Origin of the sequence: Paraburkholderia rhynchosiae (genome assembly GCF_002879865.1) — a bacterium.
Lineage (GTDB): Bacteria > Pseudomonadota > Gammaproteobacteria > Burkholderiales > Burkholderiaceae > Paraburkholderia > Paraburkholderia rhynchosiae.
Genome location: NZ_PNXY01000009.1, coordinates 1 through 109,776 on the forward strand (window position 1 = coordinate 1; position 109,776 = coordinate 109,776).

Below are 109,776 nucleotides of genomic sequence, written 5' to 3' on the forward strand. Positions count from 1 at the left end.
AACAGGACCGTGAAACGACTCTACGCCGATGATAGTGCGGATTACCCGTGTGAAAGTAGGTCATCGTCAGGCTCCCCTGCAGCACCAGAAACCCCACCCCGAAAAAGGTGGGGTTTCTGCGTTTACGGCGCGGTCACTATATAAGTGAGAGCCTTGGGTTGGAACTGTCGAGCAGGTCTTGACAGCAAGCGGTTGTTCCCCCATAATCATCAGTTCTCTGCGGAGGGGTGCCCGAGTGGCTAAAGGGGGCAGACTGTAAATCTGTTGGCTTACGCCTACGTTGGTTCGAATCCAACCTCCTCCACCAGAATGCAAGTTGTAGCAGTTGTCGGGAATCCATGAATCCTTGCGGGTGTAGCTCAATGGTAGAGCAGAAGCCTTCCAAGCTTACGACGAGGGTTCGATTCCCTTCACCCGCTCCAGCAATACAGAAGTAGCGCCCATGTGGCTCAGTGGTAGAGCACTCCCTTGGTAAGGGAGAGGTCGGCAGTTCGATCCTGCCCATGGGCACCAGAAGTACTCGGTGATTGTTTGCGCCCGGCGCAACGTACGGAAAAATCCTCTTAGGAGTCGAAAATGGCCAAGGGTAAGTTTGAGCGGACCAAGCCGCACGTGAACGTCGGCACGATCGGTCACGTTGACCACGGCAAGACCACGCTGACGGCAGCGATCACGACGGTTCTGACGCAGAAGTTCGGCGGCGAAGCGAAGGCGTATGACCAGATCGACGCGGCGCCGGAAGAAAAGGCGCGTGGCATTACGATCAACACGGCGCACGTCGAGTACGAAACGGCTAACCGCCACTACGCCCACGTCGACTGCCCGGGCCACGCTGACTATGTGAAGAACATGATCACGGGCGCCGCGCAGATGGACGGCGCGATCCTGGTGTGCTCGGCCGCTGACGGCCCGATGCCGCAAACGCGTGAGCACATCCTGCTGGCGCGTCAGGTCGGCGTGCCGTACATCATCGTGTTCCTGAACAAGTGCGACATGGTGGACGACGCCGAACTGCTGGAGCTGGTCGAGATGGAAGTGCGCGAGCTTCTGTCGAAGTACGACTTCCCGGGCGACGACACGCCGATCATCAAGGGTTCGGCGAAGCTGGCGCTGGAAGGCGACAAGGGCGAACTGGGCGAAGTGGCGATCATGAACCTGGCCGACGCGCTGGACACGTACATCCCGACGCCGGAGCGCGCAGTGGATGGCGCGTTCCTGATGCCGGTGGAAGACGTGTTCTCGATCTCGGGTCGCGGCACGGTGGTGACGGGTCGCGTGGAGCGCGGCGTCGTGAAGGTCGGCGAGGAAATCGAGATCGTCGGTATCAAGCCGACGGTGAAGACGACCTGCACGGGCGTGGAAATGTTCCGCAAGCTGCTCGACCAGGGTCAGGCGGGCGACAACGTCGGTATCCTGCTGCGCGGCACGAAGCGTGAAGACGTGGAGCGTGGCCAGGTGCTGGCCAAGCCGGGTTCGATCAACCCGCACACGCACTTCACGGCTGAAGTGTACGTGCTGAGCAAGGACGAAGGCGGCCGTCACACGCCGTTCTTCAACAACTATCGTCCGCAGTTCTACTTCCGTACGACGGACGTGACGGGCTCGATCGAGTTGCCGAAGGACAAGGAAATGGTCATGCCGGGCGACAACGTGTCGATCACGGTGAAGCTGATCAACCCGATCGCGATGGAAGAAGGTCTGCGCTTCGCCATCCGTGAAGGCGGCCGTACCGTCGGCGCAGGTGTGGTTGCCAAGATTCTCGAGTAACGCCAGATAGTTCTCGTTAATCTGTAGTTTCGGGGTTGGCGGTGTCGTCAACCCCAAAATGGTTTAGGGGTATAGCTCAACTGGCAGAGCGTCGGTCTCCAAAACCGAAGGTTGGGGGTTCGATTCCCTCTGCCCCTGCCAACTCTCGCGTCAAATGTGACGCTTCGTTAAGGTGTTATGGCGAATCCTTCCGTCGAAACTGTAAATACATCCAGCGACAAGCTGATGCTCGTCGCGGGCGTATTGCTGGTCTTGGCCGGGTTCGTGGGGTTCTTCTGGCTCAATGGTCAGGAATGGTACGTCCGCGGAGCCGCCTTGGCTGTTGGTGCAATCGCGGGTGTTGCAGTCGGTCTTCTCTCCGCGCCTGGCAAGGGTTTCATCGCTTTCGCCAAAGACTCGTATAAGGAAGTCCGTAAGGTCGTTTGGCCGACTCGCAAAGAGGCCACCCAAACGACGCTGGTAGTGTTCGGCTTCGTGTTCGTGATGGCGATCTTTCTTTGGGTTAGTGATAAATCCATCGAATGGGCGATTTTCTCGGTGATTCTGGGTTGGAAATGATATGAGCGATACTCCGGCATCTCCGAGCGGCAAACGTTGGTATGTCGTGCACGCCTACTCCGGCATGGAGAAGAGCGTGCAACGTGCGCTTCAGGAGCGCATCGAACGTGCTGGCATGCAAGACCAGTTTGGTCAAATTCTCGTCCCGACTGAAGAAGTTGTCGAGGTGAAGGGTGGTCACAAATCCGTGACTGAACGTCGTTTCTTCCCCGGATATGTGCTGGTGGAAATGGAAATGACGGACGAGACGTGGCACCTCGTGAAGAACACGGCGAAGGTCACGGGTTTCGTAGGCGGTGCGCGCAATCGTCCGAGTCCGATTTCCCCGCGGGAAGTCGAGAAGATCATGTCGCAGATGCAGGAGGGCGTGGAGAAACCGCGTCCCAAGACCCTGTTCGAAGTAGGCGAGATGGTACGAGTAAAGGACGGTCCTTTCACCGATTTCAACGGCAGCGTCGAAGAAGTGAACTACGAGAAGTCGCGTGTCCGTGTTTCCGTTACGATTTTCGGTCGGGCAACACCCGTCGAACTCGAATTCGGACAGGTCGAAAAGTTGTAATTCAGAATTTTACGTAGCGCGCTGATCGGCGCGCTTCGTACTTCGCGCTTACGGTCCGCGTAATGGCCGTTGAGGAGCGTAAGTAGTCGGCTTCGGCGAACGCGCGCTACTACTCACTGAACGTTCACGTGCAATGTGACGTTCCAAAGAGGTTTTCAACATGGCAAAGAAAATCATTGGCTTTATCAAGCTGCAGATTCCTGCAGGTAAAGCCAACCCGTCGCCGCCGGTCGGTCCGGCACTTGGCCAACGCGGCCTGAACATCATGGAGTTCTGCAAGGCTTTCAATGCGCAGACTCAGGCATTGGAACCGGGCCTGCCGACTCCGGTCGTGATTACCGCGTTCGCTGACAAGAGCTTCACGTTCGTCCTGAAGACGCCGCCGGCCACCGTTCTGATCAAGAAGGCAGCGAAGATCGACAAGGGTTCGAGCAAGCCGCATACCGACAAGGTCGGCAAGATCACCCGCGCTCAAGCTGAAGACATCGCCAAGACCAAGATGCCCGATCTGACGGCAGCTGATCTCGACGCAGCGGTTCGTACGATCGCTGGTAGCGCCCGCTCGATGGGCATCACCGTGGAGGGCGTGTAAATGGCTAAGCTTTCGAAGCGTCTGCAAGCATTTGCAGCCAAGGTTGATCGTCAGAAGCTGTACGCGATCGACGACGCTCTGTCGCTCGTGAAGGAATGTGCAAGCGCAAAGTTTGACGAGTCGATCGACGTCGCAGTACAACTCGGCATCGACGCGAAGAAGTCGGATCAAGTAGTCCGTGGTTCGGTCGTGCTGCCGGCCGGTACCGGTAAGTCGGTTCGCGTCGCAGTGTTCGCGCAAGGCGAAAAGGCCGAACAGGCTCGCGCAGCGGGTGCTGAAGTGGTCGGTATGGAAGACCTGGCTGAGCAAGTCAAGGCCGGCAAGCTGGACTTCGACATCGTGATCGCTTCGCCGGACACAATGCGCGTTGTCGGTACGCTCGGTCAGATTCTCGGCCCGCGCGGTTTGATGCCGAACCCGAAGGTCGGCACAGTCACGCCGGACGTCGCAACTGCCGTCAAAAACGCTAAGGCTGGCCAGGTGCAATTCCGTGTCGACAAGGCCGGTATCATCCACGCCACCATCGGCCGTGCTTCGTTCGAGCCGACGGCTCTGCGTAGCAACCTGAGCGCTCTTATCGACGCGCTGCAGAAGGCTAAGCCGGCGACGAGCAAGGGTGTCTACCTGCGTAAGGTTGCGCTGTCGAGCACGATGGGTGTCGGCGTTCGCGTCGATCAAGCATCGCTCGCTGCACAGTAAGTGATTCATCGCCTCGATGAAAGTCGGGGCGGTTTAAGGGCTTTGGGCGGTTGCGAGGTGGCAGTTGCGCCGCGCAACCGGTTGTCAAAGACCGTTGGTGGGCACGCAGCAGGTAGGCGGGCTCTTAATGCAAGCCAACGCAGATGGCGAACCCGAAAAGGTTTTGTAGTGATGAAACCGCTGGGCGTCCGCAGCAATGTGGGTGTCGGGCGGTCGAAATACTCCTGACTGGTCGGACGCCGTTATTGAATGCGGTACGCAAGGCGCACGCCGCGTGTATCGAATCTGGAGGTTAACCGTGCCACTCAACAAAGAAAGCAAGCAGGCCGTCGTCGCTGAGGTTGCCGCGCAAGTCGCGAAAGCCCAGACCGTGGTTCTGGCTGAGTATCGTGGAATCGCGGTTGGCGATCTGACCAAGCTGCGCGCGAAAGCGCGTGAGCAACAGGTTTATCTTCGCGTGTTGAAAAACACGCTGGCGCGTCGCGCTGTCGAAGGTACCCCGTTTGCTCCGCTGGCAGAGCAGATGACTGGCCCCCTGATCTACGGCATCTCGGAAGATGCAATTGCTGCTGCCAAGGTCGTCAACGACTTCGGCAAAACCAATGACAAGTTGATCATCAAGGCTGGTTCATACGAAGGCAAGGTGATGGACAAGGCTGGCGTGCAAGCGCTGGCAAACATCCCGAGCCGCGAAGAACTGCTCTCCAAGCTGTTGTACGTTATGCAAGCACCTGTTTCCGGCTTTGCGCGCGCTCTGGCCGCGCTGGCAGAAAAGAAACAAGGCGAAGAAGCCGCTGCGTAACGCACTTCAGTCGAGCGTGATTGATCGCTGGCTGTATCCGAATTCAATTTAGGAGTATTTCAAATGGCAATCGCAAAAGATGACATCCTCGAAGCAGTAAGCTCGATGTCGGTTCTGGAACTGAACGAGCTGGTCAAGGCGTTCGAAGAAAAGTTCGGCGTGTCGGCAGCTGCTGTTGCAGTGGCAGGCCCGGCAGGCGGCGGCGCTGCTGCAGCTGCTGAAGAGCAAACCGAATTCACGGTCAACCTGACGGAAGTCGGCGCGAACAAGGTTTCGGTCATTAAGGCTGTTCGCGAACTGACGGGTCTCGGCCTGAAGGAAGCGAAGGACCTGGTCGACGGTGCACCGAAGCCTGTTAAGGAAGCGGTACCGAAGGCTGCTGCTGAAGAAGCCAAGAAGAAGCTCGAAGAAGCCGGCGCGAAGGCTGAAATCAAGTAAGTTTCAGCGCGCTGTGCGAAGGCTGGCGGTTTTCCACCGCCGGCCTTTTTGTGCTTTGTGGGGGACGCGTTTTTGCAGCGCTGTTCAGCAATAATGCGACTCCCAGAAGCCAAAGAAAATCGCCTATCGGCAACATTGACCGGCGCTTCTCTTTGTCTTCTGAAGCGACTGCAGAAGGCAAGTTTGGTCGGGTAGCGGCTTAGGTTCCATATGCGACAGGCATCCGCTGCCGTCAGCCAGCGGTTGGTAGCGGCCAACCACCAAGCTTCTAGGCTCGTTCAAGCCATCGGACGGCCATCGGGTCTCAGTCGGTGAACACTCGGGTTGTCTCATCAAGGTATCCTGCCTCGACAACAATGCCCGCCGTGATTCGGAGATCGTATGCAATATTCCTTCACCGAGAAGAAGCGTATTCGCAAAAGTTTTGCGAAGCGCCCCATCGTTCACCAAGTACCTTTCCTGCTGGCTACCCAGCTTGAATCATTCAGCACGTTTCTGCAAGCAGACACGTCGTCTACGCAACGCAAGCCGGAAGGCCTGCAGGCTGCGTTCACATCCGTTTTCCCGATTGTTTCGCACAACGGGTTCGCACGTCTTGAGTTCGTCAGCTACATGCTGTCGCCTCCGGCATTCAACATCAAGGAATGCCAGCAGCGCGGTTTGACGTACTGCTCGGCCTTGCGCGCAAAAGTGCGCCTCGTGCTGCTCGATAAAGAGTCGCCGAGCAAGCCGGTCGTCAAGGAAGTGAAGGAACAGGAAGTGTACATGGGCGAAATTCCGCTCATGACGCCGACGGGTTCGTTCGTCATCAACGGCACGGAGCGCGTGATCGTTTCGCAGCTGCACCGTTCGCCTGGCGTGTTCTTCGAACACGACAAGGGCAAGACGCACAGCTCGGGCAAGCTCCTGTTCTCGGCACGTATCATTCCTTACCGCGGTTCGTGGCTCGATTTTGAGTTCGACCCGAAGGACGTGCTGTACTTCCGCGTCGACCGTCGCCGCAAGATGCCGGTCACGATCCTGCTGAAGGCAATCGGCCTCACGCCGGAACAGATCCTCGCAAACTTCTTCGTGTTCGACAATTTCACGCTGATGCCGGAAGGCGCACAGATGGAATTCGTACCGGAGCGTCTGCGTGGCGAAGTCGCGCGCTTCGACATCACCGATCGTGATGGCAACGTGATCGTCCAGAAGGACAAGCGGATCAACGCGAAGCACATTCGCGATCTCGACAACGCGAAGACCAAGTTCATCTCGGTTCCGGAAGACTATCTGCTCGGCCGTGTGCTGGCGAAGAACGTTGTCGACGGCGACACCGGTGAAGTCATCGCTAACGCGAACGACGAAATCACCGAGACCGTCCTCGAGAAGCTGCGCGAATCGAAGATCAAAGACATCCAGACGCTCTACACGAACGACCTGGATCAAGGTCCGTACATCTCGTCGACGCTGCGTATCGACGAAACCGCCGACAAGATGGCCGCCCGTATCGCGATTTACCGCATGATGCGTCCGGGCGAACCGCCGACCGAAGAAGCGGTCGAGGCGCTGTTCAACCGCCTGTTCTACAGCGAAGACGCATACGACCTGTCCAAGGTGGGTCGTATGAAGTTCAATCGTCGCGTGGGCCGCGACGAGATCATCGGGCCGATGACGCTGCAAGACGACGACATCCTCGCCACGATCAAGATCCTGGTCGAGTTGCGTAACGGCAAGGGCGAAGTGGACGACATCGACCACTTGGGCAATCGTCGCGTGCGTTGCGTCGGCGAACTGGCGGAGAACCAGTTCCGCGCCGGTCTCGTGCGTGTCGAACGTGCTGTGAAGGAACGCCTCGGCCAGGCCGAAAGCGAAAACCTGATGCCGCACGACCTGATCAACTCGAAGCCGATTTCGTCGGCGATTCGCGAGTTCTTCGGTTCGTCGCAGCTGTCGCAGTTCATGGACCAGACGAATCCGCTGTCGGAAATCACTCACAAGCGCCGTGTCTCGGCCCTTGGACCGGGCGGTTTGACGCGTGAACGCGCCGGCTTTGAAGTCCGCGACGTGCACCCGACGCACTACGGTCGCGTCTGCCCGATTGAAACGCCTGAAGGTCCGAACATCGGCCTGATCAACTCGCTCGCGCTGTACGCGCACCTGAACGAATACGGCTTCCTCGAAACGCCGTATCGCAAGGTCGTGGACAGCAAGGTGACCGATCAGATCGACTACCTGTCGGCGATCGAAGAAGGCCGTTACGTGATCGCTCAGGCGAACGCGGCGGTTGCTGCTGACGGCTCGCTGACCGACGAACTCGTGTCGTCGCGTGAAGCCGGTGAAACGCTGATGGTCACGCCGGACCGCATCCAGTACATGGACGTGGCGCCGTCGCAGATCGTGTCGGTGGCGGCTTCGCTGATTCCGTTCCTTGAGCACGACGACGCGAACCGCGCGTTGATGGGTTCGAACATGCAGCGTCAGGCTGTGCCGTGTCTGCGTCCTGAAAAGGCCGTGGTCGGTACGGGTATCGAGCGCACGGTGGCAGTCGACTCCGGTACGACGGTTCAGGCATTCCGCGGCGGTGTTGTCGATTACGTCGACGCAGGCCGTATGGTGATCCGCGTGAACGACGATGAAGCCGTTGCTGGCGACGTCGGCGTGGACATCTACAACCTGATCAAGTACACGCGTTCGAACCAGAACACGAACATCAACCAGCGCCCGATCGTCAAGGTCGGCGATATCGTGTCGCGTGGCGACGTGCTGGCTGACGGTGCATCGACCGACCTCGGCGAACTGGCTCTCGGCCAGAACATGCTGGTCGCGTTCATGCCGTGGAACGGCTACAACTTCGAAGACTCGATTTTGATCTCGGAGAAAGTGGTTGCCGACGACCGTTACACGTCGATCCACATCGAGGAACTGAACGTCGTAGCTCGTGATACGAAGCTCGGACCGGAAGAAATCACGCGCGACATCTCGAACCTGGCGGAAGTGCAACTCGGCCGTCTCGACGAGTCGGGCATCGTCTACATCGGCGCTGAAGTCGAAGCAGGCGACGTGCTGGTCGGCAAGGTGACGCCGAAGGGCGAAACCCAGTTGACGCCGGAAGAGAAGCTGCTGCGCGCGATCTTCGGTGAAAAGGCTTCGGACGTGAAAGATACGTCGCTGCGCGTGCCTTCGGGCATGAGCGGTACGGTGATCGACGTCCAGGTGTTCACGCGTGAAGGCATTCAGCGCGACAAGCGCGCGCAACAGATCATCGACGATGAACTGAAGCGCTATCGCCTGGACCTGAACGACCAGCTGCGTATCGTGGAAGGCGACGCGTTCCAGCGTCTCGCACGTATGCTCGACGGCAAGGTCGCGAACGGTGGTCCGAAGAAGCTCGCGAAGGGCACGAAGATCGAACAGGCTTACCTGCAAGATCTGGATCACTACCACTGGTTCGACATCCGCCTCGCGGACGAAGAAGCAGCGGCACAGCTCGAAGCTATCAAGGACTCGATCGAACAGAAGCGTCACCAGTTCGATCTGGCGTTCGAAGAAAAGCGCAAGAAGCTCACGCAAGGCGACGAACTGCCGCCGGGCGTGCTGAAAATGGTCAAGGTGTATCTCGCAGTCAAGCGCCGCCTGCAGCCTGGCGACAAGATGGCCGGCCGTCACGGTAACAAGGGTGTCGTGTCGAAGATCGTTCCGATCGAAGACATGCCGTACATGGCCGACGGCCGTCCGGCTGACGTCGTTCTTAACCCGCTCGGCGTGCCGTCGCGGATGAACGTGGGTCAGGTTCTCGAAGTGCATCTGGGTTGGGCCGCGAAGGGTCTCGGCTGGCGTATCGGCGAAATGCTGCAGCGTCAGGCGAAGATTGCTGAACTGCGCGAATTCCTGACCAAGATCTACAACGAGTCGGGCCGCGCCGAAGAGCTGGACAGCTTCACCGACGACGAAATTGTCGAACTGGCGAAGAACCTGCGCGAAGGCGTGCCGTTTGCAACGCCCGTGTTCGACGGTGCGACGGAAGAGGAAATGTCGCGCGCGCTGGATCTGGCATTCCCGGACGACATCGCGAAGAACCTCGGCATGACGCCGTCGAAGAATCAGGTTCGTCTGTACGACGGCCGCACGGGCGAGATGTTCGAACGTACGGTGACGGTCGGCTACATGCACTACCTGAAACTGCATCACCTGGTCGACGACAAGATGCACGCGCGTTCCACGGGCCCGTACTCGCTCGTGACGCAGCAGCCGTTGGGCGGTAAGGCGCAGTTCGGTGGCCAGCGTTTCGGTGAAATGGAAGTGTGGGCGCTCGAAGCGTACGGCGCATCGTACGTGCTGCAGGAAATGCTGACGGTGAAGTCGGACGACGTGACGGGTCGGACCAAGGTGTACGAGAACCTGGTCAAGGGCGATCACGTGATCGATGCAGGCATGCCGGAATCCTTCAACGTGTTGGTGAAGGAAATCCGCTCGCTCGGTATCGACATCGACCTCGACCGCAACTAATCGGACTACTGGAGAGAAGCGATGAAAGCTTTGCTCGATCTATTCAAGCAAGTCCAACAACCTGAAGTTTTTGACGCGATCAAGATCGGTCTGGCCTCGCCAGACAAGATCCGTTCGTGGTCGTTCGGTGAAGTCAAGAAGCCGGAAACCATCAACTACCGGACGTTCAAGCCGGAACGCGATGGTCTGTTCTGCGCGAAGATTTTCGGGCCGATCAAAGACTACGAATGCCTTTGCGGCAAGTACAAGCGCCTGAAGCACCGTGGCGTGATCTGCGAGAAGTGCGGCGTCGAAGTGACGCTGGCGAAGGTGCGTCGCGAACGGATGGGCCACATTGAACTGGCCTCACCGGTCGCGCACATCTGGTTCCTGAAGTCGCTGCCGTCGCGTCTGGGCATGGTGCTCGACATGACGCTGCGCGATATCGAACGCGTGCTGTACTTCGAAGCATACGTGGTGATCGATCCGGGCATGACGCCGCTGAAAGCGCGGCAGATCATGACGGAAGAGGATTACTACAACAAGGTCGAAGAATACGGTGACGAGTTCCGTGCCGAGATGGGCGCGGAAGGCGTTCGCGAGCTGCTGCGCGCGATCAACATCGACGAACAGGTCGAGATGCTCCGTACCGAACTCAAGAACACGGGTTCGGAAGCGAAGATCAAGAAGTACGCGAAGCGCCTGAAGGTGCTCGAGGCTTTCCAGCGTTCGGGCATCAAGCCTGACTGGATGGTGCTCGAAGTGCTGCCGGTGTTGCCGCCGGAACTACGTCCGCTGGTGCCGCTGGATGGCGGTCGTTTCGCGACGTCGGACCTGAACGACCTGTATCGCCGCGTGATCAACCGTAACAACCGGTTGAAGCGTCTGCTCGAACTGAAGGCGCCTGAAATCATCGTCCGCAACGAAAAGCGGATGCTGCAGGAAGCCGTCGATTCGCTGCTCGACAACGGCCGTCGCGGTAAGGCAATGACCGGCGCGAACAAGCGTCCGCTGAAGTCGCTCGCTGACATGATCAAGGGTAAGGGCGGTCGTTTCCGTCAGAACTTGCTCGGTAAGCGCGTTGACTATTCGGGCCGTTCGGTGATCGTGGTCGGCCCGACGCTCAAGCTGCACCAGTGTGGTCTGCCGAAGCTGATGGCGCTCGAACTGTTCAAGCCGTTCATCTTCAACAAGCTCGAAGTGATGGGTGTTGCAACCACCATCAAGGCTGCGAAGAAGGAAGTCGAGAACCAGACCCCGGTTGTGTGGGACATCCTCGAAGAGGTGATCCGCGAGCATCCGGTCATGCTGAACCGTGCGCCTACGCTGCACCGTCTTGGCATTCAGGCTTTCGAGCCGGTGCTGATCGAAGGTAAGGCAATCCAGCTGCACCCGCTCGTTTGCGCGGCGTTCAACGCCGACTTCGACGGTGACCAGATGGCTGTTCACGTTCCGCTGTCGCTTGAAGCGCAGATGGAAGCGCGCACGCTGATGCTGGCGTCGAATAACGTCCTGTTCCCGGCCAACGGCGATCCGTCGATCGTGCCGTCGCAGGATATCGTGCTCGGTCTGTACTACGCGACCCGTGAAGCTGTGAATGCTAAGGGCGAAGGCCTGACGTTCACGGGCGTCTCGGAAGCGCTGCGTGCATACGAGAACAAGGAAGTCGAGCTCGCCTCGCGCGTCAACGTGCGGATCACTGAAATGGTCCACAACGAAGACAAGTCGGAAGGCGCGCCGGCGTTCGTGCCGAAGATCACGCTGTACCCGACGACCGTCGGCCGCGCAATCCTGTCGGAAATTCTCCCGCCGGGCCTGCCGTTCTCGGTGCTGAACAAGCCGCTGAAGAAGAAGGAAATTTCGCGTCTCATCAACACCGCGTTCCGCAAGTGCGGTCTGCGCGAAACGGTGATTTTCGCCGACCAGTTGATGCAGTCGGGTTTCCGTCTGGCAACGCGCGCTGGTATTTCGATCTGCGTCGACGACATGCTCGTGCCGCCGCAGAAGGAAACCATCGTCGGCGACGCCGCGAAGAAGGTGAAGGAATACGACCGTCAGTACATGTCGGGTCTCGTCACGTCGCAAGAGCGCTACAACAACGTCGTCGACATCTGGTCGGCAACGTCGGAAGCGGTCGGCAAGGCGATGATGGAGCAACTGTCGACGGAACCGGTGACGGACCGCGACGGCAACGAAACGCGTCAGGAATCGTTCAACTCCATCTACATGATGGCGGACTCGGGCGCTCGTGGTTCCGCAGTTCAGATTCGTCAGCTGGCCGGTATGCGTGGCCTGATGGCGAAACCGGACGGCTCGATCATCGAGACGCCGATTACGGCGAACTTCCGTGAAGGTCTGAACGTGTTGCAGTACTTCATCTCGACCCACGGCGCACGTAAGGGTCTGGCTGATACGGCACTGAAGACGGCAAACTCGGGTTACCTGACGCGACGTCTCGTCGACGTGACGCAGGATCTCGTGGTGGTCGAGGACGATTGCGGTACGTCCAACGGCGTCGCGATGAAGGCGTTGGTCGAAGGCGGTGAAGTCGTCGAAGCGCTGCGTGACCGTATCCTTGGTCGCGTGACGGTGGCTGACGTCGTCAATCCGGAATCGCAGGAAACGCTGTACGAAACGGGCACGCTGCTCGACGAAGACGCGGTCGAAGAAATCGAACGCCTCGGCATCGACGAAGTGCGCGTGCGTACGCCGCTGACTTGCGAAACGCGTTACGGTCTGTGCGCAGCCTGCTACGGCCGCGACCTGGGCCGCGGCTCGTCGGTCAACGTCGGCGAAGCAGTCGGCGTGATCGCTGCGCAGTCGATCGGTGAACCGGGCACGCAGCTCACAATGCGTACGTTCCACATCGGTGGTGCGGCGTCGCGTGCGGCAGTGGCTTCGTCGATCGAAGCGAAGTCGAACGGTACGGTGCGTTTCACGGCGACGATGCGTTACGTCACCAACGCGAAGGGCGAGCAGATCGTCATCTCGCGTTCGGGCGAAGCGATGATCACCGACGACCACGGCCGCGAGCGCGAACGTCACAAAGTGCCGTACGGCGCGACGCTGTTGCAACTGGACGGCGCGCAGATCAAGGCCGGCACGCAACTGGCGACGTGGGATCCGATGACGCGTCCGATCATCACCGAGTACGGTGGCACGGTGAAGTTCGAGAACGTCGAAGAAGGCGTGACCGTTGCGAAGCAGATCGACGACGTGACGGGTCTTTCGACCCTGGTCGTGATCGACGTGAAGCGTCGCGGTTCGCAAGCTTCGAAGACGGTGCGTCCGCAGGTCAAGCTGCTCGACGCGAACGGCGAAGAAGTCAAGATCCCGAACACCGAGCATTCGGTGCAGATCGGCTTCCAGGTCGGCGCTCTGATCACCGTGAAGGACGGTCAGCAAGTGCAGGTCGGTGAAGTGCTCGCACGTATCCCGACTGAATCGCAGAAGACGCGTGACATTACCGGCGGTCTGCCGCGTGTGGCGGAACTGTTCGAAGCACGTTCGCCGAAGGATGCAGGTATCCTGGCGGAAGTCACGGGTACGACGTCGTTCGGTAAGGACACGAAGGGCAAGCAGCGTCTCGTTATCACGGACCTCGAGGGCAACCAGCACGAGTTCCTGATCGCGAAGGAAAAGCAGGTTCTGGTTCACGATGGTCAGGTCGTCAACAAGGGCGAAATGATCGTGGACGGTCCGGCCGATCCGCACGACATCCTGCGTTTGCAGGGCGTCGAAGCGCTGTCGCGTTACATCGTGGACGAAGTGCAGGACGTGTACCGTCTGCAAGGCGTGAAGATCAACGACAAGCACATTGAAGTGATTGTTCGTCAGATGCTGCGCCGCGTGCAGATTACGGACAACGGCGATACGCGTTTCATCCCGGGCGAACAGGTCGAGCGGTCGGATATGCTCGACGAAAACGACCGTATGATCGCGGAAGACAAGCGTCCGGCAACGTACGAAAACGTCTTGCTCGGTATCACGAAGGCGTCCCTGTCGACCGATTCGTTCATCTCCGCGGCGTCGTTCCAGGAAACGACTCGTGTGCTGACCGAAGCGGCGATCATGGGTAAGCGCGACGATCTGCGTGGCCTGAAGGAAAACGTGATCGTCGGCCGTCTGATTCCGGCCGGTACGGGTCTCGCATTCCACAAGGCGCGCAAGAGCAAGGAACTGTCCGACCGCGAGCGTTTCGATCAGATCGCAGCGGAAGAGTCGTTCGAATTCGGTACGCCGGAAACCCCGGCCGCCGAACAGCAACACTCAGGCGAGTAAGTCCCGGCGGCGTAAGCCGCTTGGGCTCACAAGCCAGCGAAGCCGCTCAGTTTCGACTGAGCGGCTTTTTTTATGCGTCTTTTTACGCGCCGTTGTGGATTCGTAGGCCGGATGGCTAACGTTGTCGCAAAGTGCGGGCGCAGCACGAATGCGTTGGTAAAATTCGTGTCACCGGTTTTTGGCTGCCTCTCTCAAATTCATGTCCCGTCCGCTCGAAATCCTCAACGAAGTTTTCGGTTACCCCGCGTTTAGAGGACAACAAGGCGAAATTGTCGAACACGTCGCCGGCGGCGGCGATTGTCTCGTGCTGATGCCAACGGGCGGCGGCAAATCCCTGTGCTATCAGATTCCGTCGCTGGTGCGCCGGGAAGGCGGCTACGGCACGGGCATCGTCGTCTCCCCACTGATCGCGCTGATGCAGGATCAGGTGGCGGCGCTTACGGAAGTCGGCGTGCGCGCCGCTTACCTGAACTCCACGCTTTCGAGCGCCGAAGCAATGGCCACCGAGCGCGCGTTGCGTGAGGGTGACATCGATCTGCTCTATGTGGCGCCCGAGCGCCTGATGACGCCCCGGTTTCAGGAGCTACTCGAACGTACGCGCATCGGGCTCTTCGCGATCGACGAAGCGCATTGCGTGTCGCAATGGGGGCACGACTTCAGGCCCGAATACATTCAGCTTTCGGTGCTGCATGAGCGTTTCCCAAATGTGCCGCGTATTGCGCTGACGGCGACCGCAGATGCAATCACGCGCGACGAGATCATCCACCGCCTTGCGCTGGACGACGCGCGCATTTTCGTCTCGAGTTTCGACCGCCCGAATATCCGTTATCGGATCGTCGAAAAGGACAATGCGCGCACGCAATTGCTGGACTTTATCCGCGCCGAACATTCGAAGCCGGATGGCACCACCGACGCCGGCGTGGTGTATTGCCTGTCGCGGCGCAAAGTCGAAGAAACGGCGGAGTGGCTAAAAGAAAAAGGAATGCGCGCGCTGCCCTATCACGCGGGCATGGAGTTCGAGACGCGGCAGAAACATCAGGAGATGTTTCAGCGCGAGGAAGGCATCGTGATGTGCGCGACGATCGCGTTCGGCATGGGTATCGACAAGCCCGACGTGCGCTTTGTCGCTCATCTTGATTTGCCGAAAAGCGTCGAAGGGTATTACCAGGAAACCGGCCGGGCGGGCCGCGACGGCATGCCGGCCAACGCCTGGATGGCGTATGGCCTAGGCGACGTCGTGCAGCAGCGCAAGATGATCGACGAATCTGACGCGGACGACGCGCACAAGCGCGTGCAGAGCGGCAAGCTCGATGCGCTGCTCGGCCTGTGCGAAGCGGCGACCTGCCGGCGCGTGCGGCTTCTCGCCTACTTCGGCGAATCGAGCAAACCTTGCGGCAACTGCGATAACTGTCTGGAGCCGCCCGACACCTGGAATGCGACGCGCGAGTCGCAGATGGCGTTGTCGTGCGTATTTCGTGCGCAGCGGGCGAGCGGTTTTCACTTCGGCGCCGGCCATCTGATCGATATTCTGCGCGGCAATCGCAGCGAGAAAATCCTGCAGCGCGGCCATGAGAAGCTGACCACGTTCGGCATCGGCGCGGCACTCGGCGAGCCGGAGTGGCGCGCGGTGTTTCGCCAACTCGTGGCGTTCGGCTATCTGACAGTCGATCACGAAGGATTCGGCTCGCTGGTTCTCACGGAGGCGAGCAAGCCCGTTCTTAAAGGCGAGCAGGGCGTCACGATGCGTCGCTATGTGAAGCCCACGCGTACCCGCCAGTCCTCCGGTCGGACGAGCGAACGGGCGGATCCAACGATCGGCATGGGTCCGCGCGAACGCGCGCGCTGGGACCGTTTGCGCGCATGGCGCACGGAAACCGCCAAGAGCGACGGCGTACCCGCCTACGTGATTTTCCACGACGCCACGCTCGCGGAGATCGCTCGTAACGGTCCCGGTTCCATTGAGGATTTGCGCGGCATCCCAGGCATGGGTGCGCGCAAACTCGACCGTTTCGGGGGCGAACTGCTCGAAGTCGTCGCCGCGGATTAGGCCGGGGGCCGTCGCGCGCTGAGGTGCGCAGGTCTGCGAAGCATTGCAAGCTATTGACTCATTTAGTGTTTTCAGAATATTATGCTAGGTTCCGGTTCTTGGGATGCCTGCGCGCGGACTCTGTCCAGGTGCTGGTGATCGAAGCCGGAAGTTCGATGCGCAATCGTTTCTGCTTTGCCCGGAAACAGATGCGTCGATTTTGTTCAATTTCAGGAATAAACAATGCCAACCATCAATCAACTGGTTCGCAAAGGCCGCGCGTCGGAAACGACGAAGAGCAAGAGCCCGGCTTTGCAGGACTGCCCCCAGCGTCGCGGCGTGTGCACCCGTGTGTACACCACGACGCCGAAGAAGCCGAACTCGGCACTCCGTAAAGTTGCGAAAGTGCGCCTCACGAACGGCTTCGAAGTCATTTCGTACATCGGTGGTGAAGGCCACAACCTGCAGGAACACTCGGTCGTGCTGATTCGCGGCGGCCGTGTGAAGGACTTGCCGGGTGTGCGTTACCACATGGTTCGCGGCTCGCTGGATACCCAGGGCGTCAAGGATCGTAAGCAGGCTCGCTCGAAGTACGGTGCTAAGCGCGCCAAGGCCGGCAAGTAATTAGCCGGTGAGTAGTTCAGGTCGCCTGCAAAGGCGGTAATAGCGGTGGTGCCGGAATCGCCGGTGCTGTCGAGTAAGTGGTCACCCGACCAGGCTGGTAAGTCTTGAAGATGAATCGGGTTAGTTGGTGGCCGCGGGGCTCAATGGGTTAAACCCAGCTCCAACTGAAAAGTCAAAGGAAGAAACATGCCGCGTCGTCGCGAAGTCCCCAAGCGGGAAGTGTTGCCGGACCCGAAGTTCGGTAACGTTGATGTAGCTAAGTTCATGAACGTGCTGATGCTCTCCGGCAAGAAGTCGGTTGCCGAGCGTATCGTGTACGGCGCTTTCGAACAGATCCAGACCAAGGGTGGCAAGGACCCGCTGGAAGTGTTCACGGTAGCGCTCAACAACGTCAAGCCGGTGGTCGAAGTGAAGAGCCGCCGCGTTGGTGGTGCGAACTATCAGGTTCCGGTCGAAGTGCGCCCGTCGCGTCGTATGGCATTGGCGATGCGTTGGCTGCGTGAAGCCGCGAAGAAGCGCAGCGAGAAGTCGATGGCCCTGCGTCTGGCAGGTGAACTTTCCGAAGCGGCCGAAGGCCGTGGCGGCGCAATGAAGAAGCGCGACGAAGTTCACCGGATGGCAGAAGCCAACAAGGCGTTCTCGCATTTCCGTTTCTAAGCTTCCCGAACTCGGGTTTAGCGGATAAACGGAAAGAAATTCCGGGCGGGTGCGCTTACAGAGCGCCTCGCCCGTTTGTGTTACAGCGCGATGGGTATTCACTCGCATCGCGTCATCCCCATAGAGGATCAAAGTGGCTCGCAAGACACCTATCGAGCGCTACCGTAACATCGGTATTAGCGCTCACATCGACGCCGGCAAGACGACGACGACCGAGCGCATCCTGTTCTATACCGGCGTGAACCACAAGATTGGTGAAGTTCACGACGGCGCTGCCACCATGGACTGGATGGAGCAGGAGCAGGAACGCGGCATCACGATTACGTCGGCTGCTACGACGGCGTTCTGGAAAGGCATGGCCGGCGATCGCGCTGAGCACCGCATCAACATCATCGACACCCCGGGCCACGTCGACTTCACGATTGAAGTTGAGCGCTCGATGCGCGTGCTCGACGGCGCATGCATGGTGTACTGCGCTGTGGGCGGCGTGCAGCCCCAGTCGGAAACCGTGTGGCGTCAGGCTAACAAGTACAAGGTTCCCCGTCTCGCGTTCATCAACAAGATGGACCGTACCGGCGCGAACTTCTTCAAGGTTTACGATCAGCTGAAGCTGCGTCTGAAGGCAAACCCGGTTCCGGTCGTGGTGCCTATCGGCGCTGAAGAGAACTTCACGGGCGTCGTCGATCTGCTGAAGATGAAGGCGATCATTTGGGACGACGCGTCCCAGGGCACCAAGTTCTCGTACGAAGAGATTCCGGCTGAGCTCGTCGACACGTGCAATGAATGGCGCGAGAAGATGGTTGAAGCCGCGGCTGAATCGAGCGAAGACCTGATGAACAAGTACCTCGAGTCGGGCGAGCTGACGGAAGAGGAAATCGTCAAGGGTCTGCGCGACCGTACGATCGCTTGCGAAATCCAGCCGATGCTGTGCGGCACCGCGTTCAAGAACAAGGGCGTGCAACGCATGCTGGACGCCGTGCTCGACTTCCTGCCGTCGCCGATCGACATCCCGCCGGTTACCGGCGAACTGGAAAACGGCGAGCAAGGCGAGCGCCGCGCTGCTGACGACGAAAAGTTCTCCGCACTGGCGTTCAAGATCATGACCGACCCGTTCGTCGGCCAGTTGATCTTCTTCCGTGTGTACTCGGGCATCGTGAATTCGGGCGACACCGTGCTGAACGCGACCAAGGACAAAAAAGAACGTCTGGGTCGTATTCTGCAGATGCACGCGAACCAGCGCGAAGAAATCAAGGAAGTCCGCGCGGGCGACATCGCGGCTGCAGTCGGCCTGAAAGACGCGACGACCGGCGATACGCTGTGCGATCCGCAAAACCCGATCGTGCTCGAGCGCATGATTTTCCCGGAGCCGGTGATTTCGCAGGCCGTTGAGCCGAAGACGAAGCCTGACCAGGAAAAGATGGGGCTGGCGCTGAACCGTCTGGCACAGGAAGATCCGTCGTTCCGCGTTCAAACGGACGAAGAATCGGGCCAAACCATTATTTCGGGCATGGGCGAGCTCCACCTGGAAATTCTGGTGGACCGTATGAAGCGTGAGTTCGGCGTGGAAGCGACTGTCGGCAAGCCGCAGGTTGCTTACCGTGAAACGATTCGCGGCAAGGCAGAAGACGTTGACGGCAAGTTCGTCAAGCAGTCGGGTGGTCGCGGCCAGTACGGCCACGCGGTCATCACGCTCGAGCCGAATGAGCAAGGCAAGGGCTACGAGTTCCTCGACGAGATCAAGGGCGGTGTGATTCCGCGCGAATACATCCCGGCGGTGGACAAGGGTATCCAGGAAACGCTGAAGGCGGGCGTGCTGGCAGGCTTCCCGGTCGTCGACGTCAAGGTTCACCTGACGTTCGGTTCGTACCACGACGTTGACTCGAACGAAAATGCGTTCCGCATGGCCGGCTCGATGGCGTTCAAGGAAGCAATGCGCAAGGCTCAACCGGTCATCCTCGAACCGATGATGGCTGTGGAAGTCGAAACGCCGGAAGATTACATGGGCAACGTGATGGGCGACCTGTCGGGCCGTCGCGGTATCGTTCAGGGTATGGACGATATGGTCGGCGGTGGCAAGATTGTTCGCGCCGAAGTGCCGCTGTCGGAAATGTTCGGCTACTCGACGTCGCTGCGTTCGCTGACCCAGGGTCGCGCAACATATACGATGGAGTTCAAGCACTACTCCGAAGCACCGCGCAACGTGTCCGAAGCGATCATCAACGCGAAGTCGAAGTAATCGCGCGGCAAGTCATTCAACGATTAACTTTTTGAAAGAAGAGAAACATGGCTAAAGGTAAATTCGAACGGACCAAGCCGCACGTGAACGTCGGCACGATCGGTCACGTTGACCACGGCAAGACCACGCTGACGGCAGCGATCACGACGGTTCTGACGCAGAAGTTCGGCGGCGAAGCGAAGGCGTATGACCAGATCGACGCGGCGCCGGAAGAAAAGGCGCGTGGCATTACGATCAACACGGCGCACGTCGAGTACGAAACGGCTAACCGCCACTACGCCCACGTCGACTGCCCGGGCCACGCTGACTATGTGAAGAACATGATCACGGGCGCCGCGCAGATGGACGGCGCGATCCTGGTGTGCTCGGCCGCTGACGGCCCGATGCCGCAAACGCGTGAGCACATCCTGCTGGCGCGTCAGGTCGGCGTGCCGTACATCATCGTGTTCCTGAACAAGTGCGACATGGTGGACGACGCCGAACTGCTGGAGCTGGTCGAGATGGAAGTGCGCGAGCTTCTGTCGAAGTACGACTTCCCGGGCGACGACACGCCGATCATCAAGGGTTCGGCGAAGCTGGCGCTGGAAGGCGACAAGGGCGAACTGGGCGAAGTGGCGATCATGAACCTGGCCGACGCGCTGGACACGTACATCCCGACGCCGGAGCGCGCAGTGGATGGCGCGTTCCTGATGCCGGTGGAAGACGTGTTCTCGATCTCGGGTCGCGGCACGGTGGTGACGGGTCGCGTGGAGCGCGGCGTCGTGAAGGTCGGCGAGGAAATCGAGATCGTCGGTATCAAGCCGACGGTGAAGACGACCTGCACGGGCGTGGAAATGTTCCGCAAGCTGCTCGACCAGGGTCAGGCGGGCGACAACGTCGGTATCCTGCTGCGCGGCACGAAGCGTGAAGACGTGGAGCGTGGCCAGGTGCTGGCCAAGCCGGGTTCGATCAACCCGCACACGCACTTCACGGCTGAAGTGTACGTGCTGAGCAAGGACGAAGGCGGCCGTCACACGCCGTTCTTCAACAACTATCGTCCGCAGTTCTACTTCCGTACGACGGACGTGACGGGCTCGATCGAGTTGCCGAAGGACAAGGAAATGGTCATGCCGGGCGACAACGTGTCGATCACGGTGAAGCTGATCAACCCGATCGCGATGGAAGAAGGTCTGCGCTTCGCCATCCGTGAAGGCGGCCGTACCGTCGGCGCAGGTGTGGTTGCCAAGATTCTCGAGTAAGATCGCGGATTGACTTTGCAGTAGGTGGTGCCCGGAGCCGGGCGCTGGCACAGCGTGTCGATAGGAGTTTGCGCTTCAGCGCTCACTCCTGTCTCAAGCCAGGCTCTACGTTCTTTTACTATCTGGCGGTGCAACACCGCCTCGCTCTTTCCAAGGAATTGTCATGCAGAACCAGAAAATCCGCATTCGCCTGAAGGCTTTCGACTATCGCCTGATCGACCAGTCGGCTGCTGAAATCGTCGACACCGCGAAGCGGACTGGCGCAATCGTTCGTGGTCCGGTGCCTCTGCCGACCCGCATTCAACGCTTCGACATCCTGCGTTCGCCGCACGTCAACAAGACGTCGCGCGATCAGCTCGAAATCCGTACGCACCAACGTCTGATGGACATCGTCGATCCGACGGACAAGACCGTCGACGCACTGATGAAGCTGGACCTGCCGGCTGGCGTGGACGTCGAAATCAAGCTGCAATAAGGCTCCCAAAGGCTGCCCAGCTTGTCGGGCGACGCTAAGTCTTTGATTGCTTGCGGAAAACGAAAAGCCTCGCTATAATGCAAGGCTTTTCGCGCATTTGCGCAAAAAAGTCGGTGTGCTGCAGCATGAATTCATGCCCGAAACGGCACCGGCATTTTGTAAATTAGCCCCGACCAATCGCAGTCGGGAATGGAGAAAACGATGAGCCTTGGACTCGTAGGTCGCAAGGTTGGCATGACCCGTATCTTCACGGCAGAAGGGGATTCGATTCCCGTTACCGTGCTGGACGTGTCCGACAACCGCGTGACGCAGATCAAGACTGTTGAAACCGACGGCTACACGGCCGTGCAGGTTGCATTCGGTACCCGCCGTGCATCGCGTGTGACGAAGCCGTTGGCCGGTCATCTCGCCAAAGCCGGTGTTCAAGCCGGTGAAATCCTCAAAGAATTCCAGATCGACGCCGCTAAGGCTGCCGAGTTGTCGAACGGCACGGTGGTCGGTCCTGACCTGTTCGAAGTAGGCCAGAAGGTCGACGTGCAAGGCGTGTCGATCGGTAAGGGCTACGCCGGTACCATCAAGCGTTATAACTTCGCATCCGGCCGTGCATCGCACGGTAACTCGCGCTCGCACAACGTGCCGGGCTCGATCGGTATGGCGCAGGATCCGGGTCGTGTTTTCCCGGGTAAGCGCATGACCGGTCACATGGGTGACGACACGGTAACGGTACAAAACCTCGAAATCGCTCGTATCGACGCTGACCGCAAGCTGTTGCTGGTCAAGGGCGCCGTTCCGGGTGCGAAGGGCGGCAAGGTATTCGTTACGCCGGCCGTGAAGACGCGTGCCGTGAAAGGAGCGAAATAATGGAACTTAAGCTCCTGAATGCCAATGGTCAGGAAGGTGCAGGCGTTAGCGCGTCGGACGTCGTGTTCGGCCGCGATTACAACGAAGCCCTGATTCACCAGGTGGTGGTTGCGTATCAAGCGAACGCCCGTAGCGGCAACCGTGCGCAGAAGGATCGTGAGCAAGTCAAGCACACGACCAAGAAGCCGTGGCGCCAGAAGGGTACGGGCCGCGCCCGTGCCGGTATGTCGTCGAGCCCGTTGTGGCGCGGCGGTGGCCGGATCTTCCCGAATTCGCCGGAAGAAAACTTTTCGCACAAGGTTAACAAGAAGATGCATCGCGCAGGTCTCTGCTCGATCTTCTCGCAGCTGGCCCGCGAAGGCCGCATCTCGGTGGTCGACGAGCTGACGCTCGAAGCGCCGAAGACCAAGCTGCTGGCCGAAAAATTCAAGGCGATGGGTCTCGACTCCGTGCTGGTGATTACCGACACGGTTGACGAAAACCTGTACCTCGCGTCGCGCAACCTCGCCCATGTGGCGGTTGTCGAGCCGCGTTACGCCGACCCGCTGTCGCTGATCTACTTCAAGAAGATCCTGATCACGAAGGCTGCGGTCGCCCAGATCGAGGAGTTGCTGTCATGAGCGAGATTCGCAAAAACGATCATCGTTTGATGCAGGTCCTGCTCGCGCCGGTGATCTCCGAAAAGGCGACGCTGGTGGCCGACAAGAACGAGCAGGTTGTGTTCGAAGTCGCGCCCGATGCCACGAAGCAGGAAGTGAAAGCTGCAGTCGAGCTGCTGTTCAAGGTGGAAGTCAATTCCGTCAACGTGCTGGTCTCCAAAGGCAAAGCCAAGCGTTTTGGCCGCTTCATGGGCAAGCGCAAAGACGTGAAGAAGGCGTACGTCTGCCTGAAGCCCGGCCAGGAAATCAACTTTGAAGCGGAGGCCAAGTAATCATGGCAATCGTTAAAGTTAAGCCGACTTCGCCGGGTCGCCGCGCGATGGTCAAGGTGGTCAACAAGGATCTGCACAAGGGCAAGCCGTTCGCACCGCTGCTCGACTCGCAGTCCTCGACCGCCGGCCGCAACAACAATGGCCACATCACCACGCGTCACAAGGGTGGTGGTCACAAGCAACACTATCGTGTCGTCGATTTCCGCCGCACGAAGGATGGCATCCCGGCCAAGGTCGAACGTCTCGAGTACGATCCGAACCGTAGCGCGAACATCGCGCTGGTTCTGTACGCTGACGGCGAACGCCGCTACATCATTGCTCCGAAGGGTATCACCGTCGGTCAGCAACTGATGTCCGGTTCGGAAGCGCCGATCCGCGCAGGCAATACGCTGCCGATCCGCAACATTCCGGTCGGTACGACGATCCACTGCATCGAAATGCTGCCGGGCAAGGGCGCGCAAATGGCGCGCTCGGCTGGCACGTCGGCGATGCTGCTGGCTCGTGAAGGGATCTACGCACAGGTCCGCCTGCGCTCGGGTGAAATCCGCCGCGTCCACGTTGAGTGCCGCGCGACGATCGGTGAAGTTGGCAACGAAGAGCATAGCCTCCGTCAAATCGGTAAGGCTGGCGCGAATCGCTGGCGCGGTATCCGCCCGACGGTGCGTGGCGTTGCAATGAACCCGGTCGATCACCCGCACGGTGGTGGTGAAGGCAAGACGGCTGCAGGTCGCGATCCGGTGAGCCCGTGGGGCACGCCTGCTAAGGGTTATCGCACCCGCAGCAACAAGCGCACGACGAGCATGATCGTCCAGCGCCGTCACAAGCGTTAAGGAGTAGGCAATGGCACGTTCTGTAAAAAAAGGTCCGTTCTGCGACGCCCATTTGCTGAAGAAAGTTGAGGCGGCAGCAGCTTCGCGGGATAAGAAGCCGATCAAAACCTGGTCGCGTCGCTCGACGATCCTCCCGGATTTCATCGGTCTGACGATCGCCGTTCACAACGGCCGTCAACACGTTCCGGTGTACATCTCGGAAAACATGGTCGGCCACAAGCTTGGCGAGTTTGCATTGACCCGTACGTTCAAGGGTCATGCAGCCGACAAGAAGGCTAAGAAATAAGGGGCTCATGATGGAAGTGAAAGCAATTCATCGCGGTGCCCGCATCTCGGCGCAGAAAACGCGCCTTGTGGCTGACCAGATCCGCGGTTTGCCGGTCGACAAGGCGCTGAACGTTCTGACGTTCTCGCCGAAGAAGGCTGCGGGAATCGTGAAAAAGGTCGTGCTGTCGGCGATCGCGAATGCGGAGCATAACGAAGGCGCCGATATCGATGAGCTCAAGATCACGAGCATCTACATCGACAAGGCTGCGTCGCTCAAGCGTTTCACCGCGCGCGCTAAAGGCCGCGGTAACCGCATCGAGAAGCAATCCTGTCACATCACTGTGACGGTCGGGAATTAAGGGGTCATACGATGGGACAGAAAATTCATCCGACTGGCTTCCGTTTGGCCGTCAGCCGCAATTGGGCGTCGCGTTGGTACGCGAACAACAACAATTTCGCGGCGATGTTGCAGGAAGACATCGGTGTTCGTGAATACCTGAAGAAGAAGCTGAAGAACGCTTCGGTCGGTCGCGTCGTTATCGAGCGTCCGGCGAAAAACGCGCGCATCACGATTTATAGCTCGCGTCCGGGTGTGGTCATCGGCAAGAAGGGCGAGGATATCGAACTGCTGAAGTCGGAACTGCAACGCCGCATGGGCGTTCCGGTCCACGTCAACATCGAAGAAATCCGCAAGCCGGAAACCGATGCGCAACTGATCGCCGATTCGATCACGCAACAGCTCGAGCGCCGGATCATGTTCCGCCGCGCGATGAAGCGTGCGATGCAAAACGCAATGCGTCTGGGTGCTCAAGGCATCAAGATCATGAGCGCTGGCCGCCTGAACGGTATCGAAATCGCCCGTACTGAATGGTATCGCGAAGGTCGCGTGCCGCTTCATACGCTGCGTGCAGATATCGACTACGCGACTTCGGAAGCGAAGACGACGTACGGCATCATCGGCGTGAAGGTGTGGGTCTACAAGGGCGACACGCTCGGCCGCAACGACGCACCGGTGGTTGAAGAAGTCGCGGAAGAAAAGCGTCCGCGCCGCAACGCACGTCCGGGTGGCGATCGCCGTCCGCGTCGCGATGGTGAAGGTGGTGGCCCGGCAGGTGCACGCCGTGGCGCTCCTCGTCGTGCTGGCGGTGCCGGCGGTGACGGGAAGACTGGAGAATAACGATGCTGCAACCGAAACGCAGAAAGTATCGCAAAGAGCAGAAGGGTCGTAACACCGGTGTCGCTACCCGCGGTAACGCGGTTTCGTTCGGTGAGTTCGGCCTGAAGGCTATCGGTCGTGGTCGCTTGACCGCGCGCCAGATTGAAGCGGCACGTCGCGCAATGACGCGTCACATCAAGCGTGGTGGCCGCATCTGGATCCGCATCTTCCCGGACAAGCCGATCTCGCACAAGCCGGCTGAAGTACGGATGGGTAACGGTAAAGGTAACCCTGAGTACTACGTCGCAGAGATTCAACCGGGCAAGATGCTGTACGAAATGGATGGCGTAACCGAAGAGCTGGCACGCGAAGCGTTCCGTCTGGCTGCAGCTAAGCTGCCGCTGAAGACGACCTTCATCGTGCGCCAGCTCGGCGCCTAAGGAGTAAATGATGAAGGCTTCCGAACTTCACCAGAAAGATCAGGCCGCGCTCAACAAGGAGCTGTCGGACCTGTTGAAGGCGCAATTCGGCCTGCGCATGCAACTCGCGACCCAGCAGCTCACGAACACGAGCCAGCTGAAGAAGGTCCGTCGCGACATCGCACGTGTGCGGACCGTCCTGACTGAGAAGGCGAACCAGAAATGAACGATAGCGTAAAAACCTCGCTCAAGCGGACGCTGGTCGGCAAGGTCGTCAGCAACAAGATGGACAAGACGGTCACCGTGCTGGTCGAGCACCGCGTGAAGCACCCGATCTACGGCAAGTACGTTGTGCGCTCGAAGAAGTACCACGCGCACGACGATGCAAACACGTACAACGAGGGCGACCTCGTTGAAATCCAGGAAACTCGTCCGATTTCGAAGACGAAGGCTTGGGTCGTGGCTCGCCTGGTTGAGGCTGCTCGCGTCATCTGACGACGCAAAGTTGTAGAAGTAATTGAAATCGCAGTAAGTTTCGCTTGCAAGACCGGGATTATTTGTTATAATCTCGGTCTTCCCTCTTTTATGGGAGCCCCGTCGCGGGCGAAGTTGGTGGGGGAAGCGGTTCAGGCGCCAGTCTGTTCCGAAGGATTCACCGGATTGCGATGGCGGGTTTCGTTTGCCGTCGCTGCTGTTCTAACCCAAGCAGCCGATTGGCTGACGGGACCAAGACTGACCGGGTGCGCCATGGTGGTGCGACCGGATTAAGTTGGGAAAGATAAACCATGATCCAGACCGAAACTCGGCTTGAAGTGGCCGACAACACGGGTGCGCGTGAAGTCATGTGCATCAAGGTGCTCGGCGGCTCGAAGCGTCGTTATGCCAGCATTGGCGACATCATCAAGGTGACCGTCAAAGAAGCAACGCCGCGCGGGCGCGTGAAGAAAGGCGAAATTTATAACGCCGTGGTGGTTCGTACCGCCAAGGGCGTGCGCCGTCAGGACGGCTCGCTGATCAAGTTCGATGGCAATGCCGCAGTGTTGTTGAATGCCAAGCTCGAACCTATTGGCACCCGTATTTTCGGGCCTGTCACGCGCGAGTTGCGCAGCGAACGATTTATGAAGATCGTTTCGTTGGCACCTGAAGTGCTGTAAGGAGTCGCGATGAACAAGATTCGCAAAGGTGACGAAGTTATCGTCATCACCGGCAAAGATAAAGGCAAGCGCGGCGTCGTGCTGTCCGTTGGCGAAGGCAAGGTCATTGTCGAGGGTATCAACCTCGTCAAGAAACACGTCAAGCCGAACCCGATGAAGGGTACGACGGGTGGTGTTGAAGCCAAGACGATGCCGCTGCAAATTTCGAACGTCGCATTGGTCGACGCGAATGGCAAGGCATCGCGTGTAGGCATCAAGGTCGAGGGAGACAAGAAAGTCCGTTTCCTTAAGACGACTGGTGCCGAGCTGAGCGCCTGACGCTGCGGAGTAAAAAAATGGCTCGTTTGCAAGAGTTTTACAAAGAAAAGGTTGTACCCGGCCTCATCGAGAAGTTCGGTTACAAGTCCGTGATGGAAGTGCCGCGCATCACCAAGATCACCCTGAACATGGGCCTTGGCGAAGCGGTTGCTGACAAGAAGATCATCGAAAACGCCGTTGGCGACCTGACGAAGATCGCAGGCCAGAAGCCGGTGATCACGAAGGCACGCAAGGCAATCGCTGGCTTCAAGATCCGTCAGGGCTACCCGATCGGTGCAATGGTCACGTTGCGTGGTCAGGCAATGTACGAATTTCTGGACCGTTTCGTGACGGTTGCGCTCCCCCGTGTGCGCGACTTCCGTGGCGTTTCGGGTCGTGCGTTCGACGGTCGCGGCAACTACAACATCGGTGTGAAAGAGCAGATCATTTTCCCCGAAATCGACTACGACAAGATCGACGCACTGCGTGGGCTGAACATCAGCATCACGACAACTGCGAAGACCGACGACGAAGCAAAGGCTCTGCTCGCCAGCTTCAAGTTCCCGTTCAGAAACTGAGGTTACCGTGGCTAAACTGGCACTGATCGAACGTGAAAAGAAGCGTGCTCGCCTCGCTGCTAAGTACGCGCCCAAGCGTGCAGAGTTGAAGGCGATCATTGGCGATATGAGCAAGTCGGACGAAGAGCATTACGCAGCACGTCTGGAACTGCAACAACTGCCGCGCAACTCTAACCCGACCCGTAAGCGCAATCGTTGCGCAATTACTGGTCGTCCGCGCGGTACGTTCCGTAAATTCGGGCTGGCGCGTAACAAGATTCGCGAAATCGCGTTCCGCGGCGAGATCCCTGGCCTGACCAAGGCGAGCTGGTAATAGGAGAAACGTAAATGAGCATGAGTGATCCTATCGCCGATATGCTGACTCGCATCCGCAACGCGCAGATGGTTGAGAAAGTCTCGGTGACTATGCCCTCGTCGAAAGTCAAGGTTGCGATTGCGCAGGTCCTGAAGGACGAAGGCTATATCGATGATTTCGCAGTGAAGTCCGAAGGTGCGAAGTCTGAATTGAATATCGTGTTGAAGTACTACGCTGGCCGTCCGGTCATCGAGCGCATTGAACGCGTCTCGAAGCCTGGTCTGCGTGTGTACCGCGGCCGTAACGACATCCCCGTGGTCATGAATGGCCTGGGCGTGGCAATCGTGTCGACGCCGAAGGGCGTGATGACGGACCGCAAGGCGCGTGCAACGGGCGTTGGCGGCGAAGTCATCTGCTACGTCGCTTAAGGCCGAAAGGAGAGAAACATGTCTCGAGTAGGTAAGAGCCCGATCGCGCTGGAAGGCGCAGAAGTGGCCCTGAGCGACGATCGCATCACCGTCAAGGGTCCACTGGGTACGATTACGCAGGCGGCTAACCGCCTCGTGAAAGTGGTGAACGACAACGGCGTGGTGAAGATCGAGCCGGTTGACGAAAGCCGCGAAGCGAATGCGATGTCGGGCACGATGCGCGCACTGGTTGCGAACATGGTGAACGGCGTGACGAAGGGTTTCGAGCGCAAGCTGACGCTGGTTGGCGTTGGTTATCGCGCACAGGCGCAAGGCGACAAGCTGAATCTGTCGCTGGGTTTCTCGCACCCCGTGGTGCACCAGATGCCGGAAGGCGTGAAGGCTGAAACCCCGTCGCAAACCGAAATCGTGATCAAGGGGATCGACAAGCAGAAAGTTGGCCAGGTCGCTGCAGAAGTGCGCGGCTATCGCCCGCCGGAGCCCTACAAGGGCAAGGGTGTGCGCTACGCCAACGAGGTCGTGATCCTCAAAGAAACGAAGAAGAAGTAAGGGTGCGCAATCATGGATAAGACTCAATCTCGCCTGCGCCGCGCTCGTCAGACGCGTATCAAGATCACTGAGCTGCAGGTCGCGCGTCTCGCCGTGCATCGCACGAACACGCACATCTATGCGCAAGTGTTCTCGCCGTGCGGCACCAAGGTGCTCGCCAGCGCGTCGACGCTCGAGGCCGAAGTGCGTGCGCAACTGGCTGATCAAACGGGCAAGGGCGGCAACGTCGCTGCTGCTACGCTGATCGGTAAGCGCATTGCAGAAAAGGCTAAGGCTGCCGGCATCGAATCCGTCGCCTTCGACCGTTCGGGTTTCCGTTACCACGGCCGCGTGAAAGCGCTGGCTGATGCGGCGCGCGAAGCCGGACTCAAGTTCTAAGGGAAGAATTCGTCATGGCAAAGATGCAAGCGAAAGTTCAGGCTGACGAACGCGACGACGGCCTGCGCGAAAAGATGATTTCGGTCAACCGCGTGACCAAGGTCGTGAAGGGTGGCCGTATTCTCGGCTTCGCCGCACTGACCGTGGTTGGCGACGGTGATGGCCGCGTCGGTATGGGCAAGGGCAAGGCGAAGGAAGTGCCGGTCGCTGTCCAGAAGGCGATGGAACAAGCCCGCCGCAATATGTTCAAGGTGCCGCTGAAGAACGGTACCCTGCAACACGAAGTGCACGGCAAGCACGGCGCATCGATGGTTCTCCTCGCTCCGGCGAAGGACGGTACCGGTGTGATCGCTGGCGGCCCGATGCGCGCAGTGTTCGACGTAATGGGCGTGCAGAACGTTGTGGCCAAGAGCCACGGCTCGACGAATCCGTACAACCTCGTTCGTGCAACGCTCGACGGGCTGCGCAAGCAGTCCACGCCGGGCGACATCGCGGCGAAGCGCGGCAAGTCCGTCGAAGATATTCTGGGCTAAGGTGGACACCATGTCTGATAAAACTGTCAAGGTCCAGCTCGTCAAGAGCCTGATCGGCACCCGCGAGACGCACCGTGCAACGGTGCGTGGCTTGGGTCTGCGCCGACTCAACTCGGTTAGCGAGTTGCAGGACACGCCGGCCGTGCGCGGCATGATCAACAAGGTTTCGTACCTCGTTAAGGTCATCAGCTAAGCGGCTGACCAGGACTCAAGGAGTTGATAATGGAATTGAATAACCTGAAGCCGGCCGAAGGCGCGAAGCACGCAAAGCGTCGCGTTGGTCGCGGCATCGGCTCCGGCCTCGGCAAAACCGCCGGCCGTGGTCACAAAGGTCAGAAGTCGCGTTCGGGCGGCTTTCACAAGGTTGGCTTCGAAGGCGGCCAAATGCCGCTGCAACGTCGCCTGCCTAAGCGTGGCTTCACCTCGCTGACGAAGGAATTCGTCGGTGAAGTGCGTCTCTCGGATCTGGAAAAGCTGCCGGTCGACGAAATCGATCTGTTGGCTCTGAAGCAAGCTGGCCTGGTTGGCGAGCTGATCAGGAGCGCCAAGATCATCGCGACGGGCGAGCTCAAGCGCAAGATCGTTGTGAAGGGTCTGGGTGCGACGAAGGGTGCGCGCGCTGCTATCGAAGCAGCCGGCGGCTCTTTTGCCGAGTAACGCGCAAGTTATTTGCCGTCACTAGCATTTGCATCGGAGAAGGTACTTGGCTAACAGCCCGAGTCTCGCAAAACCCGGTCGCGGCGCGGCGAAGTTTGGCGATCTGCGTCGGCGGGCAGTGTTTCTGCTGCTGGCGCTGATTGTCTACCGTATCGGCGCGCACATTCCGGTGCCGGGTATCGACCCGGACCAACTGGCGAAGTTGTTCCAGAGCCAGTCGGGCGGCATCCTTGGCATGTTCAACATGTTTTCGGGTGGCGCACTTTCGCGGTTCACGATTTTCGCGCTTGGGATCATGCCGTACATTTCGGCTTCGATCATCATGCAGTTGCTGGCTATTGTTTCGCCGCAACTGGAAGCGCTGAAAAAGGAAGGGCAGGCGGGACAGCGAAAGATCACGCAGTACACGCGTATCTTCACGGTCTTGCTGGCGACGTTCCAGGCATTCGGCATTGCCGTCGCCCTGGAAAATCAGCCGGCCCTGGTGATCGATCCGGGAATGGTGTTTCGGTTGACGACGGTCGTGACGCTGGTGACGGGCACGATGTTCCTGATGTGGCTGGGTGAGCAGATCACGGAGCGCGGGCTTGGCAACGGTATATCGATCATCATTTTCGGCGGTATTGCAGCGGGTTTCCCGAATGCAATCGGTGGTCTTTTTGAACTGGTGCGAACCGGCTCGATGAGCATCATCTCGGCGATCATCGTCGTCGCGTTGATTGCTGCCGTGACGTATCTGGTGGTGTTCATCGAACGCGGCCAGCGCAAGATTCTTGTGAATTACGCGAAGCGGCAAGTCGGTAACAAGATTTACGGCGGCCAATCCTCGCATTTGCCGCTGAAGTTGAACATGTCGGGCGTGATTCCGCCGATCTTTGCATCGTCGATCATTCTCTTCCCGGCAACCATCCTGAACTGGTTCAGTTCGGGGTCGCGTACCAGCTGGTTCGCAGACACGCTGCACAACGTGGCCGAAGCCATTAAGCCCGGTCAACCCGTGTACGTGTTGCTGTACGCGTTGGCGATCGTTTTCTTCTGTTTCTTCTACACCGCATTGGTGTTCAACAGCAGAGAGACGGCCGACAACCTGAAAAAGAGTGGCGCTTTCGTTCCTGGCATCCGCCCGGGCGATCAAACGGCGCGATATATCGACCGCATCCTGACGCGTCTGACGCTAGCCGGTGCGATCTACATCGTGTTTGTTTGTCTGCTGCCCGAGTTTCTGGTGCTGCGCTGGAACGTGCCGTTTTATTTTGGTGGAACGTCGCTGCTGATCATTGTCGTCGTCACAATGGATTTCATGGCGCAGGTGCAGTCGTACGTTATGTCGCAACAGTATGAATCGCTGCTGAAGAAAGCTAATTTCAAAGGCGGCGGCGTCCCGATGCGTTGAAAGGACTTATGGCCAAAGACGATGTTATCCAGATGCAGGGTGAAGTCATCGAAAACCTGCCTAACGCTACCTTCAGGGTGAAGCTGGAAAACGGCCATGTCGTATTGGGACACATATCCGGCAAGATGCGGATGCACTACATCCGAATCCTGCCGGGCGACAAGGTGACGGTTGAATTGACGCCTTACGATCTGTCGCGTGCGCGGATCGTGTTCCGGGCGAAGTGATTTGAAAAAAGGGTAATATCATGAAAGTGATGGCATCGGTTAAGCGCATTTGCCGCAATTGCAAGATCATCAAGCGCAAAGGCGTTGTGCGCGTGATTTGCAGCTCTGATCCGCGCCACAAACAGCGTCAAGGCTGAACGCCGCGCTTTTTGCTTGCGCTTTTTGTTTGAGGAAAAACAATGGCTCGTATCGCAGGGGTTAACATCCCGAATCACCAGCATACTGAAATTGGCCTGACGGCTATTTACGGTGTCGGCCGCACGCGCTCGCGCGACATTTGCGTCGCAGCTGGTGTGGCATTTTCGAAGAAGGTCAAAGACCTGAACGACGCAGACCTCGAAAAGCTGCGTGAAGAAGTCGGCAAGTTCATCGTTGAAGGCGATCTGCGCCGTGAAACGACGATGAACATCAAGCGCCTGATGGATCTCGGCTGCTACCGTGGCGTGCGGCATCGCAAGGGCTTGCCCCTGCGCGGCCAACGTACGCGTACGAATGCCCGTACGCGCAAGGGTCCGCGTCGTGCAGCGCAATCGCTGAAGAAGTAAGCGGAACTGACAGTTACAGGAAAACGTAATGGCTAAGGCTTCGAACAACTCCGCGGCGCAACGCGTTCGCAAGAAGGTCAAGAAGAACGTCGCCGAGGGCGTGGTTCACGTTCACGCGTCGTTTAACAACACCATCATCACGATCACCGATCGTCAGGGCAATGCACTTGCCTGGGCAACGTCGGGTGGTCAGGGCTTCAAGGGTTCGCGTAAATCGACCCCGTTTGCAGCTCAGGTCGCAGCTGAATCGGCTGGCCGCGTGGCGATGGAATACGGCGTAAAGAACCTCGAAGTGCGGATCAAGGGCCCCGGTCCTGGCCGTGAGTCGGCGGTGCGTGCGTTGCATGGTCTTGGCATCAAGATCACCGCAATCTCCGACGTGACCCCGGTCCCGCACAACGGCTGCCGTCCGCCGAAGCGTCGTCGTATCTAAGACGCTGTTTTCGCTAGCGCCTGTTGCCGCCGGATGTAGTAAGCCCGGCGAAACAGGCTGCTTGCGCTATTGAATTGACTAAGCCCACCGTTCGACCCAAAGGGTTCGGACTAGCGCGAGTGCATGCATTCGCGTGACTAATCAACGAAGGAATCAACGTGGCACGTTATATCGGCCCTAAGGCCAAGCTGTCCCGCCGTGAAGGCACTGACCTCTTCCTGAAGAGCGCCCGTCGTTCGCTCGCTGACAAGTGCAAGCTTGACAGCAAGCCTGGCCAACATGGCCGCACCTCGGGTGCTCGTACGTCCGACTACGGCACGCAGCTGCGCGAAAAGCAAAAAGTGAAGCGCATCTACGGTGTTCTCGAGCGTCAATTCCGCCGTTATTTCGCTGAAGCCGACCGCCTGAAGGGCAACACGGGTGAGAACCTGCTGCAATTGCTCGAATCGCGTCTGGATAACGTCGTGTATCGCATGGGTTTCGGCTCGACGCGCGCTGAAGCGCGTCAGCTCGTGAGCCACAAGGCGATCACGGTGAACGGCGTCGTGTCGAACATCCCGTCGATGCAAGTGAAGGCCGGCGACGTTGTCGCAGTGCGCGAACAGAAAAAGAAGCAAGCGCGTATTCTCGAAGCCCTGTCGCTGGCTGAGCAAGGCGGTCTGCCGAGCTGGGTCGCTGTCGATTCGAAGAAGTTCGAAGGCACGTTCAAGTCGAAGCCGGAACGCAGCGACATCGCTGGCGATATCAACGAAAGCCTGATCGTCGAATTGTATTCGCGGTAATCGGATTAACGGCCGGGGCACCCGATTGCGTTGCGCAAGGGGACGTCTCGGCTGTTTATTTTCAGGTTGTTACCGGTCAGCCTTATCGGTGTAACGAGCCGAGGGTATTGAAAAGGAAAACCTATGCAAACCAGTTTGTTGAAGCCCAAGATCATCGCAGTTGAATCGCTGGGCGAAAGCCACGCGAAAGTGGTCATGGAACCGTTTGAACGCGGTTACGGCCACACCTTGGGTAACGCGCTCCGGCGCGTGCTGTTGTCGTCGATGATCGGCTACGCGCCGACCGAAGTGACGATCGCAGGCGTCGTACATGAGTATTCGACGCTCGACGGTGTGCAAGAGGATGTGGTCAACCTGTTGTTGAACCTGAAGGGCGTGGTGTTCAAGCTGCATAACCGTGACGAAGTGACGGTTACGCTGCGCAAGGAAGGCGAAGGCGTTGTTACCGCTGGCGACATCGAGCTCGCGCACGATTGCGAAGTGATCAACCCCGATCACGTGATTGCGCATCTGTCGAAGGGCGGCAAGCTCGACGTTCAGATCAAGGTTGAGAAGGGCCGCGGTTATGTGCCAGGCAACGTGCGTCGTTATGGCGAAGAGTCGGCCAAGATCATCGGCCGTATCGTGCTGGACGCGTCGTTTTCGCCGGTTCGCCGCGTGAGCTATGCCGTTGAAAGCGCTCGCGTCGAACAGCGTACCGACCTCGACAAGCTCGTGATGAACATCGAAACGAACGGCGTGATCTCCCCCGAAGAGGCGATCCGTCAATCGGCTCGCATTCTGGTCGATCAACTGTCGGTGTTCGCTGCACTGGAAGGCACCGAAGCAACGGCTGAAGCGCCGTCGCGCGCGCCGCAGATCGATCCGATCCTGCTGCGTCCGGTCGATGATCTCGAACTGACGGTTCGCTCCGCGAACTGCCTGAAGGCCGAGAACATCTACTACATCGGCGATCTGATCCAGCGCACGGAAAACGAGTTGCTCAAGACGCCGAACCTTGGCCGCAAGTCGTTGAACGAAATCAAGGAAGTACTGGCGTCGCGTGGTTTGACGCTCGGCATGAAGCTCGAAAACTGGCCGCCCGCAGGGCTGGATAAGTAAGTCGACAAGTCATCCCGGGACAGAGCCCGCCGCTGCACTGGCAAAGACGCGGATTTTCCTTTAAAATCCGCGTCTTGCCTTTTTCACTACCGGCCCGTGCGCTCGCTACTTTCGGGTAGATCGAGCGCGATAGAAGAGCTGGACCAAAACTTTGAATCGAAGGAATTAACATGCGTCACCGTCATGGTCTGCGGAAACTGAACCGCACGAGCAGCCACCGTCTGGCAATGCTCCGTAATATGTCCAACTCGTTGATCGAGCACGAAGTCATCAAGACCACGCTGCCGAAGGCGAAAGAACTCCGTAAAGTAGTCGAGCCGCTGATCACGCTCGGCAAGAAGCCGTCGCTGGCAAATCGCCGTCTGGCGTTCAACCGCCTGCGCGACCGTGACTCGGTCACGAAGCTGTTCGAAGTTCTCGGCCCGCGTTACGCTACCCGTCCGGGCGGCTACCTGCGCGTGCTGAAGTTCGGCTTCCGCGTTGGCGACAATGCGCCGATGGCACTGGTTGAACTGCTCGACCGTCCGGAAGTTGAAGAAGTCGAAGTGCAAGAAGCTGAGTAAGCTTCGAGGCGCTGATAAGAAGCCAGGCTCCAAGCCTGGCTTTTTTGTTTCTGCGCGAGAACGGTAGTGCGAGTGAATCGTGGCGGCCAAATGCCGCACGCTTGCGGCCGAGCTGCCTGCAGGCCCTCAAGCCCAGGTGATACGATATTGGCACTCGAATCCTGCCTTGCCGGAGCTTTCTGTGAGCGTGAATGTGATTTTGACTCTGACGACGGTGCCCGACCCGGCCGTTGCCCAGAAGCTCGCTGCGGACGCGCTGGCCGCGCGGCTGTGTGCATGCGTTACGCAACTCGGCGCCGTTCAGTCGAGCTACCACTGGCAAGGCCAGATAGAAACGGCGCAAGAGATCCAGTTGATGTTCAAGACAAGCGCGGCGCGCGCGCTGGAACTCGAGCAGTACATACAGGCGCATCATCCATACGACACGCCGGAAATCCTCTCGTGGCAAGCCACGGCATCGGCCGCCTATGGCCAGTGGATCATCGCTGAAACCCAACGCCCCATACATGTTTAACCGTCTGGACCGACGCGCGCACCATGCGCTGCGTGCAGCATTCCTCCTGTTCGGCTGCCTGATTCTCGCGCAGTTCGGAACGCTAGCCCGCGCGGCCGACGACTTTCTCGATCCGGCCGTCGCGTTCAAGTTCAGTGCGGCGGAAAAACCCGGCGAAGTCGACGTCACGTACAAAATTGCGGACGGCTATTACATGTACCGCGAGCGTTTTGCGTTCGCGACGCGCAACGGCAGCGCGACCGTCGGCGAGCCGCAATTGCCGTCGGGGCATGTGAAGTTCGATCAGACCTTCAACAAGAACGTGGAAACGTATCGCAATGAGCTGACGATCCGCATTCCAGTCAAGCAGGCAGAAGTCGCATTCGATCTGGCTGTTACGTCACAAGGCTGTGCGGACGCCGGAATCTGTTATCCGCCGATGGAGCGCGTCTACCACGTCAGCGGCGCGGCGCTGCAAGCGGCTGGCAGCGCGGCGGTGCCGCCGCCCGCAGCAGGCAATACGCCATGGTACGAGCGCGCGACCAGCGCCGACTATGCGCAATCGCTGCTGCAGGGCGGCGGTTTTCTCGCAATCATCGGACTTTACTTCGTCGCCGGCGTCGTGCTGAGCCTGCTGCCGTGCTCATATCCGATGATTCCGATTCTCTCGGCGATCATTATCGGCGAAGGGGCGGGAGTGACGCGCGCTCGAGGTTTTGCGCTATCGCTGGCCTATGTAATCGGGATGGCGCTCGTCTACACGGCGCTCGGCATTGCCGCCGCGCTCGTCGGCCAGAGTCTCGGTGCGTGGTTGCAAAGCGCGTGGGTGTTGGGCGTTTTCGGCGCGCTGCTGACAATTTTTGCGCTGACGTTGATCGCTGGTTTCGACATCGCGTTGCCGCAACGCTGGCAGGACGGTGTTTCGCATGCGTCGGCGGGCCGCTCGGGCGGCAAGTTCGCAGCCGTTGCCGCGATGGGCGCGCTGTCTGCGCTAGTCGTCGGCGCGTGTATGACGGCCCCACTTTTCGCCGTGCTGGCCTTCATCGCGCATACGGGAAATGCGGTGCTCGGCGGTGCCGCGTTGTTCGCGATGGGGCTTGGGCTCGGCGTGCCGCTGCTGATTATCGGGCTCGGGGCGGGAACGTTGCTGCCGCGTGCCGGCGCATGGATGGACGGCGTCAAGATGTTGTTCGGCGTCGTGCTGCTCGCCGCGGCGCTGTGGATTGTCTGGCCGGTGCTCGGGGCAACGGCGACCATGCTGCTTTGCGCGTTGTGGCTGCTGATCGCGGCTGCATCTCTGGGCCTTTTTTCGGCAGCAACCGCCGAAGCGTCCGTGTGGCGCCGGCTCGGCCGCGGAATCGGCGCCGCACTGGCCGTCTGGGCGGCGGTGTTGCTGGTCGGACTGGCCGCGGGCTCGTCCGATCCGCTCCGCCCGCTGGCGGTGCTGGCGTCACGCAGTGGGCCGTCGGCAGCTGAAACCGCATCCAGTGGAGCCCAAGCCGCGTCTCAGGGCGATCTGGCGTTCCAGCCGGTACGCTCATCCGTGGAACTCGATAAAGCCGTCAAAGCCGTCGCACGGCCTGCCATGCTCGATTTTTACGCGGACTGGTGTGTCAGCTGCAAAGAGATGGAGAAATTCACCTTCAGTGACCCGCGCGTCCAGGCAAAATTGAAACAGATGAACCTGCTACGCGCTGACGTCACCGCGAACAACGCCGACGACCAGGCCCTTTTGAAGCGTTTCGGCCTTTTCGGCCCGCCCGGGATCATCTTTTTCGACCACGGCGGCAAGGAAGTATTGCGTGTCGTCGGTTATGAGTCGGCAGACAAATTCTTGCGAACGCTCGAGCGGACGAGCGCGCCCGGCGCATAACCTCACGAGCGCATGACCGCGCCCGCTCGCGAGGGAAAGCATAAAAAACGGAGGCGTGACCAGAAGTCCGCCTCCGTTCAATTTTCAGCGCTCTGGCTGAATTTGCTCATGAATCAACGCGACGCAAACCAACGACTGGCCGCCGAAGCCGATTCACTTCTGTGAGCGCAGAATCCGCGCTGCATCCAGCGCGAAATAGGTGAGAACGCCGTCCGCGCCGGCCCGCTTGAAGGCGAGTAGCGATTCCATCATCGCCTTGTCGTGATCGAGCCAGCCGTTCTGGGCCGCCGCCTTCAGCATCGCGTACTCGCCGCTGACCTGATACACGTACGTCGGAAACTGAAACTCGTCCTTCACACGGCGCACGATATCCAGATACGGCATGCCCGGCTTGACCATCACCATATCCGCGCCTTCGTTGATGTCCGCCTGCACTTCGCGCAGTGCCTCGTTCGAATTGGCCGGATCCATCTGATACGTCATCTTGTTGCTCTTGCCGAGGTTCGTCGCCGAGCCGACGGCGTCGCGGAACGGACCGTAGAACGCCGACGCGAACTTGGCCGCATAAGCCATGATGCGCGTATGGACATACTCCTCACTTTCGAGCATTTCGCGGATCGCGCCGATCCGGCCGTCCATCATGTCCGAGGGCGCCACAATATCGACGCCGGCTTCAGCCTGCGCGCGCGCCTGTTCGATCAGGATGTCGACGGTCTCATCGTTGATCACATAGCCGTTTTCGTCGAGTACCCCGTCCTGACCATGGCTGGTGTACGGATCGAGCGCAACGTCGGTGAGCACGCCCAGTTCCGGGAAATGCTTCTTCAACTCGCGAACCGCGCGCGGAATCAAGCCGGCAGCGTTTGTCGCTTCGTGGCCATCGGGCGTTTTCAGCGACGGCTCTATCGCCGGAAACAGCGACAGTACCGGCACGCCCAGTTCGACGCATTGCTCGGCGACTTTCATCAGCAGATCGACCGAAACACGCTCGACGCCTGGCATCGACGGCACGGCTTGCCGCACGTTGGTGCCTTCGACCACGAAGACGGGGTAAATCAGATCGTTGGTGGTGAGAATGTTTTCGCGCATCAGGCGGCGCGAGAAGTCGTCGCGGCGCATACGGCGCGGACGGTAGTGGGGGTAGAAGCTCATGTGGAATCGAAGATCGTGAATGTCTTGAAATGGGCAGTGACGCGAGCGACGCCCATAACGCCTGCGCCCACTCACGGAAACTTTTCAAGACAATGGTATATCATACCGATCGAGCAAGGCGCCTGGCGCTGACCTCCCCGCTTCTCCTCCCTGAGCGGGTGCCTGTCGTTTTTCGATTAGGCTGTTTGGCCCGCCGTTAAAGCGGCGGGTTTTTTTATGGGCAGCCGAAATAGCGCTTCGAGCCTGCCCGCCGACGCGCAACGCCTCTTACTGCGCCGCGTCCGGTTCGCCCTTCGCGTTGGGGATCAGCCAGCTTTCGATCAACTCGTGCGCTTCATCGATACCAACACGTTTGAGCGCCGAAAAGAGCTGCGCCGTGAGTTCGCCCTGATAGCCCGCGGACCGATATTCGGCCATTCCCTTCTGCGTCGCGCGCAACGCATTCACGCACTCCTGGCGCGTCAATTTGTCGCATTTCGTAAGCAGGACGTGAATCGGCTTCCCCGTCGGCGCGAACCACTCGATCATCCGCCGGTCCAGATCGGTCAACGGGCGGCGCGAATCCATCATCAGGATCATGCCGCGCAATTGCGAGCGGGATTGCAGGTACGTGGAAAGCAGCGCTTCCCAGTGAGCCTTGGCTGCGCCGGGCACTTCTGCATAACCGTAGCCCGGCAGATCGACCAGATGCGCGGCCGGCTCGTCCGCCTTGCCGACCGAAAAATAGTTGATGTGCTGAGTGCGTCCAGGCGTCTTACTCGCGAAAGCCAGCCGCTTCTGATTGCACAGAATATTGATGGCTGTCGACTTGCCCGCATTCGAGCGCCCCGCGAAAGCGATCTCGGGTTGAGCGGTGGCCGGCAGATCGCGCAGGTGATTGACGGTCGTGAAAAAGCGGGATTGGTGGAGCAGGAAGGACATGATCAGGCCGGAATTCGAGACGCCGGGGAACCCGGAGTGGGGACGGGTCAAGCCCGACTGGCGTCTTAGCGATTAGCGAGTTATTGTACAATACGATGGTTTACTGAAAACCTGAGGGGGCCAGCCCGCGTGCCTCGGCGGCTCCTGGCGGTCACTTGGGTCGCCGTCGTATTGTGCAAAACCTCTAAAATCCCACAAGACGAGACAGGGTGTGCGAATGAATCGACTGTGCAAGGCTCTGATGGTTTTTCATGTAGCAGCAGGTCTTTCAGGTTTGGCAATTCAGGCACGAGCAGCAGAGCCGGCAAAGCCGGACATCAATCGGGGGCAGGCAATCGCAATGCAGGTTTGCGCGTCTTGCCACGGCGCAGACGGCAATAGTGCCGGCGGTGCGTATCCGAAGCTGGCGGGTCAGCATCCCGACTATCTCGTCAAACAACTAAAGGATTTCAAGCCGCAGCCTGGCGCCAGGCAGCCCGTGCGCAACAATGCGATCATGACGGGTATGGCTGCGGCGCTGTCCGATCAGGACATGGTCAACGTCGCTGCGTATTTCGCGGCGCAGGCTCAGAAGCCCGGCTATGCGCACAACAAGGACACGGTGCCGCTCGGCCAGAAGATTTATCGCGGCGGCGTTGCCGACAAAGGCGTGCCGGCATGCGCGAGCTGTCACGGGCCCACGGGTCAAGGTATTCCGTCGCAGTATCCGCGGCTGTCAGGGCAATGGACTGAATACACGGTGGCGCAGTTGAACGCGTTCACGCAAGGTCCGGGCGCACGTAACAACAATGAGGCGATGCATGCGGTCGCATCGCGTCTGTCGGACAGCGAGATCAAAGCTGTAGCCGATTACATCGCGGGCTTGCACTAAGAGGTCCGCACGCAAGTGCAACCGGCCCGTCGAGGCCGGTACAAAACAAGAAAAGGGTGGGGGCGTCGTGTCTACGACCGCCCTTCACCCTTTTTTGCTGTTCAGTCGGAGTATGAATGAGCGTCACCACGTCGGGTTTGCAGTCGAAGTCGGGCAATCGCATCGTACGCAGCGTCGTCGAAGTATTGAGTTCGATGCGTTTTGCCATCGCATTGCTCGTGATTCTGTCGATCGCCAGCGTTATCGGCACCGTCCTCACGCAGGACGATCCGTATCCCAACTACGTCAATCAGTTCGGCCCGTTCTGGGCGGACATCTTTCGCGCGCTGAGCCTCTACACGGTCTACAGCTCGTGGTGGTTCATGCTGATTCTCGGCTTTCTGATGGTGTCGGTGTCGCTGTGCGTGATCCGCAACGCGCCGAAAATGGTCGCCGACACGAAGAGCTGGAAAGACAAGGTCCGTGAAGCCAGCCTCCGCGCGTTTCATCACAAAGGCGAATTCGCGGTGCACGGCACTCGCGCGCAGACGGCCGCGACGCTCGCAAAACTCTCGGGCAAGCTCGGCTACAAGTTCGTCACGCGCGAATCTGAGGGCGCGACACTGATCGCCGCCAAGCGCGGCGCGTTGACCAAATTGGGCTACATCTCCGCGCACCTTGCGATCGTCGTGATCTGTCTGGGTGGTCTGCTCGACAGCAATCTGCCGATCAAGCTGCAAATGTGGCTGTTCGACAAGTCGCCGATCCGCGCTAACACCGTGATCAACGACATCCCGCCGGAACACCGTCTGTCGCAATCGAACCCGACGTTCCGCGGCTACGCGTGGGTGCCGGAAGGGCAGCATGTGTCGACGGCGATCCTGAATCAGCCAGACGGTTCGCTGATCCAGGACCTGCCGTTTTCGATCGAGCTCGAGAAGTTCATCGTCGACTATTACTCGACAGGCATGCCGAAGCTGTTCGCCAGCGACATCGTCGTGGTGGATCACAAGACCGGCGCGCGCGTGCCGGCTCGCATCGAAGTGAACAAGCCGTTTGAATACGACGGCGTGTCGATCTACCAGTCGAGTTTCCAGGACGGCGGCTCACAAATGCAAATGACGGCCTACCCGATGGCCGGCGCGAGCGCGAAAACCGCGCCGTTCGGCGGCACGATCGGCGGCAATGCGCCGTTGAGCTCGGCCACGTCGCTTGCCGACGGGCAGACCGTCGAGTTCACCGATTTCCGCGCGATCAACGTCGAAAATATCTCGAACGGCAACGGTCAGACCGACGCCCGCGGCGTCGCCGCGCATCGCTCGCTGAAGGAAGCGTTCGACGAGCGGCTCGGCTCCGGCGCAAAAACTTCAAAGCCGGTCGATTTGCACAACGTCGGCCCGTCGGTGCAGTACAAGGTGCGCGACAAGGACGGCCAGGCGCGCGAGTACAACAACTACATGTTGCCGGTCACGGTGGCCGGGGAAAGATTCTTCCTCGCGGGCATGCGCCTGAATCCGGATGATCCGTTCCGCTACCTGCGCATTCCCGCCGACAGCGGCGGCACCGTCAAGGAGTGGATGAATCTGCGCGCGACGCTGGAAAACCCTGCCATGCGCGCGCAAGCCGCTCACCGTTTCGCGCTGCGCTCCGTGCCGGAAGCGAACACCGAATTGCAGCAGCACCTCGAAGAAAGCGCTTTGCGAGTGCTGACCCTTTTTGCGGGGGCTGACAGCAGCGTCAAGATGCCGAACGGGCATCCGGTGGGCGGCTTCCAGGCCATCGCCGGCTTTATCGACCATTCGGTGCCGAAGGGCGAGCAGGAAAAGGCCGCGGGTCTGTTGCTGCGCATGCTGGAAGGCTCGATGTGGGACATGTGGCAACTGTCGCGACAACAACTCGGCGAGCCCGAAGCGCAAGCCAACGCGGATGCAAGCCGCTTCGTACAAAGCTCGATCAATGCGATATCCGACAGCTTTTTGTATGGATCGCCGGTCTACTTGCAGCTTGACTCTTTCAAGCAGGTCCAGGCTTCGGTATTTCAGCTGACGCGCGCGCCGGGCAAAAAAGTCGTGTATCTTGGCAGCCTGCTCCTCGTGTTGGGCATCTTTTCGATGTTCTATGTCCGCGAACGGCGCCTCTGGTTCTGGCTCAAAGATACTGAGCGGGGCACAAATGTCGTGATGGCGATGTCGAGCGCCCGCAAAACGCTAGACTTCGAAAAAGAGTTCTTTCAGACGCGCGACGCGGTCGGCGCCGCGCTGGGCGCCAAGCTCACTGATGCATCGCCCGGCAGCGCCGGCGCGCCGTCCGCAAGCTCACAAGATTCGACCCGGTAATACCATGGACTTGACTCAGGTTTCCTCATCCTCTCCTTCATCCGCCCGGCCTGGTAGGGCGCACGCGGACGAAGCGCTCAATGCTGCCCAATTTGACGAGCGGCCGTTCCTGAAACGGCTGGGTATCGTGGACTGGCTATTCGCGCTTGCGATGGTCGCGGGCGCCGGGTTCGCGCTGTCGCGCTATCACCCGTTCATGAATTACTACGACAAACTGGTGCTGGTCTGCGCGGTGCCGGTCTTCGTCGTGCTCGGCTGGCGCTGGAAGCCCGTGCGTCCGCTGATGGTGGGAATCGCGGCGCTGTCGCTGCTGGCCATCCAGATCTATCAAGGCGATCTGAGCCGGGCCGACAATGCGTTCTTCCTGAAGTATTTCCTGTCGAGCCAGTCTGCGATTCTGTGGATGAGCGCGTTGTTCGTGTTCGCTACGGTGTTCTACTGGATTGGTTTGCTGTCGCGTTCGCCCACGGGCGCCGCAATCGGCTCGAAAATGACCTGGGTCGCCGTGCTGATGGGCTTTGTGGGCCTGATGGTGCGCTGGTATGAGTCGTACCTGATCGGCGCCGACGTCGGCCATATTCCTATCTCGAATCTGTACGAAGTATTCGTACTGTTCAGCCTGATTACCGCGCTCTTCTATTTGTACTACGAGCAGCACTACAACACGCGCGCGCTTGGCGCGTTCGTGCTGCTGGTGATCAGCGCCGCCGTTGGTTTCCTGATGTGGTATTCGGTCGCCCGCGACGCGCAGCAGATCCAGCCGCTCGTCCCGGCGCTGCAAAGCTGGTGGATGAAGATTCACGTGCCGGCGAACTTCATCGGCTATGGCAGCTTTGCGTTGTCGGCGATGGTCGCCGTCGCGTATCTGGCGAAGGAACGCGGCGTACTGGCCGACCGCCTGCCGGCGCTCGAAGTGCTCGACGACGTGATGTACAAGTCGATCGCCGTCGGTTTCGCGTTCTTCACGATCGCCACGATTCTCGGCGCGCTGTGGGCGGCGGAAGCGTGGGGCGGCTACTGGAGCTGGGACCCGAAGGAAACGTGGGCGTTGATCGTCTGGCTGAACTATGCGGCGTGGCTGCATATGCGTCTGATGAAGGGCCTGCGCGGCGCGGCCGCGGCATGGTGGGCGCTCACGGGCCTGCTCGTGACGACCTTCGCCTTCCTTGGCGTGAACATGTTCCTGTCGGGGCTGCATAGTTACGGCAAGCTGTAATATCCGCCGTTCCCTGCCGACTAAGAACCGCCGCGTGCCTCGCACCGGCGGTTTTTTTATGGCTGGCGGAATATTTGCGCGTCGAATGTGTTCGTCATAAGAGTACGCATGGATGGCCCGACAAGCGATCATCACTATGGCCCCGTAAGATGGGTGAACCGAGGGCCGGCAAGGAGCAGCACGATGTGGATCAAGCGAAGCGACAGAATTCAACTCACCGGCGATGACATCGCGCGCAGCGAAATCACGCCGCAGCACATTTTCCAGAACCGGCGGCGCGTGTTGCAGGCGGCTGGCGCGATGGCGCTCGGTAGTCTGATCGGCGTGAATGACGAGGCGCTGGCAGCCTATGCGTCACCCGACCCGAAGGCGCAGAAACTGGCGGCGAAAACCGACGCGAAGTTCGTCACGCTCGACAAGATCACGCCGTTCAAAGACATCACCACGTACAACAACTACTACGAGTTCGGCACCGACAAATCCGATCCGGCGCATAACGCGGGGACACTGCGTGCGCATCCCTGGAAGGTGAGCGTCGAAGGTGAAATCAGGAACCCAAAAGTCTACGACATCGACGAATTGCTGAAACTCGCGCCGCTCGAAGAGCGCGTGTACAGGCTGCGTTGCGTCGAAGGATGGTCGATGGTGATTCCGTGGATCGGCGTGCCGCTGTCCGTGCTGATCAAGCGCGTGCAGCCCACCGGCAACGCCAAATATGTGCAGTTCATCACGCTGGCCGACCCATCGCAGATGCCCGGACTGTCGACGCCGGTTCTCGACTGGCCGTACTCTGAAGGTCTGCGCATGGATGAGGCGATGAATCCGCTCACCTTGCTGACCATGGGCGTGTACGGTCAGGTGTTGCCCAACCAGAACGGCGCGCCGGTTCGCGTGGTGGTGCCGTGGAAATACGGCTTCAAAAGCGCCAAGTCGCTCGTGAAAATCCGCTTTGTCGACAAGCAGCCGCCGACGAGCTGGAACACCTATGCGTCGAGCGAATACGGTTTTTATTCGAACGTGAATCCGAATGTCGATCACCCGCGCTGGAGCCAGGCGACCGAGCGGCGCATTGGCGAAGACGGCTTTTTCACGCCGAAGCGCAAGACGTTGATGTTCAACGGCTATGGCGATCAGGTGGCGTCGCTGTATCAAGGCATGGACCTGAAGAAGAATTTCTGAGCGACATGACGATGGCTTCCGATACTCAATCTGTCACTCACAGCGAGCGCAATGCGTCGCGACCGCAAGCACGTGTGGCGGCGTCGACAGCGGCGGCAAGGCGGCCCGCGGTGGGCGCGCGCTGGGTCGTGCCCGCGAAAATCGCCGTGTTTATTGCGGCGTGGTATCCGCTCGCGCGCATCGTGTTGTTCGGCGTGACCGACCGCCTCGGCGCGAACCCGATCGAGTTCATCACACGCTCCACGGGTCTGTGGACGCTTGTGTTTCTCTGCATCACATTGGCCGTGACGCCATTGCGCCGGCTCACGGGCGTTGCGGCATTCATGCGTTTTCGCCGCATGCTCGGGCTTTATGCGTTCTTCTACGCGACGCTGCATTTCACGACGTATCTCTGGTTCGACAAATGGTTCGATGTGGCGGAGATCGTCAAGGACATCGGCAAGCGGCCGTTCATCACAGTCGGCTTTGCGGCGTTCGTGCTGCTGATCGCATTGGCCGCAACGTCGCCGCGCGCGATGGTGCGCAAGCTCGGCCGTCGCTGGCAGAGTTTGCATCGCGCGATTTATGTCATCGGCACGCTCGCGATCCTGCATTTCTGGTGGATGAAGGCGGGCAAGCACGACCTGATCCTGCCGAAAATCTACGGCGCGATCATGGTGGCGCTGCTGGGTTGGCGTCTGATGGTGTGGCTACGCGAGCGGCGCAAGTTGAAGCCGCATTGACCGCGACTGCGGGCACGCGTAACCGCTAACGAAAAAGGCGATGCCGCAATGGCATCGCCTTTCTCTTTCTCTATGCAACGGATTGGTGACGCTGGTTACGCCGGCAAGATCGTTTCGCCTGCAAACAGTTGCGGGACTTCTTCCCGTGCGCGAACGACATGTGCTTGTGTACCATCAACCATCACCTCCGCTGCACGCGGGCGGGTGTTGTAGTTGGAACTCATCACGAAGCCATAGGCGCCCGCCGAACGGATCGCGAGCAGATCGCCCGGTCCGACCGACAGAAGCCGTTCGCGCCCGAGCCAGTCGCCGCTTTCGCAAACCGGCCCGACGACGTCATAAACATGCGCCGGCACTTCGCGCTTAACCACAGCGTCGATGGAGTGATACGCCTCGTACATCGCGGGGCGGGCAAGGTCGTTCATGGCTGCGTCGACGATCGCAAAGTTTTTTTCAGCGCCCGGCTTCAGGAACTCGACGCGCGTGAGCAGCACACCTGCATTGCCGACGAGCGAGCGGCCCGGCTCGAAATACACTTCGCGATGGCCGTGACCGCGCGCCTCGATGCGATCGAGCACGGTGCGCACGAACGCGCCGATCTCCGGCGGCGTTTCGTCGTCGTAGGTGATGCCGAGACCGCCGCCTACGTCGATGTGGCGGATCGTCATGCCGTCGCGCTCGATCTGCTCTACCAGTTCGAGAAGCTTGTCCACCGCGTCGAGATAGGGCGCGACCTCGGTGATCTGCGAGCCGATATGGCAGTCGATACCGACCACCTCGAGATTCGCCATGGCTGCGGCTGCCTGATACGTGGCGCGCGCATCTTCGAACGCGACGCCGAACTTGTTCGACTTCAGCCCCGTGGAAATGTACGGATGCGTTTTCGCGTCGACGTCGGGATTCACGCGCAGCGAAACCGGTGCTTTCTTGTCCATTTCCCCGGCAACTGCGTTCAGGCGATCCAGTTCCGGAATCGATTCGACGTTGAAGCATTTGACGCCGGCCGCGAGCGCCTGGCGCATTTCGTTAGCATGTTTGCCGACGCCGGAAAACACGGTGTTTTCCGCTTTGCCGCCGGCTGCAAGCACGCGAGCCAGCTCGCCGCTCGACACGATGTCGAAGCCCGCGCCGAGACGCGCGAACACGTTCAGCACCGCGAGATTGCTATTGGCCTTCACGGCCACGTGCACGCTCGCGCGGCGCCCAGCGCACGCACCCGCGTAGGCGTTCCACGCGTCGGTGAGCGCGGCGCGCGAATAGACATAAAGCGGCGTGCCGAACTGTTCGGCGAGTGAAACGGCGGACACGTCTTCGGCGTGAAGCACACCGTCGACGTAGTCAAATGCAGGTCGAGTCATGCGAGAGTCTTATTGAGCGGGAGTGGCGGCGGAAGCGGGCTGCGGAGCCGAAGTTGCAGATGCGGCGGAAGCGGAAGACCCCGAGAGTGCGCTTGCGGGCGCGAGCGAAAGCGGCGTGCCCGACGTATCGGGAATGGAGCTTGTGTCCGATGCGGTTTCAGCACCGGGTTTCACTTCATCAGGCGACGGCGGCTGCGTGCGGTCGATCGGCTTGGCCGGCAATGGCGGCACGGTGGGCAAATAGAGCGAACCGCGTTGCCCGCAACCGGTAAGCGAACCACCGAGCGCACAACCTGCGAGAATGGCTAAACCCGCTACAATCGCGCGGCCGGGCGCCGCCGCGCGCATCCGAGATACGACTCGCATGACTGTCCCTGAATGAATAATCGATGGAGTTTAGCATGCCCGATAGTGATTACCTGACCCGCGCGGAAGCCGCGCTAGCCGCCATCGAACGCGCGCTGGACGAGACCGACGCCGACATTGAACTGGAGCGCAGCGGCAATGTGCTGACCCTCGAGTTTGCGAATCGCTCGAAGATTATCGTCAATCTTCAGCCGCCCATGAGCGAGATCTGGATCGCCGCGAAAGCGGGCGGTTTTCACTTCCGTTTCGTCGATGGCGAGTGGCGCGATACGCGCAGCGGCAAGGAGTTTTTCGCGGAGCTATCGGAGTACGCGACGCAACAGGCTGGCGAGCCCGTGCGCTTCGAAGCGTGAACGCAGCGCTCGAACGAACGGTATAGCGGCTCCAGTCTGAGAGGGTCGAAAAAAAAGCCGCCGCGCAAACTCTGCGCGGCGGCTTTTCTACTGATACTACGCAAGCGTAGCCTCAGTGCCCGCGGAACAGATTCATGATGTCCTGTTTTTCCTGCTCGCCGACCTGTCCCGGCGCGGCCGACGCGCCGCTCGCCTCGTCGAGTGCCGCCTGGCTGATGCCGACCGTCGCGACAAAACCGTGGCCGGGCGTGAACTCGTCGAAATACACTTCTGAGCCGAGTTCGACCACGCCGTCGGGCATTGGCATCTTGTAGTCCGGCACGCCCTTGAGCGCGCGTCCCATGTACTCAATCCACACCGGCAACGCGAGGCCGCCGCCGGTTTCCTTGTCGCCGAGACTGCGCGGGTTGTCGTAGCCGATCCACGCGATCGCGGTGAGCGTGTGCTGATAGCCGGCGAACCAGGCGTCGCGCGAATCGTTCGTCGTGCCGGTCTTGCCGCCGAGGTCCGTGCGCTTCAATGAGTTCGACTTCGCGCCCGTGCCGCGTTGCGCGACGCTTTGCAGCAGGCTGTTCATCACATAGGCATTGCGCGGTTCGATTGCGTGCGGCGCGCTTTGCTCGGCGACGAGCGGCTGCGCATGTGCAACCACGACGCCGCGCGGATCGGTCACTTCCGCAATCAGATACGGGTTGATTCGATAGCCGCCATTCGCGAACACGGAGAATGCGCCCGCCATCTGCAACGGCGTGACGAGGCCCGCGCCAAGAGCCATCGGCAGATAAGCCGGATGACGTTCAGCGTCGAAGCCGAAGCGCGTGATGTACTGCTGCGCGTACTTCGTGCCGATGTGGTTCAGGATACGAATCGACACCAGGTTTTTCGACTTCTGCAACGCGGTGCGCATGGTCATCGGGCCGTCGAAACCGCCACCATAATTCTTCGGCTCCCACGCCTGGCCGCCGGTCTCCGCGGCGCTGAAAAAGAGTGGTGCGTCGTTGATCACGGTTGCGGGTCCAAGTCCCTTTTCAAGCGACGCGGAATAAATGAACGGCTTGAAACTCGAGCCCGGCTGACGCCATGCCTGAGTCACGTGGTTGAACTTGTTCTTGTTGAAGTCGAAACCGCCGACGAGCGCGCGAATCGCGCCGTCCTGCGGCACGACTGAAACGAACGCACCTTCCACTTGCGGCAACTGCGTGATCGCCCAATCTCCGTCATCGTTCTTGACGAGCCGGATGATCGCGCCGGGCCGCAGACGCTGATTCGGCTGGGCACGCGCGCTCAACGCCGATTGCGCAAAGCGCAGACCGTCGCCCTGAATGGTCGCTACGTTCCCGTCGATAAACGCGGCCTTCACCTGCTTGGGACTCGCGGCCGTCACAACCGCCGCAATGATTTCGCCGTTATCCGGATGTTCCAGCAACGCGTCGTCGATGGCCTGCTCGCGGTCGTCCGCGTCGGACGGCAGTTCGATGAACGCTTCCGGGCCGCGATAGCCGTGGCGCCGTTCGTAGTCCATCAGGCCTTTACGCAATGCGCGATACGCGACGTCCTGATCCGCCGAGTCGATCGTCGTCACTACGTTGAGGCCGCGCGTGTACGCTTCTTCGCGGTATTGCGCGTACATCATCTGCCGCACCATTTCCGCCACATACTCGGCGTGCACGCTGAATTCCTTGCCGGCGCCCTTCACCACGAGCGCCTGACGGCTCGCTTCGTCGTACTGCTGCTGGTTGATGTAATGCAGCTCGTACATGCGTTGCAGGATGTACTCCTGGCGTACCTTCGCGCGCTTCGGATTCACCACGGGGTTATACGCGGACGGCGCCTTCGGCAAGCCGGCCAGCATTGCAGACTCCGCGAGCGTCAGGTCCTTGAGGTCCTTGCCGAAGTACACCCGCGCCGCGCTCGCGAAACCGTAAGCGCGTTGACCCAGATAGATCTGATTCATGTACACCTCGAGAATCTGGTCTTTCGTGAGCTTGGACTCGATCTTGTACGCGAGCAGCATTTCGTAAATTTTGCGCGTGTAGGTCTTCTCGCTGGAGAGAAAGAAGTTGCGCGCCACCTGCATCGTGATGGTGCTCGCACCTTGGGTTGCATGACCATTGGTCAGCGCGACGATGCCGGCGCGTGCGATGCCCGTCAAGTCAACACCGCCGTGGTCGTAGAAGCGCGCGTCCTCGATTGCCAGCACGGCTTTCTTCAGACTGTCGGGCACGTCCTGAATGCGAACGATGTCACGCCGCTCTTCGCCGAACTCGCCGATCAGCACATGGTCGGCGGTATAGATGCGCAGCGGCACCTTCGGCCGGTAGTCAGTGAGTGCGTCGAGCGAGGGCAGGTTGGGCGTGGCGACGACGAGCGCATAGCCGAGCACCAGCAGCACGCACGCAATGCCCGCAACGATCAACCCGAAAAAGCCGAGCAGGAGCTTGAGCCACAACGGGCGTTTGCGCTTCGGCGGCGGGGGCGGGACAGACGTGGGAGACGTGGATTGCATATAGGCACCAAAAAACAGTCCCGCGATTATAGCCGCCCAGCTTTTCAGCTTTCGGCATGCTTACCGACAGTTCTTTGCAAGCCTCGGCACGCGCGGAATGACTTCACTGTAACTGCTCCGATGGGCGCCAGGGCGAGCGCCGTGCAACGTTAGCCATTTGGCTGAGTGTCGCTCGGCGGCGCGCTTACGCACAATTCTTCCTCGTTACTCGCGTTCGAATGGTTCGCCGCGTGAGTCTCAAGGAGGGCGTGATGACGTTAAGAAATTCATGGCTTGAAGCCGTGCAAGCAGGTGCGCAGCGCTTCGCTGCCGGTATCGATGTCGGTTCACAAGATGTGCGGCTCGTCGTGGTGAGTCGGCGTGCGCGCGCATGTGCTTCGCTGCAGATCGAATATGTGAGCACGGTGCCGCTGGCTCCGACTGCCATGGCCGGCACTGAAATCGCCGACCGCCATGCGGTCGCGCGAGCGTTGCGCGACGCATTTGCCGGCATGCCGCATTCATGTGCCACGCAGGCATTGCGATGTGCGATGGCAGTGCCCGCGTCGGCTACGTTGACCACCACGGTGCCGCTTGCGCGGCTTGCGGCGCAAAGCGGTTGCGCTGAAGACGGCGGGCACGAACTGGCCGAACTCGAGCCGGCCGTAATGAGCGAGGTCGAGCGCATCGCGGGGCTCGAGCGGCACGCGCTGGCCGTCGACTGGTTCGTCGACGACAAGCCTTCGCCTGTGCGTTCCGTGACGATTGCCGCGACGGGTCGTCAGCATCTCGAAGCGCGGATCGAATGTGCGGCGGCTGCCGGCATTTCGCTGACCGCCATCGACGGCGAGCCACACGCCGCTCTGGGTGCCATGCGTTACGCGGCGAGTCACGAACTCGATCCGCACGAGCCGTATGTCGCGTTGTGGATCGGCGTGGACGGCGTGCACGGCTGGCGTCTCGTCGACGACAGCATCGCCGGTGAAATGCATTATCCCGCGCCCGAGCATGCCGATCTCGCCGACGCATTGCGCGATCTCGTGCATGGCCCGGTTCTCGACTGCGCACTGGTGAGCGGCGAAGTGGACTTACTCGACGGCGTCGGCTTTTCGATCGCCGATATCGCCGACGTTCTGGGCTGCACCGTCTTGCCGTTCGAATGTGCAGCGCTAGGCGGGTTCGCGCGCCAACTGAGCGATCCGTTGCTGCACGAACCGACCGGCGCGGTCGCGTTCGGACTTGCGCTGCGCGGGGTGTTCGAATGAACGCCGCGGTATTCGATGCAGCGCGCCTGAACACAGCGGCGCGTTCACCTGAGGCGCGCGACACGCGCCGGGCGCACGCCGTTCGCTCATTGAAGCGTTGGCTCGGCGGCTTCAATCTGCTGCCGTACAGGCAACGCAACGCGCGGCTCGCGCGTCGGCGATGTCTGCTTGCATGGGGTGCCGCGGCGTTGGCCGGTTGTACAGCCGTTCTCGCGCTAGCCGGATATCAGGCGTTCGAGAAAGCGCGGATCGACGCGCAGCGCGCGTCGATCGAGCAATCGCTTGCACAACTCGCCCTCCCGCTGGCCGAGCGCGCCACATTGCTGCGGACGCGAGAGGAGCAGCGCGATGAAGCCGCGCGCGCAAAGCGTCTGTCGGAGCCGCTCACGTATTTGCGTGACCTGCTCGATGCACTGAGCTTCGAACCGGGCGACGGCGTGTTGCTACAGCAGCTTCGCCAGCGCGACCACGAGACGGAAATCGTGGCGACGTCCAGAGCGCATGTCGATTCCGCGCAGTGGCTCGAACGTCTCGGTGCGATTCGCGGCGTGAAGGGCGCGGAGATGAGCGAGTCGCATCGCTCGTCGCCGAACGGGAATGCCAGTGCGGCGAGCGCCGGCGCGATCGAGTTCGGCGCTCGCTTGCATTGGGACGACGCCGCCAGGAATACGGCGAAGGCGGCGGGCCTGGCGGCATCGTCGAATGCAAAGGCCGATCACATCGGAGGTTCAAAATGAGTACGAGTTATGTCGAGTTCGGCGGCATGGAACGCGCTGGCTTGTCGCTGTCGCATTGGGTGAAACGTCTGCGCACGCCGCTTCATACGTGGAGCCCGCGTCGCCGCTGGGCGGTCGCGTTGCTAATTGCCGTCGCGGTGTTCGGCCTGGGCGCGCACGGATGGATTGTGGCGGACCTCGGCCGCGTCGAGGCGAGCCGTGCGGCGCTGGAGGCGAGCGCGCGGCATCTCGCGGATGCGAAGCGTGCGCTTGCGCAGTTGCCGTTGTTGCGCCGTGAAGCCGCCACGGCAACCACAATGCCAAACACAGCCGCAACCCCTGCGACGGCTGCCGCTTCGCGCTCGCCAGCGCAGTGGACTTCGGCCGATGACGTGCGCGTCGTCTCCGAGCTTGCCGCGCAAAACGACGTCATGCTGCTCGCGATCGAACCCGGTGCCGCGAGCGGCGCAGGTGCCCAAAGCGAGCGTCCGCTCCAATTCGCCGTGCGTACCGACTTTATCCACCTGATGGCGTTCCTGCGCGGACTGTCGGACCTGCCGGTGCTGATGATTCCCGTCGACGTCGCCATCAAGCGGGAAGGGGCGTCGCTCTCCGTTAGCGCGACGCTGCGCGTATACAGCGGCTTGCGCCCGCTGCCGGCGAGCCTCTCCGTGCAGGAGCTCGCCGACGCAAGCCTTGATTCGGATGACGAAGAAGACGTCGTGTTCTTCGATCCGTTCTCGCCTGCGCAGATGCAAGCCGCAATCGACCCGCCGGGGCTTTCGCAAGTCCGACTGGTCGGATTGCTGCACGATCGCGCGCGCGGTCTCGCGTTGTTCGATACGCCGGACGGTGCGACGACCGTCGAGTCCGGACAGGAGATCGGCGGCGAGCGCGTGACGCTATTCGACACGTTCGGCATCACGCTGGCCAAAGGCGATGCAACGCGTACGCTCGCGCTCGCGGAGGCTTCCTGATGACCGTTGCGAAGTTGTTGCGCGCCGGCGCTCGTGGCGCTCGAGCATCTACCTTCGGCGTTGCGTTCCCGAGGCTGCGCCTGTGTGTCGGCGTTGGCCTGTCGATGAGTCTGTATGTCTGCGCCGCGCTGAACGCAAACGTCGCACGGGCCGCGATTCCGACGCTGCCTCCGTTGCCTGCCTACATGCCGCTCGACGATGCCATCGCACCGTCCGATGCTTCATATAAGGCACCGCCGCTATCGCGCGGTGTTATCGCGGAAACACCGAATCCGTTTCGCGACGATTCCGCCGACGACGCCGCTGTCTCGCGCACAACAACGTCGACTGGACAAGGCGGCGCAGGAGAAGCGAAAGACGACGCCGACGGCTCCATGCCTCTGGGTCGGCCATCGGCGGCCGCGGCTGGCGACGCGGCCGCGACGATATCCGCGCTCGAAGGCCCGCCGGTGCCGTTGCCGCCGCTCACACGCCTGAGCGGCGCGCCGAGAACCGCCGCCGACGCCTTGCTCGCCGCCGACGACAAGCCGATCTCTCTCAATTTTCAGCGTGCGGAACTCGGCGCCGTGCTGAATGCGTTCGCGCAGTTCACCGGCTTGAACATCGTCGCGAGCGAAAAAGTGCGCGGTGCCGTGTCGCTGCGTTTGGACAAGGTGCCGTGGCGCGTCGCGTTCGACACTTTGCTTGACGTCAACGGTCTCGCGATGGAGCGCCATGGCAATGTGGTGTGGGTCGCGCCGATCGCGGACCTGGCGGCGCGTGAGCGGCAGCGCTTCGAGGCACATGCGCGGGCCGCCGATCTCGAGCCGCTCGCAAGCCGCACTTTCCAACTGCACTATGCCCGCGCAGAAGACGTGCGGCGTCTGTTGACCGGCTCCGGTAATCAACGCGTGTTGTCCAAGCGCGGCGCCGTGACCGCCGATCCGCGCACCAATCTGCTGTTTGTCACGGATCTGGAAGGCCGCCTCGCGCAGATATCCGCGCTGCTCGATTCCGTCGACCGGCCAACGCGGCAAGTGCTGATCGAGGCGCGCATCGTCGAGGGCGAGCATGGCTTTTCGCGCAATCTTGGCGTGCGGCTGTCGATGGCCGGCACGAACACCGACGGCAACACGCGAGGCTTGAGCGGCGGCAAGGACGGACTTGTCTACGATCTGTCGGCGCGGCCGATTGCGGGATTCGACGCCGCGACGGCAGGGCTGACGTTGTTCGCCGCAGGCGCCACGCGGCTGCTGAACATTGAACTGAGCGCGCTGGAGGCCGAGGGCCGCGGCGAAATCGTCTCCAGTCCACGCGTGGTCACGGCGGACCGGATGAAGGCGGTCGTCGAACAGGGCACCGAGTTGCCGTACCAGGCCAAAGTCGGGCAGGGCGTGTCGGGCGTGCAGTTCCGCCGGGCCACGCTGAAGCTTGAGGTCGAGCCGCAAATCATGCCGGACGGCCGCGTCGTGCTGGATCTCGACGTCGCCAAGGACAGCGTCGGCGAACAGACCGACGCCGGGCCCGCGATCAACACCAAGCATGTGCAAACGCGGGTCGAAGTCGAGGATGGTGGTACGGTGTCGATCGGCGGAATCTACGCGACCGACGGTCGGGACGATGTGACTCGGGTGCCGGTCCTGGGCAAAATACCGTTTTTAGGCGCGCTTTTTCGCCATCGGGCTCATCGCGATCAGCGCAGCGAACTGGCTGTTTTCATCACGCCGCGCGTCGTTCAGACGAATTAGGGGCTTGCAGCCGCCGCTCCGAAACGGCGGCGCGCAGGCTCGACAAGGCAGCCGCTTTGCCAGTAAGCTGCGGCACGAACCATACCGGAATAGCCAGAGGACACCGTTGCAAGCGCGGGACGCACACGCCAATGTATTTTTTGTAGGGCTCATGGGGGCAGGAAAAACCACCGTGGGCCGGGCCATTGCGCGCCGTCTCGATCGCCCGTTCTTCGATTCCGATCACGAAATCGAAGCGCGCACGGGCGCGCGCATCCCTGTGATCTTCGAGCTGGAGGGCGAAGCGGGTTTTCGCGAGCGCGAGGCCAGCGTCATTTCCGACCTGACCGGGCGCGACAACATCGTGCTGGCCACCGGCGGCGGTGCGGTGCTTCGGCCTGAAAACCGCGAGGCGCTGCAAAGCCGCGGCGTGGTGATCTACTTGCGCGCCAATCCGCACGATCTCTGGCTGCGCACCCGGCGCGACAAAAATCGCCCGCTTTTGCAGACGGAAGACCCCAAAGCGCGCCTCGAAGCGCTCTACGAAGTACGCGATCCGCTGTACCGCGAATGTGCGCATTTCGTGATCGAAACCGGCCGGCCTTCGGTCAACGGACTCGTCAACATGGTCCTGATGCAGCTCGAGATGGCCGGCGTCGCCAAACATCCTGCGTCATAATGGACCGTATGATTACCGTCAACGTCGAACTGGGCGAACGCGCCTACCCCATCCATATCGGTGCCGACCTGATCGGCCAGACCGCGTTGTTCGCGCCGCATATCGCCGGCAACTCGGTGACCATCGTCACGAATACGACGGTCGACCCGCTTTACGGCGACAAGCTGCGCGCTGCGCTCGCGCCGCTCGGCAAGCAGGTGTCCACAGTCGTTTTGCCGGACGGCGAGGCGTACAAGAATCTCCAAACGCTGAACCTGATCTTCGACGCACTGCTGGGTTCGCGCGCCGACCGCAAGACCACGCTGATCGCGTTGGGCGGCGGCGTGATCGGCGACATGACGGGGTTCGCCGCAGCCTGCTACATGCGTGGGGTGCCCTTCATTCAGGTGCCAACTACGCTGCTCTCGCAGGTGGATTCGTCGGTCGGCGGCAAGACCGGCATCAATCATCCGCTCGGCAAGAACATGATCGGCGCGTTTTATCAGCCGCAGGCCGTGATCGCCGATATCGGCGCGCTGCGCACGCTGCCCGCGCGCGAACTGGCGGCGGGCGTCGCCGAGGTGATCAAGACTGGCGCGATCGCCGACGCCGGTTTTTTCCGCTGGATTGAAGCCAACGTCGAAGCATTGAATCGCTGCGAACCCGAGGCGCTCGCCGAGGCGGTCAAGCGGTCGTGCGAGATCAAGGCGTCGGTGGTCGCTCAGGACGAGCGCGAAGGCGGACTGCGTGCCATCCTCAACTTCGGCCACACGTTCGGTCACGCGATCGAAGCCGGACTCGGCTACGGCGAGTGGCTGCACGGCGAGGCGGTCGGCTGCGGAATGGTGATGGCGGCGGATCTGTCCGTGCGCATGGGCTATCTTGATGAAGCGTCGCGCGAGCGGCTCGTCAACGTCATTGTCGCCGCGCATTTGCCGACCCGCGCACCGGCGCTCGGGGAATCGCGTTACGTCGAACTGATGCAGGTCGACAAGAAAGCGGAAGCCGGCGCGATCAAATTCATTCTGCTGAAGCGTTTCGGTGAGACGCTCATCACCCAGGCGCCCGACGCCGAAGTGCACGCCTCGCTGGCCGCCGCCGTCTGACAAGGCCGGCCGTTGCAGCGAGGCGCCGCGCACGGCGTCAACCGGCGCCGCCCATGTTTCGGAGAACCCGGTGACAGACAGGCGCAGCGACGATGTAAAGCAGGAACCCGCGGCAGACACGGCGGCGCTCGACGTTCCAACCCAGGAAGCGCTTGAAGCGCATCTCGCGCCGTATGCCGCACAGTCGACGCAGTCGCGTGGACGCCGCTACCCCGAAGCTCCGCCGAGCGCGCGCACCGAATTTCAGCGCGACCGCGACCGCATCGTCCATTCGACGGCGTTTCGGCGTCTGGAATACAAGACGCAGGTGTTCGTGAACCACGAGGGCGACCTGTTCCGCACGCGCCTCACGCATAGCCTCGAAGTGGCGCAGATCGCGCGTTCCGTGGCGCGCAATCTGCGCGTCAACGAAGACCTTGTCGAAGCCATTTCTCTTGCGCACGATCTCGGTCATACGCCGTTCGGCCATGCCGGCCAGGATGCGCTGAACGAATGCATGCGCGAACACGGCGGCTTCGAACACAATCTGCAGAGTCTCGCGGTCGTGGACGATCTGGAGGAGCACTACGGGGCGTACAACGGCTTGAACCTGTGCTTCGAGACACGCGAAGGCATTCTCAAGCATTGTTCGCGCGAAAACGCACGGCGGCTGGGCGCATTGGGCGAGCGCTTTCTGGAAGGGCGTCAGCCGTCTATCGAAGCGCAGATCGCGAACGTGGCGGATGAAATCGCCTACAACAACCACGACGTGGACGATGGCTTGCGCTCGGGGTTGCTCACCGTCGAACAACTCGCCGAGGTCGAGCTGTGGCAGACGCACTATGAAGCCGCGCGGCGCGATTTCCCCCGGATCGAAGGCCGCAGGCTGATCCACGAGACGGTGCGGCGCATCATCAATACGCTGATCGTGGATCTGATCGACACGACGAGGCGGAATCTGCTCCGCCATGCGCCGGATTCGCTCGACGCTGTCCGCGCCTCGCCAGCGCTCGTCGCGCATAGCGAGGCGATCGCCAGTCAGGCGGCGGCGCTCAAGCGCTTCCTGTTCAAGAACCTGTACCGCCATTACCGCGTGATGCGCATGGCCAACAAGGCGCGCCGGGTCGTCGTCGGGCTGTTCGACGCGTTCACGGAGGATCCGCGGCTGCTGCCGCCAGGCTACCAGTCCACCGACGCCGCGCAGCAACCACGGCTGATCGCGCATTACATCGCGGGCATGACCGACCGGTACGCGCGGAAGGAGTATCAGCGGCTCTTCGTGATCGACGACAACTGAACGGACGCCGGTTCTCGCCGGTGGCCGTTCGTCATCGCATCAACGCTCGCTGCGAAGTGTTGGCGCGAATTCGGCGCAAGAGTGCGACGAGCACAACTCAGCGCAGCTGCAGCGTGATTTCAGCGTAGTTTTTCAACGCAAGCGCGAAGCGAACAACGCGCCTGCGATCAGCGCCACGCCGCCGACAATCGCCAGCGTTTGCCATGGGTTTTCATGCACGTAGTCGTCGGCGTCGGCGAGCGCTACGCCGGCGCGTTCGCGCACGGCTTCGCGCGTGTCGTTCAAACGGTCGCGCGCGGTGTCGAGTTGCTTGCGCAGTTTGCCGCGCAGCGCTACTGCGTCGGCCTGGGTGCCGTCCGCCAGTGTGGACTCGAGTTCCGCCATCAGCGTGCGCAGTTCGCCTGCAATGTCCTCCGCCGCGTGGCGGCTGTGGCGGGCAATACGCCGCGCACGGCGGCTCGTGCTGGTCCAGGATTCGCCGAGGGCGTCTCGCGTATTCGGAAGTGCTGTCATGGTCGCTCCGTCGATGAGGGTAAAAAGGCCCACGTTCACGCTCGCACTTAAACCACGTCGCAACGCGGGAAACACCACCAGAACGCAACTTCGGTGCCAAAGGCGCAGACCGACATAGACCCATCGGGAAGGCCCGACACACCGTGGCTTGAACCGATATTCGTCAGCACATATTGCACGAAGCGCAGCACCCGCGGGTCAAATTTACAAACGCATGAACGCTGCGGACGTCGCATCGGTAAAGGCGGCGCACTGCTTTCCCACGCGCACAAAATTAAAAACGCCGCCATTGGATGAATGACGGCGTTGTTCAAGCCACGGGAATTCGACTACCCTAACCCAACAGCGTCGTTCGATGACGCGTTAGAAACGGTAACCGATATTGACGTAGGTAACGATCGGGTTCAGCTTGATCTTGGTTTGCGATTGCACGGTGAGCGTACCCACCGGCGTTTTGGCCTGCGTGCTCAGTTTGGCCGTGGTGCTGAGCGGCAGGTACGAGACCGAAACGCCCGCGAACCAGTGCTGATCGAACGCGTAAGTGAAGCCTGCATTAAACACCGGCTCCCACGAACTATCCGTAGTGACGCTGGTCGGACCATGCAGGACGTTTGCTTCAAATACGCCGTTGGTGATCTTCTCGTCGGTGAACCAGATGCGGCTCACGCCGATACCGAGGTACGGGCGAAACGTGGCAGTCGGAGCGTTGAAGTAGTACTTGAACAGCAGAGTCGGGCTCCACTGTTTCGCCTGGCCCAGCTTGCCGAATTGTTCGAGGTTGCCTGTGCCGTTCAGGTCGAACGAAGGCGGGTAGCCAACCACGAATTCGGCGGCGATGTGATCGGTGATGAAGTAGCCTGCGGTCACGCCGATGGTGTCGGCTGAACTAAGCGTGGCTCCGGTATTGGCTTCTGTGATGTTGGTCGGGCTGCCACCGATGCTCGTCACTCGCAGAGGCTCGCTACTCGATTGAGGCGCAAGATGGAACCAGCCTGTTGAGACGACAAAGCTACCGGCCGATTGCGCGTGCGCTGCCGTTGTCATGCTGGCTAGCACCGCGACCCCCGTTACGGCCTGTTTTAATTTCATATGTGCTCCTCCAAAAAAGGCCTGCTCATTATGACTACAACGTTTGAAACTAACCATACGCGGCGGTTAGAGCTTTCTCCCTAAGCCGCGCGCGCTTTGTGGCCTGGCCGCGCCGCGCCGAACCTCCGGCGCATGCGGCTCTTCGGACCTTCGGGTATGTACCAACGCGACTATCGGATACTCCAGCATGGCACGGCTTGCACGTCTTTATGTTCCTGACCAGCCGCAGCACGTCATCCTCCGCGGACTCGATCAGCAGCCTGCGTTCGTCGACGACCAGGACTACGAACTGTTCATCGACTGTTTGAAAGCGGCTTCGCGCGATCATCACTTGTCCATCCACGCCTACGCGTTGATGCCGGGCGCGGTCCAACTGCTCGTCACCCCTACTGAGGAGTCGAGCTTGCCCAAGGCGATGCAGGCGGTCGGGCGCCGTTACGTGGCGCACTTCAACCGCCGTTACGCACGTCGCGGCACGTTGTGGGAAGGGCGCTACCGCGCCACGGTGATCGAAGGCGAGCGGTATTTCCTGCTGGCGAGCCGCGTCGTCGAAATGTGTCCGGTGCGCATGCAGCTCGTGAGCGCGCCGGAAGACTACCGCTGGTCGAGCTACCGTCATCACATCGGCCTCACGCTCGACAGCCTCATCACCGACCATCCGCTTTACTGGTCGCTCGGCAATACGCCGTTCGAACGGCAGCGCGCGTACCGGGAATTGTGCGAGCAGCCGCTCGACGAACGCGAGGCGAGCCAGCTTCAGCAGGCCACCCTAAAGGGCTGGGTGCTTGGAAGCGACACGTATCGGGAATGGGCAGCGCGCGCGGCGAACCGGCGCGTGTCGCCGCTGCCGCGCGGGCGGCCGCGCAAGGTGCGCGAGACGCCGCAAGCGCAATAAGCGTTCAGGATCAAGGCTCTGCGTTTTAAAAGGCATCGAGATATGCCGTTTTATTTTGCCCCAATATGATATGGCACCAATAAAAACGCGCGGCGATGCACCAAATTGATAATTGGGGTTCGATGACGACGTTTTATTTGCTATTCCATTGATTCGTCGCGTATATTCCGAATTCCGGCGTTTTTGACAGGCGCACCCTGCAGCGCCAGAAGCGCCTTGGCCGTTGCGAGTGTGCACGTGCGGCAATAGAAAAACGGTTTAACGGCCTGTCCGGCCCCTCACAGACGGTGTCCCCATGAACGACCACCAGCAACCGATTCACCCGGTTCCCGCCGCGCAAGGGTTGTACGACCCGGAAAACGAACATGACGCCTGCGGCGTCGGCTTCGTTGCTCACATCAAAGGTAAGAAGAGCCACGAGATCATTCAGCAAGGCCTGAAGATTCTCGAGAATCTCGACCATCGGGGCGCCGTCGGCGCCGATCCGTTGATGGGCGACGGCGCCGGCATCCTGATCCAGATTCCGGATGGTTTCTATCGCGAGGAAATGGCAAAGCAGGGCGTGACGTTGCCGCCGTTCGGCGAATACGGCGTCGGCATGGTGTTTCTGCCAAAGGAACACGCGTCGCGTCTCGCCTGCGAACAGGAGCTCGAGCGCACGGTGAAGGCCGAAGGCCAGGTCGTGCTCGGCTGGCGCGACGTGCCGGTCGACCACACCATGCCGATTTCGCCGACCGTCAAGGCGAGCGAGCCGCTGATCCGCCAGATCTTCATCGGCCGCGGCAAGGACATCATGGTGACCGACGCGCTCGAGCGGAAGCTGTACGTGATCCGCAAGACCGCGAGCCACCGCATCCAGGCGCTGAAACTGAAGCACGGCAAGGAATACTTCGTGCCGTCGATGTCGGCGCGCACCGTCGTCTACAAGGGCCTGCTGCTGGCCGGCCAGGTCGGCGTGTACTACCGCGACCTGCAGGACGAGCGCACGGTTTCCGCGCTCGCGCTCGTGCACCAGCGTTTCTCGACCAACACGTTCCCGGCGTGGGAATTGGCTCACCCGTACCGGATGATCGCCCACAACGGCGAAATCAACACGGTGAAGGGCAACGTCAACTGGCTGAATGCCCGTACCGGCGCAATCGCGTCGCACGTGCTCGGCGACGACCTCCCGAAGCTGTGGCCGCTGATCTATCCGGGCCAATCGGACACCGCCTCGTTCGACAACTGTCTCGAGCTGCTCGTGATGGCCGGCTACCCGCTCGTCCACGCAATGATGATGATGATCCCGGAAGCCTGGGAGCAGCACACGCTGATGGACGACAACCGTCGCGCGTTCTACGAATACCACGCCGCGATGATGGAACCGTGGGACGGCCCCGCCGCGATCGCGTTCACCGACGGCCGCCAGATCGGCGCGACGCTCGACCGTAACGGCCTGCGCCCGGCGCGCTACATCGTCACGGACGACGACCTCGTCATCATGGCGTCGGAAGCCGGCACGCTGCCTATCCCCGAGTCGAAGATCGTCAAGAAGTGGCGTCTGCAGCCGGGCAAGATGTTCCTGATCGACATGGAACACGGCCGCATCATCGACGACAAGGAACTGAAGGACAATCTCGCGAACGCCAAGCCGTACAAGAGCTGGATTGACGCTGTGCGCATCAAGCTCGACGAAATCGAGCCGAAGGCCGAAGACGTCGCGACCGAACGCCGCGAAGCCGCTGCACTGCTGGACCGTCAGCAGGCGTTCGGCTATACGCAGGAAGACCTCAAGTTCCTGATGGCGCCAATGGCGCAAGCCGGCGAAGAAGCCGTCGGCTCGATGGGCAACGACTCGCCGCTCGCGGTCATGTCCAACAAGAACAAGACGCTCTATCACTACTTCAAGCAACTGTTCGCGCAAGTCACGAACCCGCCGATCGACCCGATCCGCGAAAACATGGTGATGTCGCTGGTGTCGTTCGTCGGTCCGAAGCCGAACCTGCTGGACACGAACAACATCAACCCGCCGATGCGCCTCGAAGTGTCGCAGCCCGTGCTCGACTTCAAGGACATCGCGAAGATCCGCGCGATCGATCAGTACACGGGCGGCAAGTTCAGCTCATACGAACTGAACATCTGCTATCCGGTCGCATGGGGCAAGGAAGGCATCGAAGCGCGCCTTGCGTCGCTGTGCGCGGAAGCCGTCGATGCAGTCAAGTCCGGCTACAACATGCTGATCGTGTCGGATCGCAAGACGGACCGCGACAACGTCGCGATTCCGGCGCTGCTCGCCACCGCCGCGATCCACACGCACCTCGTCCAGCAAGGTCTGCGCACAAGCACGGGTCTGGTCGTCGAAACCGGCTCGGCGCGTGAAACGCACCACTTCGCGCTGCTCGCGGGCTACGGCGCGGAAGCCGTGCACCCGTACCTCGCAATGGAAACGCTTGGCCAGCTCGCAGCCGGCCTGAAGGGCGACCTGTCGCCGGAGAAGGCCGTCTACAACTTCACGAAGGCGGTCGGCAAGGGTCTGCAGAAAGTCATGTCCAAGATGGGCATTTCGACCTACATGTCGTACACCGGCGCGCAGATTTTCGAAGCGGTCGGCCTCGCTGAAGACCTCGTGCAGAAGTACTTCAAGGGCACCTCGTCGAAGGTTGGCGGCATTGGTCTGTTCGACGTCGCGGAAGAAGCGATCCGTCTGCACCGCGACGCGTTCGGCGACAACCCGGTTCTCGCGAACATGCTCGACGCGGGCGGCGAGTACGCCTACCGCGTGCGTGGCGAAGAACACATGTGGACGCCGGATGCGATCGCCAAGCTGCAGCACTCGGCGCGCAGCAATTCGTATCAGACGTACAAGGAATACGCGCATCTGATCAACGACCAGACCAAGCGTCACATGACATTCCGTGGTCTGTTCGAATTCAAGCTCGACCCGACCAAGGCGATACCGCTCGACGAAGTCGAATCGGCGAAGGACATCGTCAAGCGTTTTGCCACCGGCGCCATGTCGCTCGGCTCGATCAGCACGGAAGCGCACGCTACGCTGGCTGTCGCGATGAACCGCATCGGCGGCAAGTCGAACACGGGCGAAGGCGGCGAGGACGAAAACCGCTATCGCAACGAACTGCGTGGCATTCCGATCAAGAACGGCGACACGATGAAGTCCGTGATCGGCGACGAAGTGATCGTCGATATTCCGTTGAAGGACGGCGATTCGCTGCGCTCGAAGATCAAGCAGGTGGCGTCGGGCCGTTTCGGCGTGACGGCGGAATACCTCGCCTCGGCCGATCAGATCCAGATCAAGATGGCGCAAGGCGCGAAGCCGGGCGAAGGCGGCCAGTTGCCGGGTCACAAGGTTTCCGAATACATCGGCAAGCTGCGTTACTCGGTGCCGGGCGTCGGTCTCATTTCGCCGCCGCCGCACCACGACATCTACTCGATCGAAGATCTGGCGCAGCTCATTCACGACCTGAAGAACGCGAACCCGGCGGCCAGCGTGTCGGTGAAGCTGGTGTCGGAGTCGGGCGTCGGCACGGTTGCCGCGGGCGTCGCCAAGGCGAAGGCCGATCACGTCGTGATCGCGGGCCACGACGGCGGCACGGGCGCGTCGCCGCTGTCGTCGGTCAAACATGCGGGCACTCCGTGGGAACTGGGTCTCGCCGAAACGCAGCAAACGCTGGTGCTGAACCATTTGCGCGGCCGTATCCGCGTGCAGGCCGACGGTCAGATGAAGACCGGCCGCGACGTCGTGATCGGCGCGCTGCTCGGCGCGGACGAGTTCGGCTTTGCGACGGCGCCGCTCGTCGTCGAAGGCTGCATCATGATGCGCAAGTGCCACCTGAACACCTGCCCGGTCGGCGTCGCAACGCAAGACCCGGTGCTACGTGCGAAGTTCCAGGGGCAGCCGGAACATGTCGTGAACTTCTTCTTCTTCGTCGCGGAAGAAGCGCGCGAAATCATGGCGCAACTCGGTATCCGCAAGTTCGACGACCTGATCGGTCACGCCGAACTGCTCGACATGAAGAAGGGCATCGAGCACTGGAAGGCGAAGGGTCTCGATTTCTCGCGCGTGTTCTATCTGCCGCAAGTGGCGGCTGAAGTCGCGCGCAAGCACGTCGACGTTCAGGACCACGGTCTGGACCGCGCGCTCGACCACACGCTGATTGAAAAGGCGAAGGCGGCCATCGAGAAGGGCGAGCACGTCTCGTTCATCCAGCCGGTGCGCAACGTGAACCGTACGGTTGGCGCAATGCTCTCGGGCATGATCGCGAAGAAGTACGGCCACGACGGCCTGCCCGACGACGCAATCCATATCCAGTTGAAGGGCACGGCGGGCCAGAGCTTCGGCGCTTTCCTCGCGAAGGGCATCACACTGGATCTGGTAGGCGACGGCAACGACTACGTCGGCAAGGGTTTGTCGGGCGGCCGCATCATCATCCGTCCCACGAACGATTTCCGCGGCAAGTCGGAAGAGAACATCATTTGCGGCAATACGGTGATGTATGGCGCGATCGAAGGCGAAGCGTTCTTCCGCGGCGTGGCGGGCGAGCGTTTCTGCGTGCGTAACTCGGGTGCGACGGCGGTTGTGGAAGGCACGGGGGACCACGGTTGCGAATACATGACGGGCGGCACGGTCGTCGTGCTCGGCGAAACGGGCCGTAACTTCGCGGCCGGCATGTCGGGCGGCGTCGCCTACGTGTACGACCCGGACAACATGTTCGCGGGCAAGTGCAACAAGTCGATGGTCGCGCTCGATCCGGTCCTGCAACAGGCCGAACAGGAGCGCACGGTCGACAAGGGTCTGTGGCACGCCGGCGCTACCGACGAAGCGCTGCTCAAGGGACTCATCGAGCGTCACTTCCAGTTCACGGGCTCGCCGCGTGCAAAAGCGCTGCTCGAAAACTGGGATGCGTCGCGCCGTCAATTCGTGAAGGTGTTCCCGACCGAATACAAGCGCGCGCTGGGCGAAATGGCAGCGAAGAAGGCGAACAAGGAAGTGCTCGCCGCTTGATTGCTGACTGTTCACCGACTGTTCCGCACAGAAGACGTCACCTTTAGCCGTACCCGCCGCCTGCGACCGTTCAACGGTGCGACGCGGCGGGACCAGATCACCCCTAGATACAGATAGAGAAGAGAACCACATGGGCAAGGCAACCGGTTTTCTCGAGTTCGAGCGCCGCCACGAGGCGTACGAAGCTCCGCTCACGCGTGTGAAGCACTACAAGGAATTCGTCGCGGCACTCACCGACGACGAAGCGAAGATTCAAGGCGCACGTTGCATGGATTGCGGCATTCCGTTCTGCAACAACGGCTGCCCGGTGAACAACATCATTCCGGACTTCAACGACCTGGTGTTCCATCAGGACTGGAAGAACGCGATCGAAGTGCTGCACTCCACGAACAACTTCCCGGAGTTCACGGGCCGAATCTGCCCGGCGCCGTGCGAAGCGGCGTGCACGCTCGGCATCAACGACGATCCGGTCGGCATCAAGTCGATCGAACACGCGATTATCGACAAGGCATGGGCCGAAGGCTGGGTTGCGCCGCAGCCGCCGAAGCACAAGACCGGCAAGAAGGTGGCAGTTGTTGGTTCGGGCCCCGCGGGTCTGGCGGTCGCGCAACAGTTAGCGCGCGCGGGGCACGATGTCACCGTGTTCGAAAAGAACGACCGCGTCGGCGGCTTGCTGCGTTACGGCATTCCCGACTTCAAGCTGGAAAAGTGGCTGATCGATCGCCGCATGCGCCAGATGGAAGCCGAAGGCGTGACGTTCCGCGCGAACGTGTTCGTCGGCAAGGCCGATTCGCTGCCGCCGTATATCGGCAACACGGCAAAGGAAAGCATTACGCCGGCTGAACTGAATGAGCAGTTCGACGCGGTCGTGATCGCGGGCGGTTCGGAAACGCCGCGCGATCTGCCGGTGCCCGGCCGTGAGCTCGAAGGTATCCATTACGCGATGGAATTCCTGCCGCAGCAGAACAAGGTCAATGCTGGCGACAAGGTCGCGAACCAGCTGCTCGCGAAGGGCAAGCACGTGATCGTGATCGGCGGCGGCGATACGGGTTCAGACTGCGTGGGCACGTCCAACCGTCACGGCGCGAAGAGCGTGACGCAATTCGAACTGCTGCCCCAACCGCCGGAAGAAGAGAACAAGCCGCTCGTGTGGCCGTACTGGCCGATCAAGCTGCGCACGTCGTCGTCGCATGATGAAGGCTGTTCGCGCGATTGGGCGGTGGCGACCAAGCGTCTGGAAGGCAAGAACGGCAAGGTCGAGAAGCTGATTGCGGCGCGCGTCGAATGGAAGGACGGCAAGATGCAGGAAGTGCCGGGCTCGGAATTCGAAATGAAGGCTGACCTCGTGCTGCTCGCGATGGGCTTCACGCAACCTGTGTCGCCGGTGCTCGAAGCGTTCGGCGTCGACAAGGATGCGCGCGGCAATGTGCGTGCATCGACCGAAGGCGACAAGGCGTACTACACGTCGGTGGACAAGGTGTTCACCGCAGGCGACATGCGCCGTGGCCAGTCGCTCGTGGTATGGGCGATCCGGGAAGGCCGTCAATGCGCGCGTTCGGTCGACGCGTTCCTGATGGGTCATTCGGAACTGCCGCGGTAGACGTCTCTGTCCGGTTTTTGCGGCCGTTTGCAGTGATGCGGAAACCGGCGAATGCTCGCAGGAAGAGGTGGAGACGACGATGTGCCTCGTAAGCGGCGCATCAGGCGGTATATCAAAGCGGTAAAAAACGAAGCCGGGCTCCTGAGAGGGTGACCCGGCTTTTTCATGTCGGTTTTAAACGTCGCCTCGTAATGTCATTTGCGATAGCGCGCCAACGTCAGCCCTTCGAGATCGATCTCCGGTTTGCGCTGTGTGATCAGATCCGCGACCACACGCGCTGACCCCATCGACATCGCCCAGCCGGTCGAACCGTGGCCACGATTCAGCCGCAGATTGCCGATGCCCGAGGGTCCAAGCAACGGCGCGCCGAAAGGGGAAGGTTCCGAAAGCCATTTCTTACCAACTACTACGCGGTAACCCCAAAAATATCGAACACCGTTAAACTGCGCGCGCAGCGCATCGGCTGCACCATCGGCTGCACATTATCTACTCACGCGCGCGCCCGCCATCTCTATACGTCTAATGCCCGTCACCGCGAAAACCTGCCCGGTTCCTCCCCGCCATTTTGCCTTCACGACCGTGCGTGCGAGCCAGCTTGCGGCATGCCCGTCGCGCCGCATGTTCCTCAAGCGCTCCGCCAGCGTTCTGCTCGTGTCCGGCATGAGCAGCTCCCTGCTTTCAGCGTGCGGCGGCGGCAACCTGGGCAATGAGCAGGGTGAGACGCCGCGGCTGGCGTCGGTGGACAATTTCCGCGATATCGCGGGCGCTGCCGCCGGCTATCCGACAGTCGACGGCAAACAGATGCGCCGCGGCGCATTCTTCCGCGCGAACGTGCTGACGCTCAGCGTGGCCGATCAGACAGCCATGGAGATGCTTGGCATTGCCGCTGTCTACGATCTGCGCACGCCCGCCGAGGTAGAGCGAAGCGCCGACATCCTGCCTCGCGGCGCAGTTTCGCAGACGCTGAATGTTCTCGGCGTCCGCGACTTCGTTGCGCCGGTTTTCGATTCCGTCGGCACCGCCGTAGCTTTCATGGAGTCGCAGGCGCGCGGCTACGTGACCGGCGCGGCACAGAGGGAGAGCCTTGGCACACTGCTGCGTCAGCTCGCCGACGGTCCAGCCGCGCAACTCATCCATTCGAACGCAGGTAAGGATCGCGCCGGCTGGGTGGCGGCGCTTCTGCAAAGTATTGCGAACGTCCCGCTCGACGTCATCATGCAGGACTATCTGTTGAGCAACGTCTACCGCGCGCAGACGATCCAGTCGCAGAGGGAAACCTTGCGCGCGCAGGACGGCGACGCGCTGGCCGCGATCCAGGAGCCGTTGCTCGGCGTTCAGGAAAGCTTTCTGCAGGCGGGGTTCGACCAGGTGCAGGCGAGCTACGGCACGATGACGCGCTACCTGACGCAAGGCCTGGGCGTGTCCGAATCGACCATCGACAGCTTGCGCAGCCGTCTCGTGATGTGAATGCGCGCTGGACGCAGCACGGTCCAGAGCGCGGCAAAAAAAACGCGGGCCGAAAAACGCGGCCCAAAAAAGCGGACCAAAAACGCGGGCAAAAAAAATCCGCCCCGGATAAAGCGGGCGGACTGAGAAGGGCGGCATCGAGGTTGCCGGGGCCAACTATAAAGCCGCCGGCCACGCAATAGCCGATTCAGTAAGGCTGGGTAAGCTATGCGCCGCGCCGCGCCGCTCCTTCGCGCTCCGGGAGGCAGCGTTTCATACCGACGCCGGTGCGACCGGCAACTCGATACACACTTCCAGGCCGCCTTGAGCGTGATTGCGCACGTGGCAATGTCCGCCGCGATCGTGGGCGAGCCGCGCGACGATTGCGAGCCCAAGGCCGCAATGGCCTTCGCCGCCGCGCGCCGCATCGAGCCGCACGAAGGGTTTCATCGCAGCGGCGATACGATCGTCCGCAATACCCGCGCCGTGGTCGCGCACGCTGATGACCCAATGCCCGTCGTTGCGCGAGGTCGAGATATCGACGGGCGCCGCGCCATGTTCCAACGCGTTATCGACGAGGTTCGTCACCAGCCGGTCTAGCAGTGTGCGCGGCAATGCGAACGACGGACCCGCGCGCAGATGCAGCGCGAAGAGCGGTGTTTCGTTAGTGCTGTCGGCGCAGTCGGCGATGCTGTCGGTGGCGGAAAACTGTTCGCGCAGGAACTCATCGACTTCGACCGGCGGCCCCGCGTCGGCGGATTGGCCGGCGAATTCCAGAAACTGCTGGACGATGTTGGTCAGGGAGTCCACATCGCGAATCAGGCCGGCTCGCTCGCTTTCCGCGACGAGCACGCTCGCGCGCAACTTCAGCCGCGTGAGCGGCGCTTTCAGGTCGTGCGCGACGCCGGCAAGCATGACGGCCTGGTCGTCGCCGGCTTCGTTCAGGCGCCGCATCATGTCATTGAACGAGCTGATCAGATCGCGTAGCTCGCGCGGACCTTGCACCGTGACGGGCTCCGGCCGTCCGCCCGAACCGAACGCTCGCGCGGCGTCGCCGACACGCGAGAGCGGACGCTGCATCTGCCAGACCGCGAACAGCGAGAGAATCAGCGCGGCGACCAGCATCGAAATGGCTTCGATCAGAAAGCGCGGCGGCGGCGGAAGATCGACCGGCAGCACGACCCAATTCGACTTGCCGGGAAACAGCACCCACAACTGCGGCGGCCGCAGGTCGTCAACGGCGATGCTGGTGCCAGGCGGAAGATTGTCATGCAGATGGCGGGTCAACTCGGCGACGAGATGATCAGTCGGCTCGCGCAGATGGACAGTCGGCGGCATGTTCCAGGTCGGAACGAGATGCACGCGCATGGCGGGCGCGAGCGCGGCGCCCTTGATCGGCTCACCGTTGATGGCCTGCAACACCAGCACAATGCCGCGCGCGAAGCCGTCGATCTCATGACGCGGCGGCTGCATCACCACCAGTACGAACCAGCCGGCCTGAATCGCGAATAGCACCGCCGTCGACAGCAACGCCATTCTGCCGAATAGCGTGTTCAGCGGGTTTCTCATGCGTTCGAGACGGCCTCTTCGGAAAACGGTGTGCCGTCGGCGTCGGGCACGAAGACATAACCCTTGCCGCGCACCGTTTGCACGTAGCAGGGATTGGACGGATCGTCTTCGATCACACGGCGCAGGCGCCAGATCGGCACGTCGAGGCTGCGGTCGCGGAAGGCGAGGTTGTCGCGGTGCACGAGGTCGTGAATCAGCACGCGCGACAACACCTTATAAGGATTGTTGACGAAGATCTTCAGGAGCGCGAACTCACTGTCGCGCAGCGGCAGTCTGGAGTCGGCGCGCGACAGCGAGCGCGTGCCGAAGTCCAGTTCGAACGGGCCGAACTTGTACGGCTTGCGGGCTTCGGGCGCGCTCGTGGTGGATGGGCCGCGACGCCGCAGAACCGTGTGGATGCGCGCGAGCAGTTCGCGTGGATCAAACGGTTTGGTCAGATAGTCGTCCGCCCCGAGCGAGAGCCCGACGATGCGGTCGGCCACCGTGCCGCGCGCGGTCACGAAGATCACCGGAATGTCGTCGCCGGCGGCGCGCAGCGCGGTGAGCGCGCGCAGGCCGTCGGTGTTCGGCATCATGATGTCGAGCACGACGACCGACGGCCGTTCGCGCTCGAGCCGGCGCTGGAGATAGGTGCCGTCATGCAGCACCGACGCGTCAAAGCCGTTCGACTGCAAGAACTTGCAAAGCAGATCGCGTACGACCGGATCGTCGTCGACGATAAGGACCTGTGGATTCATGGCGAAATTCTAGACTGACGCGCGCGACGAGCGGCCGACTGTTTTCTTACCAATGCTTACCCGCGACGCGCGAATTCGGTGCACCTACGCGTAAGGCCCGTCACCCAAGGCTCACAGCATATTTCAGCGCTGCCGTATCTGGCAATGCGGCTGGCATGCGGTCCGGAACGCCGGTCGTGGCGTCGAATTGTTTTCGCATGGAGCGACTATCCGGAAAGAATTCGCGCGCGATGGAAAGTGCTGGAAATCGCTGGCAACTGGTCGTAACAACCGCCGAAAAGCGCGCTTTTCTTCGTGCATAGCCCGGGTCGCGGCGGCGCGATGATTCGTCCTGCAATACGTTGCGCCGCATGCCAACAGAGCCCAATAACCTGAGTTCAACGCAGGCGGCGTGAGACTGAAATCCAGCTAGATCCAGTGCCATGCGAGGCTCACCATGACCGTTCCAAGCAACCTCAATTCCACCCGAGTTTCTTCGGCCGCGCCCACGAAAGCGGCGGAAAAGCCGGCGGCCTCAACCAGCTCGACCTACCCGGGCAGCACCGTGCAAGCTAAGGGCTCCACGACACAGGCGCAGCCGCTGCCATCGATGCCCGCGGGCCTCGTCGGACATCACGTCAACACAACAGCCTGACGTACCGAGGCCCCTGTGTCGACCCCGAGAATCCTTGAGCGTTTTATTCGCGTCGTTGCGTGGCTTGCGCTCGGCGCGGCGCTGCTGCCGCTCGGCGGCTGCGCCGTTGCCGCGCTGCCGTGCAGGCTGACTTCAGCCACGCTGAAAATCATCCCGGTTGTCGGCCATGCCGCGGCCACGCCGTTCGACATGTGTTCATCCGCGATCGACTGAATCATGACACCCAAACGGATTGCCTGTGGGTTGGCGCTGCTTTGCGGCACGTTCGCGCTGACGGTGTTGGCGCAGCCGGTGGCGCGCGAAGCCAGTGCGGCGAACGCCGGCGCCGCATCCAAGGACGCGTTCGCCGACGCGCGCCGGCGTGCGCAGGAGGCGCCGTTCGCATTCCGCGGCATCGCGTTGGGCATCACGCTCGACGAGTTCCGCGCCGGCTCGAAGGTGCGCGCGACACCGGTCGGCAGCGTGCCTGTCTGCGAGACGGACGTGCAGGCCGGGGCGCTCGGCATGCGGTTGAAGTCGCACGAGAGTTTGACCGTCGCGTGCCGCTGGGCGCATCGCGGCGACAACGGTTGGGTGTTGTCGCAAGCGGTAGTCGACGGCACGCCGGCGGCCGAGCACGTACTGCGCTTCGCGCGAATAGAAGGACAAAGCGCGCTGCGTCTTTACGAGATTTCTTTGGTGATCGACGAAGTCACCGCCGAGGATTTGCGCGAGGCGCTCGCAGACCGCTACGGGCCGCCGCGTCACGCGACGCAGAACGTGTCGTCGCCGGGCGCGATGCCGGTGTACGTGTGGGAAAACGCGGTCAGCTCGATCACGCTGTGCTTTTTGCCGGGCACGCGCAACGGCACGCTCACTTATCTGCTGAAGGGTTCGGACGCGTGGGTCAAGTCGGTGGTACGGCAGTGGCAGGCGAGCGATGCCGAAGCGGGTTGATGTGCGGTCGAAGCGGTTGTAGCGGTTGAAGATGAGGCCGATCCGGCCAGGGAGTCACACAATGGCAACGGTACGTTTTTCCGTCGCGCTGTGCGCCGCGGCATGTCTATCGGCTTGCGCCGGCGCACAGAAATCGATCGTCGAGACGCCGATGGCGCCGCCGCTCGTGTCCGCTGCGTTGAACGTCAACACGCAGGGCGCGATCTACCAGTCCGGCACACTGATGGTGCTCTACGAGACGCCGCGCGCCCAGCATATCGGCGACGTGCTGACGATCCGCCTCTCGGAGTCGTATAGCGGCAACAACAGCTCGACCGCGGCGGCAAGCCGCACCAGCAGCATTACCGCCGATGCCGCCGATCATTCGACCGGCGCCGCCGCACGGCTCGCGAGGCTTTTCAACGTGGGCTCGGCGAGTACCGAATTCAAAGGGCAAGGCAACCTCACCGACGTAAGCGGCATGACCGGCACGCTCGCGGTAACGGTGATCGGCACGATGCCCACCGGCAACCTCGTGGTGTCGGGCGAAAAGCTTATTTCGATGAGCGGCAACCGCGACCGCCTGCGCCTGTCGGGCGTGATCAATCCTAAGGATATCGAAGCAGGCAATTTCGTGGCTTCGAGCAAGGTCGCGAATGCGCGCATCGAACAGGCGGGCGTCGGCATGCTTTCCGACGCCACCACCATGGGTTGGCTGCAGCGAATGTTTCTTAGCGTGCTGACTTTTTGACGGCGAAGCGAAGCGACTCATCGCCTTTGGTCGCTTACTATGAAACCGCTGCCGGGCCGCGTTCCGCAGCGCCGATTTCGCCGTCCGGCACGAACACGTAGCCGCGTCCCCAAACCGTTTGCACGTAGCGCGGTTCTGACGGATCGACTTCGATCAGGCGGCGCAAACGCCAGATCGACACGTCGAGACTGCGGTTGCGATGCGCCTCGCTATTGCCATGCAGTTTTTCGAGCAACTGCGCGCGCGTGAGCACGGCCATCGCATGCGCGATGAATACCTTCAGCATCGCGAATTCACTCGAGCGCAACGTGATGCGCTCGCCGTCGCGGCGCAATTCGCGCGCCGGAAAATTCACTTCGAAGCGGCCGAAGCGATACGGCGCACGTTGTTCCGGCGCGCTCGGCGCAATGGAGCCGCGACGCCGCAGCACCGTGCGAATCCGCGCGACGAGTTCGCTCGGTTCGAACGGCTTGCCGAGGTAATCGTCGGCGCCGAGTTCGAGGCCGATCACGCGATCGATCGGATCGGCACGCGCGGTGAGAAGAATGACGGGAATATCGTCGCCCGCGACGCGCAATGCGCGCAGCGCACTGATGCCGTCGAGCTCCGGCATCATGATGTCGAGCACGACCAGCGCGGGACGCTCGTCCTGAAGCTTGCGCTGCAGCGCCATCCCATGCTCGAGGGTGGCGACCTTGAAGCCGCGCCCTTCGAGATACTGGCTGACGAGCTCACGTACGACGGGGTCGTCGTCGACGACCAGAATGGATTGGTTCATTCAGATCATCTTAGTGATCCGTGCGGACGCAGCAAAGCGGCTAACGCTTTCCAATACTTTCCCGCGTAAGAGAAAACAATGAGACGCAGGCCTAATTGACTTGCGAAGTTTGAATCGTCTGCATCGTCTGACGGCTGAAGTCGGCCTGGTCGACCACCATCTTGTCGATCAGTCCGTTGAGCTTGGTCGACGCGGAAGAGAAGCGGTCGGTGTTGAGGCCGCCGGTCTGATAGCGAGCAGTGACGAGAATGCGGCTGTTCTGCAGGAGCGTCAAGTCGATGATCGACAGATACTGGATCGACTCGTCGCTGAACGAGCGGCGGCCGTAGTCGATCGCGGCGTTGTAGACGAGGCGCGCCTCGCAGCCCGTGGGCGAGGTGCCCGGATTGTAGACGTCCGAACGAATGCCGCGGCGCTCGAGCGCGAGTTGCAGCGCGGGCACGAAATCGCCGACCGACACGGCCTGATTCACTTCGATGCAAACGTGATGCACATCCGCGGGACGGCCGTTCACGAAGGTCGGCGACGAATAGTTCGCCGCAATCGCGTAGCCGGCCTGGATCACGGAGCCGGTGGCGTCGGCTGCCTGGATCAGCGTCCACGCGCAGCCGTTGAGTCCGACCGTCAGTGTCGCCGAGGCCGCGAGCCACGCGCAGGGCCGCCGCAACATGACCCACGCCGCCCGTGGGGCTTGCGTGAAAGCGTTAGCGCTTGTGCCAGGCATGAAGGTCATGAAGCAGAGGCAGGTGGCAATGTGGACAAACGGAATGCAAGAACGCGCAAGAAGCGGATGACGGCATCGTCCTCGTGCTTAGCGCGTGACGCGCAGGCGCAATTCGCTTTGCCCTTGCACGCTCGCGGTAACGTTCACGCGACGCTCGGCGGTGGTCACGATGAAGTGCTGGCGCGTCGGCGTATTCACGTCGTGTATGACGTTCGGAAAGCAGGCGGCGATGTCGGCGCCAATTTCTTCGAGCGGATCGTTGACGACTCCGTCGGCTTGCCAATGCGCGCGCCAGTGGCAATCGTACGCATGCGCGTTGGCGCGGCAATCTTCCGCGTTGGCCTGGCCCGGCAGTTGTGCGGCCGGCTGCGTGTGCAATTGCTTGAAGTCGGATGCTTCGACGATGTGCTTGAGCGCCGGACACACGTCCGCCGGCTCGGTCGGCTGGGTGGCTTGCGCTGCGTGCGCGACGCTTGTCAGCAGCGCGGCTGCGCCGAATGCAATCGCGACGCGATGGATTACAGGGGAAGAGCAGCGATGGAGTGACATGTGCGGAGAGTCCGTTAGCGGTGGAGGGCGTGCGGGCCGCTGGGGTTACGACGCGCACGACTATCGTCGCTGTTGCGAGCTCTTTTCAAAGGGCGGAAAAGCTTGCCCGCTTCGCAAATGCTTTCGAACTGTTCTCGCGTGTTTCGGGATCTTGCCGATGTATTCGGAGCGTCAACCCAGCGTCAACCCAGCGTCAGTCCGCCGTCGACGTGAATCACCTGGCCGGTGATGTGACGCGCTTCGTCGGAAAGCAGGAACGCGATCAGCGCGGCGACGTCGGCGGGTTCGGCGATGTGGCCGAGCGGCGTCGATTCGGCGGCGCGCGTCCACACGGCAGCGTTATCGGCGCTCGGGCCGCGATCCTTGCGCGTATAGCCGGGCGCCACGCAGTTGACGGTCACGCCATGCGGCGCGAGTTCCACCGCCGCTGTTTTTGCCAGCGATTCGAGCGCCGCTTTCGCCGCCGCGGTGGCGGCAAACGGGGCGTCGGCGCGATAGCGGTGCGCGACAAACGAACTGAGCGCGACCACGCGGCCGCGCTTCGACGTTTCCAATGCGGGCGTCGCGCGTTTGACGAGCGACATAAACGCGGCGGGCATTGCGGAGAACGCCGCGTTCAACGCGTCGGTATCGAGCGCCTGAAGCGTTTGTCGCTGCGCGTGGCCTGCGTTGGCGACGAGTTGATCGAGTGCACCGAACTTCGCGAGCGTTTGATGCACCACGTGTTCCGCGGCGCCACGCTCGGCGAGGTCGCCGAACACCGTCGCGCATGTTGCGCCGTTCGCGCTGCAATCGGCGGCGACTTGCTTGAGACGCTGGCGCGCTTCACTATCCGCGCCACGCGCATGCAGCATGAGCGCCACCCGTGGCGCGGCGATGCGTCGGGCCAGTGACGCGCCGATGCCCGAGCCCGCCCCCGTGATCAGCACGACGCGGTCGAAACCCGCGCTGCCTGCGCTGTCCACGTCGCTTTCGGAATTCATGCGGCGACTGCTTCGCCGGCGCGCTCGACATCGAGCGTTTCGTCATGGAACGCCGCCAGCGATTCGCGATGCGCGACGCTCACAATCGCCGCCTTCGGCAGCCGTTCGGTGAAGAGGCGATAGAGACGCGCTTCGTTCTCGGCGTCGAGCGCGCTCGTTGCTTCGTCGAGGAACAGGTAGTCTGGCTTGTGCAGTAGCACGCGCGCGGCGGCGAGGCGTTGCTGCTCGCCGGGCGACAGCATGCGCGTCCAGTGCCCCGATTCCTGCAGACGGTCCGCGTATTCCGACAAATGGCAGATGACGAGCGCTTCGCGGCATTCTTCGTCGCTATAGGTGCTGGCCGCGGACGGATACGTGAGCGCCGCCTTCAGCGTGCCGATCGGCATGTAGCTGACCTGCGGAATGAACATCATGCGTGCGTTCACCGGCGCGTCGATCGAGCCGTCGCCGAACGGCCACAAGCCGGCCAGCGCGCGCATCAACGTGCTCTTGCCCGATCCGGACGGGCCGCGTACGAGCCAGCGCGAGCCTGGGTGGATCGCGATATCGCGAATGCGCGAGAGCGGGTTGCCGTTCGGCAGCGCGAGCTTGAGGCCGTCGGTGGAGAGCTTGTCGGCGTCGACGAAATGCAGGTTGATGCCGCCGTGCGCGGTGGCCGGCGACACCGATTCCTTTAGACGCGGCGCATGCACGACGCGCTTGAATTCGCGCAACCGGTTGACCGTCGCGCGCCATTCGACGAGCGTCGAGTAACTGTTGATGAACCACGAGAACGAATCGCTGACGGTGCCGAAGGCGCTGGATATCTGCATCAGCACGCCGAATGTGAAGGCGCCGGCGAAGTAGCGCGGGGCGGCGACGACGAGCGGAAAGATGATCGCGATCTGGCCGTAGAAACTCAGCACGAAGGTGAGCCGCTTCGTGTATTTCATGACTTGCCACCAGTTGTCGCGGATGCGGCCGAACAGCGTGTAGGCGTTGTGCTTCTCGGTGTCCATGCCGTTGTAGAACGCGATCTGCTCTGCGTTTTCACGCATACGGATCAGGCCGAAACGGAAGTCCGCCTCGACTTTCTGCGCCTGGTAATTGATAGGCACGAGCGGATGGCCGACCTTCTGAATGATCAGCGAACCGACCACTGCGTATAGTGCGGCCGCCCACACCATATAGCCGGGAATCTGTAACGGCATGCCGCCGAGCGTGATGGTCAGCGCGCCGGCGAGCGACCACAGGATCGTGATGAACGACACGAGCGTGACGACGGTGGACAGCAGGTCCAGCGTCAGCGAAAGCGTGGTGGTGGCGAATGACTGAAGGTCGTCGCTGATCCGCTGGTCGGGGTTGTCGGCGAGACGGTCGCGCTCGATCCGGTAGAACGCACTGTCATGCAGCCACTCGTTCAGATAGCGCGTGGTGAGCCACTGGCGCCAGCGGAAGCCGAGCATCTGCCGCAAGTAACGCCCATACACCGCGAGGATAATGAAGCCGAACGCGAGTCCCGAAAACACCATCAGCAGATGCGGGAAATCGCGCACGTTCTTGGTTTGCAGCGCGTTATAGAAGTCCGCGCTCCAGCGGTTCAAGCGCACGTTGATCCACACGACCAGCAGGTTCATCACGATGATCGCGATGAGTAGCGCCCAAGCCGTCTTCCGTTCTTCGGAGACCCAGTAGGGTTTGATCAGGCTCCAGGCGGAGACTTTCTCGTCGGGCGGCAGCGCGGGGCTGACAGAAGTATTCGTTCTCATGAGCGTCCTGAAGAAGTGCTGGCCTATCCAGGCCGGCCCACTGGGGCGAGCCCATTGGATGAGCCGGCCTTGACGGGTTGCGCCATCGTAGGTTGACCCGCTCGGGCCGTTCCATGGCGGGTTCGTGATGCGTATGCGGGCGTGGCGCCTGACCACGCCCGCCACGCGAGTGTCGATTCTGGCGCGAAGCCCTTAAGCGAGAATTAATTATCGCTGTATGCGCCGCTGCCGATCTCGCCCCAAGCTTCGCCGATGCCGCGTTCCCGCGGCATCTTCTGCTGGCATTGTGCCAGAGCGTCGCGCCGGTCCGTATCCATCAAACCAAAGGTGGTGCCGGATCAAAGCATGCTCGACGCCGTGAGCCGCTCGTTTGCGAGCGCTGCGCCTTTTATGGTCTAATGACCTTCGACGAAACAGGGGTGCTTTGCACTTGAGCGGCACGATTTTCGCGCTGCGGCAGCGAGGCTGAGAGAGACCCTTTGCACCCGATCCGGGTAATACCGGCGCGGGAAGTTTCCGGAAGCAACCAGTCTTCCATTCCCCGCCGGGCGGCGTTCTTCATTGGAGCGCGCATATCGCCTGGCCGGCCTTACCCGCCGGTTTCGTCCTGGGTACGCGCTTCTTTTTGGCCGTACGGAAAGGACTCGATGACCGCCTATTCTTCAGTTATGTGTTTTGCTCCTTGTCGCGTCGCCCCTGGCGCGCGCTGCTTTGCTTTTGCCGGTCGCATGAAATCGGAGCGCACACAATGAACCGTGCCGCACAACCGGACTTCGCGGTGCTCGGCGGCGGCCTGTGTGGGCGTCTGGTCGCGTGGCGGCTTGCTGGGCAAGGGCATCGAGTGGCGCTTTATGAGCGCGGCGGAGCCGACGGTTCGCAGGCCGCCGCGTGGGTGGCCGCGGCCATGCTCGCACCACTCGCCGAGGCTGCCAGCGCTGAACTCCTGATCACGCGCCTGGGCGCCACTTCACTCGATACCTGGCCGCAACTGCTGGCTGAACTGCCCGAACCAGTGTTTTTTCAGCGCAATGGCACGCTCGTTGTCTGGCATCACGCGGATCGGACTGAGGCGCCGTTGTTCGAAAGGCGTGTGCGTTCCAACGCGCCGGCCGAATTGCTGGACGGCGGGTTCGTGACGCTGGCCGGCGCACAGCTCGGTGCGGCTGAGCCTGCGCTGGCGGGACGCTTTAATCAGGGCTGGCTGCTGCCGCGCGAGGGTCAACTGGATAACCGGCAGGTGCTTCGCGCGCTTGCGGCGGGTCTGGCGCAACGCGGCGTCGAAACGCACTGGAATACACCCGTGAGCGAGAGCGCGCTTCCGCCCGCGCGCGTGACGATCGACTGTCGCGGGCTTGGCGCTAAACCCGTGCTGCCGACGCTGCGCGGCATTCGCGGCGAAGTCGCACGGGTGCATGCGCCCGGCATCGATCTGACGCGGCCGGTGCGGCTGCTGCATCCGCGTTATCCGCTGTATATCGCGCCGAAGCAGGACGATCTCTACGTGATCGGTGCGACGGAAGTGGAAGGCGAGGACATGTCGCCCGTCAGCGTGCGCTCCGCGCTTGAGCTGCTGAGTGCGGCGTTTTCCGTGCATCCGGGTTTCGGCGAGGCGCGCATTCTTGAGCTGAACTCGCAGTGCCGTCCGACTTTGCCGGATCATCGGCCGGCGTTGCTGTGGGACGGCGCGCAGACATTGCGCGTGAACGGGCTTTACCGGCACGGCTACATGATCGTGCCCGAAGTCGCTGACGAAGCCGTGCGCTTCGCGGCGGCGCTGTTGGACGGGCGCATCGGCAACGCCGACGCATTCGCGGACTGGCAGCGCGGCGCGCGCTGGAGTGAGCTTTTCCAACAAGATTGCGCGCGGGAGCCGGCGTAAGCAGCGGACCGTGCCGCGGCGCGGTTAACGCGCTCGCGCCTTAGCCATTGATTGAACCGTATTCGAACACCATGGACATTCATATCAACCAGAAGCCGTTGTCGTTGCCCGAAGGCGCGACTGTCGCCGATGCGCTCGCCGCGTACGGCGCGCGTCCGCCGTTCGCGGTCGCGCTGAACGGCGATTTCGTCGCGCGCGCGCAGCATGCGGCGCGCGCGCTGCAAACGGGCGACAAGCTCGATGTCGTGCAACCCGTGGCCGGCGGCTAGGCCCGCCACGCATTGCAGGAGACCAGGATCATGGAAATGACTACCCCGCAGGCCGCGGACGCGCTCACGCTCTACGGTCAACCCTTCGCGAGCCGCGTGTTGCTCGGCACGTCGCGCTATCCGTCGCTGCAATCGTTGTCCGATTCGATCGACGCGGCGCGTCCCGGCATGGTGACCGTCGCACTGCGCCGGCAGATGAACGAAGGCGGCGCCGAAGCCGGCTTCTTCGATCTATTGAAGCGCCACGGCGTGCCGCTGCTGCCGAACACGGCCGGCTGTCTGAGCGTCGGCGAGGCGGTGGCGACTGCGCACATGGCCCGCGAAATTTTCGAAACGGAGTGGATCAAGCTCGAATTGATCGGCGACGACTACACGTTGCAGCCCGATCCGGTCGGTCTGATCGAAGCGGCTGCGAAGCTCGTCAAGGACGGCTTCAAGGTGCTGCCGTATTGCACCGAAGACCTCGTGATCGGCCGCCGTCTGCTGGATGCCGGTTGCGAGGCGCTGATGCCGTGGGGTGCGCCGATCGGCACCGGCAAGGGCGTGATCAATCCGTACGGGCTGCGCGTGCTGCGCGAGCGACTGCCGGACGTGCCGCTAATCGTCGACGCGGGACTCGGCGTGCCGTCGCATGCCGCGCAGGTGATGGAGTGGGGCTTCGACGGCGTGCTGCTGAACACGGCCGTGTCGCAGGCCACGCACCCCGACGCGATGGCACGCGCGTTTGCGCTCGGCGTCGAAGCGGGCCGCGAGGCATTTCTCGCGGGACCGATGGCCGAGCGCGAAAGCGCGCACGCGAGCACGCCGGTGGTCGGCATGCCGTTCTGGCACCAAGACGGGAGCGCCGCATGACGCAGACATTGGCTTTGAAAGACCGCGACCTGTTCTGGCCGCCGGCCGACGAACTCACCGAGGCGACCGAGCGCATCCGTGCACGCCTGGGCGACTGGCCGCCGACGCACGCGCCGTGGCGCATCTGCCTGACCACGCCGGATGAGCCGAACGGCGGCGACCTGATTATCGTCGCCGACGCCTTGCGGCACGGCGAACAGATGGCGCGCTGGCAGGTGCAGGGCGCGGCGGTGGTCGAAGCCGCCGAGAACAAGGCTACGCTGCACCTTGGCGGCGAAAAGTACCGACTCGAAGGGCATCTCGCGGAAGACTGGATTCCCGCGCTGGCCGCCTTTCTGGATTGCGGTTTCGATCCGCACGACGCGCTCGTACTGGCGCTCGCCTGGCGCGACGGCGACGAAACCCGGACGAACGCCGCCGGTGACTCATTTCCCTGCGATCTCGCGACGTTTCCACGCCTCGCCGGCTTGCCGGAAGCGCCGGCGCAGGCATTCCCGCGCTGCCCGGAGCGGCTCGGACTGTATCCGGTGCTGCCAAGCGCGGATTGGGTGGAGCGGGTGGTCGGATTCGGCGTAAAGACGGTGCAGTTGCGCCGCAAGTCCGCCCATCCCGCCGACGAACTGCGGCGTGAAATCGCCCGCTGCGTGGCGGCCGGGCGGCAGCACGACGCGCAGGTTTTCATCAACGATCACTGGCAAGCCGCGCTGGACGCAGGCGCCTACGGCGTGCATCTGGGCCAGGAAGACGTACATACGGCGGATCTCTCGGCGCTGGCCGCGGCCGGCACCCGGCTCGGTCTGTCGACACACGGTTTCTACGAGATTCTGAAGGCGCTGCACTTCCGGCCGAGCTACATCGCGCTGGGCGCGGTGTTTCCGACCACGACCAAGGTGATGCCGACGGCGCCGCAGGGCCTGCGGCGTCTCGCGCGCTACGTCAGGTTGCTGGACGGCGCCGTGCCGCTGGTAGCGATCGGCGGAATCGATCTGCAGGTGCTGCCCAAGGTTCTGTCAACGGGCGTCGGTTGCGCGGCAGTTGTGCGCGCGGTGACGGAAGCGGCGGATCCCGCTGCCGCCGTTTCCGCACTGCAACAAGCGTTTACGCAATAATCGTCATGATTCGTTAAGGGACAGGGCACCTCACGGCAACTTTTGCATGATGGCCCTATAATTCGGCCTTCCGTGTAAAAGGATTGTCACTCAGTGTCTTCCCCAACCGAGACCTTACTCGAACTGCGCAACGTCGACTTCGGCTACGGCGAGCAACTCGTCCTGTCGAACCTGAACCTGCGCTTCAAGCGCGGCCAGGTGGTCGCGGTCATGGGCGGATCAGGTTGCGGCAAGACCACGGTGCTGCGCCTGATCGGCGGTCTGGTGCGGGCCCAGCGCGGCGAGATTCTGTTCGACGGCGAGAACGTCGGCGGCCAGACGCGAGAGGGCCTGTACGCGCTGCGCCGCAAGATGGGCATGCTGTTCCAGTTCGGCGCGCTGTTCACCGACATGTCGGTGTTCGAGAACGTCGCCTTCGCGCTGCGCGAGCACACCGAGCTTCCCGAAGAACTGATCCGCGACCTCGTGCTGATGAAGCTGAACGCGGTCGGTCTGCGTGGCGCGCGCGACCTGCTGCCGGCGGAGATTTCCGGCGGTATGGCGCGGCGCGTCGCACTGGCGCGCGCCATTGCCCTCGACCCCGAGCTGATGATGTACGACGAGCCGTTCGCCGGCTTGGACCCGATCTCGCTCGGCATCACGGCGAACCTGATCCGCGCACTCAACCAGGCGCTCGGCGCGACATCGATTCTAGTGACGCACGACGTGCCGGAATCGTTCGCCATCGCCGATTACGTCTATTTCCTCGCCAACGGCGGCGTCCACGCCGAGGGCACACCCGCGCAACTGCGTGCGTCCACGGATCCAACTGTTCGGCAGTTCATCGACGGCGCGCCGGACGGCCCGTTCAAATTCCACTATCCGAGCAGGACGCCGCTGGCGGCGGACTTCGGCGTCGGCGGAGGTCAGTCATGATCGGCTCACTGATCAGCTCAGTCGGCCGCTCGGTGCTCGAAGGGCTCGGCACGGCCGGCTATGCGACGCGCTTTTTCTTCCGGCTGCTGTTCGAGTTTTTCCCATTGCTGCGCCGTCCGCGCCTTGTCACGAAGCAGATCCACTTCGTGGGTAATTATTCGCTGGTGATCATTGCGGTATCGGGCCTGTTCGTCGGCTTCGTGCTCGGTCTGCAGGGTTATTACACGCTGAACCGCTACGGTTCGGAGCAGGCGCTCGGGCTACTGGTCGCGTTATCGCTCGTGCGGGAACTGGGACCGGTGGTCACGGCGCTACTGTTCGCCGGCCGCGCGGGCACGTCGCTGACTGCCGAGATCGGCTTGATGAAGGCCGGCGAGCAGTTGACCGCGATGGAAATGATGGCGGTCGACCCGGTCAAGGTCGTGGTAGCGCCGCGCCTCTGGGCCGGCATTATTTCGATGCCAATTCTCGCCGCGATCTTCAGCGCGATCGGCGTGACGGGCGGCTATGTGGTCGGCGTGCTGCTGATCGGCGTCGACGCCGGCGCGTTCTGGTCGCAAATGCAAGGCGGCGTGGATATCTGGCGCGATGTCGGCGCGGGCGTCGTCAAAAGCGTGGTGTTCGGCCTTGCTGTCACGTTCGTGGCGCTGTTCCAGGGCTACGAAGCCAAGCCGACGCCGGAAGGCGTGTCGCGCGCCACGACGAAGACGGTCGTGTACGCGTCGCTCGCGGTGCTCGGCCTCGATTTTCTGCTGACTGCACTGATGTTCAGCTGAGACTGCGTTGGCTGTTTCCCGCTGCGGCGCGTCCCTGGCCGCGCGCGGCGGAGTAGCGGCGGCGTGGCGGATTCACTTTGGGATGACGATGAAAAAGACTGCTCTCGACTTCTGGGTCGGCCTCTTTGTGGTGCTGGGTTTCGTGGCGTTGCTGTTTCTCGCGCTCAAGGCGGGCAACATGAGCTCGCTGTCGTTTCAGGCAACGTATCCGGTCAAGCTGAAGTTCGACAATATCGGCGGATTGAAGGCGCGCGCGCCTGTGAAGAGTGCAGGTGTGACGGTGGGCCGCGTGGGTTCGATCGGCTTCGACAGCAACGCCTATCAAGCGCTTGTCACGATCGACATCGACAAGCAGTACCAGTTTCCGAAAGACAGCTCGGCGAAGATCCTGACTTCGGGTCTGCTGGGCGAGCAATACATTGGGCTCGAGCCGGGCGGCGACTCGGAGATGCTTAAAGCTGGCGACACGATCTCCATGACGCAATCGGCGATCGTGCTGGAAAACCTGATTGGGCAGTTCCTCTATAGCAAAGCGGCTGATTCTGGCGCATCAAAGCCGGGCGCGGGTTCCGCGGCGCCGGCGCCGGCGGCTGTCCCCCCGGCACCGGCCGCCGCGACTCAGCCCGCTTCCGGCTCGGCCGGTCAATAAGGAGAACAATAATGCAGACCTTACGCACCGGAGGCGCGCGCGCCTTCCGGGTGGCCAGAGTGGCCGTCGCCGTGGCGGCGCTCGCCGGCTGTACGACGGTGCAGACGCCGACCGAGGGCGATCCGCTCGAGGGCTTGAACCGCACGATCTTCACCGTCAACGACAAGCTCGACCAGTACGCGCTGAAGCCGGTCGCCAAAGGTTATGTGTTCATCACGCCGCAGCCGGTGCGCGACAGCGTGACGAACTTCTTCTCGAACATCGGCGACGTCTACATCGCGGCGAACAACCTGCTGCAGTTGAAGATCACCGACGGCGTGCAGGACATCATGCGGATCGTGATCAACACGGTGTTCGGTGTCGGCGGGCTGTTCGACGTGGCGACGCTCGCAAAGCTGCCCAAGCACGACAATGACCTCGGACTGACGCTCGGGCACTATGGCGTGCCGGCGGGTCCGTACCTGGTGCTGCCGCTGTTCGGGCCGAGCACCGTGCGCGACGCGGTCGGCTCGCTCGGCAATTACTATGTGAATCCGCTCAGCTACGTCGATCCGCCGGGCCTGAGCTGGGCGCTGTACGGCCTGAACGTCGTGAACACGCGCGCGAATCTGCTGAATGCGGGCGATGTGCTGGAAGGCGCCGCGCTCGACAAGTACTCGTTCGTGCGTAATGCGTATCTGCAGCGGCGTCAGTATCTGCTGTCGGATGGCAAGCAATCGCAGGCGTTGCCGAACTATGGCGACGAAGCGCCGCTGCCGAAGTACGAGGACGTCGACGGCACGGCCGCCGGTGCGCCGGCTGGCGCGGTGACGGGAACAGCGGGTGCTGCGGGAACGGGCGGTGCCGCCGCGAAGGCGTCGGCTGCGCGGGCCGCCTCCGGCGCAAGCGCCGCGACGCCGCCGCAGGCCGCTTCGGGAGCTGGCGAGAGCGCCGGAGCAGCCAGCAACGCCGCCGCGCCTGAAGCCGCTTCCGGCAGCGCGGAATCCCCGCCGATTGATGTAAACGGCGGCCCCGAGACCACGCAGATTCCGGCGGGCCAACTGGTGCCGCCAACGCGGTTTAACTTTCCGTCCTTCAAATTGCGTTGATCGTGCGGCCGTAACAGATCGATACGACTCTCGCAGTTTGCGCATGGATTGCCGCTGAACTCGCGTGTTAATGTCGGCTCAAACCGTTTGCACTATTTTTAACGCAAGGCTCGATATGAAAAAATTCTTCCTGATTCCGTTGTTTGCCGCGCTGTTCTCGTTCATGAGTGTCAGTGCATCGGCACAAACCGTCGATACGAATTCGCCGGACGTTCTGATCAAAACGGTCACCCAGCAAGTGATCGACGCCGTGCGCGCCGACAAGTCGATCCAGCAGGGCGACATTTCGCACATCACGCAGCTCGTCAACCAGAAGATCCTGCCGTACACGGATTTCCGCCGCACCACGCAATTGGCAATGGGCCGCAACTGGCGCACCGCCACGCCTGAGCAGCAGAGCCAGGTCGTCGAGCAGTTCAAGATGCTGCTGATTCGCACGTATTCGGGCGCGCTCGCCCAGGTGCGCGACCAGCAGATCCAGTACAAGCCGTTCCGCATGAACCCGGACGACACCGACACGGTGGTGCGCTCGGTGGTAATGAACAACGGCTCGCCGATCGAACTCGACTACCGTTTGTACAAGACGCCGCAAGGCTGGCGTGTGTATGACATCAACGTGCTCGGCGCATGGCTGATCCAGGCTTACCAGCAGCAGTTCAACGAGCAGATCCAGCAGAAGGGCGTGGACGGGCTGATCCAGTTCCTCACGCAGCGCAACCAGCAACTCGCCGCGGGCAAGCAGTCGTGAGCGAAGTGCTGAGCCCCGTCGCCAATCGCTTCGCGAGCGGCGCGACGCTGACCCACGCGAGCGCGAAGGCCGCGCTCGTTGCGGGTCTGGAGCGGATTGCCGCGGGCGCGGGCGGCGTCGATTGTGCGCCGCTCACGCAATTCGATTCGTCCGCGCTGGCCGTCCTCCTCGCATGGCAGCGGGCCGCCCAGGCTCGCGGCAGTGCCTTCGAGGTCGTCAATCTGCCGGCTGGTCTCGCCAGTCTCGCGCAAGCCTATGGCGTCGATACCCTGCTATCGGCGCGACATTGACGCTCGCTTGACGCGTTCATCGCGTCACTTCCCACTCCCTGCTCGTGAGATGGGGCTGCCGATTTTTGCCCTATAATCAAACGTTTTTTGGGGCGCGGTTCGAGTATTCAAGCGGCCCCAATTTTCGTTCCTTTCCAGCATTTTGTGCGCCCGCCCCGGGCTCCTCCGTGTTCTTAAAGCGCCGCGACGCACGCGGCGCACTGTCATGTCAGCCATAGAAATTCGTAACGTCAAGAAGCGCTACAAAGACTTGCAGGCGCTCAAGGGCGTCAGCCTCACGGTGGAAGAAGGCGAGTTCTTCGGACTGCTCGGTCCGAACGGCGCGGGCAAGACAACGCTCATCAGCATTCTCGCGGGCCTCGCGCGCGCGGACGAAGGCAGCATCGCCGTGCGCGGCCACAACGTGGTCGACGATTTCCGCGCCGCGCGCCGCGCGCTGGGCGTGGTGCCGCAGGAACTCGTGTTCGATCCGTTTTTCACCGTGCGCGAAACCTTGCGCATTCAGTCCGGCTACTACGGGCTGCGCAACAACGACGCGTGGATCGACGAGATCATGGCGAATCTCGATCTCACCGACAAAGCCGACGCCAACATGCGCGCGCTCTCGGGCGGCATGAAGCGCCGCGTGCTGGTTGCTCAGGCGCTGGTGCATCGCCCGCCGGTGATCGTGCTCGACGAGCCGACCGCCGGCGTCGACGTCGAGTTGCGACAAACGCTGTGGAAGTTCATCTCACGTCTGAACAGCGAAGGTCATACGATCGTGCTGACCACGCACTATCTGGAAGAAGCCGAGTTGCTGTGCGACCGCATCGCGATGCTGCGTCGCGGCGAGGTAGTGGCGCTCGATCGCACGAGCACGCTGCTGCAACGCTTCGCGGGCATGCAACTGTTCGTACGTTTCGCGCAAGGCGTGTTGCCGGCGGAACTGCGACCGCTCGAAGTCGAGGGCGGGGCGGGCAACGGCAATGGCCGCCAGCACTTGCTGCGCCTCACGAGCTATGACGACGTCGAGAAAATTCTCGCGCAATGCCGTGCGGCAGGGTGCACATTTGAAGAAATCGAGGTCCGCAAAGCCGACCTCGAAGACGTTTTCGTTCAGGTGATGAACGGTCCGGAAGTGATCGAGGGGCTCGCATGAGCGGCTATAGCGGTTTTGGCACGCTGTTCTATAAGGAAATCCTGCGCTTCTGGAAAGTGTCGTTCCAGACCGTGCTTGCGCCCATTATCACCGCGCTTCTATATCTGACCATTTTCGGCCATGCGCTGCGTGACCATGTGCAGGTTTATCCGGGCGTCGAATACACGAGTTTCCTGATTCCGGGGCTCGTCATGATGAGCGTGTTGCAGAATGCGTTTGCGAACAGTTCGTCGTCGCTGATCCAGTCGAAAATTACCGGCAATCTGGTGTTCGTGCTGTTGCCGCCGCTGTCCCATTACGAGATGTTCGGCGCCTATGTTCTCGCGGCGGTCGCACGGGGGCTCGCGGTCGGCTTCGGCGTGTTCATCGTGACGATCTGGTTCGTGCCGGTCAGTTTCACGGCGCCGCTCTACATCATTCTGTTCGCGATTTGCGGCGCGGGGATTCTCGGCACGCTCGGTCTGATCGCGGGAATCTGGGCGGAAAAGTTCGACCAGCTCGCCGCGTTCCAGAACTTTCTGATCATGCCGCTCACGTTTCTCTCGGGCGTGTTCTACTCCACACATACGCTGCCGCCGGTATGGCGCGAAGTGTCGCGGCTCAATCCTTTTTTCTACATGATCGACGGCTTTCGCTATGGCTTCTTCGGGATGTCGGATATCAATCCGCTCGCGAGCCTCGCAATTGTCGCCGGTTTCTTCGTGGTGCTGGCCGTGGTGGCGATGCGCATGCTCGCGTCCGGCTACAAACTGCGCCACTGACCAGGAGCTTCTCTCATGTTGCCGACTCCCGAACAGGTCAAGCAATACATCGCGGCTGGGCTCGCTTGCCAGCATCTCGAAGTTGAAGGCGACGGTCAGCATTTCTTTGCGACCATCGTTTCTCCGAGCTTCGAAGGTAAGCGTCTCATTCAGCGTCATCAACTCGTGTACGCGGCCCTCGGCGACCGCATGCGCGAAGAAATCCACGCGCTCAGCATGAAAACGCTGACGCCCGCCGAATGGCAGAACGCGTAATCTGGAAATTTAGTGCGAATTACTCAAGAAGGGCGCGACGCCGGCAGCGGCGCGTCGAACACAATGAAGGCAGGCCCGGCTGAAGTCCGGGTCAATCAGGAACAGACAGGCATGGACAAACTCGTCATTGAAGGTGGCTACCCGCTGTCGGGTGAGGTCGTTGTCTCGGGTGCGAAAAACGCGGCATTGCCGATCCTGTGCGCCGGTCTGCTGAGCGCGGAGCCGGTGCAACTGGAGAACGTGCCCGACCTGCAGGACGTGCGCACGATGCTCAAGCTGCTCGGCCAGATGGGCGTGCGCATCGAAAGCGGCGGCGGACGCGTGTCGCTCGACGCGTCGAAGGTCGACAACCTCGTCGCGCCGTACGAAATGGTGAAGACCATGCGCGCTTCGATTCTCGTGCTCGGCCCGCTGGTCGCGCGGTTCGGCCATGCGCGCGTGTCGCTGCCGGGCGGTTGCGCGATCGGTGCGCGTCCCGTGGATCAGCACATCAAGGGTCTGCAGGCGATGGGCGCCGAGATCACCATCGACCACGGCTTCATCGAAGCGCGCGCAAAGCGTTTGAAGGGCGCGCGCATCATCACGGACATGATCACCGTGACCGGTACCGAAAACCTGCTGATGGCGGCGGTGCTCGCGGAAGGCGAGACGGTCATCGAAAACGCGGCGCGCGAACCGGAAGTGGGCGACCTTGCGCACCTGCTGGTGCAGATGGGCGCGAAGATCGAAGGCATCGGCACGGACCGACTCGTGATTCAGGGCGTGGACAAGCTGCATGGTGCGAAGCACACGGTGATTCCGGACCGGATCGAAGCCGGCACGTTCCTGTGCGCGGTGGCCGCGGCGGGCGGCGATGTCACGCTGCGTAAAGTGCGTCCGCAGATTCTGGAAGCGGTGACCGACAAGCTGCGCGAAGCCGGCGTGGCGATTGAAGAAGGCGACGACTGGATGCGCGTGCGCATGGACAAGCGTCCGAACGCCGTGTCGTTCCGCACGTCCGAATATCCGGCGTTTCCGACCGACATGCAGGCGCAGTTCATGGCGCTGAACACGGTCGCGGACGGTAAGGCGCAGGTCGTCGAAACGATCTTCGAGAACCGCTTCATGCACGTGCAGGAACTCAACCGCCTTGGCGCGAACATCACGATCGACGGCAAGACCGCGCTCGTGACCGGCGTCGACAAGCTCTCCGGCGCGAAGGTGATGGCGACGGACCTGCGCGCGTCTGCGAGTCTCGTGATCGCCGCGTTGCGCGCGGAAGGCGAGACGCTGATCGACCGTATCTACCATCTGGACCGCGGTTACGACCGGATGGAAACCAAGCTCAACGCGATTGGCGCGAAGGTGCGCCGCATTGCCGGGAGCCAGGCATGAGTTCGATGCCGCAAACGTCGACTTCGCTGGCGGCTAGCGCGCCGCTCACGCTGGCTTTGTCGAAGGGGCGTATCTTCGAGGAAACGCTGCCGCTGCTCGCCGCGGCCGGCATCGAAGTGGCCGAAGATCCGGAAAGCTCGCGCAAGCTGATTTTGCCGACAACCGACGCGAACCTGCGCGTGATCATCGTGCGCGCGACCGATGTGCCGACCTACGTCGAATATGGCGCGGCCGACTTCGGCGTGGCGGGCAAGGACGTCTTGCTGGAACATGGCGGCAGCGGGCTGTATCAGCCGGTCGACCTCGACATCGCGCGTTGTCGCATGTCGGTTGCGGTCGCGGCGGGTTTCGATTATGCGAACGCGGTGCGCCAGGGCGCCCGCTTGCGCGTGGCGACCAAATACGTCGAAACCGCACGCGAGCACTTCGCCGCCAAGGGCGTGCACGTCGACCTGATCAAGTTGTACGGTTCGATGGAGTTGGCGCCGCTCGTCGGCCTCGCGGATGCGATCGTCGATCTGGTGAGCTCGGGCAATACCTTGCGCGCCAACAATCTCGTGGAGGTGGAGGAAATCATGCAGATTTCGTCGCGCCTCGTTGTGAACCAGGCGGCACTGAAGCTCAAGCGCGCCGCGTTGCGGCCGATTCTCGACGCGTTCGAACGCGCGACGAAAGCCGGCCTTGCCGCGGCCTGACAGTTGGATCGGGCCAGTCTGACCTCGCTGTAAAGCGCGCCTTACCGAAACGGATACCCGTATGTCTATCAAGATTCGCAAACTCGATTCCCGCGCTCCCGACTTCCAGAAGTCGCTGCACGCGGTGCTCGCGTTCGAGGCGAGCGAAGACGAAGCAATCGAGCGCTCGGTCGCGCAGATTCTCAGCGACGTGAAGGTGCGCGGCGACGCGGCGGTGCTCGAGTACACGAACCGCTTCGACCGTATCGACGCGAAAAGCGTCCAGTCGCTCGAACTGCCGATGTCCGAACTCGAAGCGGCGCTCGAAGGTCTCGAGCCGAAGCGCCGCGCGGCGCTCGAAGCGGCGGCGGCGCGCGTGCGCGGCTACCACGAGAAGCAGAAGATCGAGTGCGGCAGCCATAGCTGGCAATACACGGAAGCCGACGGCACTGTGCTTGGCCAGAAGGTTACGCCGCTCGACCGCGCGGGCATCTATGTGCCGGGCGGCAAGGCGGCGTATCCGTCGTCGGTGCTGATGAATGCGATTCCGGCGCGCGTGGCCGGCGTGCGTGAAATCGTCATGGTCGTGCCCACGCCGGACGGCGTGAAGAACCCGCTCGTGCTGGCGGCCGCGTTACTCGGCGGCGTGGATCGCGTGTTCACGATTGGCGGCGCGCAGGCCGTTGGCGCGCTCGCGTACGGCACGCAAACCGTGCCGGCCGTCGACAAAATCTGCGGCCCCGGCAATGCGTACGTCGCGTCGGCGAAGCGGCGCGTATTCGGCACGGTTGGCATCGACATGATCGCCGGGCCGTCGGAAATCCTCGTGCTGTGCGACGGCACCACCGACCCGCGCTGGGTCGCGATGGACCTGTTCTCGCAAGCCGAGCACGACGAACTCGCGCAATCCATTCTGCTGTGTCCTGATGACGCGTTCATCGGCCGCGTGAAGGATGCGATCAACGAACTTCTGCCCACCATGCCGCGCCGGGACGTGATCCGGGCGTCACTGGAAGGGCGCGGGGCGCTGGTCAAGGTGCGCGACATGGCGGAAGCCTGCGCGATCGCCAACGACATCGCCCCGGAACACCTCGAAATCTCCGCGCTGGAGCCGCATCAGTGGGGACAGTTGATCCGGCACGCGGGCGCGATCTTCCTCGGCCGCTACACGAGCGAGAGTCTCGGCGACTACTGCGCGGGGCCGAACCACGTCCTGCCTACGTCTCGCACCGCACGGTTCTCGTCGCCGTTGGGCGTCTATGATTTCTTCAAGCGTTCGAGCGTGATCGAAGTGAGCGCCGAAGGCGCGCAGACGCTTGGCGAGATCGCCGCCGAACTAGCTTACGGCGAGGGCTTGCAGGCGCATGCTCGCAGCGCCGAGTACCGGATGCGGCAAGGCGGCTGAGCGCGGCTGAGCGGCAGGGCGGCGACCGGCTAACCGGTTAAGCGATCGGAGCGGCCCAGGCAGCTTGAGCGCCTCGCGCCGCGAACCGCCCTCAAGAACCGGCATCAAGCCGATGCATTGATGCCGCACGGTTCGCCCTGCAGCGTGCAACTGCCGTTTTGACGAATCGGCATCCCATAACGACAACGCAGACCAACCTGACGCGGCGAGTCCGAAGCGTTCCATGCGCCACATGCATGCGACGCACGCGGCCGGCCAACTGACCTATGACGACACCACAAGACATCATCCGCCGCGACGTGCTCGCGATGACGAGCTATCCGGTTCCGGACGCCACGGGCTACATCAAGCTCGACGCAATGGAAAACCCGTTTCCGCTGCCGCCCGTACTCGCCGCGCATCTGGGTGAGCATCTGGCCGGCGTCGCGCTGAACCGTTATCCGGCGCCGCGTCCCGAAGCGCTGATCGAGAAAATCAAGCGCGTGATGAGCGTGCCGGCCGGCTGCGACGTGCTGCTCGGCAATGGCTCGGACGAAATCATCAGCATGGTGTCGATCGCATGCGCGAAACCGGGCGCCAAGGTGCTCGCACCGGTACCGGGCTTTGTCATGTATCAGATGTCGGCGAAGCTCGCGAATCTGGAGTTCGTCGGCGTGCCGCTTAGGGCCGATTTCACGCTCGACACGGAAGCGATGCTCGCGGCAATCGCCGAGCACCAACCAGCGGTCATCTATCTCGCATATCCGAACAACCCGACCGGCACGCTGTTCGACGACGCCGACATGGAGCGCATCATCGCCGCAGCGGCGAAGAGTCTCGTCGTGATCGACGAGGCCTATCAGCCGTTCGCGCAGCGAAGCTGGCTGCCGCGCGCCGATGCGTTCGACAACGTCGTCGTGATGCGCACGGTGTCGAAGCTCGGTCTCGCCGGCATCCGTCTCGGCTATCTGGTCGGACAACCCGCGTGGCTTACCGAACTGGACAAGGTGCGGCCGCCATACAACACCAATGTGCTGACGCAAGCGGCTGCGGATTTCCTGCTGGATCACGTCGACGTACTGGACTCCCAGGCCGCGCAATTGCGCTATGAGCGTGCAAAACTCGCGCAGGCCGTGGCTCAGTTGCCGGGCGCCGAAGTGTTTCCGAGCGCCGGCAACTTCCTGCTCGTGCGCGTGCCCGACGCTTCGGTCCTGTTCGAAACGCTGCTCGCGGCGCGGGTTTTGATCAAAAACGTGAGTAAAATGCATCCACTGCTGGCGAATTGCGTGCGCTTGACCGTCGGTTCTCCCGAGGAAAACGCCCAGTTGCTCGCCGCATTGAAACTGGTGCTGCACTGAGCCGGCTGCAATAAGCGGCGGCTCGCCGTTCCCTCCCACACTACTATCGCTTCACAGCTCGATTCGAGGAATTACCATGCGCCTTGCGGAAGTCGTTCGCAATACCAGCGAAACGCAGATCCGTGTCAAGATCGATCTGGACGGCACCGGTCAGCAGAAGCTGGCCACCGGCGTGCCGTTTCTGGACCACATGCTCGACCAGATCGCGCGGCATGGCTTGTTCGATCTCGACATTGAAGCGCATGGCGACCTGCATATCGACGACCACCATACGGTCGAAGACACCGGCATCACGCTCGGCCAGGCGGTCGCGAAAGCAATCGGCGATCGCAAGGGCATTCGCCGCTACGGCCATTCTTATGTGCCGCTCGACGAAGCGCTGTCGCGAGTCGTGATCGACTTTTCCGGCCGTCCGGGCCTCGAATTTCATGTGCCGTTCACGCGTGCGCGCATCGGCACGTTCGACGTCGACCTGTCGATCGAATTTTTCCGCGGCTTCGTGAACCACGCGGGCGTCACGCTGCATGTCGACAATCTGCGCGGCCTGAACGCTCACCATCAAATGGAAACGGTGTTCAAGGCCTTCGGTCGTGCGCTGCGCATGGCCGTCGAACTGGACGAACGCGCGGCGGGGCAGATTCCGTCGACCAAGGGCAGCCTTTAAGCGACGCATTTACCAGGACCGGGACGGCGCCACGCGCGCGCCCGGTGTTCAATGGACATTCTGAAGTCGTTTATTTCGCTGCTCGCGCTGATCAATCCGGTGGGCGCCATTCCGTTTTTCATGAGCCTGACGGCGAACCAGAGCGACGTCGAGCGGCGTAGAACCATCCGGATCGCGGCGATCTCCGTGTTCTGCGTGATTGCGATAACCACGATGCTCGGGCAGCAGATCATCAGCTTCTTCGGCATTTCGGTCGGTTCGCTCGAAGTGGGCGGCGGGATCATCATGCTGCTGATGGCGATCAACATGCTGAATGCGCAGATCGGCAACAGCCGTTCGACGCCTGAAGAGCGCGACGAAGCCGAGCAGAAGGACAACATTGCAGTCGTGCCGCTGGCGATTCCGCTGTTGACCGGCCCCGGCGCAATCAGCACGACGATCATCTACGCGGCCGGCTCGCCGCATTGGTACGACCGGATCAGCCTGATCGTGATCGGCGCGGTGCTGGCGGCGATCTGCTTTTTTTCGCTGCGTCTTGCCGAACCGATTGCCCGCTGGGTCGGTCGCACGGGTATCAACATTGGCACGCGGCTCATGGGTTTGATGTTATCGGCGCTGGCGGTGGAATTCATCGTCGATGGATTGAAGGCTTTGCTGCCTAACTTGAAATGAAAACTTCGATAGCGATTGTGGATTACGGAATGGGCAACCTGCGCTCGGTAGCGCAGGCATTGCGCAAAGCCGCGCCGGAAGCGGACGTGGCGATCGTCGACAAGCCAGAAGCGATCCGCGCGGCTGATCGCGTGGTGCTGCCCGGCCAGGGCGCGATGCCCGATTGCATGCGCAGTCTCGCGGAGTCCGGCCTGCAGGAAGCGGTCGTCGAAGCGTCACGCGTGAAGCCGCTGATGGGCGTGTGCGTCGGCGAACAGATGCTGTTCGACTGGAGCGCCGAGGGCGATACGCCCGGCCTCGGACTGTTGCCGGGCAAGGTGCTGCGTTTCGACCTGGAAGGTCAGATTCAGGACGACGGCTCGCGCTTCAAGGTGCCGCAAATGGGCTGGAACCGCGTGCGTCAGGCGCAGCGGCATCCGCTGTGGGACGGCGTGGCCGACAACGCGTTCTTCTACTTCGTGCATAGCTATTACGTAGTGCCGGACAATGCCGCGCATACATCCGGCGAAACGGTGTACGGTGTGCCCTTTACCTCGGCGGTTGCGCGGGATAACATCTTCGCGACCCAATTTCACCCGGAAAAGAGCGCCGAAGCGGGGCTGCGCGTATATCGCAACTTCGTGCACTGGAACCCGTGAGCGCCGTTTCTCATTCCGTTCGCGTTCGCTGTTGCGTCACCCGTGGGGCGTTCGTCGCGCGCGACAACGGCTGCACCCCGATTTCGGCAGGCCCTGCCGCTGTGCAAGGGCTTCGAAAGAGTTGTACTAAACTAGCGAGACGGCGTTTCGGCGGGCTGGCCAACCAGCCGCTGCCGCCGACCTTCAACCCCTTCCCAGACAACACCCGATTGCTATGCTGCTGATCCCCGCCATCGACCTGAAAGATGGTCAGTGTGTACGCCTCAAACAGGGCGATATGGACCAGGCGACGATATTTTCCGAGGAACCGGCGGCGATGGCCCGACATTGGGTCGAGCGTGGCGCGCGCCGTCTGCACCTCGTCGACCTGAATGGCGCGTTCGCCGGCAAGCCGAGGAATGAAGATGCGATCCGCGCGATTATCGAGGAAGTGGGTGGTGAGATTCCCGTGCAACTCGGCGGCGGCATCCGCGACCTGAACACCATCGAGCGTTATCTCGACGACGGTCTCGAATACGTGATCATCGGCACGGCGGCGGTCAAGAATCCGGGCTTTTTACAGGATGCGTGCACGGCGTTCGGCGGTCATATCATCGTCGGTCTGGATGCGAAAGACGGCAAGGTCGCCACCGACGGCTGGAGCAAGCTGACCGGCCACGAAGTTGCCGATCTCGCGCGCAAGTTCGAGGACTACGGCTGCGAGTCGATCATTTACACCGACATCGGCCGCGACGGCATGCTGCAAGGGATCAACATCGAAGCGACGGTGCGCCTCGCGCGCGCGGTGAAGATTCCGGTGATCGCAAGCGGCGGGCTGTCGAATCTGACCGACATCGAATCGTTGTGCGAAGTCGAGCCCGAAGGCATCGAAGGCGTGATCTGCGGGCGAGCCATCTACTCGGGTGACCTGGACTTTACGGCTGCGCAAACCCTGGCCGACCGGCTGCGCGAATCCGACGACGCCTGACGTCGTCGTTGTCGTTGTTGTCGTCGTTGGTCCTCGTTGCCGGTCCTGTTGGCTCCAAAGGCGCGGCGCGTCGTCGCCGTTCCGGCGCTTCGAGTACGCTCAGCCGTTTTCCGCGCGCCAGGGCTGGCGGGCGTCGGCATCATGCCGTTCGCATCAACCGTGATGTGAACGGCCTCATCAGCGGTATTGGCAGATTTGCACGATCATGGCTCTAGCTAAACGCATCATCCCCTGTCTCGACGTCACCGCTGGCCGCGTGGTCAAGGGCGTCAACTTCGTCGAACTCCGCGACGCGGGCGATCCGGTCGAAATCGCGCGCCGTTACGACGACCAGGGTGCGGACGAACTAACGTTTCTCGACATTACCGCCACCTCGGACCAGCGCGATCTGATCCTGCCGATCATCGAAGCGGTCGCCTCGCAGGTATTCATTCCGTTGACGGTCGGCGGCGGCGTGCGCGCCGTCGAAGACGTGCGGCGCCTGCTGAACGCCGGTGCGGACAAGATCAGCATGAACTCGTCGGCGGTCGCGAATCCGCAGCTCGTGAAAGACGCAACCGACAAATACGGCTCGCAATGCATCGTCGTCGCGATCGACGCCAAGCGCGTGTCCGGGGACGGCGAAACACCGCGCTGGGAAGTCTTCACCCACGGCGGACGCAAGGCTACTGGCCTTGAAGCCGTGGAGTGGGCGCGCAAAATGGCCGAACTCGGCGCTGGCGAAATCCTGCTGACCAGCATGGATCGCGACGGCACGAAAAGCGGCTTCGACCTCGCGCTCACGCGCGCGGTGTCCGACGCCGTGTCGGTTCCGGTAATCGCCTCTGGCGGCGTCGGCAACCTGCAGCATCTCGCTGACGGCATCAAAAGCGGCCACGCGGACGCCGTGCTTGCCGCGAGCATCTTCCACTATGGCGAGCACACGGTGGGCGAGGCCAAGCGCTTCATGGCCGACCAGGGCATTTCGGTGAGGTTGTGACGTGGTGAATCCAACGGCAGTCAATTGGCTCGACAAGGTCAAGTGGGACGCGAATGGCCTTGTGCCGGTCATCGCGCAGGAAGCGTCGACGAACGACGTGCTGATGTTCGCGTGGATGAACCGCGAGGCATTGGCGAAGACCGTCGAACTAGGCCGCGCGGTGTATTTCTCGCGCTCGCGCCAGCGCCTGTGGTTTAAGGGCGAAGAATCCGGCCACGTGCAGCATGTGCATGAAGTGCGGCTCGATTGCGATGAAGACGTCGTGCTGCTCAAAGTGGAGCAGGTGTCCGGCATTGCGTGCCACACCGGCCGCCACTCGTGCTTTTTCCAGAAATTCGAAGGCGCGGTAGAAGATGGTGACTGGGTCGCCGTCGATCCCGTGCTGAAAGACCCCGAACACATCTACAAATGACGCAATCCACGCAAGCGACACCTTCCACGCCGTCCACGACCGACACGCTGATGCGCCTCGCGGCGATCATCGACAGCCGAAAGGGCGGCGATCCCGACGTCTCGTACGTGTCGCGCCTATTCCACAAGGGCGACGATGCCGTGCTCAAGAAGATCGGCGAGGAAGCCACCGAAGTCGTGCTGGCCGCGAAGGATGCACGCCACGGCGGCGCGCCGAAGGCACTGGTCGGTGAGGTCGCGGACCTCTGGTTTCATTGCCTCGTGATGCTGTCGCACTACGATCTAAGTCCCGCGGACGTGCTCGCCGAACTGGAGCGCCGCGAAGGGATGTCGGGCATCGAGGAAAAGGCGCTGCGCAAGACCCGCGAACGCGAACAGAACGGAGACTGATCCTGCGATTCTTGGTTAGTGATTTTTCCTTAGTGTTTGCCCGCCCTGTCTTGAAGTGGCGAGCGCCGGCGCCCACATTGCACTGAACGCATCCAAAACGCATCCTCGGGAGGACGCAAGCATGGAACAGTCGCACGACAGTTATCCGCCGCCGGCCTATCGCCACGCCATGGAGCCGGAGCGGGAACGCAGCCTGCGCACGCTCACGCACGTCCTTTACGCGCTGTATGCGGTTCACTGGCTCACTGGCGGGCTGACGATCCTCGTCGCGATCATCATCAATTATGTGAAGCGTTCCGATGCAGAGGGCACGCCGTACGAAGCGCATTTCGACTGGCAGATCCGCACGTTCTGGATCGGCCTGCTGGGCTACGCGATAGGTGGGCTGCTGCTGTTCGTGGTGATCGGCATTCCGGTGCTTTGGGCCGTGAGCATCTGGATGTTGTACCGTATTATCAAGGGCTGGCTGTATCTGTACGATAACAAGCCGCTCGCGAATCCGCGTGCGTGGTTCTGACTTTCGTCCGATGTTACGGACGTGGGGAGCGAACTCCGCCGCGCCAGATCATGCTTTGCGCTTTAGCGATACCGCGTCAGGAATATGATGAGCCACGACCCGAACTGCCTGTTCTGCAAGATCGCCGCCGGCGAGATCCCGTCCACCAAAGTCCATGAAGACGAAGAGTTTCTCGCCTTCCGCGACATCCGTCCGGCGGCCGAAACGCATGTGCTCGTCATTCCGCGCAAGCACATCCCCACGCTCACCGATTGCACCGAAAGCGATGCACCGCTGCTTGGTAGAATGCTTGTTTTGGCGGCGCGTCTCGCGGACCAGTTGGGCGTGGCGTACACCGGTGGCGAAACCGGCTTCCGCACGGTCATCAATACCGGCCCGGGCGGCGGGCAAGAGGTGTATCACCTGCACGCGCACATTCTCGCGGGGCCGCGTCCGTGGCAGCGCATGGGCTGAGTTCCAACTGCATGCGGGGTTCGGCCAGCGGCCCATCAGGCCCGCGTTGTTTTTTGCCGCATTGTAATTACGGCGACGCGATTGCCTGGTCACAATACACATTGTGTCGTGGCGAATCGGCGGCGATTGCGGTAACGCTGCTGTAACGTATAGATGAAGCGCACGCGCTTCAATTCACGCCGCAAGGCAGACGAATTTTTGCCGCATCAAGTGCGGTGTCGGGGTTAAGGAGAGTAGTCATGGGTTCGTTGAGTATTTGGCATTGGTTGATCGTGTTGTTGATCGTGGCGCTCGTGTTCGGCACGAAGAAGCTGCGGAACATTGGTGGCGATCTGGGTGGCGCCGTGAAGGGCTTCAAGGAAGGCATGAAGGAAACTGAGACGGACGCAGGCGACGCGCAGCAGCAGCGCGAATTGCCGCGCAACGGCGCCGTGGATGTGGAAGCAAAGGAAAAGACGCCGCGTTCGGGCGATTACCGCTAAGCCGCGGGCCAACCGCGTTACTGACGGACATTCCTCTCCATGCTGGACCTCGGTCTAACCAAGATGGCGCTGATCGGCGTGGTCGCGCTGGTCGTGCTCGGCCCTGAGCGCCTGCCGCGCGTCGCCCGTACGGCCGGCGCGCTGTTCGGTCGCGCGCAGCGCTATATCAACGACGTCAAATCGGAAGTCACGCGGGAAATCGAACTCGACGAACTGCGTCGGATGAAAACCGAGTTCGAAACGGCGGCGAGCAATGTCGAGAGCAGCGTTCAGGAAAACCTGCGCAAGCATGAAACCGAACTAAACGACGCGTGGAATAGCGGCACGTCGGTGTCGCCGAGCATCGCCGGCGGCGCGCTCGAAGATGCCGGCAATACTTCGTGGCAGAGCAGCACGCCGGCCGCGGCGCCGAGGCGCAAGAACTGGCGCGTCAAGCAAACGGCAATGCCCACCTGGTACAAGCGCGCAACCACGCGCCGCTCGCGCGTGCAGTCCGGTGCGGCACGCGTCGCGCGGCATACGCCTGCCAGCATGCGTCGTCCGACGCGGTTTTTCTGATGATCAGAACGACAATCTCTAACCGAGGGCCGGCGTGAGCGACCCCCAGAAAAGCCAGAACGAAGGCACTGAAGAGACCTTCATTTCCCACCTCGTTGAATTGCGCGACCGCATCATCCGCGCCGGCCTTGCCGTCATCGTGGTGTTTGTCGGGCTGGTGTATTGGGCTCCGGATATCTTCCGGCTGCTGGCGCGCCCGCTGATGCAGAACCTGCCGAAAGACGGCAAGATGATCGTCACCGACGTCACCGGTTCGTTTTTCGTGCCGATGAAAGTCACCATGCTGGTCGCTTTCGTGATCGCGCTGCCGATCGTGCTGTATCAGATATGGGCGTTCGTCGCGCCGGGTCTTTATCAGCATGAGAAGAAGCTGGTGGGGCCACTGGTGGGCAGCAGCTACACGCTGTTTCTCTGCGGCATGGCGTTTGCCTACTTCGTGGTGTTCCCAACCATCTTCCGCGTAATGGCGCATTACAACGCGCCGTTGGGCGCGGAGATGACCACCGATATCGATAATTACCTGAGCTTCGTGCTCACCATGTTCATTGCGTTCGGCGTGACGTTCGAAGTACCGATCGTCGTCGTGCTGCTGGTTCGCATGAATGTGGTGACGCTCAAGAAGCTCAAGGAAATCCGGCCGTATGTGATTGTCGGCGCGTTCGTGATTTCGGCTGTCGTGACACCGCCAGATGTGTTCTCGCAGCTTATTCTGGCCATTCCGCTGATCGTGCTGTACGAGGCGGGGATCATCGCGGCGCGGTTGATCGTTGGCAAGCAGCCGGCTATCGTCGAAGACGCGAGCCCGCCGGGTTGATCTGTTTGGCGCTTGACGCGTTGCTCGCGTAGAGGCAAAAGCAAAAAGGGCAATCCATGATGGATTGCCCTTTTTGCTTTTCGGCTTTGCCTTTACGTCAGCGCCGCGTTTCCCGCTTCGCCTTTAGCCTTTAACCGCCGTCGTCGTCCTGCTGATCGCTGTCGTCGACGGGCTGTTTCGGCGGCGGCGGACGTTTGCCGATGATCACGTCGAGATCCAGTTCCCGGCTCTTGCGCACCAGATGCACCTTCGCGGCCGTGCCCGGCTTGATCTGCGCGATAACGTTCAGCAAGCGGGTGGTGTCGGTGATTTCCTGACCGTTCACGCTCATCAGAATGTCGCCGGGCTTGATGCCCGCACGGTCGGCGGGACCGTTCTTCAGCACGCCGGCCACGATGGCCCCGGACTTCTGATCGAGCCCGAACGATTCCGCGATTTCCGGCGTCACATCTTGGGGCTCGACGCCGATCCAGCCCCGCGTGACCGTGCCCGTGGTGATGATGCTCTCCAGCACGCTGCGCGCCGTCGATACCGGAATCGCGAAGCCAATGCCGAGCGAGCCACCCGAGCGCGAGTAGATGGCTGTGTTGATGCCAAGCAGATTGCCGTTCACGTCGACGAGAGCACCGCCCGAGTTGCCGGGATTGATCGCCGCGTCGGTCTGGATGAAGTTTTCGAACGTATTGATGCCGAGATGATTGCGCCCGAGCGCGCTGACAATGCCCATGGTCACCGTCTGACCGACGCCGAACGGATTGCCGATCGCCAGCACGACGTCGCCCACGCGCGTCTGGTCCATGCGGCCGAGCGTGATGGTGGGCAGGTTGGTCATGTTGACCTTGAGCACGGCCAGATCCGTTTCCGGATCAATGCCGATCACCTTGGCATTCGTGGTGCGGCCGTCGGCGAGTGCGATTTCGATCTGATCGGCGCCGTCGACCACGTGCTGGTTCGTTAGAATGTAACCTTCCGAACTCACTATCACCCCGGAGCCCAGGTTGGCTGCCGGCTGCTCACGCTGCTTGCGGTTGTTCTTGTCGCCGAAGAAATAGCGGAACAACGGGTCTTTCGCGCGCGGGTCCGGCGGCAGTGAGCCATCTTTGCTGGAAAACACATTGACGACCGCGGGCATGGCCTTTTGCGCGGCGTCTGCATAAGACGCCGTTGCTGGCCCGCTGCCGATGCCTGGCGCCACTTCCCGCAGGGCGACGATTGGTTCGGCAAGTTGCTTGCCGAATTGCCCTTGACGCTGGAGCCACTGCGGTTTGAGGGTCGCGATGATGAACATCAGCGCCAACAGCACAGTCACCGCTTGGGCAAAGAACAGCCAAAAGCGTCTAAGCATCTGAAGACTAGAGGTTTATATGGATCGGATCGAACTTGAATTGTACTTGAACAATCTCCTTGAAACCGCGCGCTTCAAGGACTATTGCCCCAACGGACTGCAAGTCGAAGGGCGTCGCAAGATCAACAAACTCGCGACGGGCGTGACCGCTTCCGTGGCCTTTCTCGAGGCCGCGCTCGATTGGGGCGCGGACGCCGTACTGGTCCATCACGGCTACTTCTGGCGCAACGAGGCGCCGCAGATCACCGGCCGCAAATATGCGCGCCTGAAACTGCTGCTAGGCAACGACCTGAACCTGTTCGCCTACCACCTGCCGCTCGACGACCATCCCGAGTTCGGCAACAACGCGCAGATCGGCGTGAAGATGGGCTGGATCAGCGACGCGCGCTTCGGCGAGAACGATCTCGGCTGGCTCGCGACCTTCCCGATGCCGATCACGCTCGCGCACTTCACCGCGGAGATCGAGCAGACGCTCGGCCGCACGCCGCTCGTATTCGGCGACCCCGATCGCAATCTGAGACGCGTAGCCTGGTGTACGGGCGCCGCGCAAGGCATGTTCGACGCCGCGATTAGCGCCGGCGCCGACGTCTATCTGACGGGCGAGGTGTCGGAGTCGGTCATGCACACGTCGGCGGAAAGCGGCGTCGCGTTTCTCGCGGCCGGGCATCATGCAACGGAGCGCTTCGGCGTGCAGGCGGTGGGCAAGCACCTGTCCGAGCAATTCGATATCGAGCACCTCTTTATCGACATCCCTAATCCCGTTTGAATTGCTGGATTATCAAACACGCATTAGCGAAGAAAAAGGCACGAATAACGGAGGGGGCACTTAAAAGGAGGTGCGAAAAGGTTTGCGATCCGTACGGAGAAACCCTGAGTTATCAAGGGCTTCGCACGGTTTTTGGCAATCGGCCCTTGTAAATGGCGACTCCATTCGCGCAAACTAGCGGCGGTAGAAGCGACGTGAAGGAAAAATCCAACTCAGAAGTGGGGCTTGTGATGCGAGACAAGGAAGATGAACGCGTCGACGGCAGCCGCCGTACCTGGCTGATAGCGACGACCGTAGCAGGTGGCATTGGAGGCGTTGCCACTGTCGTACCCTTTGTTAGTTCGTTTGCACCATCTGAAAAGGCCAAGGCAGCAGGTGCCCCAGTCGAAGTCGACATCAGCAACCTCAAGCCCGGCGACATGATGACCGTTGCATGGCGCGGTAAGCCGGTCTGGATCATCAACCGCACGGAGAAAATGCTCGCCGATGTCCAGAAAGCCGATAACGAAGTAGCCGATCCCCGCAGCAAGAACGTTTTTTCGATGCCGTTGCCGGAGTATTGCAACAACGAATTCCGGGCACGCACCGACCGCAAGAACATATTTGTCGCCGTTGCCGTGTGCACCCACCTGGGCTGCACGCCTACGCCGCGCTTCATGGAGGGCGCGCAGCCCAATCTTCCGGACGACTGGCCAGGCGGCTTTCTGTGCCCGTGCCACGGTTCGACCTATGACATGGCCGGCCGCGTCTTCAAGAACAAACCTGCGCCGCAGAACCTCGACATCCCGCCTTACATGTTCACGGGAGCCAATGGGCTCGTGATCGGCAAGGACGAGAAAGGAGAAGCGTAAATGGCGATCGAACACGAAGTAGAGACGACCGGGCTGGTCGGATGGCTCGACCGGCGCTTTCCGATGACGTCCACCTGGAAAAAGCACGTCTCCGAGTATTACGCGCCGAAGAACTTCAATTTCTGGTACTTCTTCGGTTCCCTCGCGCTGCTGGTGCTGGTCAATCAGATCGTCACCGGCATTTTCCTCACCATGAACTACAAGCCCGACGCGACGCTCGCGTTTGCGTCGGTCGAGTACATCATGCGCGAGGTGCCGTGGGGCTGGCTGATCCGCTACATGCACTCCACGGGCGCGTCGATGTTCTTCGTCGTCGTGTATCTGCATATGTTCCGCGGGCTCATGTACGGTTCGTACCGCAAGCCGCGCGAACTGGTGTGGATTTTCGGCTGCGCGATCTTTCTATCCCTGATGGCCGAGGCGTTCTTCGGTTATCTGCTGCCGTGGGGCCAGATGTCGTTCTGGGGCGCGCAGGTGATCGTGAACCTGTTCTCGGCGATTCCGTTCATCGGGCCGGACCTGTCGTTGTGGATTCGTGGCGACTACGTCGTGTCGGACGTCACGTTGAACCGCTTCTTCGCGTTTCACGTGATCGCGATTCCGCTCGTGCTGCTCGGGCTGGTGGTCGCGCACCTCGTGGCGCTGCATGAAGTCGGCTCGAACAACCCGGACGGCATCGAGATCAAGGCGAAGAAAGATCGTGACGGCATTCCGCTCGACGGCATTCCGTTTCACCCGTACTACTCGGTGCACGATTTCTTTGGCGTGTCGGTGTTCCTGATGATTTTCGCGGCGATCATCTTCTTCGCGCCGGAAATGGGCGGGTATTTCCTCGAGGCCAACAACTTCGTCCCGGCGAATCCGCTGCAAACGCCGCAAGAAATCGCCCCCGTGTGGTACTTCACGGCCTTTTACGCGATGCTGCGCGCCACGACCGATCCGTTCAAGATCGTGCTGATGATCGTGATCGCGCTGCTCGGCCTGCTCGCGCTGGTGCGCGCGCGCGGCAAGTGGAAGATCGGCTTGCCGGTGCTCGCGGTGCTCGTGATTCTCGCAATGGCGTTCACCGAATCCAAGTTCTGGGGCGTGGTGGTGATGGGCGGCGCGGTGATTTCGCTCTTTTTCCTGCCGTGGCTCGACCGCTCGCCGGTGAAGTCGATTCGTTACCGGCCGTTCTTTCACAAGGTGTTCTACGGGATCTTCGTGCTCGCTTTCCTGACGTTGGGCTTCCTCGGCACTAAACCGCCGTCGCCGGCCGCCACGTTGATTGCGCAGGTGTGCGCGCTGATCTACTTCGCGTTTTTCCTCGGCATGCCGTTCTGGACGAGGCTTGGCACGTTCAAGCAGCCGCCGGAGCGGGTGCGATTCAAGTCCCACTAACGGCGAGCGAGAAAACGAAGATGAAAAAACTGCTTTCGACGTGCGCGCTGATCGGCGCGACACTGCTCGCGGTGCTGACCGGCCCGGCTTACGCGGACGAGAATGTTCATCTCGACCGCGCGCCGGATAACGCGGACAATTTCGCTTCTTTGCAGCACGGCGCGCAATTGTTTGTAAACTATTGCCTGAATTGCCACAGTGCGAACCTGGTGCGCTACAACCGGCTGACCGATCTCGGCATTACGCCGAATGAAATTCAGTCGAACCTGCTTTTCACCACTGACAAGGTCGGCAACACGATGACCGTGGCGATGCGCCCCGATGACGCGAAAGCGTGGTTCGGCGCAAGTCCGCCGGATTTGTCAGTCGAAGCGCGGGCGCGGGGCAAGGACTGGTTGTACACGTATCTGCGCAGCTTTTATCGCGACAGTACGCGGCCGACGGGCTGGAACAATCTGGTGTATGAAAACGTGAGCATGCCTCACGTGCTGTGGCAGCTTCAGGGGCAACGTACCGCGAAGTTCGGTGACGAAGTCGACGAAAGAACGGGCGAAACGGTGCACAAATTTGTGGGTTTCCAGCAGGTCACGCCGGGGACGATGTCGCCGGTAGATTATGATTCTGCTGTGGCCGACCTTGTGTCGTATCTGTCCTGGATGTCCGAGCCGACTCAGAAAACCCGCAAACAGCTTGGCGTGTGGGTGCTGATGTTCCTCGGTATTCTGAGCTTTTTCGCCTGGCGACTGAACGCCGCGTACTGGAAACATATCAAATAATCACGCCGCTACACGGCGTGGGGCCGGCGCCAGGAGAAACCTGTTGAACGGTTTTTCCGCGCGCTGGCCTTTCAGCTTTTTGAGGAAACGTAAATCATGATGGTTCTGTATTCCGGCACGACTTGCCCGTTCTCCCAGCGCTGCCGGCTGGTGTTGTTCGAAAAGGGCATGGACTTCGAGATCCGCGACGTCGACCTGTTTAACAAGCCGGAAGACATCGCTGTGATGAATCCGTATGGTCAGGTGCCGATTCTCGTCGAACGGGACCTGATTCTGTACGAATCGAACATCATCAACGAGTATATCGACGAACGCTTCCCGCACCCGCAGCTGATGCCGGCCGATCCGGTTCAGCGCGCCCGCGCCCGTCTGTTCCTGCTGAACTTCGAGAAGGAACTGTTCGTCCACGTCGGCACGCTCGAGAACGAGAAGGGCAAGGCTGCTGAGAAGAATCACGAGAAAGCGCGCCTCGCGATCCGCGACCGCCTGACGCAACTCGCGCCGATCTTCCTGAAGAACAAGTACATGCTCGGCGAAGAGTTCTCGATGCTCGACGTCGCGATCGCGCCGCTCTTGTGGCGTCTGGATCACTACGGCATCGAGCTGTCGAAGAACGCGGCGCCGCTGATGAAGTACGCCGAGCGCATTTTCAGCCGTCCGGCTTATATCGAGGCGCTGACGCCGTCGGAAAAGGTGATGCGTCGTTGAGCTTGGCTTTAGGCGCCGGGCGCCGCGCGGCTTGCTGCGCGCGGCCCCGCGCCCGGTAAGAGGACTGTTGATGCAAGAGATTTCCACCAAGCCTTACCTGCTGCGCGCGCTGTATGAATGGTGCACGGATAACGGCTACACGCCGCACATCGCGGTCCGCGTCGATAACCAGACGCGCGTGCCGCGTCAGTTCGTGCGCGACAATGAGATTGTGTTGAACATCAGCTTCGAGGCCACGAGCCAACTGCAGATGGGCAACGAGTGGGTCGAGTTCAGCGCCCGTTTCTCCGGCAAGTCGCACAAGATTGAGGTGCCGGTCGCCAATATTCTCGCGATCTATGCCCGCGAAAACGGCCAGGGCATGGCGTTCCCGGTGGAGTCGACGGGCGGCGAAGCACAAGATTCGGGCGCCGACGCCGAAACGGTCGAGCCGGCCGCAGCGCCCGGCACGCAGGCCTCGCCGACTGCGCCGCGTGCGGTCGAGAGCCCGTCCGCGGCGGATGCTGTCGCCGCGAAGACCGACCGCGCACCGGAAGGCGACCAGCCCGACGACGACGGTTCGAAAGGTGGCGGTAGGGCTCGCCTCAAGATCGTAAAATGAAGTAGAATCACGGCCTCATGCCGGCTTAGCTCATCAGGTAGAGCGCTTGACTTGTAATCATGAGGTGGCGGGTTCGAGTCCTGCAGCCGGCACCAGTTGTACGAAACGGGGTTTCTGTTCAGTCAGGAACCCCGTTTTTTTATTAGGCAGCTTAGGGGTCATTTGTTGGGCCCGCTTACTGGCTAATCACCGCTTCATCTCACGCTCGGTGAGCGCGTTTCAGGCCTCAAATTCGCCATATCTCTTTCACCTTGTCGATTGTGGACAAAAATGTCTAGTTTCAGCGCGTGCGCGGCGACGAATACCATGCCGCGAGCCGAGGCGGCAGAGGTTACTATTCGGGCGTCGGCCCGCATTGCGATCCACGCATACCGCTGCAGCATCCGCGCACAACGCCCCAACGAAGCCACGTCTCACCGCGTCGCTCTTGCAACACGACCCATCTCACCATGACCAGCCCTGCAAGCATCACCTGGCCCGAAGCCGACGGCCCCCGCACCGCGCGTTGGCGCTCTGAAGCGGCGGTGCCGCCGCCCAGGCGCGTGATCGTCGCCGATGACCGGACCACCGCCGACTCGGCCTACCGGCTCGCATGCGAAGGCACCGCGCTACTGTGGAACGGCGATTTCCAGAACGCCCGCCAACTGTTGCAGGCCGTCACGCGACGGCTGGAACGTAAGCCGCGCAAACAGGGCGCAACGCCGCTCGAGGCGTTCAACCTGCACCGGCAGACCCAGTCGCAACGCGCGCGCACGCTCGGCATGATCCTGATTCCGCTCGATGCCGCTTACGTGATTCCGCTGCGCCGCGCGCCCGACGTGCAACAGGCCTGCATAGAAACGTATGGACCGCCGACGGATGAGGCGTCGGTCGTGTCGCTACGCGAACTGCTCGGGTTGATCGGCGCGCACGAGTGGCGGAAGAAGGGCGTAGAGATTCCCGCGCTCGGCGATCGCATTCATCCGTATTACGGCGTCTTTTCGCCGGTGCGCGGTGAATACGTGGACCTGGTCGCACGCACGCCGCTACCTTCTCTGAATAAAGCATTCGACATCGGGACCGGCACCGGCGTGTTGTCCGCGTTGCTCGCGAAGCGCGGCGTGAAGAAGATCGTTGCCACCGACCAGGACCCGCGAGCGCTTTCTTGCGCACGCGAGAACATCGCGCGTCTCGGGTACGAGCAGCAAGTCGACGTCGTGCAAGCCGATCTATTTCCGGAAGGACGTGCGCCGCTGGTCGTGTGCAATCCGCCGTGGGTGCCGGCGCGGCCCGCCTCGCCGATCGAATATGCGATCTACGATCCGGAAAGCCGCATGCTGTTGGGCTTTCTCAATGGCCTGGCGGAACATTTGTCGCCGGGCGGGGAAGGCTGGCTCATTCTGTCGGACTTCGCGGAACATCTCGGTTTGCGCACACGGGAGTGGCTGCTTGCCGCGATCGAGAGCGCCGGGCTGACTGTCGTGGGGCGTGAGGACATTCGTCCGCGCCATCCGAAATCGACCGACGAAACCGACGCGCTGCACGCGGCGCGGGTGGCAGAAATTACGTCAC

General features: G+C 61.5%; 118 protein-coding genes, 5 tRNA genes, 1 pseudogene and 1 riboswitch (1 of these 125 only partly in view). Of the genes and pseudogenes, 106 read left to right on the forward strand and 18 right to left on the reverse strand.

Going from position 1 to position 109,776, the window contains the following annotated elements:
• Positions 1-221: 221 nt before the first annotated feature.
• The 49 genes from C0Z16_RS14445 (at position 222) to dsbD (ending at position 38,162) form a co-directional block, all read left to right on the forward strand.
• Positions 222-307 (forward strand) — tRNA-Tyr (locus C0Z16_RS14445).
• Positions 308-348: 41 nt separating this feature from the next.
• Positions 349-422 (forward strand) — tRNA-Gly (locus C0Z16_RS14450).
• Positions 423-438: 16 nt separating this feature from the next.
• Positions 439-513, forward strand: a tRNA-Thr gene (locus C0Z16_RS14455).
• Between the two features lie 63 nt (positions 514-576).
• Positions 577-1,767, forward strand: coding sequence for an elongation factor Tu (tuf, locus tag C0Z16_RS14460; RefSeq protein ID WP_012434572.1), 1,191 nt, complete (start codon positions 577-579; stop codon positions 1,765-1,767).
• 65 nt (positions 1,768-1,832) lie between these two features.
• Positions 1,833-1,908 (forward strand) — tRNA-Trp (locus tag C0Z16_RS14465).
• A 36-nt stretch (positions 1,909-1,944) separates the two neighbouring features.
• Positions 1,945-2,325, forward strand: a complete 381-nt coding sequence (gene secE / locus C0Z16_RS14470) for a preprotein translocase subunit SecE (protein WP_027805185.1) — start codon at positions 1,945-1,947, stop codon at positions 2,323-2,325.
• Between the two features lies 1 nt (position 2,326).
• On the forward strand, positions 2,327-2,884 hold the full coding sequence (gene nusG / locus C0Z16_RS14475; RefSeq protein WP_007180147.1) for a transcription termination/antitermination protein NusG: 558 nt from the start codon (positions 2,327-2,329) through the stop codon (positions 2,882-2,884).
• A gap of 160 nt (positions 2,885-3,044) precedes the next feature.
• Entirely contained in the window at positions 3,045-3,476 is a 432-nt protein-coding gene (gene rplK, locus C0Z16_RS14480; protein WP_012434578.1) for a 50S ribosomal protein L11, read from the forward strand.
• The gene (gene rplA / locus C0Z16_RS14485; protein ID WP_102632846.1) at positions 3,477-4,175 is read left to right on the forward strand and encodes a 50S ribosomal protein L1; all 699 of its coding nucleotides are present in this window, start codon (positions 3,477-3,479) and stop codon (positions 4,173-4,175) included.
• 298 nt (positions 4,176-4,473) lie between these two features.
• Positions 4,474-4,977 carry a 50S ribosomal protein L10 gene (gene rplJ, locus C0Z16_RS14490; protein ID WP_102632847.1) on the forward strand — a complete coding sequence of 168 codons (504 nt, stop codon included), beginning with the start codon at positions 4,474-4,476 and terminating at the stop codon, positions 4,975-4,977.
• A gap of 63 nt (positions 4,978-5,040) precedes the next feature.
• Positions 5,041-5,415: a 50S ribosomal protein L7/L12 gene (gene rplL, locus C0Z16_RS14495; RefSeq protein ID WP_027803638.1), complete on the forward strand. Its 375-nt coding sequence runs from the start codon at positions 5,041-5,043 to the stop codon at positions 5,413-5,415.
• A gap of 381 nt (positions 5,416-5,796) precedes the next feature.
• Entirely contained in the window at positions 5,797-9,903 is a 4,107-nt protein-coding gene (gene rpoB, locus C0Z16_RS14500) for a DNA-directed RNA polymerase subunit beta (RefSeq protein ID WP_102632848.1), read from the forward strand.
• A gap of 21 nt (positions 9,904-9,924) precedes the next feature.
• Positions 9,925-14,163, forward strand: a complete 4,239-nt coding sequence (gene rpoC / locus C0Z16_RS14505; RefSeq protein ID WP_102632849.1) for a DNA-directed RNA polymerase subunit beta' — start codon at positions 9,925-9,927, stop codon at positions 14,161-14,163.
• Positions 14,164-14,362: 199 nt separating this feature from the next.
• The gene (gene recQ / locus C0Z16_RS14510; protein ID WP_102632850.1) at positions 14,363-16,210 is read left to right on the forward strand and encodes a DNA helicase RecQ; all 1,848 of its coding nucleotides are present in this window, start codon (positions 14,363-14,365) and stop codon (positions 16,208-16,210) included.
• Between the two features lie 222 nt (positions 16,211-16,432).
• Complete coding sequence (rpsL, locus tag C0Z16_RS14515) at positions 16,433-16,813, forward strand: 30S ribosomal protein S12 (RefSeq protein WP_006998493.1); 381 nt, start codon at positions 16,433-16,435, stop codon at positions 16,811-16,813.
• Positions 16,814-16,999: 186 nt separating this feature from the next.
• Positions 17,000-17,470, forward strand: coding sequence for a 30S ribosomal protein S7 (rpsG, locus tag C0Z16_RS14520; RefSeq protein WP_006053291.1), 471 nt, complete (start codon positions 17,000-17,002; stop codon positions 17,468-17,470).
• 133 nt (positions 17,471-17,603) lie between these two features.
• A complete protein-coding gene (fusA, locus tag C0Z16_RS14525) occupies positions 17,604-19,706 on the forward strand; it encodes an elongation factor G (RefSeq protein WP_102632851.1) in 2,103 nt (700 codons plus the stop codon).
• 47 nt (positions 19,707-19,753) lie between these two features.
• On the forward strand, positions 19,754-20,944 hold the full coding sequence (gene tuf / locus C0Z16_RS14530; RefSeq protein WP_012434572.1) for an elongation factor Tu: 1,191 nt from the start codon (positions 19,754-19,756) through the stop codon (positions 20,942-20,944).
• Between the two features lie 163 nt (positions 20,945-21,107).
• Positions 21,108-21,419: a 30S ribosomal protein S10 gene (rpsJ, locus tag C0Z16_RS14535; RefSeq protein ID WP_006998489.1), complete on the forward strand. Its 312-nt coding sequence runs from the start codon at positions 21,108-21,110 to the stop codon at positions 21,417-21,419.
• A gap of 201 nt (positions 21,420-21,620) precedes the next feature.
• On the forward strand, positions 21,621-22,280 hold the full coding sequence (gene rplC / locus C0Z16_RS14540; protein WP_007180137.1) for a 50S ribosomal protein L3: 660 nt from the start codon (positions 21,621-21,623) through the stop codon (positions 22,278-22,280).
• A complete protein-coding gene (gene rplD / locus C0Z16_RS14545; RefSeq protein ID WP_007180136.1) occupies positions 22,280-22,900 on the forward strand; it encodes a 50S ribosomal protein L4 in 621 nt (206 codons plus the stop codon). Before rplC ends, rplD begins: the two co-directional genes overlap by 1 nt.
• Positions 22,897-23,211 (forward strand): 50S ribosomal protein L23, encoded by a 315-nt coding sequence (gene rplW / locus C0Z16_RS14550; RefSeq protein WP_007180135.1) that lies wholly within the window; start codon positions 22,897-22,899, stop codon positions 23,209-23,211. Before rplD ends, rplW begins: the two co-directional genes overlap by 4 nt.
• A 2-nt stretch (positions 23,212-23,213) precedes the next feature.
• Positions 23,214-24,041 (forward strand): 50S ribosomal protein L2, encoded by an 828-nt coding sequence (gene rplB / locus C0Z16_RS14555; protein ID WP_102632852.1) that lies wholly within the window; start codon positions 23,214-23,216, stop codon positions 24,039-24,041.
• Between the two features lie 10 nt (positions 24,042-24,051).
• Entirely contained in the window at positions 24,052-24,327 is a 276-nt protein-coding gene (gene rpsS / locus C0Z16_RS14560; protein ID WP_004199273.1) for a 30S ribosomal protein S19, read from the forward strand.
• A gap of 7 nt (positions 24,328-24,334) precedes the next feature.
• Positions 24,335-24,667, forward strand: a complete 333-nt coding sequence (gene rplV / locus C0Z16_RS14565) for a 50S ribosomal protein L22 (protein WP_007180133.1) — start codon at positions 24,335-24,337, stop codon at positions 24,665-24,667.
• 11 nt (positions 24,668-24,678) lie between these two features.
• Positions 24,679-25,485, forward strand: coding sequence for a 30S ribosomal protein S3 (gene rpsC / locus C0Z16_RS14570; RefSeq protein WP_020070582.1), 807 nt, complete (start codon positions 24,679-24,681; stop codon positions 25,483-25,485).
• A 2-nt stretch (positions 25,486-25,487) separates the two neighbouring features.
• Positions 25,488-25,904 carry a 50S ribosomal protein L16 gene (gene rplP, locus C0Z16_RS14575; RefSeq protein WP_013340739.1) on the forward strand — a complete coding sequence of 139 codons (417 nt, stop codon included), beginning with the start codon at positions 25,488-25,490 and terminating at the stop codon, positions 25,902-25,904.
• Positions 25,905-25,914: 10 nt separating this feature from the next.
• Entirely contained in the window at positions 25,915-26,109 is a 195-nt protein-coding gene (rpmC, locus tag C0Z16_RS14580) for a 50S ribosomal protein L29 (RefSeq protein WP_007180130.1), read from the forward strand.
• Positions 26,106-26,378 (forward strand): 30S ribosomal protein S17, encoded by a 273-nt coding sequence (gene rpsQ / locus C0Z16_RS14585; protein WP_007180129.1) that lies wholly within the window; start codon positions 26,106-26,108, stop codon positions 26,376-26,378. The genes rpmC and rpsQ overlap by 4 nt, the downstream gene beginning before the upstream one ends.
• A gap of 290 nt (positions 26,379-26,668) precedes the next feature.
• On the forward strand, positions 26,669-27,037 hold the full coding sequence (gene rplN, locus C0Z16_RS14590; RefSeq protein ID WP_006052212.1) for a 50S ribosomal protein L14: 369 nt from the start codon (positions 26,669-26,671) through the stop codon (positions 27,035-27,037).
• Between the two features lie 9 nt (positions 27,038-27,046).
• Positions 27,047-27,355, forward strand: a complete 309-nt coding sequence (gene rplX / locus C0Z16_RS14595) for a 50S ribosomal protein L24 (RefSeq protein ID WP_006052213.1) — start codon at positions 27,047-27,049, stop codon at positions 27,353-27,355.
• 17 nt (positions 27,356-27,372) lie between these two features.
• Positions 27,373-27,912, forward strand: a complete 540-nt coding sequence (gene rplE, locus C0Z16_RS14600; RefSeq protein ID WP_006052214.1) for a 50S ribosomal protein L5 — start codon at positions 27,373-27,375, stop codon at positions 27,910-27,912.
• A 7-nt stretch (positions 27,913-27,919) separates the two neighbouring features.
• The gene (gene rpsN, locus C0Z16_RS14605; protein ID WP_006052215.1) at positions 27,920-28,225 is read left to right on the forward strand and encodes a 30S ribosomal protein S14; all 306 of its coding nucleotides are present in this window, start codon (positions 27,920-27,922) and stop codon (positions 28,223-28,225) included.
• 14 nt (positions 28,226-28,239) lie between these two features.
• On the forward strand, positions 28,240-28,635 hold the full coding sequence (gene rpsH, locus C0Z16_RS14610; RefSeq protein WP_006052216.1) for a 30S ribosomal protein S8: 396 nt from the start codon (positions 28,240-28,242) through the stop codon (positions 28,633-28,635).
• A gap of 18 nt (positions 28,636-28,653) precedes the next feature.
• Positions 28,654-29,184, forward strand: a complete 531-nt coding sequence (gene rplF / locus C0Z16_RS14615; RefSeq protein ID WP_102632853.1) for a 50S ribosomal protein L6 — start codon at positions 28,654-28,656, stop codon at positions 29,182-29,184.
• Positions 29,185-29,196: 12 nt separating this feature from the next.
• Positions 29,197-29,562, forward strand: a complete 366-nt coding sequence (gene rplR / locus C0Z16_RS14620) for a 50S ribosomal protein L18 (protein WP_102632854.1) — start codon at positions 29,197-29,199, stop codon at positions 29,560-29,562.
• A 14-nt stretch (positions 29,563-29,576) separates the two neighbouring features.
• Positions 29,577-30,095, forward strand: a complete 519-nt coding sequence (gene rpsE, locus C0Z16_RS14625) for a 30S ribosomal protein S5 (RefSeq protein WP_006052219.1) — start codon at positions 29,577-29,579, stop codon at positions 30,093-30,095.
• 10 nt (positions 30,096-30,105) lie between these two features.
• Positions 30,106-30,288 carry a 50S ribosomal protein L30 gene (gene rpmD, locus C0Z16_RS14630; RefSeq protein ID WP_007180126.1) on the forward strand — a complete coding sequence of 61 codons (183 nt, stop codon included), beginning with the start codon at positions 30,106-30,108 and terminating at the stop codon, positions 30,286-30,288.
• Positions 30,289-30,317: 29 nt separating this feature from the next.
• Positions 30,318-30,752, forward strand: a complete 435-nt coding sequence (rplO, locus tag C0Z16_RS14635; protein WP_102632855.1) for a 50S ribosomal protein L15 — start codon at positions 30,318-30,320, stop codon at positions 30,750-30,752.
• A gap of 46 nt (positions 30,753-30,798) precedes the next feature.
• On the forward strand, positions 30,799-32,145 hold the full coding sequence (secY, locus tag C0Z16_RS14640; protein ID WP_102632856.1) for a preprotein translocase subunit SecY: 1,347 nt from the start codon (positions 30,799-30,801) through the stop codon (positions 32,143-32,145).
• An 8-nt stretch (positions 32,146-32,153) separates the two neighbouring features.
• Positions 32,154-32,372 (forward strand): translation initiation factor IF-1, encoded by a 219-nt coding sequence (gene infA / locus C0Z16_RS14645; protein ID WP_004521905.1) that lies wholly within the window; start codon positions 32,154-32,156, stop codon positions 32,370-32,372.
• A gap of 20 nt (positions 32,373-32,392) precedes the next feature.
• Positions 32,393-32,509 carry a 50S ribosomal protein L36 gene (gene rpmJ / locus C0Z16_RS14650; protein WP_004199844.1) on the forward strand — a complete coding sequence of 39 codons (117 nt, stop codon included), beginning with the start codon at positions 32,393-32,395 and terminating at the stop codon, positions 32,507-32,509.
• Positions 32,510-32,551: 42 nt separating this feature from the next.
• Complete coding sequence (gene rpsM, locus C0Z16_RS14655; protein WP_012434566.1) at positions 32,552-32,917, forward strand: 30S ribosomal protein S13; 366 nt, start codon at positions 32,552-32,554, stop codon at positions 32,915-32,917.
• A gap of 28 nt (positions 32,918-32,945) precedes the next feature.
• Positions 32,946-33,350, forward strand: coding sequence for a 30S ribosomal protein S11 (gene rpsK, locus C0Z16_RS14660; RefSeq protein ID WP_006052224.1), 405 nt, complete (start codon positions 32,946-32,948; stop codon positions 33,348-33,350).
• 158 nt (positions 33,351-33,508) lie between these two features.
• Complete coding sequence (gene rpsD / locus C0Z16_RS14665) at positions 33,509-34,132, forward strand: 30S ribosomal protein S4 (protein WP_027800372.1); 624 nt, start codon at positions 33,509-33,511, stop codon at positions 34,130-34,132.
• A 123-nt stretch (positions 34,133-34,255) separates the two neighbouring features.
• Entirely contained in the window at positions 34,256-35,233 is a 978-nt protein-coding gene (locus C0Z16_RS14670; protein ID WP_006052226.1) for a DNA-directed RNA polymerase subunit alpha, read from the forward strand.
• Positions 35,234-35,403: 170 nt separating this feature from the next.
• Positions 35,404-35,796: a 50S ribosomal protein L17 gene (gene rplQ, locus C0Z16_RS14675; protein ID WP_006052227.1), complete on the forward strand. Its 393-nt coding sequence runs from the start codon at positions 35,404-35,406 to the stop codon at positions 35,794-35,796.
• A 181-nt stretch (positions 35,797-35,977) separates the two neighbouring features.
• Positions 35,978-36,310 carry a divalent-cation tolerance protein CutA gene (gene cutA, locus C0Z16_RS14680; RefSeq protein WP_102632857.1) on the forward strand — a complete coding sequence of 111 codons (333 nt, stop codon included), beginning with the start codon at positions 35,978-35,980 and terminating at the stop codon, positions 36,308-36,310.
• Positions 36,303-38,162: a protein-disulfide reductase DsbD gene (dsbD, locus tag C0Z16_RS14685; protein WP_102632858.1), complete on the forward strand. Its 1,860-nt coding sequence runs from the start codon at positions 36,303-36,305 to the stop codon at positions 38,160-38,162. Before cutA ends, dsbD begins: the two co-directional genes overlap by 8 nt.
• 153 nt (positions 38,163-38,315) lie before the next feature.
• On the opposite strand, the gene hemB is transcribed toward dsbD, so the two are convergent.
• A complete protein-coding gene (gene hemB / locus C0Z16_RS14690; protein ID WP_102632859.1) occupies positions 38,316-39,314 on the reverse strand; it encodes a porphobilinogen synthase in 999 nt (332 codons plus the stop codon).
• 267 nt (positions 39,315-39,581) lie between these two features.
• Positions 39,582-40,235 (reverse strand): ribosome biogenesis GTP-binding protein YihA/YsxC, encoded by a 654-nt coding sequence (gene yihA / locus C0Z16_RS14695; protein ID WP_102632860.1) that lies wholly within the window; start codon positions 40,233-40,235, stop codon positions 39,582-39,584.
• A 217-nt stretch (positions 40,236-40,452) separates the two neighbouring features.
• Here yihA and C0Z16_RS14700 point away from each other — a divergent pair, with 217 nt between their 5' ends.
• From C0Z16_RS14700 to msrQ, 5 genes are all read left to right on the forward strand, one after another.
• Positions 40,453-41,106, forward strand: coding sequence for a c-type cytochrome (locus C0Z16_RS14700; protein ID WP_102632861.1), 654 nt, complete (start codon positions 40,453-40,455; stop codon positions 41,104-41,106).
• Positions 41,107-41,222: 116 nt separating this feature from the next.
• On the forward strand, positions 41,223-43,421 hold the full coding sequence (locus C0Z16_RS14705; RefSeq protein ID WP_102632862.1) for a cytochrome c biogenesis protein ResB: 2,199 nt from the start codon (positions 41,223-41,225) through the stop codon (positions 43,419-43,421).
• A gap of 4 nt (positions 43,422-43,425) precedes the next feature.
• The gene (gene ccsB, locus C0Z16_RS14710; protein ID WP_102632863.1) at positions 43,426-44,637 is read left to right on the forward strand and encodes a c-type cytochrome biogenesis protein CcsB; all 1,212 of its coding nucleotides are present in this window, start codon (positions 43,426-43,428) and stop codon (positions 44,635-44,637) included.
• A gap of 183 nt (positions 44,638-44,820) precedes the next feature.
• The gene (gene msrP, locus C0Z16_RS14715; protein WP_102632864.1) at positions 44,821-45,816 is read left to right on the forward strand and encodes a protein-methionine-sulfoxide reductase catalytic subunit MsrP; all 996 of its coding nucleotides are present in this window, start codon (positions 44,821-44,823) and stop codon (positions 45,814-45,816) included.
• 11 nt (positions 45,817-45,827) lie between these two features.
• Positions 45,828-46,538, forward strand: a complete 711-nt coding sequence (msrQ, locus tag C0Z16_RS14720) for a protein-methionine-sulfoxide reductase heme-binding subunit MsrQ (protein WP_175130675.1) — start codon at positions 45,828-45,830, stop codon at positions 46,536-46,538.
• A gap of 95 nt (positions 46,539-46,633) precedes the next feature.
• On the opposite strand, the gene lysA is transcribed toward msrQ, so the two are convergent.
• A complete protein-coding gene (gene lysA / locus C0Z16_RS14725; RefSeq protein ID WP_102632866.1) occupies positions 46,634-47,896 on the reverse strand; it encodes a diaminopimelate decarboxylase in 1,263 nt (420 codons plus the stop codon).
• 9 nt (positions 47,897-47,905) lie between these two features.
• Complete coding sequence (locus C0Z16_RS14730; RefSeq protein WP_102632867.1) at positions 47,906-48,262, reverse strand: lipoprotein; 357 nt, start codon at positions 48,260-48,262, stop codon at positions 47,906-47,908.
• 35 nt (positions 48,263-48,297) lie between these two features.
• On the opposite strand from C0Z16_RS14730, the gene cyaY reads away from it, so the two are divergent.
• A complete protein-coding gene (cyaY, locus tag C0Z16_RS14735) occupies positions 48,298-48,615 on the forward strand; it encodes an iron donor protein CyaY (protein ID WP_102632868.1) in 318 nt (105 codons plus the stop codon).
• Between the two features lie 112 nt (positions 48,616-48,727).
• On the opposite strand, the gene C0Z16_RS14740 is transcribed toward cyaY, so the two are convergent.
• Positions 48,728-51,121: a penicillin-binding protein 1A gene (locus tag C0Z16_RS14740; protein WP_102632869.1), complete on the reverse strand. Its 2,394-nt coding sequence runs from the start codon at positions 51,119-51,121 to the stop codon at positions 48,728-48,730.
• 251 nt (positions 51,122-51,372) lie between these two features.
• Here C0Z16_RS14740 and pilM point away from each other — a divergent pair, with 251 nt between their 5' ends.
• From pilM to C0Z16_RS14775, 7 genes are all read left to right on the forward strand, one after another.
• Positions 51,373-52,365, forward strand: a complete 993-nt coding sequence (gene pilM, locus C0Z16_RS14745; RefSeq protein ID WP_102632870.1) for a pilus assembly protein PilM — start codon at positions 51,373-51,375, stop codon at positions 52,363-52,365.
• Positions 52,362-53,102 carry a fimbrial assembly protein gene (locus C0Z16_RS14750; RefSeq protein ID WP_102632871.1) on the forward strand — a complete coding sequence of 247 codons (741 nt, stop codon included), beginning with the start codon at positions 52,362-52,364 and terminating at the stop codon, positions 53,100-53,102. The genes pilM and C0Z16_RS14750 overlap by 4 nt, the downstream gene beginning before the upstream one ends.
• Positions 53,099-54,058: a hypothetical protein gene (locus C0Z16_RS14755; protein WP_102632872.1), complete on the forward strand. Its 960-nt coding sequence runs from the start codon at positions 53,099-53,101 to the stop codon at positions 54,056-54,058. The genes C0Z16_RS14750 and C0Z16_RS14755 overlap by 4 nt, the downstream gene beginning before the upstream one ends.
• Complete coding sequence (locus C0Z16_RS14760) at positions 54,058-55,785, forward strand: type IV pilus secretin PilQ (protein ID WP_102632873.1); 1,728 nt, start codon at positions 54,058-54,060, stop codon at positions 55,783-55,785. Before C0Z16_RS14755 ends, C0Z16_RS14760 begins: the two co-directional genes overlap by 1 nt.
• Positions 55,786-55,891: 106 nt before the next feature.
• Positions 55,892-56,443 carry a shikimate kinase gene (locus C0Z16_RS14765; protein WP_102632874.1) on the forward strand — a complete coding sequence of 184 codons (552 nt, stop codon included), beginning with the start codon at positions 55,892-55,894 and terminating at the stop codon, positions 56,441-56,443.
• Entirely contained in the window at positions 56,443-57,528 is a 1,086-nt protein-coding gene (gene aroB, locus C0Z16_RS14770) for a 3-dehydroquinate synthase (RefSeq protein ID WP_102632875.1), read from the forward strand. Before C0Z16_RS14765 ends, aroB begins: the two co-directional genes overlap by 1 nt.
• A 70-nt stretch (positions 57,529-57,598) precedes the next feature.
• Entirely contained in the window at positions 57,599-58,804 is a 1,206-nt protein-coding gene (locus C0Z16_RS14775; protein WP_102632876.1) for a deoxyguanosinetriphosphate triphosphohydrolase, read from the forward strand.
• 132 nt (positions 58,805-58,936) lie between these two features.
• Here the strand turns inward: C0Z16_RS14775 and C0Z16_RS14780 are convergent, their stop codons facing one another.
• The 3 genes from C0Z16_RS14780 to C0Z16_RS14785 are packed head-to-tail and all read right to left on the reverse strand — an operon-like array spanning position 58,937 to position 60,406.
• Positions 58,937-59,317 carry a DUF883 family protein gene (locus C0Z16_RS14780; RefSeq protein ID WP_102632877.1) on the reverse strand — a complete coding sequence of 127 codons (381 nt, stop codon included), beginning with the start codon at positions 59,315-59,317 and terminating at the stop codon, positions 58,937-58,939.
• A gap of 47 nt (positions 59,318-59,364) precedes the next feature.
• Entirely contained in the window at positions 59,365-59,631 is a 267-nt protein-coding gene (locus C0Z16_RS37410) for a hypothetical protein (RefSeq protein ID WP_146014309.1), read from the reverse strand.
• A gap of 49 nt (positions 59,632-59,680) precedes the next feature.
• Positions 59,681-60,406 (reverse strand): OmpW/AlkL family protein, encoded by a 726-nt coding sequence (locus C0Z16_RS14785; protein ID WP_102632878.1) that lies wholly within the window; start codon positions 60,404-60,406, stop codon positions 59,681-59,683.
• 187 nt (positions 60,407-60,593) lie between these two features.
• Here C0Z16_RS14785 and C0Z16_RS14790 point away from each other — a divergent pair, with 187 nt between their 5' ends.
• The 3 genes from C0Z16_RS14790 (at position 60,594) to C0Z16_RS14800 (ending at position 67,900) form a co-directional block, all read left to right on the forward strand.
• Positions 60,594-61,301 carry a transposase gene (locus C0Z16_RS14790; protein ID WP_013340707.1) on the forward strand — a complete coding sequence of 236 codons (708 nt, stop codon included), beginning with the start codon at positions 60,594-60,596 and terminating at the stop codon, positions 61,299-61,301.
• Positions 61,302-61,596: 295 nt separating this feature from the next.
• On the forward strand, positions 61,597-66,300 hold the full coding sequence (locus tag C0Z16_RS14795) for a glutamate synthase-related protein (RefSeq protein WP_102632879.1): 4,704 nt from the start codon (positions 61,597-61,599) through the stop codon (positions 66,298-66,300).
• Between the two features lie 130 nt (positions 66,301-66,430).
• Complete coding sequence (locus C0Z16_RS14800; RefSeq protein ID WP_102632880.1) at positions 66,431-67,900, forward strand: glutamate synthase subunit beta; 1,470 nt, start codon at positions 66,431-66,433, stop codon at positions 67,898-67,900.
• Positions 67,901-68,094: 194 nt separating this feature from the next.
• Here C0Z16_RS14800 and C0Z16_RS14805 read toward each other — a convergent pair.
• A pseudogene (locus C0Z16_RS14805) lies at positions 68,095-68,274 on the reverse strand (D-amino acid dehydrogenase); the annotation flags it as partial.
• Between the two features lie 148 nt (positions 68,275-68,422).
• Here C0Z16_RS14805 and C0Z16_RS14810 point away from each other — a divergent pair.
• Positions 68,423-69,367, forward strand: coding sequence for a tyrosine-protein phosphatase (locus C0Z16_RS14810; protein WP_102632881.1), 945 nt, complete (start codon positions 68,423-68,425; stop codon positions 69,365-69,367).
• Positions 69,368-69,619: 252 nt separating this feature from the next.
• On the opposite strand, the gene C0Z16_RS14815 is transcribed toward C0Z16_RS14810, so the two are convergent.
• The 3 genes from C0Z16_RS14815 to C0Z16_RS37415 form a co-directional block, all read right to left on the reverse strand.
• Positions 69,620-70,915 carry an ATP-binding protein gene (locus C0Z16_RS14815; protein ID WP_102632882.1) on the reverse strand — a complete coding sequence of 432 codons (1,296 nt, stop codon included), beginning with the start codon at positions 70,913-70,915 and terminating at the stop codon, positions 69,620-69,622.
• The gene (locus tag C0Z16_RS14820) at positions 70,912-71,652 is read right to left on the reverse strand and encodes a response regulator (protein ID WP_102632883.1); all 741 of its coding nucleotides are present in this window, start codon (positions 71,650-71,652) and stop codon (positions 70,912-70,914) included. The genes C0Z16_RS14815 and C0Z16_RS14820 overlap by 4 nt, the downstream gene beginning before the upstream one ends.
• 100 nt (positions 71,653-71,752) lie before the next feature.
• On the reverse strand, positions 71,753-72,076 hold the full coding sequence (locus C0Z16_RS37415; protein ID WP_146014310.1) for a hypothetical protein: 324 nt from the start codon (positions 72,074-72,076) through the stop codon (positions 71,753-71,755).
• A 255-nt stretch (positions 72,077-72,331) separates the two neighbouring features.
• Here C0Z16_RS37415 and C0Z16_RS14830 point away from each other — a divergent pair, with 255 nt between their 5' ends.
• The 3 genes from C0Z16_RS14830 (at position 72,332) to C0Z16_RS14840 (ending at position 73,952) form a co-directional block, all read left to right on the forward strand.
• Positions 72,332-72,499 (forward strand): DUF6726 family protein, encoded by a 168-nt coding sequence (locus C0Z16_RS14830; RefSeq protein WP_322788908.1) that lies wholly within the window; start codon positions 72,332-72,334, stop codon positions 72,497-72,499.
• A gap of 3 nt (positions 72,500-72,502) precedes the next feature.
• Complete coding sequence (locus C0Z16_RS14835) at positions 72,503-73,222, forward strand: hypothetical protein (RefSeq protein WP_102632886.1); 720 nt, start codon at positions 72,503-72,505, stop codon at positions 73,220-73,222.
• 61 nt (positions 73,223-73,283) lie between these two features.
• Positions 73,284-73,952, forward strand: coding sequence for a flagellar basal body L-ring protein FlgH (locus C0Z16_RS14840; protein ID WP_102632887.1), 669 nt, complete (start codon positions 73,284-73,286; stop codon positions 73,950-73,952).
• A gap of 37 nt (positions 73,953-73,989) precedes the next feature.
• Here the strand turns inward: C0Z16_RS14840 and C0Z16_RS14845 are convergent, their stop codons facing one another.
• The 5 genes from C0Z16_RS14845 to C0Z16_RS14865 form a co-directional block, all read right to left on the reverse strand.
• Entirely contained in the window at positions 73,990-74,730 is a 741-nt protein-coding gene (locus C0Z16_RS14845) for a response regulator (protein WP_102632888.1), read from the reverse strand.
• Positions 74,731-74,821: 91 nt separating this feature from the next.
• The gene (locus tag C0Z16_RS14850; protein WP_102632889.1) at positions 74,822-75,400 is read right to left on the reverse strand and encodes a hypothetical protein; all 579 of its coding nucleotides are present in this window, start codon (positions 75,398-75,400) and stop codon (positions 74,822-74,824) included.
• A 141-nt stretch (positions 75,401-75,541) separates the two neighbouring features.
• Positions 75,542-76,003 carry a hypothetical protein gene (locus C0Z16_RS14855; RefSeq protein ID WP_102632890.1) on the reverse strand — a complete coding sequence of 154 codons (462 nt, stop codon included), beginning with the start codon at positions 76,001-76,003 and terminating at the stop codon, positions 75,542-75,544.
• A gap of 182 nt (positions 76,004-76,185) precedes the next feature.
• Positions 76,186-76,986, reverse strand: coding sequence for an SDR family NAD(P)-dependent oxidoreductase (locus C0Z16_RS14860; protein ID WP_102632891.1), 801 nt, complete (start codon positions 76,984-76,986; stop codon positions 76,186-76,188).
• Positions 76,983-78,734 (reverse strand): ABC transporter ATP-binding protein/permease, encoded by a 1,752-nt coding sequence (locus tag C0Z16_RS14865; protein WP_102632892.1) that lies wholly within the window; start codon positions 78,732-78,734, stop codon positions 76,983-76,985. Before C0Z16_RS14865 ends, C0Z16_RS14860 begins: the two co-directional genes overlap by 4 nt.
• A gap of 405 nt (positions 78,735-79,139) precedes the next feature.
• Positions 79,140-79,263: riboswitch (TPP riboswitch) on the forward strand.
• A 219-nt stretch (positions 79,264-79,482) separates the two neighbouring features.
• Here C0Z16_RS14865 and C0Z16_RS14870 point away from each other — a divergent pair.
• From C0Z16_RS14870 to tatC, 29 genes are all read left to right on the forward strand, one after another.
• On the forward strand, positions 79,483-80,613 hold the full coding sequence (locus tag C0Z16_RS14870; RefSeq protein WP_102632893.1) for an FAD-dependent oxidoreductase: 1,131 nt from the start codon (positions 79,483-79,485) through the stop codon (positions 80,611-80,613).
• 71 nt (positions 80,614-80,684) lie between these two features.
• Positions 80,685-80,882 carry a sulfur carrier protein ThiS gene (gene thiS / locus C0Z16_RS14875; RefSeq protein WP_102632894.1) on the forward strand — a complete coding sequence of 66 codons (198 nt, stop codon included), beginning with the start codon at positions 80,685-80,687 and terminating at the stop codon, positions 80,880-80,882.
• Positions 80,883-80,918: 36 nt separating this feature from the next.
• Positions 80,919-81,734: a thiazole synthase gene (locus C0Z16_RS14880; protein ID WP_102633028.1), complete on the forward strand. Its 816-nt coding sequence runs from the start codon at positions 80,919-80,921 to the stop codon at positions 81,732-81,734.
• Complete coding sequence (gene thiE, locus C0Z16_RS14885; protein ID WP_102632895.1) at positions 81,731-82,843, forward strand: thiamine phosphate synthase; 1,113 nt, start codon at positions 81,731-81,733, stop codon at positions 82,841-82,843. The genes C0Z16_RS14880 and thiE overlap by 4 nt, the downstream gene beginning before the upstream one ends.
• Positions 82,844-82,936: 93 nt before the next feature.
• A complete protein-coding gene (locus C0Z16_RS14890; RefSeq protein ID WP_102632896.1) occupies positions 82,937-83,758 on the forward strand; it encodes an ABC transporter ATP-binding protein in 822 nt (273 codons plus the stop codon).
• Between the two features lie 8 nt (positions 83,759-83,766).
• The gene (mlaE, locus tag C0Z16_RS14895; RefSeq protein ID WP_102633029.1) at positions 83,767-84,534 is read left to right on the forward strand and encodes a lipid asymmetry maintenance ABC transporter permease subunit MlaE; all 768 of its coding nucleotides are present in this window, start codon (positions 83,767-83,769) and stop codon (positions 84,532-84,534) included.
• A gap of 88 nt (positions 84,535-84,622) precedes the next feature.
• Entirely contained in the window at positions 84,623-85,183 is a 561-nt protein-coding gene (gene mlaD / locus C0Z16_RS14900; protein ID WP_102633030.1) for an outer membrane lipid asymmetry maintenance protein MlaD, read from the forward strand.
• An 11-nt stretch (positions 85,184-85,194) separates the two neighbouring features.
• The gene (locus C0Z16_RS14905; protein ID WP_102632897.1) at positions 85,195-86,271 is read left to right on the forward strand and encodes an MlaA family lipoprotein; all 1,077 of its coding nucleotides are present in this window, start codon (positions 85,195-85,197) and stop codon (positions 86,269-86,271) included.
• A 115-nt stretch (positions 86,272-86,386) separates the two neighbouring features.
• Entirely contained in the window at positions 86,387-87,019 is a 633-nt protein-coding gene (locus C0Z16_RS14910) for an MlaC/ttg2D family ABC transporter substrate-binding protein (protein ID WP_102632898.1), read from the forward strand.
• Positions 87,016-87,309 (forward strand): STAS domain-containing protein, encoded by a 294-nt coding sequence (locus C0Z16_RS14915; protein ID WP_102632899.1) that lies wholly within the window; start codon positions 87,016-87,018, stop codon positions 87,307-87,309. The genes C0Z16_RS14910 and C0Z16_RS14915 overlap by 4 nt, the downstream gene beginning before the upstream one ends.
• Positions 87,310-87,514: 205 nt before the next feature.
• A complete protein-coding gene (locus tag C0Z16_RS14920; RefSeq protein ID WP_102632900.1) occupies positions 87,515-88,447 on the forward strand; it encodes an ABC transporter ATP-binding protein in 933 nt (310 codons plus the stop codon).
• Positions 88,444-89,208, forward strand: coding sequence for an ABC transporter permease (locus C0Z16_RS14925; protein ID WP_102632901.1), 765 nt, complete (start codon positions 88,444-88,446; stop codon positions 89,206-89,208). The genes C0Z16_RS14920 and C0Z16_RS14925 overlap by 4 nt, the downstream gene beginning before the upstream one ends.
• 15 nt (positions 89,209-89,223) lie before the next feature.
• The gene (locus C0Z16_RS14930) at positions 89,224-89,463 is read left to right on the forward strand and encodes a BolA family protein (protein WP_006052280.1); all 240 of its coding nucleotides are present in this window, start codon (positions 89,224-89,226) and stop codon (positions 89,461-89,463) included.
• A 63-nt stretch (positions 89,464-89,526) separates the two neighbouring features.
• Positions 89,527-90,837 carry a UDP-N-acetylglucosamine 1-carboxyvinyltransferase gene (gene murA / locus C0Z16_RS14935; RefSeq protein WP_407070674.1) on the forward strand — a complete coding sequence of 437 codons (1,311 nt, stop codon included), beginning with the start codon at positions 89,527-89,529 and terminating at the stop codon, positions 90,835-90,837.
• On the forward strand, positions 90,834-91,532 hold the full coding sequence (hisG, locus tag C0Z16_RS14940; protein WP_102632902.1) for an ATP phosphoribosyltransferase: 699 nt from the start codon (positions 90,834-90,836) through the stop codon (positions 91,530-91,532). Before murA ends, hisG begins: the two co-directional genes overlap by 4 nt.
• Before the next feature lie 61 nt (positions 91,533-91,593).
• On the forward strand, positions 91,594-92,916 hold the full coding sequence (gene hisD / locus C0Z16_RS14945) for a histidinol dehydrogenase (protein ID WP_102632903.1): 1,323 nt from the start codon (positions 91,594-91,596) through the stop codon (positions 92,914-92,916).
• A 266-nt stretch (positions 92,917-93,182) separates the two neighbouring features.
• Positions 93,183-94,253: a histidinol-phosphate transaminase gene (gene hisC, locus C0Z16_RS14950; protein ID WP_102632904.1), complete on the forward strand. Its 1,071-nt coding sequence runs from the start codon at positions 93,183-93,185 to the stop codon at positions 94,251-94,253.
• Between the two features lie 76 nt (positions 94,254-94,329).
• Positions 94,330-94,917, forward strand: coding sequence for an imidazoleglycerol-phosphate dehydratase HisB (gene hisB, locus C0Z16_RS14955; RefSeq protein ID WP_102632905.1), 588 nt, complete (start codon positions 94,330-94,332; stop codon positions 94,915-94,917).
• A 51-nt stretch (positions 94,918-94,968) separates the two neighbouring features.
• Positions 94,969-95,589, forward strand: coding sequence for a MarC family protein (locus C0Z16_RS14960; RefSeq protein ID WP_102632906.1), 621 nt, complete (start codon positions 94,969-94,971; stop codon positions 95,587-95,589).
• Positions 95,586-96,227 (forward strand): imidazole glycerol phosphate synthase subunit HisH, encoded by a 642-nt coding sequence (gene hisH, locus C0Z16_RS14965; RefSeq protein ID WP_102632907.1) that lies wholly within the window; start codon positions 95,586-95,588, stop codon positions 96,225-96,227. The genes C0Z16_RS14960 and hisH overlap by 4 nt, the downstream gene beginning before the upstream one ends.
• Positions 96,228-96,441: 214 nt before the next feature.
• Positions 96,442-97,194 carry a 1-(5-phosphoribosyl)-5-[(5-phosphoribosylamino)methylideneamino]imidazole-4-carboxamide isomerase gene (hisA, locus tag C0Z16_RS14970; RefSeq protein WP_102632908.1) on the forward strand — a complete coding sequence of 251 codons (753 nt, stop codon included), beginning with the start codon at positions 96,442-96,444 and terminating at the stop codon, positions 97,192-97,194.
• A gap of 205 nt (positions 97,195-97,399) precedes the next feature.
• Positions 97,400-98,173: an imidazole glycerol phosphate synthase subunit HisF gene (hisF, locus tag C0Z16_RS14975; RefSeq protein WP_102632909.1), complete on the forward strand. Its 774-nt coding sequence runs from the start codon at positions 97,400-97,402 to the stop codon at positions 98,171-98,173.
• A gap of 1 nt (position 98,174) precedes the next feature.
• Positions 98,175-98,585, forward strand: a complete 411-nt coding sequence (gene hisI / locus C0Z16_RS14980; protein ID WP_175130677.1) for a phosphoribosyl-AMP cyclohydrolase — start codon at positions 98,175-98,177, stop codon at positions 98,583-98,585.
• On the forward strand, positions 98,582-98,974 hold the full coding sequence (locus C0Z16_RS14985; protein WP_102632910.1) for a phosphoribosyl-ATP diphosphatase: 393 nt from the start codon (positions 98,582-98,584) through the stop codon (positions 98,972-98,974). The genes hisI and C0Z16_RS14985 overlap by 4 nt, the downstream gene beginning before the upstream one ends.
• A 121-nt stretch (positions 98,975-99,095) precedes the next feature.
• Entirely contained in the window at positions 99,096-99,491 is a 396-nt protein-coding gene (locus tag C0Z16_RS14990) for a DUF4870 family protein (RefSeq protein ID WP_102632911.1), read from the forward strand.
• 87 nt (positions 99,492-99,578) lie between these two features.
• Complete coding sequence (locus tag C0Z16_RS14995; RefSeq protein WP_102632912.1) at positions 99,579-99,944, forward strand: histidine triad nucleotide-binding protein; 366 nt, start codon at positions 99,579-99,581, stop codon at positions 99,942-99,944.
• Between the two features lie 239 nt (positions 99,945-100,183).
• Complete coding sequence (tatA, locus tag C0Z16_RS15000) at positions 100,184-100,426, forward strand: Sec-independent protein translocase subunit TatA (protein WP_102632913.1); 243 nt, start codon at positions 100,184-100,186, stop codon at positions 100,424-100,426.
• Positions 100,427-100,465: 39 nt separating this feature from the next.
• Complete coding sequence (gene tatB, locus C0Z16_RS15005; protein WP_102632914.1) at positions 100,466-100,984, forward strand: Sec-independent protein translocase protein TatB; 519 nt, start codon at positions 100,466-100,468, stop codon at positions 100,982-100,984.
• A gap of 34 nt (positions 100,985-101,018) precedes the next feature.
• Positions 101,019-101,798 (forward strand): twin-arginine translocase subunit TatC, encoded by a 780-nt coding sequence (gene tatC, locus C0Z16_RS15010; RefSeq protein ID WP_102632915.1) that lies wholly within the window; start codon positions 101,019-101,021, stop codon positions 101,796-101,798.
• Positions 101,799-101,928: 130 nt separating this feature from the next.
• Here the strand turns inward: tatC and C0Z16_RS15015 are convergent, their stop codons facing one another.
• Complete coding sequence (locus C0Z16_RS15015; RefSeq protein WP_102632916.1) at positions 101,929-103,143, reverse strand: Do family serine endopeptidase; 1,215 nt, start codon at positions 103,141-103,143, stop codon at positions 101,929-101,931.
• Positions 103,144-103,162: 19 nt separating this feature from the next.
• On the opposite strand from C0Z16_RS15015, the gene C0Z16_RS15020 reads away from it, so the two are divergent.
• From C0Z16_RS15020 to C0Z16_RS15055, 8 genes are all read left to right on the forward strand, one after another.
• Positions 103,163-103,909 carry a Nif3-like dinuclear metal center hexameric protein gene (locus tag C0Z16_RS15020; protein WP_102632917.1) on the forward strand — a complete coding sequence of 249 codons (747 nt, stop codon included), beginning with the start codon at positions 103,163-103,165 and terminating at the stop codon, positions 103,907-103,909.
• A gap of 230 nt (positions 103,910-104,139) precedes the next feature.
• Complete coding sequence (petA, locus tag C0Z16_RS15025) at positions 104,140-104,760, forward strand: ubiquinol-cytochrome c reductase iron-sulfur subunit (RefSeq protein ID WP_102632918.1); 621 nt, start codon at positions 104,140-104,142, stop codon at positions 104,758-104,760.
• Positions 104,761-106,140 carry a cytochrome b gene (locus C0Z16_RS15030; protein WP_102632919.1) on the forward strand — a complete coding sequence of 460 codons (1,380 nt, stop codon included), beginning with the start codon at positions 104,761-104,763 and terminating at the stop codon, positions 106,138-106,140. It abuts the gene before it with no gap.
• A gap of 20 nt (positions 106,141-106,160) precedes the next feature.
• The gene (locus C0Z16_RS15035; RefSeq protein WP_102632920.1) at positions 106,161-106,916 is read left to right on the forward strand and encodes a cytochrome c1; all 756 of its coding nucleotides are present in this window, start codon (positions 106,161-106,163) and stop codon (positions 106,914-106,916) included.
• A gap of 96 nt (positions 106,917-107,012) precedes the next feature.
• Entirely contained in the window at positions 107,013-107,624 is a 612-nt protein-coding gene (locus C0Z16_RS15040) for a glutathione S-transferase N-terminal domain-containing protein (protein WP_006052302.1), read from the forward strand.
• 70 nt (positions 107,625-107,694) lie between these two features.
• Positions 107,695-108,225, forward strand: coding sequence for a ClpXP protease specificity-enhancing factor (locus tag C0Z16_RS15045; protein ID WP_102632921.1), 531 nt, complete (start codon positions 107,695-107,697; stop codon positions 108,223-108,225).
• A 19-nt stretch (positions 108,226-108,244) separates the two neighbouring features.
• Positions 108,245-108,320, forward strand: a tRNA-Thr gene (locus C0Z16_RS15050).
• Positions 108,321-108,674: 354 nt separating this feature from the next.
• A protein-coding gene (locus C0Z16_RS15055; protein ID WP_102632922.1) for a methyltransferase crosses the window boundary here: on the forward strand, positions 108,675-109,776 show its 5' portion. Its footprint extends 26 nt past the window's final position; only the first 1,102 of its 1,128 coding nucleotides appear in the window; it begins with the start codon at positions 108,675-108,677; its stop codon lies beyond the right edge, outside the window.

What these genes read in the sequence shown, in the direction of transcription:
- tuf (WP_012434572.1), top strand. Translation starts at nt 577, where the DNA reads ATGGCCAAGGGTAAGTTTGAGCGGACCAAGCCGCACGTGAACGTCGGC.
- secE (WP_027805185.1), top strand. Translation starts at nt 1,945, where the DNA reads ATGGCGAATCCTTCCGTCGAAACTGTAAATACATCCAGCGACAAGCTG.
- nusG (WP_007180147.1), top strand. Translation starts at nt 2,327, where the DNA reads ATGAGCGATACTCCGGCATCTCCGAGCGGCAAACGTTGGTATGTCGTG.
- rplK (WP_012434578.1), top strand. Translation starts at nt 3,045, where the DNA reads ATGGCAAAGAAAATCATTGGCTTTATCAAGCTGCAGATTCCTGCAGGT.
- rplA (WP_102632846.1), top strand. Translation starts at nt 3,477, where the DNA reads ATGGCTAAGCTTTCGAAGCGTCTGCAAGCATTTGCAGCCAAGGTTGAT.
- rplL (WP_027803638.1), top strand. Translation starts at nt 5,041, where the DNA reads ATGGCAATCGCAAAAGATGACATCCTCGAAGCAGTAAGCTCGATGTCG.
- rpoB (WP_102632848.1), top strand. Translation starts at nt 5,797, where the DNA reads ATGCAATATTCCTTCACCGAGAAGAAGCGTATTCGCAAAAGTTTTGCG.
- rpoC (WP_102632849.1), top strand. Translation starts at nt 9,925, where the DNA reads ATGAAAGCTTTGCTCGATCTATTCAAGCAAGTCCAACAACCTGAAGTT.
- recQ (WP_102632850.1), top strand. Translation starts at nt 14,363, where the DNA reads ATGTCCCGTCCGCTCGAAATCCTCAACGAAGTTTTCGGTTACCCCGCG.
- rpsL (WP_006998493.1), top strand. Translation starts at nt 16,433, where the DNA reads ATGCCAACCATCAATCAACTGGTTCGCAAAGGCCGCGCGTCGGAAACG.
- rpsG (WP_006053291.1), top strand. Translation starts at nt 17,000, where the DNA reads ATGCCGCGTCGTCGCGAAGTCCCCAAGCGGGAAGTGTTGCCGGACCCG.
- tuf (WP_012434572.1), top strand. Translation starts at nt 19,754, where the DNA reads ATGGCTAAAGGTAAATTCGAACGGACCAAGCCGCACGTGAACGTCGGC.
- rpsJ (WP_006998489.1), top strand. Translation starts at nt 21,108, where the DNA reads ATGCAGAACCAGAAAATCCGCATTCGCCTGAAGGCTTTCGACTATCGC.
- rplC (WP_007180137.1), top strand. Translation starts at nt 21,621, where the DNA reads ATGAGCCTTGGACTCGTAGGTCGCAAGGTTGGCATGACCCGTATCTTC.
- rplD (WP_007180136.1), top strand. Translation starts at nt 22,280, where the DNA reads ATGGAACTTAAGCTCCTGAATGCCAATGGTCAGGAAGGTGCAGGCGTT.
- rplW (WP_007180135.1), top strand. Translation starts at nt 22,897, where the DNA reads ATGAGCGAGATTCGCAAAAACGATCATCGTTTGATGCAGGTCCTGCTC.
- rplB (WP_102632852.1), top strand. Translation starts at nt 23,214, where the DNA reads ATGGCAATCGTTAAAGTTAAGCCGACTTCGCCGGGTCGCCGCGCGATG.
- rpsS (WP_004199273.1), top strand. Translation starts at nt 24,052, where the DNA reads ATGGCACGTTCTGTAAAAAAAGGTCCGTTCTGCGACGCCCATTTGCTG.
- rplV (WP_007180133.1), top strand. Translation starts at nt 24,335, where the DNA reads ATGATGGAAGTGAAAGCAATTCATCGCGGTGCCCGCATCTCGGCGCAG.
- rpsC (WP_020070582.1), top strand. Translation starts at nt 24,679, where the DNA reads ATGGGACAGAAAATTCATCCGACTGGCTTCCGTTTGGCCGTCAGCCGC.
- rplP (WP_013340739.1), top strand. Translation starts at nt 25,488, where the DNA reads ATGCTGCAACCGAAACGCAGAAAGTATCGCAAAGAGCAGAAGGGTCGT.
- rpmC (WP_007180130.1), top strand. Translation starts at nt 25,915, where the DNA reads ATGAAGGCTTCCGAACTTCACCAGAAAGATCAGGCCGCGCTCAACAAG.
- rpsQ (WP_007180129.1), top strand. Translation starts at nt 26,106, where the DNA reads ATGAACGATAGCGTAAAAACCTCGCTCAAGCGGACGCTGGTCGGCAAG.
- rplN (WP_006052212.1), top strand. Translation starts at nt 26,669, where the DNA reads ATGATCCAGACCGAAACTCGGCTTGAAGTGGCCGACAACACGGGTGCG.
- rplX (WP_006052213.1), top strand. Translation starts at nt 27,047, where the DNA reads ATGAACAAGATTCGCAAAGGTGACGAAGTTATCGTCATCACCGGCAAA.
- rplE (WP_006052214.1), top strand. Translation starts at nt 27,373, where the DNA reads ATGGCTCGTTTGCAAGAGTTTTACAAAGAAAAGGTTGTACCCGGCCTC.
- rpsH (WP_006052216.1), top strand. Translation starts at nt 28,240, where the DNA reads ATGAGCATGAGTGATCCTATCGCCGATATGCTGACTCGCATCCGCAAC.
- rplF (WP_102632853.1), top strand. Translation starts at nt 28,654, where the DNA reads ATGTCTCGAGTAGGTAAGAGCCCGATCGCGCTGGAAGGCGCAGAAGTG.
- rplR (WP_102632854.1), top strand. Translation starts at nt 29,197, where the DNA reads ATGGATAAGACTCAATCTCGCCTGCGCCGCGCTCGTCAGACGCGTATC.
- rpsE (WP_006052219.1), top strand. Translation starts at nt 29,577, where the DNA reads ATGGCAAAGATGCAAGCGAAAGTTCAGGCTGACGAACGCGACGACGGC.
- rpmD (WP_007180126.1), top strand. Translation starts at nt 30,106, where the DNA reads ATGTCTGATAAAACTGTCAAGGTCCAGCTCGTCAAGAGCCTGATCGGC.
- rplO (WP_102632855.1), top strand. Translation starts at nt 30,318, where the DNA reads ATGGAATTGAATAACCTGAAGCCGGCCGAAGGCGCGAAGCACGCAAAG.
- infA (WP_004521905.1), top strand. Translation starts at nt 32,154, where the DNA reads ATGGCCAAAGACGATGTTATCCAGATGCAGGGTGAAGTCATCGAAAAC.
- rpmJ (WP_004199844.1), top strand. Translation starts at nt 32,393, where the DNA reads ATGAAAGTGATGGCATCGGTTAAGCGCATTTGCCGCAATTGCAAGATC.
- rpsM (WP_012434566.1), top strand. Translation starts at nt 32,552, where the DNA reads ATGGCTCGTATCGCAGGGGTTAACATCCCGAATCACCAGCATACTGAA.
- rpsK (WP_006052224.1), top strand. Translation starts at nt 32,946, where the DNA reads ATGGCTAAGGCTTCGAACAACTCCGCGGCGCAACGCGTTCGCAAGAAG.
- C0Z16_RS14670 (WP_006052226.1), top strand. Translation starts at nt 34,256, where the DNA reads ATGCAAACCAGTTTGTTGAAGCCCAAGATCATCGCAGTTGAATCGCTG.
- rplQ (WP_006052227.1), top strand. Translation starts at nt 35,404, where the DNA reads ATGCGTCACCGTCATGGTCTGCGGAAACTGAACCGCACGAGCAGCCAC.
- dsbD (WP_102632858.1), top strand. Translation starts at nt 36,303, where the DNA reads ATGTTTAACCGTCTGGACCGACGCGCGCACCATGCGCTGCGTGCAGCA.
- hemB (WP_102632859.1), bottom strand. Translation starts at nt 39,314, where the DNA reads ATGAGCTTCTACCCCCACTACCGTCCGCGCCGTATGCGCCGCGACGAC.
- yihA (WP_102632860.1), bottom strand. Translation starts at nt 40,235, where the DNA reads ATGTCCTTCCTGCTCCACCAATCCCGCTTTTTCACGACCGTCAATCAC.
- C0Z16_RS14700 (WP_102632861.1), top strand. Translation starts at nt 40,453, where the DNA reads ATGAATCGACTGTGCAAGGCTCTGATGGTTTTTCATGTAGCAGCAGGT.
- C0Z16_RS14705 (WP_102632862.1), top strand. Translation starts at nt 41,223, where the DNA reads ATGAGCGTCACCACGTCGGGTTTGCAGTCGAAGTCGGGCAATCGCATC.
- ccsB (WP_102632863.1), top strand. Translation starts at nt 43,426, where the DNA reads ATGGACTTGACTCAGGTTTCCTCATCCTCTCCTTCATCCGCCCGGCCT.
- msrP (WP_102632864.1), top strand. Translation starts at nt 44,821, where the DNA reads ATGTGGATCAAGCGAAGCGACAGAATTCAACTCACCGGCGATGACATC.
- msrQ (WP_175130675.1), top strand. Translation starts at nt 45,828, where the DNA reads ATGGCTTCCGATACTCAATCTGTCACTCACAGCGAGCGCAATGCGTCG.
- lysA (WP_102632866.1), bottom strand. Translation starts at nt 47,896, where the DNA reads ATGACTCGACCTGCATTTGACTACGTCGACGGTGTGCTTCACGCCGAA.
- C0Z16_RS14730 (WP_102632867.1), bottom strand. Translation starts at nt 48,262, where the DNA reads ATGCGAGTCGTATCTCGGATGCGCGCGGCGGCGCCCGGCCGCGCGATT.
- cyaY (WP_102632868.1), top strand. Translation starts at nt 48,298, where the DNA reads ATGCCCGATAGTGATTACCTGACCCGCGCGGAAGCCGCGCTAGCCGCC.
- C0Z16_RS14740 (WP_102632869.1), bottom strand. Translation starts at nt 51,121, where the DNA reads ATGCAATCCACGTCTCCCACGTCTGTCCCGCCCCCGCCGCCGAAGCGC.
- pilM (WP_102632870.1), top strand. Translation starts at nt 51,373, where the DNA reads ATGACGTTAAGAAATTCATGGCTTGAAGCCGTGCAAGCAGGTGCGCAG.
- C0Z16_RS14750 (WP_102632871.1), top strand. Translation starts at nt 52,362, where the DNA reads ATGAACGCCGCGGTATTCGATGCAGCGCGCCTGAACACAGCGGCGCGT.
- C0Z16_RS14755 (WP_102632872.1), top strand. Translation starts at nt 53,099, where the DNA reads ATGAGTACGAGTTATGTCGAGTTCGGCGGCATGGAACGCGCTGGCTTG.
- C0Z16_RS14760 (WP_102632873.1), top strand. Translation starts at nt 54,058, where the DNA reads ATGACCGTTGCGAAGTTGTTGCGCGCCGGCGCTCGTGGCGCTCGAGCA.
- aroB (WP_102632875.1), top strand. Translation starts at nt 56,443, where the DNA reads ATGGACCGTATGATTACCGTCAACGTCGAACTGGGCGAACGCGCCTAC.
- C0Z16_RS14780 (WP_102632877.1), bottom strand. Translation starts at nt 59,317, where the DNA reads ATGACAGCACTTCCGAATACGCGAGACGCCCTCGGCGAATCCTGGACC.
- C0Z16_RS14785 (WP_102632878.1), bottom strand. Translation starts at nt 60,406, where the DNA reads ATGAAATTAAAACAGGCCGTAACGGGGGTCGCGGTGCTAGCCAGCATG.
- C0Z16_RS14790 (WP_013340707.1), top strand. Translation starts at nt 60,594, where the DNA reads ATGGCACGGCTTGCACGTCTTTATGTTCCTGACCAGCCGCAGCACGTC.
- C0Z16_RS14795 (WP_102632879.1), top strand. Translation starts at nt 61,597, where the DNA reads ATGAACGACCACCAGCAACCGATTCACCCGGTTCCCGCCGCGCAAGGG.
- C0Z16_RS14800 (WP_102632880.1), top strand. Translation starts at nt 66,431, where the DNA reads ATGGGCAAGGCAACCGGTTTTCTCGAGTTCGAGCGCCGCCACGAGGCG.
- C0Z16_RS14810 (WP_102632881.1), top strand. Translation starts at nt 68,423, where the DNA reads ATGCCCGTCACCGCGAAAACCTGCCCGGTTCCTCCCCGCCATTTTGCC.
- C0Z16_RS14815 (WP_102632882.1), bottom strand. Translation starts at nt 70,915, where the DNA reads ATGAGAAACCCGCTGAACACGCTATTCGGCAGAATGGCGTTGCTGTCG.
- C0Z16_RS14820 (WP_102632883.1), bottom strand. Translation starts at nt 71,652, where the DNA reads ATGAATCCACAGGTCCTTATCGTCGACGACGATCCGGTCGTACGCGAT.
- C0Z16_RS37415 (WP_146014310.1), bottom strand. Translation starts at nt 72,076, where the DNA reads ATGGCACTGGATCTAGCTGGATTTCAGTCTCACGCCGCCTGCGTTGAA.
- C0Z16_RS14835 (WP_102632886.1), top strand. Translation starts at nt 72,503, where the DNA reads ATGACACCCAAACGGATTGCCTGTGGGTTGGCGCTGCTTTGCGGCACG.
- C0Z16_RS14840 (WP_102632887.1), top strand. Translation starts at nt 73,284, where the DNA reads ATGGCAACGGTACGTTTTTCCGTCGCGCTGTGCGCCGCGGCATGTCTA.
- C0Z16_RS14845 (WP_102632888.1), bottom strand. Translation starts at nt 74,730, where the DNA reads ATGAACCAATCCATTCTGGTCGTCGACGACGACCCCGTCGTACGTGAG.
- C0Z16_RS14850 (WP_102632889.1), bottom strand. Translation starts at nt 75,400, where the DNA reads ATGTTGCGGCGGCCCTGCGCGTGGCTCGCGGCCTCGGCGACACTGACG.
- C0Z16_RS14855 (WP_102632890.1), bottom strand. Translation starts at nt 76,003, where the DNA reads ATGTCACTCCATCGCTGCTCTTCCCCTGTAATCCATCGCGTCGCGATT.
- C0Z16_RS14860 (WP_102632891.1), bottom strand. Translation starts at nt 76,986, where the DNA reads ATGAATTCCGAAAGCGACGTGGACAGCGCAGGCAGCGCGGGTTTCGAC.
- C0Z16_RS14865 (WP_102632892.1), bottom strand. Translation starts at nt 78,734, where the DNA reads ATGAGAACGAATACTTCTGTCAGCCCCGCGCTGCCGCCCGACGAGAAA.
- C0Z16_RS14870 (WP_102632893.1), top strand. Translation starts at nt 79,483, where the DNA reads ATGAACCGTGCCGCACAACCGGACTTCGCGGTGCTCGGCGGCGGCCTG.
- thiS (WP_102632894.1), top strand. Translation starts at nt 80,685, where the DNA reads ATGGACATTCATATCAACCAGAAGCCGTTGTCGTTGCCCGAAGGCGCG.
- C0Z16_RS14880 (WP_102633028.1), top strand. Translation starts at nt 80,919, where the DNA reads ATGACTACCCCGCAGGCCGCGGACGCGCTCACGCTCTACGGTCAACCC.
- thiE (WP_102632895.1), top strand. Translation starts at nt 81,731, where the DNA reads ATGACGCAGACATTGGCTTTGAAAGACCGCGACCTGTTCTGGCCGCCG.
- mlaD (WP_102633030.1), top strand. Translation starts at nt 84,623, where the DNA reads ATGAAAAAGACTGCTCTCGACTTCTGGGTCGGCCTCTTTGTGGTGCTG.
- C0Z16_RS14905 (WP_102632897.1), top strand. Translation starts at nt 85,195, where the DNA reads ATGCAGACCTTACGCACCGGAGGCGCGCGCGCCTTCCGGGTGGCCAGA.
- C0Z16_RS14910 (WP_102632898.1), top strand. Translation starts at nt 86,387, where the DNA reads ATGAAAAAATTCTTCCTGATTCCGTTGTTTGCCGCGCTGTTCTCGTTC.
- C0Z16_RS14920 (WP_102632900.1), top strand. Translation starts at nt 87,515, where the DNA reads ATGTCAGCCATAGAAATTCGTAACGTCAAGAAGCGCTACAAAGACTTG.
- C0Z16_RS14925 (WP_102632901.1), top strand. Translation starts at nt 88,444, where the DNA reads ATGAGCGGCTATAGCGGTTTTGGCACGCTGTTCTATAAGGAAATCCTG.
- C0Z16_RS14930 (WP_006052280.1), top strand. Translation starts at nt 89,224, where the DNA reads ATGTTGCCGACTCCCGAACAGGTCAAGCAATACATCGCGGCTGGGCTC.
- murA (WP_407070674.1), top strand. Translation starts at nt 89,527, where the DNA reads ATGAAGGCAGGCCCGGCTGAAGTCCGGGTCAATCAGGAACAGACAGGC.
- hisG (WP_102632902.1), top strand. Translation starts at nt 90,834, where the DNA reads ATGAGTTCGATGCCGCAAACGTCGACTTCGCTGGCGGCTAGCGCGCCG.
- hisD (WP_102632903.1), top strand. Translation starts at nt 91,594, where the DNA reads ATGTCTATCAAGATTCGCAAACTCGATTCCCGCGCTCCCGACTTCCAG.
- hisC (WP_102632904.1), top strand. Translation starts at nt 93,183, where the DNA reads ATGACGACACCACAAGACATCATCCGCCGCGACGTGCTCGCGATGACG.
- hisB (WP_102632905.1), top strand. Translation starts at nt 94,330, where the DNA reads ATGCGCCTTGCGGAAGTCGTTCGCAATACCAGCGAAACGCAGATCCGT.
- C0Z16_RS14960 (WP_102632906.1), top strand. Translation starts at nt 94,969, where the DNA reads ATGGACATTCTGAAGTCGTTTATTTCGCTGCTCGCGCTGATCAATCCG.
- hisH (WP_102632907.1), top strand. Translation starts at nt 95,586, where the DNA reads ATGAAAACTTCGATAGCGATTGTGGATTACGGAATGGGCAACCTGCGC.
- hisA (WP_102632908.1), top strand. Translation starts at nt 96,442, where the DNA reads ATGCTGCTGATCCCCGCCATCGACCTGAAAGATGGTCAGTGTGTACGC.
- hisF (WP_102632909.1), top strand. Translation starts at nt 97,400, where the DNA reads ATGGCTCTAGCTAAACGCATCATCCCCTGTCTCGACGTCACCGCTGGC.
- C0Z16_RS14985 (WP_102632910.1), top strand. Translation starts at nt 98,582, where the DNA reads ATGACGCAATCCACGCAAGCGACACCTTCCACGCCGTCCACGACCGAC.
- C0Z16_RS14990 (WP_102632911.1), top strand. Translation starts at nt 99,096, where the DNA reads ATGGAACAGTCGCACGACAGTTATCCGCCGCCGGCCTATCGCCACGCC.
- C0Z16_RS14995 (WP_102632912.1), top strand. Translation starts at nt 99,579, where the DNA reads ATGAGCCACGACCCGAACTGCCTGTTCTGCAAGATCGCCGCCGGCGAG.
- tatA (WP_102632913.1), top strand. Translation starts at nt 100,184, where the DNA reads ATGGGTTCGTTGAGTATTTGGCATTGGTTGATCGTGTTGTTGATCGTG.
- tatB (WP_102632914.1), top strand. Translation starts at nt 100,466, where the DNA reads ATGCTGGACCTCGGTCTAACCAAGATGGCGCTGATCGGCGTGGTCGCG.
- C0Z16_RS15015 (WP_102632916.1), bottom strand. Translation starts at nt 103,143, where the DNA reads ATGCTTAGACGCTTTTGGCTGTTCTTTGCCCAAGCGGTGACTGTGCTG.
- C0Z16_RS15020 (WP_102632917.1), top strand. Translation starts at nt 103,163, where the DNA reads ATGGATCGGATCGAACTTGAATTGTACTTGAACAATCTCCTTGAAACC.
- petA (WP_102632918.1), top strand. Translation starts at nt 104,140, where the DNA reads ATGCGAGACAAGGAAGATGAACGCGTCGACGGCAGCCGCCGTACCTGG.
- C0Z16_RS15030 (WP_102632919.1), top strand. Translation starts at nt 104,761, where the DNA reads ATGGCGATCGAACACGAAGTAGAGACGACCGGGCTGGTCGGATGGCTC.
- C0Z16_RS15035 (WP_102632920.1), top strand. Translation starts at nt 106,161, where the DNA reads ATGAAAAAACTGCTTTCGACGTGCGCGCTGATCGGCGCGACACTGCTC.
- C0Z16_RS15040 (WP_006052302.1), top strand. Translation starts at nt 107,013, where the DNA reads ATGATGGTTCTGTATTCCGGCACGACTTGCCCGTTCTCCCAGCGCTGC.
- C0Z16_RS15045 (WP_102632921.1), top strand. Translation starts at nt 107,695, where the DNA reads ATGCAAGAGATTTCCACCAAGCCTTACCTGCTGCGCGCGCTGTATGAA.